General features: G+C 40.6%; 110 protein-coding genes and 3 pseudogenes (1 of these 113 running past the window's edge). 82 read left to right on the top strand and 31 right to left on the bottom strand.

The genetic code is table 11. The features are described from left to right. From KQI58_RS08425 to KQI58_RS08400, 6 genes are all read left to right on the top strand, one after another. Positions 1–1,044, top strand: the 3' portion of a protein-coding gene (locus KQI58_RS08425; protein ID WP_216408189.1) for an acyl CoA:acetate/3-ketoacid CoA transferase. It extends 531 nt beyond the left edge of the window; 1,044 of the gene's 1,575 nt are visible here — the last part of the coding sequence; its start codon lies beyond the left edge, outside the window; the stop codon is at positions 1,042–1,044. Continuing rightward, entirely contained in the window at positions 1,031–2,287 is a 1,257-nt protein-coding gene (locus KQI58_RS08420; RefSeq protein ID WP_216408187.1) for an L-lactate MFS transporter, read from the top strand. The genes KQI58_RS08425 and KQI58_RS08420 overlap by 14 nt, the downstream gene beginning before the upstream one ends. Before the next feature lie 106 nt (positions 2,288–2,393). Further along, the gene (locus KQI58_RS08415; protein ID WP_216408185.1) at positions 2,394–3,983 is read left to right on the top strand and encodes an HAL/PAL/TAL family ammonia-lyase; all 1,590 of its coding nucleotides are present in this window, start codon (positions 2,394–2,396) and stop codon (positions 3,981–3,983) included. A 36-nt stretch (positions 3,984–4,019) separates the two neighbouring features. Then, positions 4,020–4,949: a nitronate monooxygenase gene (locus KQI58_RS08410; RefSeq protein WP_216408183.1), complete on the top strand. Its 930-nt coding sequence runs from the start codon at positions 4,020–4,022 to the stop codon at positions 4,947–4,949. A 239-nt stretch (positions 4,950–5,188) separates the two neighbouring features. Next, positions 5,189–6,301, top strand: a complete 1,113-nt coding sequence (locus KQI58_RS08405) for a hypothetical protein (RefSeq protein WP_216408181.1) — start codon at positions 5,189–5,191, stop codon at positions 6,299–6,301. 267 nt (positions 6,302–6,568) lie between these two features. Continuing rightward, positions 6,569–7,393, top strand: a complete 825-nt coding sequence (locus tag KQI58_RS08400) for a class I SAM-dependent methyltransferase (protein WP_216408179.1) — start codon at positions 6,569–6,571, stop codon at positions 7,391–7,393. 45 nt (positions 7,394–7,438) lie between these two features. Here the strand turns inward: KQI58_RS08400 and KQI58_RS08395 are convergent, their stop codons facing one another. The 4 genes from KQI58_RS08395 to KQI58_RS08385 all read right to left on the bottom strand — a co-directional run bounded on the left by KQI58_RS08395 (position 7,439) and on the right by KQI58_RS08385 (position 9,796). Beyond that, entirely contained in the window at positions 7,439–8,077 is a 639-nt protein-coding gene (locus KQI58_RS08395; protein ID WP_216408177.1) for a CPBP family intramembrane glutamic endopeptidase, read from the bottom strand. Continuing rightward, entirely contained in the window at positions 8,074–8,208 is a 135-nt protein-coding gene (locus tag KQI58_RS22650; protein WP_367397926.1) for an LPXTG cell wall anchor domain-containing protein, read from the bottom strand. The genes KQI58_RS08395 and KQI58_RS22650 overlap by 4 nt, the downstream gene beginning before the upstream one ends. Before the next feature lie 89 nt (positions 8,209–8,297). After that, on the bottom strand, positions 8,298–8,855 hold the full coding sequence (locus tag KQI58_RS08390) for a hypothetical protein (protein WP_253295847.1): 558 nt from the start codon (positions 8,853–8,855) through the stop codon (positions 8,298–8,300). Positions 8,856–8,947: 92 nt separating this feature from the next. Further along, positions 8,948–9,796, bottom strand: coding sequence for a helix-turn-helix domain-containing protein (locus tag KQI58_RS08385; protein WP_216408175.1), 849 nt, complete (start codon positions 9,794–9,796; stop codon positions 8,948–8,950). 130 nt (positions 9,797–9,926) lie between these two features. On the opposite strand from KQI58_RS08385, the gene KQI58_RS08380 reads away from it, so the two are divergent. Continuing rightward, on the top strand, positions 9,927–10,619 hold the full coding sequence (locus KQI58_RS08380; protein WP_216408173.1) for an aspartate/glutamate racemase family protein: 693 nt from the start codon (positions 9,927–9,929) through the stop codon (positions 10,617–10,619). A gap of 12 nt (positions 10,620–10,631) precedes the next feature. Next, on the top strand, positions 10,632–11,864 hold the full coding sequence (locus KQI58_RS08375) for a glycosyltransferase (RefSeq protein ID WP_216408170.1): 1,233 nt from the start codon (positions 10,632–10,634) through the stop codon (positions 11,862–11,864). A gap of 47 nt (positions 11,865–11,911) precedes the next feature. Here KQI58_RS08375 and KQI58_RS08370 read toward each other — a convergent pair whose 3' ends face one another. After that, positions 11,912–12,478 carry a hypothetical protein gene (locus KQI58_RS08370; RefSeq protein WP_216408168.1) on the bottom strand — a complete coding sequence of 189 codons (567 nt, stop codon included), beginning with the start codon at positions 12,476–12,478 and terminating at the stop codon, positions 11,912–11,914. Between the two features lie 161 nt (positions 12,479–12,639). Next, a complete protein-coding gene (locus tag KQI58_RS08365; RefSeq protein WP_216408167.1) occupies positions 12,640–13,530 on the bottom strand; it encodes a helix-turn-helix domain-containing protein in 891 nt (296 codons plus the stop codon). A 292-nt stretch (positions 13,531–13,822) separates the two neighbouring features. Between KQI58_RS08365 and kduI the strand changes: the two genes are divergently transcribed. Further along, entirely contained in the window at positions 13,823–14,680 is an 858-nt protein-coding gene (gene kduI / locus KQI58_RS08360; RefSeq protein ID WP_216408165.1) for a 5-dehydro-4-deoxy-D-glucuronate isomerase, read from the top strand. 138 nt (positions 14,681–14,818) lie between these two features. Here the strand turns inward: kduI and tnpB are convergent, their stop codons facing one another. Continuing rightward, positions 14,819–15,961 (bottom strand): IS200/IS605 family element RNA-guided endonuclease TnpB, encoded by a 1,143-nt coding sequence (gene tnpB, locus KQI58_RS08355; RefSeq protein WP_216408162.1) that lies wholly within the window; start codon positions 15,959–15,961, stop codon positions 14,819–14,821. 194 nt (positions 15,962–16,155) lie between these two features. On the opposite strand from tnpB, the gene KQI58_RS08350 reads away from it, so the two are divergent. From KQI58_RS08350 to rhaM, 7 genes are all read left to right on the top strand, one after another. Beyond that, a complete protein-coding gene (locus KQI58_RS08350) occupies positions 16,156–16,959 on the top strand; it encodes a gluconate 5-dehydrogenase (protein WP_216408161.1) in 804 nt (267 codons plus the stop codon). Between the two features lie 171 nt (positions 16,960–17,130). Beyond that, positions 17,131–18,240 (top strand): beta-galactosidase BglB, encoded by a 1,110-nt coding sequence (locus KQI58_RS08345; RefSeq protein ID WP_216408159.1) that lies wholly within the window; start codon positions 17,131–17,133, stop codon positions 18,238–18,240. Positions 18,241–18,258: 18 nt separating this feature from the next. Beyond that, complete coding sequence (locus KQI58_RS08340; protein ID WP_216408157.1) at positions 18,259–19,290, top strand: TRAP transporter substrate-binding protein; 1,032 nt, start codon at positions 18,259–18,261, stop codon at positions 19,288–19,290. After that, complete coding sequence (locus tag KQI58_RS08335; RefSeq protein WP_216408155.1) at positions 19,287–19,772, top strand: TRAP transporter small permease; 486 nt, start codon at positions 19,287–19,289, stop codon at positions 19,770–19,772. The genes KQI58_RS08340 and KQI58_RS08335 overlap by 4 nt, the downstream gene beginning before the upstream one ends. Positions 19,773–19,774: 2 nt before the next feature. Next, the gene (locus KQI58_RS08330) at positions 19,775–21,070 is read left to right on the top strand and encodes a TRAP transporter large permease (RefSeq protein ID WP_216408152.1); all 1,296 of its coding nucleotides are present in this window, start codon (positions 19,775–19,777) and stop codon (positions 21,068–21,070) included. 4 nt (positions 21,071–21,074) lie between these two features. Further along, positions 21,075–21,908, top strand: coding sequence for a sugar phosphate isomerase/epimerase family protein (locus tag KQI58_RS08325; protein ID WP_216408150.1), 834 nt, complete (start codon positions 21,075–21,077; stop codon positions 21,906–21,908). Positions 21,909–21,920: 12 nt separating this feature from the next. Then, positions 21,921–22,232, top strand: coding sequence for an L-rhamnose mutarotase (rhaM, locus tag KQI58_RS08320; RefSeq protein ID WP_216408148.1), 312 nt, complete (start codon positions 21,921–21,923; stop codon positions 22,230–22,232). A 59-nt stretch (positions 22,233–22,291) separates the two neighbouring features. Here the strand turns inward: rhaM and KQI58_RS08315 are convergent, their stop codons facing one another. Continuing rightward, positions 22,292–22,987, bottom strand: a complete 696-nt coding sequence (locus tag KQI58_RS08315; RefSeq protein WP_216408146.1) for an SDR family NAD(P)-dependent oxidoreductase — start codon at positions 22,985–22,987, stop codon at positions 22,292–22,294. Positions 22,988–23,094: 107 nt separating this feature from the next. Here KQI58_RS08315 and KQI58_RS08310 point away from each other — a divergent pair, with 107 nt between their 5' ends. Continuing rightward, on the top strand, positions 23,095–23,538 hold the full coding sequence (locus tag KQI58_RS08310) for a MerR family transcriptional regulator (RefSeq protein ID WP_216408144.1): 444 nt from the start codon (positions 23,095–23,097) through the stop codon (positions 23,536–23,538). 220 nt (positions 23,539–23,758) lie between these two features. On the opposite strand, the gene KQI58_RS08305 is transcribed toward KQI58_RS08310, so the two are convergent. Both KQI58_RS08305 and KQI58_RS08300 read right to left on the bottom strand, forming a co-directional pair. Then, the gene (locus KQI58_RS08305; protein ID WP_216408142.1) at positions 23,759–25,108 is read right to left on the bottom strand and encodes a PTS sugar transporter subunit IIC; all 1,350 of its coding nucleotides are present in this window, start codon (positions 25,106–25,108) and stop codon (positions 23,759–23,761) included. A gap of 211 nt (positions 25,109–25,319) precedes the next feature. Beyond that, positions 25,320–26,033, bottom strand: a complete 714-nt coding sequence (locus tag KQI58_RS08300; RefSeq protein WP_216408140.1) for a GntR family transcriptional regulator — start codon at positions 26,031–26,033, stop codon at positions 25,320–25,322. A 265-nt stretch (positions 26,034–26,298) separates the two neighbouring features. On the opposite strand from KQI58_RS08300, the gene KQI58_RS08295 reads away from it, so the two are divergent. Both KQI58_RS08295 and KQI58_RS08290 read left to right on the top strand, forming a co-directional pair. Continuing rightward, positions 26,299–27,717: a glycoside hydrolase family 1 protein gene (locus tag KQI58_RS08295; RefSeq protein ID WP_216408138.1), complete on the top strand. Its 1,419-nt coding sequence runs from the start codon at positions 26,299–26,301 to the stop codon at positions 27,715–27,717. 132 nt (positions 27,718–27,849) lie between these two features. Continuing rightward, positions 27,850–28,725 (top strand): ROK family protein, encoded by an 876-nt coding sequence (locus KQI58_RS08290; RefSeq protein ID WP_216408137.1) that lies wholly within the window; start codon positions 27,850–27,852, stop codon positions 28,723–28,725. 96 nt (positions 28,726–28,821) lie between these two features. Here KQI58_RS08290 and KQI58_RS08285 read toward each other — a convergent pair whose 3' ends face one another. Beyond that, positions 28,822–29,085 (bottom strand): hypothetical protein, encoded by a 264-nt coding sequence (locus KQI58_RS08285; protein ID WP_253295846.1) that lies wholly within the window; start codon positions 29,083–29,085, stop codon positions 28,822–28,824. A gap of 202 nt (positions 29,086–29,287) precedes the next feature. On the opposite strand from KQI58_RS08285, the gene KQI58_RS08280 reads away from it, so the two are divergent. From KQI58_RS08280 to KQI58_RS08270, 3 genes are all read left to right on the top strand, one after another. Continuing rightward, entirely contained in the window at positions 29,288–29,854 is a 567-nt protein-coding gene (locus KQI58_RS08280) for a cysteine hydrolase family protein (protein ID WP_367397925.1), read from the top strand. 107 nt (positions 29,855–29,961) lie between these two features. Beyond that, positions 29,962–30,909, top strand: a complete 948-nt coding sequence (locus tag KQI58_RS08275; protein WP_216408133.1) for a class I mannose-6-phosphate isomerase — start codon at positions 29,962–29,964, stop codon at positions 30,907–30,909. A gap of 1 nt (position 30,910) precedes the next feature. Then, a complete protein-coding gene (locus tag KQI58_RS08270) occupies positions 30,911–31,180 on the top strand; it encodes a hypothetical protein (protein WP_253295844.1) in 270 nt (89 codons plus the stop codon). Here the strand turns inward: KQI58_RS08270 and KQI58_RS08265 are convergent. Continuing rightward, positions 31,147–33,081, bottom strand: a complete 1,935-nt coding sequence (locus tag KQI58_RS08265; protein WP_216408132.1) for a BglG family transcription antiterminator — start codon at positions 33,079–33,081, stop codon at positions 31,147–31,149. The genes KQI58_RS08270 and KQI58_RS08265 overlap by 34 nt on opposite strands. Positions 33,082–33,323: 242 nt before the next feature. Between KQI58_RS08265 and KQI58_RS08260 the strand changes: the two genes are divergently transcribed. The 6 genes from KQI58_RS08260 (at position 33,324) to KQI58_RS08235 (ending at position 39,429) form a co-directional block, all read left to right on the top strand. Continuing rightward, on the top strand, positions 33,324–33,785 hold the full coding sequence (locus tag KQI58_RS08260) for a PTS sugar transporter subunit IIA (protein WP_216408131.1): 462 nt from the start codon (positions 33,324–33,326) through the stop codon (positions 33,783–33,785). After that, complete coding sequence (locus KQI58_RS08255) at positions 33,782–34,105, top strand: PTS fructose transporter subunit IIB (RefSeq protein ID WP_216408130.1); 324 nt, start codon at positions 33,782–33,784, stop codon at positions 34,103–34,105. Before KQI58_RS08260 ends, KQI58_RS08255 begins: the two co-directional genes overlap by 4 nt. An 18-nt stretch (positions 34,106–34,123) precedes the next feature. Further along, positions 34,124–35,224, top strand: a complete 1,101-nt coding sequence (locus tag KQI58_RS08250) for a PTS fructose transporter subunit IIC (protein WP_216408129.1) — start codon at positions 34,124–34,126, stop codon at positions 35,222–35,224. Positions 35,225–35,296: 72 nt separating this feature from the next. Further along, the gene (gene mngB / locus KQI58_RS08245) at positions 35,297–37,972 is read left to right on the top strand and encodes a mannosylglycerate hydrolase (protein ID WP_216408128.1); all 2,676 of its coding nucleotides are present in this window, start codon (positions 35,297–35,299) and stop codon (positions 37,970–37,972) included. A gap of 26 nt (positions 37,973–37,998) precedes the next feature. Beyond that, positions 37,999–38,877: a fructokinase ScrK gene (gene scrK, locus KQI58_RS08240; protein ID WP_216408127.1), complete on the top strand. Its 879-nt coding sequence runs from the start codon at positions 37,999–38,001 to the stop codon at positions 38,875–38,877. 126 nt (positions 38,878–39,003) lie between these two features. After that, entirely contained in the window at positions 39,004–39,429 is a 426-nt protein-coding gene (locus KQI58_RS08235; protein ID WP_216408125.1) for a phosphate-starvation-inducible PsiE family protein, read from the top strand. A gap of 54 nt (positions 39,430–39,483) precedes the next feature. On the opposite strand, the gene KQI58_RS08230 is transcribed toward KQI58_RS08235, so the two are convergent. Continuing rightward, entirely contained in the window at positions 39,484–40,359 is an 876-nt protein-coding gene (locus KQI58_RS08230) for a sulfite exporter TauE/SafE family protein (protein WP_216408124.1), read from the bottom strand. Positions 40,360–40,479: 120 nt separating this feature from the next. Then, entirely contained in the window at positions 40,480–41,346 is an 867-nt protein-coding gene (locus tag KQI58_RS08225) for a LysR family transcriptional regulator (protein ID WP_216408122.1), read from the bottom strand. 206 nt (positions 41,347–41,552) lie between these two features. Between KQI58_RS08225 and KQI58_RS08220 the strand changes: the two genes are divergently transcribed. Together KQI58_RS08220 and KQI58_RS08215 are read left to right on the top strand one after the other, a co-directional pair. Then, positions 41,553–42,092 (top strand): prolyl-tRNA synthetase associated domain-containing protein, encoded by a 540-nt coding sequence (locus tag KQI58_RS08220; protein ID WP_216408120.1) that lies wholly within the window; start codon positions 41,553–41,555, stop codon positions 42,090–42,092. Between the two features lie 168 nt (positions 42,093–42,260). Beyond that, positions 42,261–43,658, top strand: coding sequence for a DUF1958 domain-containing protein (locus KQI58_RS08215; protein WP_216408118.1), 1,398 nt, complete (start codon positions 42,261–42,263; stop codon positions 43,656–43,658). Between the two features lie 61 nt (positions 43,659–43,719). On the opposite strand, the gene KQI58_RS08210 is transcribed toward KQI58_RS08215, so the two are convergent. From KQI58_RS08210 to KQI58_RS08200, 3 genes are all read right to left on the bottom strand, one after another. After that, positions 43,720–45,288 (bottom strand): L-serine ammonia-lyase, iron-sulfur-dependent, subunit alpha, encoded by a 1,569-nt coding sequence (locus tag KQI58_RS08210; RefSeq protein WP_216408115.1) that lies wholly within the window; start codon positions 45,286–45,288, stop codon positions 43,720–43,722. An 11-nt stretch (positions 45,289–45,299) separates the two neighbouring features. Beyond that, the gene (locus KQI58_RS08205) at positions 45,300–45,512 is read right to left on the bottom strand and encodes a tautomerase family protein (RefSeq protein WP_216408113.1); all 213 of its coding nucleotides are present in this window, start codon (positions 45,510–45,512) and stop codon (positions 45,300–45,302) included. Between the two features lie 168 nt (positions 45,513–45,680). Next, positions 45,681–46,667: an ornithine cyclodeaminase family protein gene (locus KQI58_RS08200; RefSeq protein WP_216408112.1), complete on the bottom strand. Its 987-nt coding sequence runs from the start codon at positions 46,665–46,667 to the stop codon at positions 45,681–45,683. Positions 46,668–46,820: 153 nt separating this feature from the next. Between KQI58_RS08200 and KQI58_RS08195 the strand changes: the two genes are divergently transcribed. From KQI58_RS08195 to KQI58_RS08185, 3 genes are all read left to right on the top strand, one after another. Next, complete coding sequence (locus tag KQI58_RS08195) at positions 46,821–47,747, top strand: FAD:protein FMN transferase (RefSeq protein WP_216408110.1); 927 nt, start codon at positions 46,821–46,823, stop codon at positions 47,745–47,747. A 403-nt stretch (positions 47,748–48,150) separates the two neighbouring features. Further along, positions 48,151–48,642, top strand: coding sequence for a rhodanese-like domain-containing protein (locus KQI58_RS08190; RefSeq protein ID WP_216408108.1), 492 nt, complete (start codon positions 48,151–48,153; stop codon positions 48,640–48,642). A gap of 257 nt (positions 48,643–48,899) precedes the next feature. Next, positions 48,900–49,166 carry a hypothetical protein gene (locus tag KQI58_RS08185; RefSeq protein WP_216408106.1) on the top strand — a complete coding sequence of 89 codons (267 nt, stop codon included), beginning with the start codon at positions 48,900–48,902 and terminating at the stop codon, positions 49,164–49,166. Positions 49,167–49,242: 76 nt separating this feature from the next. Here the strand turns inward: KQI58_RS08185 and KQI58_RS08180 are convergent, their stop codons facing one another. From KQI58_RS08180 to KQI58_RS22635, 4 genes and pseudogenes are all read right to left on the bottom strand, one after another. Then, complete coding sequence (locus KQI58_RS08180) at positions 49,243–49,659, bottom strand: VOC family protein (RefSeq protein ID WP_216408104.1); 417 nt, start codon at positions 49,657–49,659, stop codon at positions 49,243–49,245. Positions 49,660–49,709: 50 nt separating this feature from the next. Next, positions 49,710–50,171 (bottom strand): hypothetical protein, encoded by a 462-nt coding sequence (locus KQI58_RS22645; protein ID WP_253295843.1) that lies wholly within the window; start codon positions 50,169–50,171, stop codon positions 49,710–49,712. 15 nt (positions 50,172–50,186) lie between these two features. Then, positions 50,187–50,327, bottom strand: a pseudogene (locus tag KQI58_RS22980) (helix-turn-helix domain-containing protein); the annotation flags it as partial. 3 nt (positions 50,328–50,330) lie between these two features. Then, the gene (locus KQI58_RS22635) at positions 50,331–50,483 is read right to left on the bottom strand and encodes a helix-turn-helix transcriptional regulator (RefSeq protein ID WP_253295842.1); all 153 of its coding nucleotides are present in this window, start codon (positions 50,481–50,483) and stop codon (positions 50,331–50,333) included. Between the two features lie 350 nt (positions 50,484–50,833). Here KQI58_RS22635 and KQI58_RS08170 point away from each other — a divergent pair, with 350 nt between their 5' ends. The 15 genes from KQI58_RS08170 to KQI58_RS08100 all read left to right on the top strand — a co-directional run bounded on the left by KQI58_RS08170 (position 50,834) and on the right by KQI58_RS08100 (position 68,417). Continuing rightward, the gene (locus tag KQI58_RS08170; RefSeq protein ID WP_216408102.1) at positions 50,834–52,663 is read left to right on the top strand and encodes a DUF4365 domain-containing protein; all 1,830 of its coding nucleotides are present in this window, start codon (positions 50,834–50,836) and stop codon (positions 52,661–52,663) included. Positions 52,664–52,686: 23 nt separating this feature from the next. Beyond that, positions 52,687–53,802: a DUF4352 domain-containing protein gene (locus tag KQI58_RS08165; RefSeq protein WP_216408100.1), complete on the top strand. Its 1,116-nt coding sequence runs from the start codon at positions 52,687–52,689 to the stop codon at positions 53,800–53,802. A gap of 779 nt (positions 53,803–54,581) precedes the next feature. Continuing rightward, positions 54,582–55,451, top strand: coding sequence for an Rpn family recombination-promoting nuclease/putative transposase (locus KQI58_RS08160; RefSeq protein WP_216408098.1), 870 nt, complete (start codon positions 54,582–54,584; stop codon positions 55,449–55,451). Positions 55,452–55,484: 33 nt separating this feature from the next. After that, positions 55,485–55,709 (top strand): hypothetical protein, encoded by a 225-nt coding sequence (locus tag KQI58_RS08155; protein WP_216408096.1) that lies wholly within the window; start codon positions 55,485–55,487, stop codon positions 55,707–55,709. Between the two features lie 111 nt (positions 55,710–55,820). Further along, positions 55,821–56,030, top strand: a complete 210-nt coding sequence (locus KQI58_RS22975) for a winged helix-turn-helix domain-containing protein (RefSeq protein WP_367397924.1) — start codon at positions 55,821–55,823, stop codon at positions 56,028–56,030. Positions 56,031–56,458: 428 nt separating this feature from the next. Then, positions 56,459–57,661 (top strand): helix-hairpin-helix domain-containing protein, encoded by a 1,203-nt coding sequence (locus KQI58_RS08145; RefSeq protein ID WP_216408094.1) that lies wholly within the window; start codon positions 56,459–56,461, stop codon positions 57,659–57,661. Then, positions 57,645–60,119, top strand: coding sequence for a 5'-nucleotidase C-terminal domain-containing protein (locus KQI58_RS08140; protein ID WP_253295841.1), 2,475 nt, complete (start codon positions 57,645–57,647; stop codon positions 60,117–60,119). Before KQI58_RS08145 ends, KQI58_RS08140 begins: the two co-directional genes overlap by 17 nt. Before the next feature lie 343 nt (positions 60,120–60,462). Further along, positions 60,463–61,275 carry a MetQ/NlpA family ABC transporter substrate-binding protein gene (locus KQI58_RS08135; protein ID WP_216408092.1) on the top strand — a complete coding sequence of 271 codons (813 nt, stop codon included), beginning with the start codon at positions 60,463–60,465 and terminating at the stop codon, positions 61,273–61,275. After that, positions 61,268–62,068, top strand: a complete 801-nt coding sequence (locus KQI58_RS08130) for a DUF169 domain-containing protein (protein WP_216408090.1) — start codon at positions 61,268–61,270, stop codon at positions 62,066–62,068. Before KQI58_RS08135 ends, KQI58_RS08130 begins: the two co-directional genes overlap by 8 nt. A gap of 11 nt (positions 62,069–62,079) precedes the next feature. Further along, positions 62,080–63,054, top strand: a complete 975-nt coding sequence (locus KQI58_RS08125; RefSeq protein WP_216408089.1) for a methionine ABC transporter ATP-binding protein — start codon at positions 62,080–62,082, stop codon at positions 63,052–63,054. Beyond that, a complete protein-coding gene (locus KQI58_RS08120) occupies positions 63,047–63,703 on the top strand; it encodes a methionine ABC transporter permease (RefSeq protein ID WP_216408087.1) in 657 nt (218 codons plus the stop codon). The genes KQI58_RS08125 and KQI58_RS08120 overlap by 8 nt, the downstream gene beginning before the upstream one ends. Positions 63,704–63,838: 135 nt before the next feature. Next, on the top strand, positions 63,839–65,068 hold the full coding sequence (locus KQI58_RS08115; RefSeq protein ID WP_216408085.1) for an MFS transporter: 1,230 nt from the start codon (positions 63,839–63,841) through the stop codon (positions 65,066–65,068). A gap of 281 nt (positions 65,069–65,349) precedes the next feature. After that, positions 65,350–66,999: a hypothetical protein gene (locus KQI58_RS08110; protein ID WP_216408083.1), complete on the top strand. Its 1,650-nt coding sequence runs from the start codon at positions 65,350–65,352 to the stop codon at positions 66,997–66,999. Positions 67,000–67,059: 60 nt separating this feature from the next. After that, on the top strand, positions 67,060–67,326 hold the full coding sequence (locus KQI58_RS08105) for an rRNA processing protein (RefSeq protein ID WP_216408081.1): 267 nt from the start codon (positions 67,060–67,062) through the stop codon (positions 67,324–67,326). 14 nt (positions 67,327–67,340) lie between these two features. Further along, positions 67,341–68,417, top strand: coding sequence for a hypothetical protein (locus KQI58_RS08100; protein WP_216408079.1), 1,077 nt, complete (start codon positions 67,341–67,343; stop codon positions 68,415–68,417). Between the two features lie 63 nt (positions 68,418–68,480). On the opposite strand, the gene KQI58_RS08095 is transcribed toward KQI58_RS08100, so the two are convergent. Beyond that, positions 68,481–69,281, bottom strand: a complete 801-nt coding sequence (locus KQI58_RS08095) for a Cof-type HAD-IIB family hydrolase (RefSeq protein WP_216408077.1) — start codon at positions 69,279–69,281, stop codon at positions 68,481–68,483. A 192-nt stretch (positions 69,282–69,473) separates the two neighbouring features. Between KQI58_RS08095 and KQI58_RS08090 the strand changes: the two genes are divergently transcribed. The 5 genes from KQI58_RS08090 to KQI58_RS08070 all read left to right on the top strand — a co-directional run bounded on the left by KQI58_RS08090 (position 69,474) and on the right by KQI58_RS08070 (position 74,195). Then, positions 69,474–70,232, top strand: a complete 759-nt coding sequence (locus tag KQI58_RS08090; RefSeq protein ID WP_216408075.1) for a MurR/RpiR family transcriptional regulator — start codon at positions 69,474–69,476, stop codon at positions 70,230–70,232. Positions 70,233–70,714: 482 nt separating this feature from the next. Further along, positions 70,715–72,070 carry a PTS sugar transporter subunit IIC gene (locus tag KQI58_RS08085; protein ID WP_216408073.1) on the top strand — a complete coding sequence of 452 codons (1,356 nt, stop codon included), beginning with the start codon at positions 70,715–70,717 and terminating at the stop codon, positions 72,068–72,070. A 16-nt stretch (positions 72,071–72,086) separates the two neighbouring features. Continuing rightward, positions 72,087–73,517 (top strand): 6-phospho-beta-glucosidase, encoded by a 1,431-nt coding sequence (locus tag KQI58_RS08080; protein WP_216408071.1) that lies wholly within the window; start codon positions 72,087–72,089, stop codon positions 73,515–73,517. A gap of 13 nt (positions 73,518–73,530) precedes the next feature. Then, positions 73,531–73,851, top strand: a complete 321-nt coding sequence (locus tag KQI58_RS08075) for a PTS sugar transporter subunit IIB (protein WP_216408069.1) — start codon at positions 73,531–73,533, stop codon at positions 73,849–73,851. 29 nt (positions 73,852–73,880) lie between these two features. Continuing rightward, entirely contained in the window at positions 73,881–74,195 is a 315-nt protein-coding gene (locus tag KQI58_RS08070; RefSeq protein WP_216408067.1) for a PTS lactose/cellobiose transporter subunit IIA, read from the top strand. A gap of 123 nt (positions 74,196–74,318) precedes the next feature. Here the strand turns inward: KQI58_RS08070 and KQI58_RS08065 are convergent, their stop codons facing one another. From KQI58_RS08065 to KQI58_RS08055, 3 genes are read right to left on the bottom strand one after another with little or no spacing between them, the layout of a single operon-like run. Next, the gene (locus KQI58_RS08065; RefSeq protein ID WP_253295840.1) at positions 74,319–74,525 is read right to left on the bottom strand and encodes a hypothetical protein; all 207 of its coding nucleotides are present in this window, start codon (positions 74,523–74,525) and stop codon (positions 74,319–74,321) included. Positions 74,526–74,569: 44 nt separating this feature from the next. Continuing rightward, the gene (locus tag KQI58_RS08060; protein ID WP_216408065.1) at positions 74,570–74,884 is read right to left on the bottom strand and encodes a DsrE family protein; all 315 of its coding nucleotides are present in this window, start codon (positions 74,882–74,884) and stop codon (positions 74,570–74,572) included. A gap of 9 nt (positions 74,885–74,893) precedes the next feature. Further along, positions 74,894–75,154, bottom strand: coding sequence for a metal-sensitive transcriptional regulator (locus KQI58_RS08055; protein ID WP_216408063.1), 261 nt, complete (start codon positions 75,152–75,154; stop codon positions 74,894–74,896). 177 nt (positions 75,155–75,331) lie between these two features. On the opposite strand from KQI58_RS08055, the gene KQI58_RS08050 reads away from it, so the two are divergent. The 9 genes from KQI58_RS08050 (at position 75,332) to KQI58_RS08010 (ending at position 83,196) form a co-directional block, all read left to right on the top strand. Beyond that, the gene (locus KQI58_RS08050; protein ID WP_216408061.1) at positions 75,332–75,643 is read left to right on the top strand and encodes a rhodanese-like domain-containing protein; all 312 of its coding nucleotides are present in this window, start codon (positions 75,332–75,334) and stop codon (positions 75,641–75,643) included. A 1-nt stretch (position 75,644) separates the two neighbouring features. After that, positions 75,645–77,294, top strand: coding sequence for an FAD-dependent oxidoreductase (locus KQI58_RS08045; RefSeq protein ID WP_216408060.1), 1,650 nt, complete (start codon positions 75,645–75,647; stop codon positions 77,292–77,294). Next, positions 77,287–77,586: a rhodanese-like domain-containing protein gene (locus tag KQI58_RS08040; protein ID WP_216408059.1), complete on the top strand. Its 300-nt coding sequence runs from the start codon at positions 77,287–77,289 to the stop codon at positions 77,584–77,586. Before KQI58_RS08045 ends, KQI58_RS08040 begins: the two co-directional genes overlap by 8 nt. 160 nt (positions 77,587–77,746) lie before the next feature. Next, positions 77,747–78,430 carry a deoxyribose-phosphate aldolase gene (deoC, locus tag KQI58_RS08035; protein ID WP_216408058.1) on the top strand — a complete coding sequence of 228 codons (684 nt, stop codon included), beginning with the start codon at positions 77,747–77,749 and terminating at the stop codon, positions 78,428–78,430. A 4-nt stretch (positions 78,431–78,434) separates the two neighbouring features. Beyond that, positions 78,435–78,881, top strand: a complete 447-nt coding sequence (locus KQI58_RS08030; RefSeq protein WP_216408057.1) for a PTS sugar transporter subunit IIA — start codon at positions 78,435–78,437, stop codon at positions 78,879–78,881. 15 nt (positions 78,882–78,896) lie between these two features. After that, positions 78,897–80,273, top strand: a complete 1,377-nt coding sequence (locus tag KQI58_RS08025) for a PTS fructose transporter subunit IIC (RefSeq protein ID WP_216408056.1) — start codon at positions 78,897–78,899, stop codon at positions 80,271–80,273. Positions 80,274–80,281: 8 nt separating this feature from the next. Next, positions 80,282–81,304 carry a Gfo/Idh/MocA family oxidoreductase gene (locus KQI58_RS08020; protein WP_216408054.1) on the top strand — a complete coding sequence of 341 codons (1,023 nt, stop codon included), beginning with the start codon at positions 80,282–80,284 and terminating at the stop codon, positions 81,302–81,304. Further along, the gene (locus tag KQI58_RS08015; RefSeq protein WP_216408052.1) at positions 81,305–82,348 is read left to right on the top strand and encodes an alcohol dehydrogenase catalytic domain-containing protein; all 1,044 of its coding nucleotides are present in this window, start codon (positions 81,305–81,307) and stop codon (positions 82,346–82,348) included. Between the two features lie 71 nt (positions 82,349–82,419). Next, on the top strand, positions 82,420–83,196 hold the full coding sequence (locus KQI58_RS08010; protein WP_216408050.1) for a DeoR/GlpR family DNA-binding transcription regulator: 777 nt from the start codon (positions 82,420–82,422) through the stop codon (positions 83,194–83,196). Between the two features lie 48 nt (positions 83,197–83,244). Here the strand turns inward: KQI58_RS08010 and KQI58_RS08005 are convergent, their stop codons facing one another. After that, positions 83,245–84,156, bottom strand: coding sequence for a UbiA family prenyltransferase (locus tag KQI58_RS08005; protein ID WP_216408048.1), 912 nt, complete (start codon positions 84,154–84,156; stop codon positions 83,245–83,247). Positions 84,157–84,424: 268 nt separating this feature from the next. Here KQI58_RS08005 and KQI58_RS08000 point away from each other — a divergent pair, with 268 nt between their 5' ends. The 6 genes from KQI58_RS08000 to KQI58_RS07975 all read left to right on the top strand — a co-directional run bounded on the left by KQI58_RS08000 (position 84,425) and on the right by KQI58_RS07975 (position 92,818). Beyond that, positions 84,425–85,738, top strand: a complete 1,314-nt coding sequence (locus KQI58_RS08000; RefSeq protein WP_216408046.1) for an NCS2 family permease — start codon at positions 84,425–84,427, stop codon at positions 85,736–85,738. A 408-nt stretch (positions 85,739–86,146) separates the two neighbouring features. Then, positions 86,147–86,851 (top strand): helix-turn-helix domain-containing protein, encoded by a 705-nt coding sequence (locus KQI58_RS07995; RefSeq protein ID WP_216408044.1) that lies wholly within the window; start codon positions 86,147–86,149, stop codon positions 86,849–86,851. Between the two features lie 1,356 nt (positions 86,852–88,207). Beyond that, positions 88,208–88,852 carry a hypothetical protein gene (locus KQI58_RS07990; RefSeq protein ID WP_216408042.1) on the top strand — a complete coding sequence of 215 codons (645 nt, stop codon included), beginning with the start codon at positions 88,208–88,210 and terminating at the stop codon, positions 88,850–88,852. Positions 88,853–88,919: 67 nt separating this feature from the next. Beyond that, entirely contained in the window at positions 88,920–89,618 is a 699-nt protein-coding gene (locus tag KQI58_RS07985) for a helix-turn-helix domain-containing protein (protein WP_216408039.1), read from the top strand. Positions 89,619–89,877: 259 nt separating this feature from the next. Next, positions 89,878–91,389, top strand: a complete 1,512-nt coding sequence (gadC, locus tag KQI58_RS07980; RefSeq protein ID WP_216408036.1) for a glutamate:gamma-aminobutyrate antiporter — start codon at positions 89,878–89,880, stop codon at positions 91,387–91,389. Between the two features lie 28 nt (positions 91,390–91,417). After that, complete coding sequence (locus KQI58_RS07975; protein WP_216408034.1) at positions 91,418–92,818, top strand: glutamate decarboxylase; 1,401 nt, start codon at positions 91,418–91,420, stop codon at positions 92,816–92,818. 353 nt (positions 92,819–93,171) lie between these two features. On the opposite strand, the gene KQI58_RS07970 is transcribed toward KQI58_RS07975, so the two are convergent. After that, a complete protein-coding gene (locus KQI58_RS07970; protein ID WP_216408032.1) occupies positions 93,172–94,647 on the bottom strand; it encodes a helix-turn-helix domain-containing protein in 1,476 nt (491 codons plus the stop codon). A 647-nt stretch (positions 94,648–95,294) separates the two neighbouring features. On the opposite strand from KQI58_RS07970, the gene pflB reads away from it, so the two are divergent. Further along, complete coding sequence (pflB, locus tag KQI58_RS07965) at positions 95,295–97,592, top strand: formate C-acetyltransferase (RefSeq protein WP_253295839.1); 2,298 nt, start codon at positions 95,295–95,297, stop codon at positions 97,590–97,592. Between the two features lie 177 nt (positions 97,593–97,769). Continuing rightward, entirely contained in the window at positions 97,770–99,179 is a 1,410-nt protein-coding gene (locus KQI58_RS07960; RefSeq protein ID WP_253295838.1) for a L,D-transpeptidase family protein, read from the top strand. A gap of 135 nt (positions 99,180–99,314) precedes the next feature. On the opposite strand, the gene KQI58_RS07955 is transcribed toward KQI58_RS07960, so the two are convergent. Then, entirely contained in the window at positions 99,315–99,971 is a 657-nt protein-coding gene (locus tag KQI58_RS07955) for a Crp/Fnr family transcriptional regulator (RefSeq protein WP_216408030.1), read from the bottom strand. Positions 99,972–100,225: 254 nt separating this feature from the next. Here KQI58_RS07955 and KQI58_RS07950 point away from each other — a divergent pair, with 254 nt between their 5' ends. Both KQI58_RS07950 and KQI58_RS07945 read left to right on the top strand, forming a co-directional pair. Continuing rightward, positions 100,226–100,513 carry a hypothetical protein gene (locus KQI58_RS07950; RefSeq protein WP_216408028.1) on the top strand — a complete coding sequence of 96 codons (288 nt, stop codon included), beginning with the start codon at positions 100,226–100,228 and terminating at the stop codon, positions 100,511–100,513. A 15-nt stretch (positions 100,514–100,528) separates the two neighbouring features. Continuing rightward, the gene (locus KQI58_RS07945; RefSeq protein ID WP_216408026.1) at positions 100,529–101,716 is read left to right on the top strand and encodes an MFS transporter; all 1,188 of its coding nucleotides are present in this window, start codon (positions 100,529–100,531) and stop codon (positions 101,714–101,716) included. A gap of 62 nt (positions 101,717–101,778) precedes the next feature. On the opposite strand, the gene KQI58_RS07940 is transcribed toward KQI58_RS07945, so the two are convergent. Beyond that, positions 101,779–102,597, bottom strand: coding sequence for a hypothetical protein (locus KQI58_RS07940; RefSeq protein ID WP_216408024.1), 819 nt, complete (start codon positions 102,595–102,597; stop codon positions 101,779–101,781). Between the two features lie 296 nt (positions 102,598–102,893). Between KQI58_RS07940 and KQI58_RS07935 the strand changes: the two genes are divergently transcribed. Both KQI58_RS07935 and KQI58_RS22970 read left to right on the top strand, forming a co-directional pair. Then, the gene (locus KQI58_RS07935) at positions 102,894–103,940 is read left to right on the top strand and encodes an aspartate-semialdehyde dehydrogenase (protein ID WP_216408023.1); all 1,047 of its coding nucleotides are present in this window, start codon (positions 102,894–102,896) and stop codon (positions 103,938–103,940) included. A gap of 78 nt (positions 103,941–104,018) precedes the next feature. Beyond that, positions 104,019–104,150 carry a hypothetical protein gene (locus tag KQI58_RS22970; RefSeq protein ID WP_301282191.1) on the top strand — a complete coding sequence of 44 codons (132 nt, stop codon included), beginning with the start codon at positions 104,019–104,021 and terminating at the stop codon, positions 104,148–104,150. Between the two features lie 69 nt (positions 104,151–104,219). Here the strand turns inward: KQI58_RS22970 and sstT are convergent, their stop codons facing one another. Beyond that, positions 104,220–105,455 carry a serine/threonine transporter SstT gene (gene sstT, locus KQI58_RS07930; protein ID WP_216408021.1) on the bottom strand — a complete coding sequence of 412 codons (1,236 nt, stop codon included), beginning with the start codon at positions 105,453–105,455 and terminating at the stop codon, positions 104,220–104,222. A 49-nt stretch (positions 105,456–105,504) separates the two neighbouring features. Continuing rightward, the gene (locus KQI58_RS07925) at positions 105,505–105,675 is read right to left on the bottom strand and encodes a hypothetical protein (RefSeq protein ID WP_216408019.1); all 171 of its coding nucleotides are present in this window, start codon (positions 105,673–105,675) and stop codon (positions 105,505–105,507) included. Between the two features lie 133 nt (positions 105,676–105,808). Between KQI58_RS07925 and KQI58_RS07920 the strand changes: the two genes are divergently transcribed. From KQI58_RS07920 to KQI58_RS07885, 8 genes and pseudogenes are all read left to right on the top strand, one after another. Continuing rightward, on the top strand, positions 105,809–107,488 hold the full coding sequence (locus KQI58_RS07920; RefSeq protein WP_216408017.1) for a ribonuclease J: 1,680 nt from the start codon (positions 105,809–105,811) through the stop codon (positions 107,486–107,488). Positions 107,489–107,571: 83 nt separating this feature from the next. Beyond that, a complete protein-coding gene (locus KQI58_RS07915; RefSeq protein WP_253295837.1) occupies positions 107,572–107,814 on the top strand; it encodes a hypothetical protein in 243 nt (80 codons plus the stop codon). Between the two features lie 158 nt (positions 107,815–107,972). Beyond that, positions 107,973–109,399, top strand: a pseudogene (locus KQI58_RS07910) (MFS transporter). A 135-nt stretch (positions 109,400–109,534) separates the two neighbouring features. After that, complete coding sequence (locus KQI58_RS07905; RefSeq protein ID WP_216408015.1) at positions 109,535–110,866, top strand: DRTGG domain-containing protein; 1,332 nt, start codon at positions 109,535–109,537, stop codon at positions 110,864–110,866. Positions 110,867–110,879: 13 nt separating this feature from the next. After that, the gene (locus KQI58_RS07900) at positions 110,880–111,836 is read left to right on the top strand and encodes a DHH family phosphoesterase (protein ID WP_216408013.1); all 957 of its coding nucleotides are present in this window, start codon (positions 110,880–110,882) and stop codon (positions 111,834–111,836) included. A 202-nt stretch (positions 111,837–112,038) separates the two neighbouring features. After that, a complete protein-coding gene (locus tag KQI58_RS07895) occupies positions 112,039–112,890 on the top strand; it encodes a PRD domain-containing protein (RefSeq protein ID WP_216408011.1) in 852 nt (283 codons plus the stop codon). A gap of 3 nt (positions 112,891–112,893) precedes the next feature. After that, entirely contained in the window at positions 112,894–114,870 is a 1,977-nt protein-coding gene (nagE, locus tag KQI58_RS07890) for an N-acetylglucosamine-specific PTS transporter subunit IIBC (protein ID WP_216407998.1), read from the top strand. A gap of 225 nt (positions 114,871–115,095) precedes the next feature. Then, positions 115,096–115,343 (top strand): annotated as a pseudogene (locus KQI58_RS07885) (hypothetical protein); the annotation flags it as partial.

Raw genomic sequence — 115,343 nt, 5'->3', positions numbered from 1 at the left:
CTAGCCGATGAAAATGGAAATGTGACCTTGGAGAAGGAAGGTCTTCACATGGAGGTTTTACCGATTGCCCAAGCGGTTCACAATAGCGGCGGAAAAGTGATTGTTCAAGTCGAACGTGTAGTAAAAAACGGTACCTTGCATCCTAAAGATGTAAAGATACCAGGAATTCTAGTTGACTATGTGGTTGTGTCAGAGCCGGAAAATCACTTTCAAACTGGAACGACAATGTTTGAACCAGCGTTTAGCGGTGATGTGAAGTTACCGATCGAAAGTGTACCGAAATTAACATTGGATAATCGCAAAGTGATTGCTCGTCGTGCGGCGATGGAACTAAAAAAAGGAACTGTTTTGAATCTGGGTGTCGGTATTCCTGTAAATGTTTCAACGATTGCAGCTGAAGAAAAGATTGATGATCAAATCATTTTGACGACTGAAGCAGGGACGATTGGTGGAATCCCAGCCGGATTAAAGGATTTTGGACACGCATATAATAGCGAAATGATTATTGATCACCATGAGCAGTTTGATTTTTATGATGGCGGCGGATTGGATCTATCTGTTTTAGGTTTAGCTGAGGTTGACCAGTTTGGAAATGTAAATGTCAGTAAATTAGGTAATCAAGTAATCGGCTGTGGTGGGTTCATCAATATTTCTCAAACTGCTAAGAAATTAGTCTTTGCTGGAACTTTTACCGCAGGAGGGCTAAAAACTGAGGTGGCCGAGGGTCGTTTAACGATCATACAAGAAGGAAAACACAAGAAATTTGTTAAAGCGGTCAATCAAATCACCTTTAACGGAAGCTATTCAGCGAAAACAGGCCAGGAAGTTCTATTTGTTACAGAGCGAGCGGTCTTTTCTTTAGAAAATGGAAAGCTGGTGTTAATTGAAATCGCACCGGGCATAGAGTTAGAAGAACAAATCTTGAATCAAATGGATTTTGAGGTTGTTGTATCAGCGGATTTAAAGGAAATGCCAGAAGAGTTATTTATGGATAATTGGGGTAAGTTAGCGGAAATTATGGAGGAAGATCATGGAAAGAACTAAGGGTATTGAACAGGTTGCTACAAAAGTTAATCGTTGGGTAGTTCTATTTGCATCAGTGGGAATAATCATTTGTCAAGGCGGAATCTATGCTTTTAGTGTATTCTCATCCCCGTTAGCCGCTGCAAATGGTTGGTCTGTTCCAGATGTAGCTTTAGCCTTCACGATAGCAGTAGTAATTTCACCATTGCCGATCATTATTGGTGGTCGAATCTCAGATAAAGGAAAATCACGAGAGTTAATTTTGTTTAGTTCATTATTGCTGGCAGCATCGTTTGCATTGGCAGGGTTATCTACTCAGTTATGGCAATTATACTTAACCTATGGGTTATTAGGCGGGTTTGGTTTGAATTTGGGCTATATTGCGTGTGTTAATAATTCCCAACGGCTCTTCCCAGATAAACGTGGTTTGTGTTCGGGAATTGTTATTACAGGTATTGGAGCTGGAACAATGATTTTTGCACCGCTAGGCAGTTGGCTAATTGAACAATTCGGTGTTCGAACAACGTTCATTCAACTAGGAGCAATCTTCTTAGTCATTTCTTTAATCTGTTCAGCATTAATCAGAAATGCTCCCATTGAAACTACTGAAGTAGCAGACAAAACTACGAATGAAGCACCAGGAGCAACGATTGAGGCAGAAGATTTTGATTGGAAAGGCATGATCAAAACCATTCGATTTTATCTAGTGGCGATGCTCTATGCGACTGGTTGCTTTTCTGGATTAGTCATTTCATCTAATGCTGCCGATATTGGCCAAAATATGTTTGGTCTAACACCAATGGTTGCGGCGACTTTTGTCAGTGTATATGCAATGAGCAACTGTTTAGGTCGAGTTCTATGGGGAGCACTTTCTGACAAGTTAACGCGCATCAACACCTTTATGCTGTTATTCTTATTTATTGCCTTGTCGCTATTCAGCATGATTTTTATCAAAGCAACTGTTGGTTTTGGAATAGGGTTGATCGGGCTTGGTCTTTGTGAAGGCGGTGTGGCTGCAATGATGTCGCCACTAACGATTGAAAATTTTGGTTCCAAAAATCAAGGAGTAAACTATGGTTTTGTTTTCTTAGGATTCTCAGTTGCCGCGTTTATCGCTCCTCGCTTAACTGCTTTTGCTGGGGAAAAAAATAGCGGTGATTTCACTTCTGCATTTGTTATAGGTGTAGTAGTCGCAGTGATTGGGTTTGCCTTAGCATTCTCATTGAAACAAATTAATGCAAATTTGGCGAAAAAGAGAAGTTGAAATGATTGAACGTTGTTGTTCTGCTAAGAAAATAATTGATAAAATTCTATCAATAGCAAAGTATGGCCGTCAGTTTTAATCAAGCTACTAAAAGTGGAGGGTAAAAATGAAAACAATTGTTTTAGATGGTTCAAGTCTAACATTAGAAGACGCTTGGCTAATCGCAGAAGAAGAAGTTAAGGTGACTATTTCTGAAGGAGCGCTGAAACGTGTAGAGCAATCTTATGATTTATTGATGGCTGGAGCCGTTTCTGGAACTCCTGTTTATGGGTTGACAGTGGGTGTAGGTCTGAATAAAGATCAGAAAATATTTGATGCTTCAGGAGAATTATCACCAGCAGTTATGGAAGCTTCAAAAAACTTTAATCGATCCATGCTTCGATCCCATTCAGCAGGGATTGGAGCAATGATGCCAAATCATTTGAGCCGATTATCGATGGCTATTCGCTTGAATACGTTGCTTCAAGGCCAAGCGGCGGTTCAACCAGCGGTAGTTGAATTGTATAAAGAGTTTTTAAATCAAGGCATTTCGCCACTAATCCCAAGTCGCGGTAGTATGGGAGAAGCAGATATCATGCTGGCTAGTCATGTCGGTCTCGTAATGATGGGAGAATGGCAAGCTAATTATCAAGGTGAAACGATCAGCGGAGATCAAGCTTTAGAAAAGACGGGTTTAAAAAAATTAACCCCAATTGGTAAAGATGGGTTAGCTATTTTATCGACCAATAGTATTTCAACGGCATACGCGCTGGCTGGAGTTCGAAAAGTTCAGCAAACACTTACGGTTAGCCCATTAGTTTTTGGGTTAAGCCTCGAAGGTTTGAATGGAAATATTGCACCGATCTTGCCTCAACCAATCGGTGTTCGTCCGTTTCCTTTATTGCAGGAAACAGCAGAAACGATGCGGGAAGTATTAGTGGGTTCCTATTTATGGGAATCGAATAAGAATAGACCGCTGCAAGACCCATTGTCATATCGCACAACAGTTTATACATTATCAGAAGCAAAACGAGCACTAATTGACTTAGAAGAAATGATCACCATTCAAATCAATAGTTCTGATGATAATCCTAGTGTGATTGAAGGTGCAGGGATAGAATATAGAGAATTTGATCAAGTTTCTCAATATTTTGTTGAGACGGAGGAATTTTCTGGTGGAATTTTCCCGTCAGCTAATTTTGAATCCCTACCAGTGGCATTGGCTGTCCAACGACTTAGCTTAGCTTTGGGGCATATTTCCCATAACGTCATTCAAAGATGTTTACGTTTGGAAGAAACAGAATTTACCGGGTTACCACGCTTTCTGACAGTACTTGAGAATAAAGGTCATGGCTTTGGGTCCATCCATGTTCCCATCGTTGCTTTGCATGGTGAGATCATGACATTAGCTAATCCAATCTCATTGAATGTTCAGCCGGTTGCTGGCGGTGTGGAAGATACTGGGACGAATGCGCTACAAGCAGCCCAACGCTTATTGGAAATCAATGAAAGTCTCAATTATCTGTACGGTGTTGAATTGATGCATGCCAGTCAGGCAATTGATATGAGGATGGCAGAGTCTGTTCTGTCATTAGGAAAAGCGACAAAGCCTTTTTATGAAGCTTATCGGAAAATCGTAAGCTTTGTTAAAGAAGATCGTATTTTTACGATCGATATGGAAGCATCAAAAGGCTTCTTAGAATGCTATCAGTATTAGTACAAAGAATTTTTTTACAAAGAAGGGAAAATATCAATGAAGAAAATTACTGAGATCTTAGGCATTAAATACCCGATTTTTCAAGGAGCAATGGCTCAAGTTTCTAAACACCAATTAGCCGCAGCAGTATCAAACGCTGGCGGATTAGGAATCATTGCGGCAGGTGGAATGAGTGAAGAGCAGTTGCGAGAAGAAATTATTAAGTGTAAAGAATTAACAGAGAATCCCTTTGCAGTAAACATCATGCTGATGGCACCGAATGTTCCCGATATGGTGAAGGTGGTCATCGAAGAAGGTGTGAAAATCGTTACGACCGGGGCAGGAACACCCAAAAAATATATGGAAGCTTTTAAAGCGGCGGGAGTAAAAGTCATCCCAGTGATCTCAAGTGCGAAGCTTGCAAAGAAAATGGAAGACTTAGGAGTTGATGCGGTAGTCGCCGAAGGTTCGGAAGCTGGCGGGCATATCGGCGAGCTTTCAACTATGGTCTTATTACCGCAAGTAGTCGAGACGGTAGATATACCAGTTATTGCTGCTGGAGGAATTGCGAACGGTAAAGGAATGGCGGCAGCTTATGCTTTAGGTGCTCAAGGCATTCAAATGGGAACGGCCTTCATGCTAGCAGAAGAATGTCCGATACCTCAAAATGTCAAAGAATTTGTTGCCAATGCTGAAGAAATGGACACAGCCGTAACGGGCAGAAGCGGCGGCGCACCAGTTAGAAGCTTGAAGAACAAAATGATCAATCAATATGTTCAATGGGAAAAAGAAAATATGCCAAGAGAGCAACTAGAAGAATTGACGATGGGCTCTGCTCGAAAAGCAGCAGCCGGCGATATTGAAAATGGGTCAGTGATGGCAGGCCAAGTATCTGGTTTGATCAACCAAATCAAACCAGCTAAACAAATAATTTCCGGCATTATAGCTGATACAGAGCAAACAATCAGAAATTTGAGTTTAGGATAAAACCACTTTGAAGGCGAAACGCTGAATCCAATAACCGTTAAAAAGAAGACCAGAAAACGTGATTTTTTTCTGGCTTCTTTTTACTGTTTCTACATTGGTCCGTTAATAGTAAAGATCGGACTATTTTTAAAAACATTTCCGAATTTTGCGCATTAATAATTGTATTAACATTTTCATACCTATATGATGGAGAAAGGAACAGTTAAAAAAACTATTAATAGCATAGTGAGGGAGTCAAAATGAAAAAGGTAAAATTGGTTATGGTAACAGCATTAGCATTAGTGCTTTTTGCTGGATGTAAACAGAAGCCGCAAGAGGAGTTTACAGCGGAATTGGCGAAGCAAAGTGAAATGAATGCCGGCAATTATTTGCTCGTGATTGATAAGCTGACGATTACAGGTAATGATAATGATGATGACCGAACTCGTGCTGCGAAGGATTTGGGAGCAAAGGTGATCAGTGGAACTAAAATTTCAGGCGATTATCTTAAAGATAGCGAAAAAAAACTGTTAGCTATGAATATGACTGTTGATGTATTAGGGCAAAAGCTACCAATTGATTCCTTTATGGATCAAAAGAAAAAATCATTATATATAAGTTCTGATTCTTTAAAAGAAACAATGAGTATCATTAAGCAATTCAATACTAATGCTTCATTTGAACTGAAAGATTTTGATGAAATTAAAGGAAAGTATCTTCATATCACTAACGATGAACTGAAAAGGATAATTCCTAGTATGGCAAATTCCGATTTGCTCAGTGGAACGCCTAATTCAAAACTGTTTAGTGAATATCTCGATACTTTGAATTCTGATTCTTTTGAGAAAAAGGATGATACAATCAAACGGAAATTTACTAAGAAAGATATCAAAGGCTATATTGACTACGCCAAAGAAAATGGTAGTAAAGAAGAGAAGAAGGCAATGAAGGATCTGGAAAAAAAGCTTGACGATCTGACTAAATACGAACAAACAACAACTTTGAACACGAAAAAGCACACACAAAAGACCATAATGAAAATTGCTGCGAAAAACGATGATAGTACAGTTTCTATGGACTTGACTATGAATACTCAAGCCAAAGAATCTAAGAAAAAAATCTCATTGCCAAAATCAGCGGATACAATCTCAATGGAGGAATTCCAAACAATCTTGGATGACGCAAAAAAGAATGAATCATTGATTTCAGATGAAGAGTTAAATGAATTGTTGGATGACATTAAGCAAGGTCGTGGTCAATTTACGCAAGCACAAATTGATCAAATCAAGAATACCTACAAGCCTTACTTAACGGAAGAACAATTTAAGCAACTTGAGGAAGCCCTGAATCAATCAATCGAAACAGCAGCGTAAATTAACCTATGGAGCCATTTGTAATAAAGCAACAAATTATGCTAAACTTATCGTGACGACAATCACAAAAAATAGATAAGAGGCGATTTCGGTCCGGCGCACTATCCATTCCGCAATTAAAGGATTTTAGTGAAACGTGGAAAAGTATTCTGACAGTGAATAAACTGAAAATTTTCGAAAGGAAAGACAGTTTATTTGTTGTGCAGAAATTTTTCACGTTTTTTTGTTGTCTGTTGGATTGTCGTCAGTGAGAAAGAGGAATAGAAAATGATGGAATATATTAAACAGGATGTCCCGATTTTTAGTCACAGCAAGGATTCAATTTGGTTAGATGCCCATTTAGCGCCTCAAATGTTAGCGGCCCACCTGGATACCGAATTTGATGGAGCCACGAGAAATGCGGAATATATAAATCAATCTATGGCGTGGTTGTCACAAAAATGTCCGGCACAGGCGTTTCCAAAGCTGCTGGATATAGGTTGCGGACCTGGGATTTATGCTGAAAAATTTTATGGGGCTGGTTATCAAGTTAAAGGGATCGATTTTTCTAAGTTGAGTATTGCTCATGCTGCGAAGTCAGCTGAAGAAAAGCAATACGTTATTGATTATCAATGTGGGGACTACTTGAAAGAGGAATTAGGGAGTGAGACCTACGATCTTATCGTCTTGATTTATTGTGATTTGGGTGTTTTTTCTCCAGAGGATCGAAAACACGTATTTCAAAAGGTCTACGCGGCGTTAAAAAAAGGTGGAAGATTTATTTTTGATGTCTTCACTCCGAAGAAATATGCGAACTTCGAAGCAGCGAGAACTTGGCAGCTGGAGGAAAATAATTTTTGGACACAGGAGACGTGTGTACATTTAACAGCACAAAAAAATTACTCGGGCACCAATACCTATTTGGATCAGCATTATTTGCTTTATCCAGATAAGATCAAAGAATTTTTCATTTGGGAAACGGTCTTTGAGCAGGAACAACTGCTTATGGAATTAAGCACCGTAGGTTTTGGAAACAGTGAAGTCTTTGGAGATATTCGCGGAAAGAAAACTACAGAGGATTCAGAAACGATTTGTTTCGTCGTTGAAAAATAAAAAAGGGGCAGTTTCTGAATCATTGGAAACTGCCTCTTTTAGGTATTAATGAAGGAGAAAAGTTAGCATGAAACCGGCAAGATCAAACAGGTAATGAACGGCAAAGCTGGTCAAAATAGAGTTTGACTGTTCATAGCTGCGGTTAAACCAAAATCTGGCAGAACCTTGAAGCGCAATCACTTGAATGATCGTCAACAGCACAGAACCATTGAAATAGGTCCAGTAATGAATTAGACCGAAGATGATACTAACAAGAATATTTGCTACTAAAGGTGAAACTTTCAATTTGAATAGATCATAGAAATAGATACTGAAGAGTTCTTCGCCGAGCAAGGCAAAAGGCATAATCAAAAAGAAAAACCAAATTGGATTATCCGCCGCCGGATTTCCTTTGTGCATATGAGTAATCCCGACAACCAGTATCCCTAAAACAAAAGAGAAGAGCTGGGCGATGAGGAAATACTTGATAAAATTCTTCCAGAATTGACCTGGTTTTTGATAAAGCTTTTCGTATGCTTTAAAGCCAAAAACAAGGCTATAGGCGATCGTACCAAAAATCAAAAGAGAAAAATAGCCGATATAGGGAATAGAGATAAAGTGATTTACATTGCTAACGAGATAGAAACCAAGTCCAACGAGCAGTGTTGCGACGATAATCTTAGAATAATTCAATGGCTTAGTCATTTTTTTCCTCCTAAGGTAGTTCCGTTACGGTTCGTTTTTTTGAATAAAATTAACGTCAATAATAAAAGGACAATACCTGAAATTGTAAAAAATAAGTTTTGCTGATTTGATGATCCCGTTTTAGGAAGCACCTTTTTATCGGAAAATACCAGTGTTTCTGATTGAATTGTCTGGCTCTCTTTTGTCTTTTCAGTGGAAGCAATTTGCGATTTTTCCGTTGTTACGGTCGTACTAGTTTGTTCAGAGACAGCGGCTGATTTTTTTTTGGTTCAGTCGCCTTTTTTCCATTATTTATCACTTGCTTAGCGGGTGATTCGTTGCTGCTTAGTGGTTTCTTTTCGGGCGCAAGTGTCTCTGACTTGTGCTGTTTATCAGTAAGCTCATCCTTGATTGGTTCAGGCGTATTTGTTTTCTGATCAATTATTTGTACGCTTGATGAGGTAGTAGTTGTCGGTACCTCCGTAGAACTGTCAGAAACCGACGTGCTTTCAGGGACTGTCGTTGATTCGGTATAGGGCTCCGGAATTACTTCGCCGTCATTACTATACCAATGGTTGCCGTCACGATAAAGTTTTAAGCTCCCGTTATCATTATGTAGAAATAAGCGATTCTCATCATTTGTGTTTTCTCTTTCGTAGAGTGTCCCGTTGATTACATATTTTTGCGTAGCGGAATTCGTCGCTTCACTTGTATTCCCGAATGCGTGAAGCGGAAAGACGACGATTGTCGAGAGTGTAAGTCCGAATCCAATAGCGATTTTTTGTTTAATAGTTTTCATTTCAAAATCCTTTCCTGCTGTTTTGATACTTGTTAGTTGTATCACAGAAAAATGGATTTTTTTAAATAGGTCTTATATACTGGACCAGATTTTTATAAAAGTGATTCCAGTTCTTTTGCAAGGGGTGCATAATCGAGCTCATAAAGAATCTTTAACACCAGCTCACTTTCTTTTTGCCCATTGGCTTCGCCGCGTTTTGTCAATAAAACGCCTTTAAAAAATTTGGCACACAGTCGATGGAAGCATTCTTTGTACTCAGTACTTAAAAGCAGGAGCTGTTCGATCAATACTTCTGCGTAATCTAATTGATTTTCATCAAGCGTTTCCCGAATTAAGTTGACTAAAAGACTGCAGAAAATTTCTCTGCCGCGATCATAATTTTTATACAGCTCCAAAGATTTTGAGAGCTGCTTGAAGAAGAGTAGCTGCTTTTCCCCATCAATGAATTCCAAGGTATTGGCAAATAATTGGATTTCCTGCAGTGTCCACGTTTGCAGATTTGTCAGGTACTGAATGATCGTCGCCTTATCTTCTGGCAAGACGACATCAGGCGTATAGCTACCTGTTTTGTTGGTTGCTTCAATAATTCGAATTCGAGAACGAACCTCCGCAACATGGACATTCGCGATCGGTCCTTGCTGTTCTTTTAACTCATGCAAGAGCTGATAAAGGGCCGGAAGATCATAGTTGTTACTGTAATTGGAGTAACGAAAAATGTAGTCAGCTTGTTCATTTAAGCGATAATCCTGGCTAATATAAATAAACTCGTCCATATCTAAGGAAAGTCGCTCTAAAATATCTAGCAGCAAAGTCGCCGAAATACTATGATTGCCTTTTTCAAATTCAATCGCGTAGGATTTCGAGACAATGCCGAGATAAACCTCTTTTTGGGTCAGACCTTTACTTCGCCGAATTTTCCGAACCACTTCACCATGATACATCGTTTCACCAACTCTCTATTTATTGCCGTTAGCATAGCATATTTCAGTTAAAAACTGTTTTTAAATGTTTGCGAGGAATGTCGTGTTCCTTTTCGTTTCTTGCTATAATAATTGGAAAACGAGGTGGCGCATGAAAACGATTGGATTATTAGGCGGGATGAGTTGGGAAAGCACGGTAACGTATTACACACGAATCAACGAATTAATGAATCAGCAATTAGGTGGGCTGCATTCGGCTAAAATTAAACTAGCCAGTGTGGATTTTGAAGAAATCGAAAATTATCAGGCAGCAAATGAATGGGAAAAAAGTGGAGCGGTTCTCGGAAAAGAGGCGCAGCAATTAGAGCAAGCAGGGGCTGATTTTCTACTGATCTGCACCAACACGATGCACAAGGTCGCACCCCAAATTGCTGAATATTTAACGATTCCGATCCTGCATATTGCAGATGCTACGATTGCCGAACTACAAGTGAAGCAAATCAAAAAGGTCGCCTTATTAGGGACGAAATATACGATGACTCAAGCTTTTTACAAACAGAAAATTATCGACAGTGGGATCGATGTATGGATTCCCAACGAAGCCACAATCGAAACGATCAATCAAATCATTTTTAATGAATTGTGTCACGGCAAGATTTTGGCTGAATCAAAAGAGAAGTTTATCGAGGTGATCGAGGAAGCAACCAAAGCCGGAGCGGAAGGCGTCATCTTAGGCTGTACGGAAATCGGTTTGCTAATCCAACAGGCTGATGTTGCGCTTCCAGTTTTTGATACGACCGAAATTCATTCCCAAAAAGCCGTCGAACAAGCCTTGGAAGAATAGAAGAGGACTGTGATGAAGACGATTCTTTTTGTCCCAGCGACTTTTAATTTAGCGGAGACCACTCGGATGATCGAGATTGCCAAGCAAATGCGTAAGAAGTATCACTGCGTTTTTTGCGGGTTTTCAAAAACGTATCTCAACTTGATCAAAGAGGCAGAGTTTGAAGTTTCTTTGTTGAGCCCCACACTGACACCGCAACAAGAAGCGGCAATTATAAAATTCGATCAAGGAAAAAGTGTGAAGAATCCCTTTACGTCAGAAATTGTAGCTGAGCGTGTCGCTAGCGAGTTAGCTTTGATCAACGAACTGGCTCCATCCGTGATCGTGACAGGCAGCAACGTGACGATTTTCCTATCCGCCCGTATCGAAAAAGTTCCCTTGGTGTATGTCAAACCAGTGGCAATGTCCCGACCGTATTTTGACCATGAAGCGGGCTGTACTATTCCTAGTCAACTGGATAAAGCCTACCTGCCGAAGTCGATTCTTTGGAAGCTCTTTCTTAAAGTCTCCAAACGTCTGACATGGAAGCCCAGCGGATTCAAAAAAGTCGCGCAGCACTATCAACTAGCATTGCCTAAGTATACGTTGGAACTGCTGGATGGTGATTTGAATTTAATTACAACACTTCCAGCCTTCACAAAAGAGTTGGTTTTTCCCGATAATTATCAATCCGTCGGCCCAATATTTGCGCGGTTGCCTTATGAGCTGCCAGCTGAAGTGGAACGAATTGTTAAAAAAGCTCGCCAACAGAGAAAATCCGTCGTCTATTTTGCAATGGGCAGTTCAGGAAATCGTTCATTGATTGAAAAGCTGTTGGCCTATTTTGTGACCACCGACTATGAGGTGATCGCACCAATTAAAAGCTATTTGCCAGAGGATTTCGTTGCTGGAAATATCCATGTCTTTGATTGGCTGCCAGCATTGGAGGTTTCTGAACTTGTTGATTTCTCGGTGATCCATGGCGGCGAAGGAACCGTGCAAACTGCCTGCTCTTCGGGCAAACCATTTATTGGCATTGGCCTGCAATACGAACAGGAAGTCAATGTCGCTTATTGCGAAAACTTTGGCAATGCGCTTGCTTTGCCGCCCAATAAATTAACAACCGAGTCCTTGTCGCGTAGTATCAAAAAGCTGCAATCACCCGATTATCGAAAAAAAGCGGAAGAAATGCAGCGTTTGATGAAGCGAGTCGATGGTGCGAAGGCTGCGGCTAAACAAATAGAAGAGCGGTATCTTCATTTATAAGCGAAAAAAAAGGCATCCAGATTAATTAAAAAATCTGGATGTCTTTCTTAATGCTTGTGTTTACGCATAAACAGACCAGCAATCAGCCCGAGTCCGCCGCAGGATAACAATGTAAGAATAGTGATAAAGCTCATCTCGATCACATTGTAGACAGTTGTTTGATTAGCAATTGTATTGGTTATAAGGACCGCCGGAATCGCCAGCAGTGATGCCATCCCTAAACAAGAACCCATATTCCAGTGTAAGACTTTTCGAGTGCCGATCGAAGCCCAGAAATAAACAATCCAAGTCACTGCGATGGGAATTCCAATTGGCCAAAGCCAGTAAACGGGAGCATCTAAAAAGTAGTTATTCACCGTTCGCTCGACAACCATAAAGAATGGAATAATCAATACAGTGAAAACTGATACCGAGTGAATCACACGATAATTCTTGCTGAAAAGCAACGCATCCAATAAGGAACCTCCAAAAATCAATGCACTCCCGACAATTCGAAACCAAGTAAATTGCTGATCAATCGCAAAGTTCGTTACGCCCGTTATTGCGAATGCTAAAATAAATAAAATCCAGAAAAGCTTTCTACCAACACTTCCCTTTTTTTCTGAATCCTTCATTTGTTTCCCTCCTTATTCCCGTTAAAGTATTTTTTGCCAGTTAGCCACTGTAAAAAGTGGAACTGACATCCTTATTCCCTGTAATCTTTCCTAAAGTATAACAGTCTTTATTTTTTCTTAATATCAGACCTGCGACGCATTTTACCTACGACCCATAAAAATCAATGGGGTTCTATAAATTTGATCGGCGGATTCTCGTTCGCATGCTTCAGAAATTCTTTTGGTGTAATTCCAAATTCCTTTTTAAACGCTTTCAAAAAATGTGCATAGGAGTTGAAGCCGCACTTGCTGTAAACATCAGAGGAGCTTTTGTATTGCTTCAATAGCTGCTTGGCATAGAGTAGCTTCTTTTTCAGGACAAATTGATGGAAGGTGAAGCCTGTATGCTTTTTAAATTCCCGCGTGATATAGTACTTGCTCACATAAAAATTTTGCTCCATTTCCTCTAAGGTTAAAGGATGTGAAAGATTTTCTGTAATAAAATGAATCATTTCTACGATTCGTTCATTTTGGATGATCGGCAGACCATGATTTTCTTGAGTGTCTTCTTCGATCAATTGGTTCAGCTGCATCATATAGTGAACCAGATGCTGTTCGTAAAGAATATCTGAGCCGTAAACCTCAGGGGAAGGCTTTTCATCTACAAAACGCAATAGTTTGTGTAGTTTTTCCGGTTTTACTTGCAATACCTTGCTGCGCTGTTCGCCAACTGGATGGAAGCAAGCTTCCAAATTTGTCCATTCGGTTGAGCGATCCTGTAAAAATTTTTCCGTAAAAAAAATATACACCCGTTCAAAATAATCGGTACTTTGCTTCATGATGCGGTGAAGATCATTGTAATGAATCAGCAGGACGGTTCCAGGAACGATGTCAAACTGCCGATTGTCTAAATAAAAAGTCGCCACGCCTTCCAAGGTCGCATGCACTTCGTAGAAATCATGGTAATGGTACACAGTCTTTTCGTTATTTACATTGTCTTTTACATGATAAATCTCATATTGATCAGAAAGCATTGTATTCACATAATATTTTTTCTTATTGTGATGGGTCATGTAATCACTCCTAGTGAATATTTGAACAATCGTTGCTTATTATACTGTAATTTTGTGAGGGCAGGTAGAGAAATAAATAAAATTTCTTTCGTTATCTTTTATTATTCTATTAAACAACAGGAGAGCGCGGAGTGGTTCAAATTTTCAAAATTCTGCAATTTTTGACAGTTTTAAATCAAAAATTGCCATATTTAAAAAAGAGTTTCCCTGCTAAACTAACCCTTGTAAGCAGTTACAATAAATTTTTATAGGCAATTAATCAATCTTTTTAAGGAAAAAGGAGTGTTTTAACATGCAGCAGATGGAAACTCGGTATACGCATAGTCCTTTGGATATTCGTCATTACTCTACGGAAGAATTGCGAAAAGAATTCTTGGTAGAAAAGATTTTCACACCTGGCAAAATGAGCTTGACCTATACTCACAATGACCGAATGATTTTTGGCGGTGTCACACCAACAGATGAAGCATTGGAAATCAAACTGGATCAAGAATTAGGGGTGGACTATTTTCTTGAGCGTCGGGAGTTAGGGGTTATTAATATTGGCGGACCAGGATTTATTGAAATTGATGGGCAAAGGGATACGATGAAAAAGCAAGATGGGTATTATATTGGCAAGGAAACAAAGCATGTGGTCTTCACCTCTGAAGATCCAACAAATCCGGCGAAATTTTATATCAGCTGTGTACCAGCACATAAAAAATATCCAAATGTCAAAATTAGTATTGATCAAATCAAGCCAATGGAGACTGGGGATGGCAAGACGTTAAATGAACGGAAAATTTATCAATACATCCATCCGAATGTTTGCGAAAGCTGTCAGCTACAAATGGGTTATACCATTTTAGAGCCTGGCAGTGCTTGGAATACCATGCCATGTCATACCCACGAACGGCGCATGGAAGCGTATGTCTATTTTGATTATGCAACGGAAGATACAAGGGTCTTTCATATGATGGGCAAACCCGATGAAACCAAACATTTAGTTGTAGACAATGAGCAAGCGGTGATCTCGCCAAGCTGGTCAATTCATTCTGGTGTCGGCACAAGTAATTATTCTTTTATCTGGGCAATGTGTGGTGAAAATATTACCTACACTGATATGGATATGGTAGAAATGGATCAAGTGAACTACTCACCACTTAGCTAAACTTATCGGCTCTTAACGCTTGAAGTGGGAGCTTCTTGGGAAGAGAGCATACTTGATAGCTTATTTCTTTACTAAACTAACAGCGGTTTCTCTTATTTACCAAGCTATCCCCGTAGTTCCTACGGTTTTGGGGTTTATCTAAGCCAATGTTTGGAGTCGTAATCCTTCGTTCAGAATATTGATACTCGCATTGATGTCTCGATCATGATGCGCATGACAAACAGGACATGTCCATTCTCGAATGTTGAGCGCCTTCTTGCCCTCCTTGTGTCCGCAGTCTGAACAGATCTGACTAGACGGAAACCATTTATCTAATTTGATAATTTCTCGTCCATACCAGTCCGCCTTGTATTGTAATTTAGTGACAAAGCTAGACCATGATACATCTGAAATGCTTTTGGCTAGCTTATGATTTCGCAACATGCCTTTCGTGTTTAAGTCTTCGATACAGATCAAATCGTGATTTTTGATTATTTCTGTACTCAACTTATTCAGAAAGTCCGTGCGTTGATTCATTACTTTTTCATGTAGCCGAGCGACTTTTTTCTTTTGTTTTTGATAGTTTCTCGCTTCAAAAAGTTCTTTCCCTGCTTTTTTAGTGAGTAATGCACGGCGAGATAGTTTTCGTTGTTCACGTTTCAATTTCTTTTCCATGTTGGACGTGAATTTATTATTGTCAATTTTTTGACCGTCAGAAAGAATAGCAAAGTCAGCAATACCCAAGTCGATACCGATCACAGAGTCTGTTTTAGGGAACTCGCTAATTTCTTCTTTACACAACAAAGAAATATAATATTTACCGCTAGAATGTCGGGAGATTGTAGCCGATTTGATCATTCCTTTTGGTTGTCTGTGGAGTTTAATTCTAATAAATGATTTCAGCTTAGGAACTTTGATAAATTTATTATCAATCAGAGTGACTGTTCCTTTTTGATTATTAGTTGTGTAACTTTGAACAGGATTTTTCTTGCTTTTGAAACGAGGAAAGCCGACCGAATTATCACGAAAGAAATTCTTATAGGCCTTATCTAAATTGAGTTGGGCATTGGATAAAGCAAGACTATCGACTTCTTTCAAGAACGGAAAATCGTTTTTGTATTTTGCAGGTGTTGAGAAACGCCTTTTCTTCGAGGGATCATTCTTGGTTTCTTCATACGCTTTCATACGGTCGTCAAGCATTAGATTGTAGACCTTACGGACGCAGCCAAAAGTCTTAGCAAAAAAATCTTCTTGATCTTCTGTTGGATAGATTCTGAATTTGTAGGCTTTTAGTCGTTCCATCACGTTTGCTCGCTTTCCACTGATAGTCATGAAGCCAAGAGAAAAACCCTTTATTCTCTCCGATTATTCATTAATTTATTATACCAAAAGGGGAACAAGAAGGGAACGGCATCGAAACAAAAAGGCATTCATCACCCACTTCAGAGGATGGGCGACTTCTGCCTAAATTAAAATAAAGAGTAGCAGACTAAAAAATGGAATTTAAGATGGACATGTTTCGTTTAGATGGAAAAATCGCCTTGATTACAGGTGCGGTCTATGGGATCGGCTTTGAAATTGCCAAGTCATTAGCAGCGGCGGGAGCGACGATTGTTTTTAATAATTTGGATCAGGCTTCGGTCGATCAAGGGTTAGCAAATTATACAAAAGAAGGTATCCAGGCTCATGGTTATGTTTGTGACGTTACTGATGAAGCAGCGGTTCAGGCCATGGTTAAGCAAATCGAGGATGAAGTCGGCGTGATTGATATCTTAGTCAACAATGCTGGGATTATTAAACGTATTCCGATGCTAGAAATGTCTGCGGAGGATTTCCGCCAAGTAGTCGACGTCGATTTGAACGCACCTTTTATCGTGTCTAAAGCAGTCCTACCATCAATGATCAAAAAAGGTCATGGGAAGATCATCAACATTTGTTCCATGATGAGTGAACTGGGTCGGGAAACTGTTGCGGGTTATGAGGCTGCTAAAGGTGGTCTAAAAATGCTGACGAAAAATATTTGTTCAGAATTCGGAGAAGCGAATATCCAGTGTAACGGGATCGGACCTGGCTACATTGCTACGCCGCAAACAGCCCCTTTAAGGGAAAAGCAAGCGGACGGCTCTCGTCATCCCTTTGATCAATTTATCGTATCAAAAACACCAGCAGCGCGTTGGGGTGAACCAAGTGATTTAGCAGGACCGACTGTTTTCTTGGCATCAGATGCTTCTGATTTTGTGAATGGGCATATTTTATATGTTGATGGCGGCATTCTCGCGTATATCGGAAAACAGCCATAAGCCTATTTTTCATGAGGATAGGAATTATTACAATACACATTCTTATCCTCTGGTTTTTACGAATAGCAATTTTTGCAAGTTTTTGATCAATTTAAGACATTTATTGTGGTCTTTTTATTTGTTACTCTATTCACGTGATAGAAATGAAAGCGATTTATTAAGGAGAGAGCAATGGCAATTATTTTAGAAGAACTATTCATACCAAAAGAAACAGTCAAAGAAAAAATCGATTTATTAATCGAGAACCTAACGACGATCAAAGATAGCAGCGGAGAATTTATTCTGGACTTTGATGGCTTGAAGGTTGATGATAAAAGCTGGACAATCTGGAACTGGCCGCAGGGAGTTGGACTATACGGTATCTATAAAAATTATCGAATAACCAAAAATCCAGCTGCTTTGAAGGTCGTCACTGATTGGTTTGAGGCTCGCATGGAAGAAGGAGCGCCACCAAAAAATGTCAATACGATGGCCCCTTTATTGACGATGGCTTACTTGTATGAAGATACACAAGATACACGCTATATCCCTTATTTAGAGCAATGGGCTGAATGGGTGATGCACGACATGCCACGAACAAAAGAGAATGGTCTGCAGCATGCGACTTATGGGCCTGAAAACAAGAATCAGCTGTGGGATGACACGTTGATGATGACGGTCTTACCCTTAGCGAAAATCGGAAAATTATTCAATCGTCCAGAATATTTGGAAGAGGCACGGTATCAATTTTTGATTCATATCAAATACTTGATGGATAAAAAAACCGGATTATGGTACCACGGCTGGACCTTTGAAGGAAATCATAATTACGCAGAAGCATTTTGGGCACGAGGGAATTGCTGGTTGACCATTGCGATCCCAGAGATCATCGAAATTTTAGAATTATCGAAAGAAGATGCCCTAAGTAAATTCTTACTTGAAACATTAGAAGCCCAAGTTAAAGCCTTAGCAGAATATCAAGCGGACAGCGGCTTATGGCATACATTGATCGATGATCCGACTTCATACGAGGAATCTTCTGCAGCGGCTGGGTTTGCTTATGGCATATTGAAAGCGGTGCATAAGAATTATTTACCGAAAAAATATGAGAAAGTTGCGTATCAGGCGATCGAAGGATTATTAGCACAAATTGATGAAAATGGCACGGTGCAAAATGTATCAGTCGGGACAGGAATGGGAGACAGCTTGGATTTCTATAAAAATATTGGGATCACTGCGATGCCATACGGACAATCCTTAACCGTCTTATGTCTGACTGAGTTGTTAGTTTCTTACTGCTAAAGAAAAAGGAGCAAAACGATGAAAATTAAATCATTGATTTTAACAGCAGCAGCACTAGTTACAACGACCTTCTTATTAAGCGGCTGCAGCAATACCAAAGTTGCGGCTGCTGATGAACAAGCGATAACACTCCGTTATGCCTATGCATCCAACAGTCAGCCCGTCGTTGATTCAATGAAGGAGTTCGGTCGACTGGTAAAGGAAAAGACAAATGGAGAAGTCGAAATCGAATATTATCCAGATGCACAATTAGGTGGAGAAACCGAATTGATCGAATTGACCCAAACCGGCGCGATCGATTTTACCAAGGTAAGTGGTTCGGCGTTAGAAAGCTTTTCGAAGGATTACTCGATCTTTGGTATCCCTTACCTGTTTGACGATGAAGAGCACTTTTTCCGAGTGATGGAAGATGAAAAAATCATGGATGAAATCTATCAGTCCACAGAAGAGCTGGGCTTTGTTGGCTTAACCTATTATGATTCTGGTCAACGCAGTTTTTATATGACGGAAGGCCCAATCAAAACGCCCGAAGATTTAAAAGGGAAAAAGATCCGTGTGATGCAAAGTGAGACGGCGATCAAAATGGTCGAGCTGCTTGGTGGATCAGCGGTTCCGATGGGAAGCAACGAAGTATATACCTCGCTGCAATCAAACCTGATCAATGGTGCTGAAAACAATGAGTTCGTGCTATTTACAGCTGGACATGGCGGAGTAGCGAAATATTACTCTTACGATGAGCATACTCGTGTGCCGGATGTAGTGATTATGAATGATTCAGTCAAGGAACGTCTAACCGCAGAACAATACAAAGCGGTAGAAGAAGCGGCAAAAGAATCGACAGACTATGAAAAGAAAGTCTTCAAAAAAGCAATCGAAGAAGAAAAGAAGATTGCGACTAAAGATTATGGTGTTCAATATAACGAAGTCGATAGTGAACCATTCCAAAAGCTGGTTCAACCATTACATGATGAGTTTAAGAACAATGAAGATTATCGTGAGCTGTATCAAGAAATTCGAGCATTAGCAGAAAAGGTAGGAGAAGACAAATGAAAGCGTTTAGAAATGGGCTAGATAAAGTCATGGAGATTTTATGCTCCACGATCTTAGCAGCGATGGTTTTGATTGTCCTGTATCAGGTGTTTGCTCGGAAGGTCTTGAACAATCCGAATACAGTTACGGAGGAATTGGTTCGTTTCGGTTTGGTTTGGGTCGCGATGTTGGCATCTGCTTATGTTGTTGGGAAGAAGGGACATTTGTGTGTCACGCTGTTAAGCGATAATTTGAATGAAAAGGGACGCCGTTTTTTAGAAATCGTTGTTCAAGTTCTCTTCTTATTATTTGCCGCAGTCATCATGATTTATGGCGGCTGGCAGGCATCGCTTGTGACGATGGGACAAATTTCACCTTCGTTATCGATTCCTATGGGCTATGTTTATTTAGCGGTTCCTGTATCCGGTGCGATCATGCTGCTGTATAGCTTGATGAATTTATTAGATGGAACACCTCGAACAGTTGAAAGTGAGGCGGAATAGTTATGGCTTTAGAAGCTGGCCTGATTCTCTTTGTAATTTTTGCAGTTCTTTTAATCGTTGGAATGCCGATCGCGATCAGTATCGCTGTTTCCTCGATATGTACGTTGTTGCTAGTGATTCCTTTTGAAAATGCGGTCTTTACCTCTGCTCAGAAAATGGTTTCCAGTTTAAATAGCTTTTCGTTGATCGCCATTCCTTTCTTTGTCCTCTCGGGGATCATCATGAATAATGGCGGGATCGCCGAGAAACTGGTGAATTTTGCGATGCTTTTTGTTGGACGAATTCCTGGTGGTTTAGCCCATACGAATGTTTTAGGGAATGCTCTTTTTGGTTCCATGTCTAGTTCAGCAATTGCGGCTTCTACGGCGATCGGCGGAGTGCTGGTACCTCAACAGGTAAAAGCTGGCTATGATCGAAAATTTGCCACAGCGGTAAATATTGCTTCGGCGCCTACTGGAATGGTAATCCCGCCTAGTACGGCTTTCATCATGTATTCATTAGTTGCTGGCGGCGCTTCGATTTCAGCGTTATTCATGGGCGGTTATCTCGTTGGAGCCTTGTGGTGTATCGGAATTATGGTGGTCGCCTTTGTGCATGCCAAGCGTAACAATTATCAAACGATCAAGGGCGCTGAAAAAGGGACTGTTGGAAAAGTTCTAAAAGAAGCGATCCCAAGTGTTATGTTGATCGTGATTATTATCGGTGGGATTCTCTTCGGTTTGTTTACGGCTGTTGAAGCTTCGGCGATTGCAGTAGCGTATTCTTTAGTGATCGCGATGTTCTATTACAAAACGATCACTGTTAAAGATATTCCTAAAATGTTAGCAGAAGCAGTTAAAACGACAGGGACGATTTCCTTCTTGTTGGCAACTTCTTCAATGATGTCCTTTGCGATGGCCTTTACAGGAATTCCTCAAGCCATTAGCGGAGCAATTTTAGGATTAACAACCAACAAGATCATCGTTTTGTTATTAGTCAATATTGTCTTATTGCTTGTGGGTATGTTTATGGATGTCGGCCCAGCGATATTAATCTTTACACCAATCTTTTTACCAGTAGTAACAAGTGTCGGGGTTGATCCTGTTCACTTTGGTTTATTCGCTATTATGAACTTGTGTGTCGGCTCTATCACACCACCAGTTGGAACGGGGTTATACGTAGGTGCCAGTGTCGGCGGCGTCAAGGCCGAGCAAATGCTGAAGCCGTTGATTCCCTTTTATGTCGCCATCTTAGTGATTTTATTATTGATCACTTATTTCCCAGCACTAGTCATGTGGCTGCCGAATATCGTGGGGTAGAAAAATGTTAAATTTAGCCATTCGCGGACATGATTTGTCCGATGCCACAACGCTAGAATCTCTAGCTGAAAAAACACGGGCACAAAATGTCCAAACGCTGCAATTAGCACTAGGTCTTTCTTTTCCAAATTGGCCTAGTGATGGCAAAAATCTGAATCCGGGCTTAGGACAAAGGGTTAAGGCTGTTTTGCAGAAAAATGAGATTCAAGTGGGGATTTTAAGCTGCTATATCAATATGATTCATCCTGACAACAGCCTGCGTGAAGCAGCATTAACCAAATTTGAAAGCTATGTCCGTCATGCTCGTTACTTTGGGGCGGCGATGGTAGCGACAGAAACGGGGAATGTGCTGCCGGAGATTCGTTATACGCCGAAGAATTTTACCGCCGAAGCGTTTAATGAAATGGTTCAAGTCATTCAGCGACTGGTAAAGGTTGGAGAAGAGCAGCAGACACTGATCGGGATTGAGCCGGGGCTGAATCATCCACTTTATTCGCTAGAGCGGGTAGAACAATTAATCCAACAGATCGATTCGGATTATTTAGGCATCATTTTAGATCCGACGAATTTGATTACCAGCGAGACTTATCAAAATCAAGTCGCTTTGGTTCAAGAAGCCTTTGAACGTTTTGGCGAAAAAATCGTTGCGGTTCATTTGAAGGACTATCAGGTTCAAAATGACCAGATCATCCCAGTGAATTTAGGGACAGGGGTGATTGATTATCCAGCAATTTGTCGTTTGATTGCTAAGGAAAAACCCGGATTGTTTGTTGTTTTGGAAGAGACTAAGGATCAAGCGATTCAAGAAGCCGTTCATTTGATTGAACAGGTAGTATAAAAGGAGAATATCATGATCAAAAAAGCGATCAGGATGAATCTAAATCCTGGAGCGAAAGCAGAATATCAGAAAAGGCATGACGAATTGTGGCCGGAGATGCGAGAAATGCTGAAGGAACATGGAGCGTTAAGCTATTCTATTTTCTTAGATCCAAAGAGTAATCAGCTTTTCGGCTATCTTGAAATCGAGGATGAAGAAAAGTGGAAGCAAGTTTCAACTACAGCCATCAATCAGAAATGGTGGACCTATATGAAAGAATTAATGGAAACAAATCCAGATGATTCACCTGTCAGTATTGATTTAGAGTCGGTTTTTGAGTTGTAAAATAAAAGTCGAATCCAGTTGAAAGAACTTCTTTCAGCCGGACTCGACTTTTTTTGAACCTATTTCAATTCTTCGTAGATTTCTAAAAATTCACCTTGGTGTGATTGACCGTCTAAAAGAATGGCGACAGTTTTTTCGGCGACATCATCTGGTGTATGAAAGCCCTCTGCAGTAATGTTGCCGTTCAAATCGGTGGTGGTTGGTCCTGGATGAATACTGAAAATCTCTAAGTTCTTCTTTTCCTTTTCGAAATCAATGGCGAATGCCTGCATCATCACGTTTTGAGCTGCTTTGGTAGATTTGTAGGCAAAAGGATTCCAGAAAGGATTTGGAGCAGTTGGTATTGTAATATTAACGATTCGGCCATTATTCTTTTCTAAAATCGGCAATAAGCCTTGAGTGAGCTGGAAGGTCCCGAAGAAGTTGACCTGCATCGTAGCTTGCAGATCATCAAGATCTTCCGTAAGACTAGAGCCGTGTCCGCCAGGAATTCCAGCATTGTTAACTAAAAGATCAATTTGAGAGAAATCAGACTCGACCGTTTTTATCGCTTGTTCGATCGTTCCAGGATGGCTAAGATCTATCAGTAAATAATCGACCTGTGTCACACCTGCTTCACGCAGCTTAGCAACTGCCACTTCGGCTCGTTCTTTGTTTCGTGCACCGATGACGACATGCCAGTCCTTTGTTCCTAGTGCTTTGGCAATCGCGAATCCGATGCCCTTATTTGCTCCAGTAATGAGTGCAGTTTTCATAATAAAATCCTCCATTTGACTATTTTTTCTTTTTGAATTAATGTAAGCATAAACCCTGAACCATGGTTTAGGGCAATCGTTTTGTTTGGAAAAAGGAGAGAAATCATTTGGCAAAAACATATACAATCAAAGAGGTAGCCGAAAAGTTTGATTTAACGATCTCAACAATTCGCTTTTATGACAAAAAAGGTCTGTTGCCGTTTGTTGCTAAAAATGATTCTGGTTATCGAGAGTTTACAGAATCAGATTTAAATATGATCCACACCGTTTGCTGCCTGAAAAATACGGGGATGCCAATCCATGATATCAAGCAATACATTGAATACTGCATGGATGGTTCTAAGACGATCCCTCAACGAAAAGCGCTATTGCAGGCACATAAAGAGGAAGTGTTACGTCAGCAGGCGCAATTGATGGAAAATTTGAAAGAAATTGACATCAAAATCGATCGTTACAATTCGCCGATAGCCAAAGAACTAATCGATGCTCAGGTGGCTTTCGTAAAAAAAGAAAAAGCCGAACTGCAATTAGCCAACGGTTTTAGAGTATAGAAAAGAGACGTTCAATGCTTGAACGTCTCTTTTGCTGCACTATAAGGAAAGCATGAAATTTTCACATGAATAAATTGCTTTACAACAGGGATATCCATGTCCGGCTTCACGAACTAGCTTTCTCGGCAATAAGCAAAAATATTTCGAAATTTAAGAGGCAATTTAGAAATATTTAGGTCTTATTGCTCAAAAGCTGAGCGAGTTCGTGAAGCCTTGCTTATTATTTGCTTGTTTCTGCTGCTTCTTCTGTTTGAGCCATCTTCGCTGTTACGTGTTCATCGATTCGCAAGAACGGCAAGTAGATAAAGACACTGACTGCAATAATGATGATTTGCAAAACAGCGGCGCGCCAATCACCACCCGTTGCCAGAAAGCCTGAAATCACTGGCGGTGTTGTCCAAGGGATTTGGACAACCACGTGATTGATCAATCCTGCAGCTGTCGCGAAATAGGCTGTTACTAGCGAGAAGATCGGAGCCAAAACGAATGGAATAATCAAGCTTAGATTAAATACGATCGGCAGACCGAAGATGATCGGTTCGCTGATATTGAATATGGCAGGTGTAACAGATAATTTCGCAAAATCTTTGTAATCTTTTCGACGACTAAAAACGAAAATCGCAATCAGTAAAGCGATGGTATTTCCAGAGCCACCCATTACAGCAAAGGTATCCTTGAAGGCCATATTGATAATATGTGGGATTTGCTCGTTATTCGCATAGGCAGCCATATTTTCCTGCATGTTTTGTAATAAGAATGGATCAAGTAATGAACCAGAGATCACGGCTTGGTGAATCCCGAAGCCGAAGAACAAGTTAGCAATTGATGTAATCAGCACAAAGCCAGGTAATCCGGTGGTGATATGACTCAAAGGACCTGTGATGGCTTTTGTAATCAAACCATTGACATCCATATTGAACAATTGATTAACACCAAAGGAAAGAATCGCAAATACTGTGACAGTAATCATGATCGGAATCAAGACGTTGAATGATTTCAAAACAGCTGGCGGAATATTTCCCGATAATTTGATTTGCAGCTTTTCATTTGTGGATAGTTTGATGAAGAGTTCTGTTGCTAATAAACCAACAAAGATACCAACGAACATCCCAGAAGCGCCCGTATGTGAACCGGGAATAACGCCAGTCACCTCAATCGCTTTTTTGGCATTTTCCGGTGTGAACATGGTTTTCATCGGTGTCAAAACGATGAAAGTCGAGATCGATACTAAGACAGCTGCAATATGATTGGTATAATTTCTGCTGACACACATATGATAAGAAACTGCAGCGACAACTAATAGTGTTGTGATACTTAGGGTACCATTGGCGATTGACATGCCGATCTCTTGAATCTTCATCAGGGTGGCTGGGTTGATGATTTTCCCCATGAAGCCGGTGGGTTCTAAGATAACGTAGTTGATCAAGGTTACGAAACCAGCTAGCATCATGAAGGGCATGAATGTAGCAAAAGCGTCACGCAACGTTCGCATGTGGATCTGATTTCCTAGCTTGGTCGCGATAATCCCGAAGCGTTCAAAGAGCTGTTCCTTTTTATTTGTTTTCTCCACGATAGATTCTCCTTTTTTGTAGAATGCTAGTTTGATCTTTCTCTCAGTATCCTGCGAAAAAAGGAACCGCATCCTTATGTTTTTAGTTGTAAGCACTTACCTTGATTACATAATAAAACGGATTTGCGATAAAGTAAATACCTTTTTACAAAAATATATATCTTTGTTTCGTAAAGTGACAAAAAAAGAGCTGACCACTCAGCTCAAGGAATCAATTCTCTACAAAAACAGCTTCAAAAATAAAGTCCTGGTACAAATGTCTTGTAATTGAGTATTCAAAAGGTGTGCCATTTGCTAAAGAAACACTCTTTTCAATCTCAATCATGAAGTCGCCAACGTCGATCCCTAAGATTTTAGCATCGAATTCTGTCGCAAGGACACCCTTCATCCAAACGTGAGAGGCGTTGATCTCTAAATGCAGCTCCTCACGAATGTAGGAATAAACGGATTTTTTTAGATGCTTTGGTACCAACCCAGGGATAATGGAAAGGGGCATAAAGGTTTGTTCCAATGAATAGGGCTGCTGATCTACAAAGCGGCTGCGAACAATATTATAAATATAGTCCTTTTCGTCTATTTGCAGCATTTCAGCAACCTTTTTAGAAGGCAACTCAATGGAAAAGGTATGAATCTCTGAATCCACATGCTCTTCGCCTACGACGCTCATGAGTCCTTCACTAGGTCCGAAAATCTTTGAATTATCGATCGGCTTCCGTAATACTTCGGTACCAAATCCGCTTCGACTATGTAGAACGCCTTCTGAAACAAGCATATCCAACCCTTTTTTGACGGTTAACTTACTCGTATTGTACAGCTTCGCTAACTCAGTACCTGCTGGCAGCTTCTCCCCAATCGCGTAGGTACCATCCTCAACCTTTCGTTTTACATCTAGATAGACCTCCATATATTTTGCCTTTTTCTTCATAATTACCTCCTTTAACAAACGATTAAAGATATAAATAATTATATACTTTTACGAGGTTTTAGCAATGCTTTCGTTGTTAAAAGAATCATTTAATTTTAAAAGTATATTCTTTTAATTAAAAAACTATTTTATTTTTTAGTAAGCGATGTTATGATGAATGAGCAAACAAGAAAACCTGCCTTTAACCGCCAATTCTACTTCGTATATTTAGAAAGAGATGGCGTGAAAATGGGCTTCACTTTTAATCGGAACGAGGAGGACTACAATGAATAAACAGCAATTAACTTTTCCAACGGACTTTTGGTGGGGATCAGCCTGGTCAGCCGAGCAAGCAGAAGGTCGCGGGGAAACAGGAAAAGCAGAAACCGTTTGGGAACGCTGGTATAAGGAGCAACCCTATCGCTTCTACCAAGGAATCAGTTCAGAAACGACTACCGATCATATCCATCGCTACAAAGAAGACGTCCAGCTGATGAAGCAAACAGGACACAATTCTTTCCGTGTGTCGATCTCTTGGGCACGAATGTTTCCAGCGGATGGTATCGGTGAAGTCAATCCTAAAGCGATTGAATTCTATCGCGATCTATTTACCGAGATGAACAATAATGGCATCAAAGTGTTTGCGAATTTGTATCATTTTGATATGCCGGCAGCGCTTCAGGATAAAGGCGGCTGGGAATCGCGTGAAGTGGTAGAGGCATATGTGCATTTTGCTGACACTTGTTTTCAAGAATTTGGCGATCTGGTTTATCATTGGTTCACTTTTAATGAGCCGTTGGGTCCGATCTTAGGTTCCTATTTAGAAGATTTCCATTATCCAAATATGATTGACTTTAAACGCGGCGCACAGGCGACCCATTTTACGATCTTAGCTCATGCGAAGGCGATCGCGGCGCATAAAAAACTTAAACTAAATAGTAAAATCGGTGTCATCTTAAACTTAAGTCCGACCTTCCCGCGTAGTCAAAACCCAGCGGATGTGAAGGCGGCAGAAATTGCGGATCTATTTTATGTCCGCAGCTTTCTAGACCCAATGGTTAAAGGCGTGTACCCTGAAAAATTAGTCGAGTTGCTACGGGAATATGATCAGCTGCCTGTTGATTATACTGAAGAGGATATGATGTGCATCAAAGAAAATACGGCTCAGATTTTAGGCTTGAATTATTATGAGCCAAAGCGGGTGAAGGCTCGTCTAACTGCTATTAATCCAGAAGGGCCATTTTTACCAGATTGGTTCTTTGAGAATCATGTAATGCCAGGCCGCCGGATGAACGAATACCGCGGCTGGGAAATTTATGAAAAAGGCATTCACGATCTATGTATGGATATCAAGGAAAACTACGGCAACATTGAAGCCTTTATCTCGGAAAATGGCATGGGTGTCGCCAATGAAGAACGCTTTATGGATGAAACAGGACAGGTGATCGATGATTATCGCATTGAATACATTCAAGATCATTTGGCTTATCTATGGAAGGCGATCAATGACGGCTGCAATATCAAGGGTTATCATTTATGGACCTTTATTGATTGCTGGTCATGGATTAATGCCTACAAAAATCGTTATGGTTTAGTTTCCTTAGATTTAGCGACGCAAAAGCGGACAATCAAGAAAAGCGGAGAATTTTATAAACAATTAAGCGATCAAAACGGCTTTGAGTACGATGTGGATCGTTTAGTTTAATAAACGGGAAAACCAATCTGAAAGGGTTGGTTTTTTTGTTGGAATTTGTTTTTTTCGTGCGTAGGATGTTGTATCGTTGTTTCTTCTTCTTTAAAATCTGAATTAACACGTGATAACGAGGAGGAGCAAGGAATGAGTCAAAAAATATTAGCCATTGATATTGGCGGAACAGCAATAAAAAGTGGATTATGGCAATCCAATGGACTAGTCGAACTACCTAGTGTTGAGACCCCAAAAACTTGGGAAGAAATGAAAGCGTATTTAAAAATGTTGGTAGACGAGCATCAGGTTACCGATGGTGTGGCGATCAGTGCACCAGGTGCGGTGGATGCTGAAGCAGGGGTAATTTACGGGGTAAGTGCGGTTCCTTATTTGCATCGATTTCCGATTAAACAAGAATTGGCTGACTTTCTAGGGATTCCTGTGTCGTTTCAAAATGACGCAAACTGTGCCGCGTTAGCAGAGGTCTGGCATGGAAATGCGCAAGGGCTGAGCTCAGTTGCGCTAATGATCATCGGGACAGGGATCGGCGGCGGTGTCATCATTGACGAAAAATTACGGACGGGAGCGAATCTATTTGGCGGCGAGTCTGGTTATCAGATCATGAACCATGATACGCTGGAAACATTGAGCGATCTAGGCAGCCCGGTGGCGATGGCGAAACGCTATTCCAAGCTCAAAGCAGACGACCGTGAGTATACCAGCAAAGAAGTTTTTGATTTGGCTGAGGCAGGGGATGAATTGGCGAAAGAACAAATTGAGCAATTTTATAACGCTCTCAGTATTGGCATCTATAATGTATTGGTCTCATTAGATCCCGATCGGGTACTGATCGGCGGCGGAATCTCGACACGAGCAGATCTATTGGTAAATCTGGAGGAACGTGTGCAGGAGCTGTTGTTGGAAAAAGGCGCGAAGGAATTGAAGTTGTCTATCATGCCCTGCAAATTCTTGAGTCAGGCGAATTTGATCGGTGCCGTTTATCAATTTATCACCGAACAGGAGTAATAATAAAAACCACTTTCCAATGGGAAGGTGGTTTTTATTAGTCTGTTCGCATAAAAGGAAACGGCGCTTTGCTGATTTTGCCATACTCATCAGCTTTCAGATAATCAACTTCAACATGGGGATACGCATCCAATTGGCTAGATGATCCTTTAGTACCGGAACTAACAGCAGCAGATCAATTTCAACCTCTCGCAAAAGCTGTCTGGTTTGGGCCAAGGTTGCTGGACGCCACTCATAATCGGGATAAAGAGTTGAAATGTTCTTGATCATATCCGACGTAGCATAGTCTTTTGCAACAAAGCCCCATTCTTTATCTTGTGCAAATTGATAGCGATGGACAACAAGCAGTGCTTTCTTCATAAGATTTTCCTCAGATCAATTATTTTCTTTTATTGTACCTAGTAAATGAGGGAATCTCAATTATTAAATGAAACGCTTTACTTCTTAAATCGTGCCTTTTGACTGGATTTACAGTGAAAGTTGGCGTAAATTACGAAAGGGAATTTTCTAAACCTGTTTGAAACCTAGAAAGTGAGTGGTTTATTTGAGGAAATTAGATTTAGTGAAAACAGCATTGGTCGTTATTGATTTGCAAAAAGGCATCGTGGGTACTGGCGCACTGAAGCCCTATTCAGCAAACGAGATCATCGAAAAAAATAATCAATTAGCCGAAAGTATAAAAAATACAGCAGGCTTAATTACGTTAGTTAATGTTGATCCAACAACGATGCGATTTTTGAATAGAGAAGGCAGCGGCAAAGCGTATGGGAATGTTCCAGCTGATTTTACAGAATTTGTCATGCCTATTGCTGGAGATGAGACGACTAAGAATGTTCTTAAAGTAAAAAAACACAATCCAGGTGCTTTTTTCGGCACGGATTTGGATTTGCAATTGCGCCGACGAGGAATTGATACGATCATTTTAACCGGAGTAGCCACTGCTAATGGTGTGTACGCGACTGCTTTAGATGCTTATCAATACGGTTATGATGTGATCGTAGTCGAGGATGCCTGCGGAGATCGTGATGAAGAGCTGCATCACATTTTCTTTGACAAGCTGTTTCCGAAAATAGGGCAAATAATCCAGACGGCGGAAATGTTGAAAGAAATCGAATCGACGAAAAAATAAAACTAGAAGACAGCTCCCTAAAAATCAGACTTTTTAGGGGGCTGTTGCTAAAGAATGTCAAGTCTGTATAATTTTAATTGTAAGCGGAAACATTAGGAGGGCTTGTGATGGAAAAACAACTAGTCAAAATAGTGCCATTCTTCGAAGCACGCATTTGGGGCGGCAAGCGGATGCTGGAAACCTTCAATTATCAGACCGATATTTATCCAATTGGTGAAGTCTACAATGTGGTTGCCTTGCCGGGAGCAGCGGACTGTCCAGTTGTTGGTACTGACCTGACACTTTCTCAGCTGTACACGCACTATCCAGATTGGTTTGAGTGCGAGACAGAAGAGCTGCCGATTCGCGTGAATTTGTTAGACCCTTTAGCCGATTTATCCGTCCAGCTGCATCCAGATGATGCTTATGCCTTGAAGCACGACAATTCACGAGGAAAACCAGAGGCTTGGGTAATCCTAGATACACCCGCGGATGGAAAAATCGAATTTGGACACCATGCGAAAACCAAAGAAGAATTTGCGGAATGGGCACATGCCGGCGATTGGGGCAAGCTGTTGAAATACTTGCCTGCTAAGAAGGATCATTTTATTGATATTCCTGCGGGCACATTGCACGCCATCAATCGCGATGTCTTGACCTACAACATTTCTCGTAATGCGGATTTGACCTATCGCTTGTATGATTACGGGCGAGTGGACCCGAATACCGGAGAAGAAAGAGAATTACACATCGATAAAGTATGGGAGAATGTTTTAGTTCCTGATACTTCAGAAGGATTTGTTTGGATCGAGCCCTATCAACAGAACGGCTGTGAAATCACTGATTATTGGGATGAACCGGGTTTATATAGCTTGAGTCGGATTAAAACAAAAGAACAAGGAACCTATCAGCTCAAGCGTTTTGCCTTTATCACCGTAGTAGCTGGTAACGGTACGGTCAATGAGCACCCGATTTCGAAGGGGGAAACAGTCTTGATACCAGCGGGGATTGAGCACTTGGAATTTACCGGAGCATTGGATATGTTCGTTGCCAGCTATAGAAATAAGGAGGCATAAGATGGAAACCAAAGAAGTTGCCTACAGGGCGGCAATGGAGCTGGCGGAGACGTTGAAAAAAATCGATCAAGGCCAAATCGATCAATTAATCGCGAGTATCAAACAAGCCAACCGAATTTTTGTATCGGGTGCCGGGCGTTCGTTGTTGATGCTGAAGGGTCTGGCGATGCGCTTGATGCACCTGTTTTACATGGATGAATCATTCGAAAAAGGAGTTGGGAAAGTTCCCAACTCCTTTTACAATTGCTTGATCTGCTTTAAGAAATTTTGAAAGTCGCTTTGCTGCAGAATCGCTTGCTGGATATCCTCGCGTTCCATTAATTCCAGCAGCAGACTGTAGATTTCCTCTGTATCTTCGTAGTCTTCTTTACTAATGGCAAACAGGAAAACAAATTTAACTAGATCGCCCTCGCCCCAATCCACACCTTTAGGCAGTACTGCGACGGCTACTGCTGAGCGCTTGGCCAACAGGGACATTGGATGGGGAATTGCCAACCATTCATTGATATTGGTTTGATTGATGGCTTCCCGTTTCATGATACTATCGTGAAATTCTTCGGGAACAAAATCCAGATGGAATAATTGCTGCGTCATTTTTTTGAGTAGCTGCTCTTTGTTCTCTACGTCAACGTAAAAATAAAACTCTTCTCGAAACAACGAATAGATTTCACCGTTTGCTTCATTAAAATTCGCTATGAAGTTCTCGATTTTAACGATTTCTTTATCTAATTTTGCCATATTGATATAGATATGAGGCACACTTAATTGCTCTAGCGGTACGGTCGTGATGACGAAATCAATCGTGGATAGATTGCATTGCTGCAGCTCTACATAGGAAAGCCGATCCGCTACCTCAAGGGTATCCTGATAATTTTTATTGATCTTGGCTTCGATGATCCGACTCATAGCGCGCCCTGTTCCGCAGACAAGAATCACCCGATATTTTCGATTATTGCTGACAGAGTTTCGTTCCATCGCGCCTGCGATATGCAAGGCGATGTAGCCCACCTCGTCTTGCGAAAAATACAATCCATGCTTTTCCCCTAATATTTCTAAGTGGGTCAGGCACAAATCATAAGCCTGAGGAAAGGACTTTTTAATCGTCGCCAACAGAGGATTGCTGCGGCGGGCCTCCATCAGGTTCATATTAATAAAGCCTTCAATATGTGAGGTTAGATCCTCCACCAGTGTTGCGTCCTGAACCCAATCGAAGTTTGACGTACGCTTAATCGCCTGCAATAACTCTTCAACAAGGGTTTTCGCGGTTTCTGTCGAAGAGATGCTTGTCAGTTCGGTTTCAACCAGACGTGGTGCATTTAATGCCAAATAGTACGTGAAATATTCCTTTTCATCAGCGGTCAATTGAATGTCGAAGGCACGATCAATTTCGGCTAAAAAATGACCGAGAGCAGCTTTCGCTTCCTGCTTCAAGATAGGAACGCGTACAGGAAAATCAGTGATGACATGCCCATCAAGAAAACGACTTAACGCTAAGGCAAAATGAGAAAGAATATTCTTATGATAATAATCCGAATCCAATAATCCCAAAGGCGCGAGGGATTCAAGCTCCAGCTGTTGTAAGAGGTCAAGATCGATATTGTCAAATAGAGCCAACTCCATCTCCGTAAAGCCCACTAGATATTCCTGTAAATCTTTTTCGATCAATAAATCGCTGATTGCCTGCCGCTTTGCAAACTCGTTCCCTAGAAGCTCAAACCCAATGTTGGGACGATTGATGATCTTCAATTGATAGGTCAACAAATTGTCGCGAGCTGTTTTTAAATAAGAATAAAAAGTATTTTTGCTAATGAACAGCCGATCCAAAAAATCATCCAACGATAAAGGGGTTTCATTCTTAAATAGAAGGAACAGTAAATAAGCTTGGCGTTCTTCACTGGTCGTTAAAAAAGATTCCGCAGAGGTCATACTTTCTGTCCACCAGTCGTTGAACTGTTCTTTAGAATGAATCGTCAGTAAATAGCCCTGTCCACGAAGGAGAGTGATCGTGGCACCGACATTGCTTAATAGATCATTTAGATTGGCAATGTCCGTTCGCACGGTTCGCTCAGAAATCGAGAAGCTTTTGGCTAATTCCTTCATCGGCAGCGGAGTGGTTTGTTTGGCTAATAATTCTAGTAGGTCATCTAAACGCTGATAAGCAAGCTTTGACACGTATTTCACCTCCGGTTCTTAACCCAATCATACAATATAGAAGAAAAGATTGAAATCGTTCCGCCGTACTGGATTTTTCCAAAAGAGTTGGCAATCTCTTTGGAAAACGCTTTACTAATGATTGCCAAATTAGTTGGAAATTGGAAGTGTTTACACCGAGGCCCAGAACTCGTAAATTAAACGTGTAAAGCGAAACGTTACATGAATCAAAAAACTAAACAATTAAGAAAGGGGCTTCCGATATGGACTTTAACGAATCAACAATCCTTTTGGATGTAGCGGTCGCTTCGAAGGAAGAACTATTTGAAGTCATTGCGAATTATGCCTATGAATTGGGATTTGTCGCAAATGCGGCTGAGACCTGCGAAGCTTTTATCGAACGTGAAGCAGAATATTCGACTGGCTTGCAGGATGGCTTTGCGATCCCGCATGCGAAAGCGAAAACCGTTTTGAAGCCGACTGTTTTATTCATTCGTTTGAAACAGGAGATCGAATGGGAGACTTTTGATGATTCCGCGGTAAAAAATGTTTTTGCCCTAATGGTTCCCAAAGAAGACGGAGGAACGGTTCATCTGGAAATGCTGAGTCGGTTGGCGACGGCGTTATTGGAAGAGACGTTTATCCAGCAGGTTCAACAATCAGAAGATAAAACACAATTAGTTGAATTGATCAAAAAAGAAATGATTGGAGAGAGGATTAAATGAAAATAGTAGGAATTTCCGCGTGTCCAGCAGGCTTGGCACACACACCGATGGCCGCCAAAGCCTTAGAAAAGGCTGGTGCGAAGATGGGCTATGATGTCAAAATCGAACAACAGGGCTCACTAGGACAAGTCAATAAGATCAGTGCAGCAGAAGCAAGAGAGGCCGATTTTTTATTATTAGCAACGGATCAAAAGGTGGAGGGACTGGAACGATTTGAAGGAAAACCGCAGCTTCGCGTGAATATCAATACGTGTATCAAGGCCCCAGAAGCTGTTTTGAAGAAATGTATCGCTGCTGTTCAGCAAAGACAAGCAAATTAAAGAAAAGGAGCAAGAATGATGAAGAAAGTTCTAGCAGATTTAAAGGGCCACTTAATGAGTGGGATCAGTTTTGTACTGCCGTTGATTATTGGTGCTTCCCTAGTCGTTGCGATCCCGAAAATGATCGCCCTTGGCATGGGAATAACGAGCTTAGATCCATACGCAGAGGCAGAAGGCTTCAAGCATGCACTGTATATGATCGAACAGGTTGGTTGGACAGGAATTGGCTTAATTAATACGGTATTAGCCGGATTTATCGCCTATTCCATCGGTGACAAAGCTGCATTAGGTGCAGGGTTTATCGGCGGTGCCGTTGCTTCAAGTACGAATGCCGGGTTCCTTGGTGCGGTAATCGCTGGTTTCTTAGCCGGTTACTTAGTGAAATGGTCGAAGGAAAAAATCAAATTACCAGAATCATTCTCAGGTGTGATGCCGTTAGTCATCTTACCGTTGATCGCGACTATGTCTGTGGCGATCGTTATGGGGGCACTCTTATCGGAGCCGTTAGCCTGGATTAATACCAGTCTCGTTGATTGGATTCGTACTATGATCGAAAACGATGTGAACAAGATCTTGCTGGCTATGATCATGGGCGCAATGATCGGGTCTGACTTAGGTGGACCAGTGAACAAAGCTGCCTGGATGGCTGGAAATGTGTTATTAGCAGAAGGTGTTTATTTACCAGCAATTATTGTGAATGTAGCGATTTGTGCGGTACCGTTTGGTTACGCATTGGCAACATTGTTCCATAAGAAACGGTTCAACAAAGAATTATTAGATGCCGGACGCAACAACTTTGTGATGGGCTTCATTGGGATCACAGAAGGCGCCATTCCATTTACACTGGTCAATCCGCTGCGACTAGTGCCGATCAACATGCTCGGCGGCGCGATCGCATCAGGTTTGGGTATCGCGCTTGGCATGTACGCAAAAATGCCGCCAGTGGGAGGGATCTACGGCTTCTTCACAGTCGGGAACGGCTGGGCGTATCTGATTGGTCTATTCGTCGGAGCAGCCTTCATCGGCTTCGTCGCGCCATTATTCGTCAACTTCAATAAACAGGAAGAACAAACAGAAGAAGTTGAATTGGAAGATATCGATATCAGCTTTGAAAATTAATTCAAAAATTAATAGGCACTGGCGATGCAAGTCGTTGAGTGCCTATTTTAATCAAACGAGAGGAACTTTTGCATGAAAAAAACAGTACACGTGGTGCCACATAGTCATTGGGATCGTGAATGGTATTTTACTACCAGTCGATCAAAAATTTACTTGATGCATGATTTAAAAAAAGTTTTAGAGCAGCTAGAGAAGGACAATCCCTACGATAGTTTTATTTTAGATGGACAGGCTTCCTTATTGGATGATTATTTGAAATGGCGTCCGCAGGATCAAGCGCGAATCAAAACGCTGGTTCAGCAGGGCAAGCTGATCATTGGTCCTTGGTATACGCAAACTGACCAGCTAGTAATTTCAGGCGAAAGCATTGTTCGCAATATGCTGTACGGTATGAAGATTTGTGAAGAATTCGGTGATTACATGAATGTTGGTTATGTACCGGATTCCTTCGGGCAAGCAGCCAGCATGCCGCAGATTTATCGTGAGTTCGGGATCAGTGATACGATGTTTTGGCGCGGGGTAAGTGATGATGATGTGGCTCATACCGAATACACTTGGCGCGGGGAAGACGGCTCCGTTGTGAACGTGTATCAGATCCCCAGCGGCTATTACATTGGCGGGGCGATTCCTGAGCGGGAAGCAGATTTAGCCGAGTTTCTGCATCAAGAGCCTTTTAAAACGACATGGGGCCGCAGCGCGACGGATGAGGTTTATTTCCCGAATGGCTTTGACCAAGCACCGGTGAGAGAAAACCTGCCGGAGTTAGTCGATCAAATGAATGAGCTTTACCAAGGGGAATATGAGCTGCAATTCTCTACGATTGAAAACTATATTGTCGCAGTTAAAGAACGCCATCCGGAATTAGAAGAAGTTGCCGGGGAGCTGATTAACGGAAAATTGATGCGTATCCACAAGACGATTTTCTCTTCACGGCCGGACTTGAAGGCACTGAATACGCAAATTCAGCATTATTTAGTAAACGTGATGGAACCTGTATTAACAATGGCGCTGCAATTAGGTTTTGAATACCCAGTAGAAACAGTCAAGGAAATCTGGAAGCTGATGTTCGAGAATGCGGCACACGATTCGATCGGCTCGTGTGTATCGGATACTACTAATGAGGATGTCTATATGCGCTACAAACAAGCGCGAGATATTTCCATGAACCTAGTAGAATTGACATTACGCCAAATCTCGACCGCCATCAATAATCCGCAGGCACAAGAAATCACGTTTACGCTGTTTAATACCTACGACACTGCGCGTGAAGGCGTGATCGAAGCCGAGGTTTATCTGCCACAAAAGACGTTTGCGATCCTCGATCAAGCGGGGAATTCCTTGCCTTATACGATCTTAGAAATGATCGATCAGACGGAATATGTCCTGAACCAAGGGAATGTCTTGAATTCGGTCAAAGAAATCTATTTACCGGAAAAAGTCTATAAAGCCAAAGTTGCGATCGAAACAACCACGGTGCCAAGCATTGGCTATACCCAGTTGACGATCGATCTAAAAGGCGATAGCAGTGCACTATTACAAGCCGCTTCGAATACGATGATCGAAAATGAATATTATCAAATCACCGTCAATCAAAATGGCTCGCTAGATGTTTTAGACAAAGCCAATGACGTTCTCTACAAAAATCAAGGGATCATTGAAGAAAACGGCGATGATGGCGACTCTTTCAATTATTCACCGCCAGTCAAGGATTGGACGATTTCATCGACTGATGTTGACCCTAAAATCACGATTCAGCAATCCGATATTTATCAATCGGTACATTTAGAATTCTTGTTGAAGGTTCCTCAAAACTTGAGTGAACGGGCTGAGAAACAGGTGACAGCGGAATTACCGATCGTCCTTGAATTAGTCTTGAAGAAACACACACCGATCATTGATTTCAATTTGACGGTGGACAATCAAGCGGTGGATAGCCATCGGGTCTGTGTTTTGTTTGATACTGGGATCGCCTCGAAATTCTCGATCGCCGATCAGCAATTTGGCACCCTGCAGCGCCCAGTCGTCTTTGAAAAAGAAATGGCTCTATGGGAGGCCAACAAAGAGCAATGGAATGAACAGCCGATCGCCATCGAAACCTGCCAGTCTTTTGTCGGCTTATTCGATGAGATGCATGGCGTTGCAGTGATGCCAAAGGGAGTACGGGAATATGAAATCGTTGGTGAGGACTATGACACGATTCGCTTAACGATTTTCCGTACCTATGGATTTATGGGGAAAGAAGATCTGATGTATCGTCCTGGACGGGCATCCGGTGAAACGGTGATCGCTACGCCTGATGCGCAGTGCCATAAGACGATGAGCTTTGAATTCTCGATTGCTTACTTTGCGCAAGCCTTTGATCAAGCCAACGTAGCTCAGCTAGCCAAACAAGCAGTGACTCCGATAGAACTGTATCAATACGCGGAATTTTTAAACTCGCGTCTGATCTTTACGCTAGGTGATGTCGAACCTACGCTGCCCGCTGAATTCAGCCTTTTTGAAATTACAGGAAATCTGACGCTGAGTGTTTTGAAAAAAGCCGAAGATCGTCCGGGCTATATTATTCGGTTGTATAATGGCTTGCTCGTTGAAGAGGGACGCGCAACGATCGCCTTCAAGTATGAAATAAAAATTGCGGAAAAAGTTGACTTGAAAGAAAAAACAAAGGAACCGCTGCCAATAATTAATGATACAATAGAACTCGAGAACATCGGGCACGCGAAATTCGTGACCTTGTATGTTGAATAAATCTAAATGATTGTGAGTGAAGCTTAGTGGAAAAATTATTTGGCGGGATCGAGGCCGGCGGAACAAAATTTGTTTGTGCAGTGGGAAATAATGATCTGGAAATCGTTGAGCGGGTCAGTTATCCAACGACGACCCCTGAAGAGACGATGGCATTAGTGATCAGCTTCTTCAAGCAGTATGAAGAGCAATTAGTCAGTATCGGTGTGGGTTCATTTGGACCGATCGATATTCATCGCGATTCAAAAACCTATGGTTATATTACTTCAACACCGAAACTAGCTTGGCAGAATTTTGATTTTGTCGGCACTATGAAAAAAGAGTTTGACTTACCGATTGCTTGGACGACCGATGTGAATGCGGCTTGCTACGGCGAATACGTGAAGGGTCGCGGCGATGGTGTCAACAGTGTCGTGTATTATACGATCGGTACTGGAATCGGCGGCGGTGCGTTGCAAAAAGGCAACTTCATCGAAGGCTTCAGTCATCCGGAAATGGGGCATGTATTAGTCAGTCGTAACCCGGAAGATGATTTTGAAGGCAGCTGTCCTTTCCACGGACATTGTTTAGAAGGAATGGCGGCAGGTCCAGCGATCGAAAAACGCTTAGGTCGCAAAGGTCAGGACTTAAGTGAAGACGATCCTTATTGGGACATCGAAGCCGATTACATCGCGCAGTGCGCCTACAATACGACCTTGATGTTTTCACCAGATGTGATCATCTTCGGCGGCGGCGTGATGCAGCAGGAGCATTTAGTCAAAAAAGTTCGTGCGCGTTTCAGAGAGTTAGTTAATGGCTATGTCAAAACGCCAGAACTAGAAGACTATATCGTGACACCAAAGCTTGGTAATAACGCTGGGACAATCGGCTGTCTAGCCTTAGCCAAAGAAGCAAAACTACATTCATAATAAAAAAGGCCCCATCAATTCGCTTTCAGCTACTGAGCGAGTTGGTGGCGTTTTTTAGTGCGTATTTCTTCTGATTCGATTTGAGAATTGTTATAATTTAGTTAGAAATCGAACGGAGGACACCCGATGAAGGAGAATTACTTTTTAAAATTCGAAAAAGCGATCAGTACGGTCGTGGATATCTTACTGGCTGTATTGATAATCGTCGTTGTTATTGTTATGGGAGAAGGCATCTTCAATATGATCATGCATGTGATTCCATTAAATAATGTGTCTGAATTGCCCCTCTTGATTGATGAAATCGCGACGCTGTTCATTTTATTGGAAGTTATCTTGATGCTGATGCGTTACATTAAGGAAGGCCATCATATTCCTGTTCGTTACTTGATTCTAATCAGTATCACCGCCATCCTGCGGGAGCTATTGCTGGCCCACGGAAATGGCACCAATTCTTTATTATTATCCATCTCGATTTTAGTTCTTGTGGGTGTCCTATTCATTTTGGAAAAGGTCAAGGCCTTTCATAAGGGTGAAAGTCGTATAGAAAGATAAAATGGCTTCGTACCAAATGCTGGTACAAAGCCATTTTTTGATAAAACCCGCGATTTAAGCCGCTGCGGTTTTACGTGATTTTAGAATGTATTGAATCCCTGTATAGAAAATAATAACAATAACTAAGTAAGTGACCATTGAAATGTCTAAGTTCATCAAGAATTGCGAGGCAATGATAACGCCGGGAATCCCGCCGATCGTGATCGCCAAGGCAATTTTTCTAGAGTAGGCTTTTTCACGAATGAAGTTGATACTAGCAACTGGTTGAAGCCCTGCACATGAACACATCATGATCGGGAAAGCAGCTAACGGTGTCATGCCTAGCATGTAGACCATTGCCATACAAGGAGCATACAGCCCAACACCAACCGTCATCAAGGCGCCGAATAAGAAGTTGCCGATGATACCGATGACTAATTTCACCCCGGTTAATCCCATTGCGGTATTTCCTTTACCTAATAAAGCAATGACTTCCGTTTGACGAAGCAACATCAAAATCGCTGTAATTAATAATGCCCAACCAATCCATTTCTGAACGGCTGTTTCGGATAGCTTAGTAACATATCTTGATCCGAACCAAGAGCCGACGATCGCCGCTAAGATTAAAGCGACTAAAGTCAACGCATCTACTTTGATAACTGTGACGAAAATCACAGCTTCAGTCAAGACAGGGATCGCGTGCCCAACATTTAAGATCCCCGGTAATTTTCGATCATCAGTATTTTGTTTCGTAACATTTAACATCATGGTAGTGAGTGCAAAACTCCCAATTCCAATCGTATCTGCAAAATCTGCAATGAAGCCAATAATTCCACTAATCAACCAATTTCCTGGTCCTAAATCATCACGATGGGTCACAACATCGCGCACAAGCATGATTGCTTGAAAGATCATCAGACCAATTAAAATGTAAAAAATAATCTGTGCCATAAATCCTCCCGTAGGTCTTTTTCTTATAATTATAACAATAAACGAAAACGAAAAACCATAAAATTTGAAAAAATTGTGATTTGATGAACGATCATAGGAGAAAAGTAAGTCCTATTTTGTCTAAAAATCCACGTATAGCTTCAAAAATTCTCGACTAGCTAAAGAGAGCAAGGACTTGTTACGATAAAGAATTCCAACCTTACGAAAGACCGGCTGTGCTAACGGACTAGTCTCAACTTGATAAGCAATTCGTTGCAGAATCAGCTTGGGTAAAATACTAATTCCTAAATTTTTCTCTACCATTGCCAAGATCGAATAATCGTCCCAGGTGCGAAATTTTACTCGCGGGGCAACCTGAGCTTCTGCCAATAATTCAGTGATGTCAGAGGTTCCTTCACGTTCTAACAGGATAAAGGGCTGCGCCTCTAAATCAGTCACATGAATTCTTTCTCTGGCTAAAAAAGGATGTCCTTTCGGCAAAACGACTAGCAGCTCATCATCATGGAGAAAGCTTTGCTCCAAATTTTCGGCGGCAGGCAAGCGTGAAAAGCCAAAATCAACACGCCCCTCTAAGATCCACTGTTCGATTTCCTCGTAATCCCCCAATAATAATTCAAAATCAATCTTAGGATAATCGGCTTGAAACGTTTCGATCGCTTCCGGCAGCCAATGAGTAGCGATACTCGAAAATGTTCCAATACGGATCAAGCCAGTGTCTAAATGTCCTAATTCCGCCAATTGATTTTGCAAGGTTTGATATTTTTCCGCCAGTTCTTTCGCGTAAGGCAAGACATTCATCCCATCAGACGTTAGCCGAAGCCCCGCGCGATTGCGTTCGAGCAAGGTGATGCCCCACTCCTGCTCAAGATCATGAATCATTCGACTAATACCTGATTGAGAGTAGTTTAAAATTTTAGCTGCTTTAGTGAAGCTGCCTAGTTCAACGGTTTTAACAAAAGCGATGTATTTCTGAATGTTCATATCCATGATTGAGCTCTCCTGTTCCTTTGGATTGAGATGGGAAAAAGTTTTTTGTATCTGATTTTGTCATGCTAAGAATGATAAAAATTCGTTTTTGTAATCCTTATTTCTATGATAAATTACTGCTATTAACTATTCAATAGAAAGCGGAACTCGTATACGAAATGATGAGCCGCGAAATTTTTACGTTAGAAAAAATAGGAGTGATTAAAATGGTCTTAGTGAGTGAAGCCTATACGGCGGTGCCAAAAACATGTAGCACGCCATTACAAGAAAAAGTTTATCAAGTCCTGCAAGAATTAGACATGGCGTTTCAACGAGTGGAGACAGAGGAAGTCATCACGATGGAGGATTGCCAGCAAATCAATGAGCGTTTAGAGATGGATATGGTGAAAACCTTGTTCTTATGTAATCGCCAAAAAACCAATTTTTATCTCTTCGTCACCTGTGGCGACAAGCCCTTCAAATCGAAGGAGTTCAGCCAAGCTTTGGACATCGCTCGGGTCTCATTTGCCTCAGCAGAGCAGATGGATGCGATGTTAGGAACAAAAATTGGCGCGGCAACAATCTTTAGTACATTGCTGGAAGAGGCAAAGCAGGTCCAGCTAGTTCTGGATAAGGACGTCTGTGATCAAGAATATTATGGTTGCAGCGATGGCACGACGACTGGTTATTTGAAATTGAAGACCAGTGATATATTAGAGAAATTCTTGCCTTATGTAAAGCGCCAACCGAAAATCACTGAAGTCTAAAAAGAGTACTTTATAGCAGGTCCCCAAAAAAAGTTGGGTTCTGCTTTTTTATTTGACCAAGAGAACCAATGGAAATAAGAAATAGTTTGTATTATGTGAAAAAAGTTCTAATAATTCATTTCCATCTATGCTAAAATTTTGTGTATTACGTGTTAATTAGGAGGCCTTGTGGGTAAAAAAATCATATTTCTAATAGTTGTTTTATTTTTGTTCCTTTTCGAAACACCTGCTCATGCTGCTGAGGATATTATGGAAATCACTAGATCAGCAGGCTATACCGATGTTTTAGAGGAAAATAAGCCAAAAGCTTCGATTGTGGTTGATGGAGTGAATGGTCAAATCTTGTGGGAAGACAATGCTGAAGTCGTGAGAGAACCGGCGAGTATCTCAAAAATGATGACGGTCTTTTTAGTATTTGATGCCATAAAAGATGGAAAATTGTCTTTAGAAACAACAATCGCAGCAACGGAAAAGGATCAGGCGATCAGCCAGCTGTACGCGATCAGTAATAATAAGATTATGGCGGGTGTCGAGTATCCAGTCAAAGAGCTGCTGAAAATGGTGGTAGTCCCTTCATCAAATGTTGCGACCGTCATGCTAGCGAATGCCGTCTCGAATAATGACGCGGGCGATTTCATCAAAAAAATGAACGAGAAGGCTCAACAACTTGGCATGAAGAATACCGCCTTTTACAATTGCAGCGGTGCCTCTGCGGTAAGCTTTGAAGGATTATATACGCCAGAAGGCTTTGATCCCAATGGCAGTAATACCTCAACAGCCCGTGATTTGGCGACCATGGTTTTTCATTTGATTAACGATCATCCAGAGGTATTGGAATTTACGAATCAGCCAAAGGTTACTGCCATGGAGGGAACACCTTATGAGGAAACCTTTGAGACCTACAACTACTCATTGCCTGGGGCGAAATATGGTTTTGAGGGAGTCGATGGTATGAAGACGGGCTCTGGTCCTAGCAGTGCCTTCAACTATATTGCCACAGCCAAGCGGGGAGAGACGCGCTTGATTGAAGTCATTTTGGGTGTCGGAGATTGGTCAGATCAGGACGGCGAGTACTATCGCCATCCCTTTGGCAATGCGCTGCTTAAAAAGGTCTTTGATGAGTATGAGCATCGCTTGCTCCTATCAAAAGGAACCCACGAGATTGAAGGGAAATCGATACAGCTGGCGAATGATTTTTATGGTGTAGTGAAAAAAGATGAAGAACCAAAAATCACGCTCCAAGAAGATCAGGTATCGTTAGCCAGTCAGAAGGAACAGCTAACAGATGCCATGCCGAAATTATCGCTGAACTATAAAAAAGTAGAAACCGAAGAAAAGCGTCTTCCCGCAACGAGAAAAGTCTCAATAGTTGAGCAGGCAAAGGCGTATATCTTACCATCCCTGCTGCTTATTCTAGGACTGGCGCTGTTACTTTTTCCAATGAAGAAAAAAACATTAGGACGGACAAGAAACAGCTCTCGCCGTAAAGGTGTGGGGGTATTCAGAATTGCTGGAATTGTATGTGTTCTTGCTTCACTATTTCTGTTGATCATGGAAATACTTTAAAGTATGAAGTAAAACAGAGTGAACCGCCAAAATAGGCGAGTCACTCTGTTTTTGATTTCTATCAGCAGCAATCCAATGGACAGCCTAAGTATTCGGCAATGGCTAGTCCTGATGGTGTTTGCGCTAAGCCAGCATGACCTGTACAGCGCAGTGATGCTGGAATCATTCGACCAACTTTATTGAAGCTTTCGATGGTTTCATCTAACGGAATAACGACATCATATCCAGCCAACGCCATATTAGCAGCCCCTAATGCGTTCATTCCGCACATCATATTTTTCCCTAGACAAGGAACTTCTACTCGGACACCGATTGGGTCACAGGTCATTCCGAAGACATTTTGCAAGCCCATAGATGCGGCATTAACAGCTTCTTCGATGGTTCCGCCCATTAATTGCACAAGTGCTCCCGCAGTCATCCCAGAACCCGAACCGCATTCCGCCTGACAACCTGCCACTTCTGCGGCAAATGTAGCATATTCTGCAATGAATACACCAATCATCCCTGCAGCTAAGAGCGCGCGAACCAATTCATCGTGGGACTTTTTCTGATAATCACTAACAGCGATCAGGGTTCCCGGTAATGCGCCGCAGGAACCTGCCGTTGGCGCTGCAACGAATACATTCATCGAGCTTTTTACCTCCATCAAAGCGGAGATATTTTCGATGATCTTAGCTGGCAGGTCATCACCGATTAACTTCTCACGATTGGCACGGATTTTCGGAGCCTGAGAACCCAGCATTCGATCTTCATAGGAAGTACCGGCCAAGCCGATTTGAATACCGTTTTCCATAATCTCAAGAATTGCTTCGGCTTTTATATAGACTTCCTCTTCAGAAATACTGCCGCGATGACTTTCGTAGCGCAACGCCATATCAGCCAGATCCAAATTTTCCTCTTTTGCCAGCGCGATCATCTCTTCGGCTGTTGAAAAGAGCATCTTTGGTTCCTTTTGTGACATGATAGGCAGGACAGGATCGAAAGCGATGAAACGCTCGACCGTCATCTGCTTATTCAACCAGGCAATTTCTTTTCCGGGAATTTCCTGCTGAGTCTTGATTTGCAGCATCGTTTTTCCAGCTTGTTGTTTGATGGCCACTGAGCAGAATTTGCTGATTTTGTCTGCTAAATCAGCTTCAGTTAACGCCAAGCTCTCACCGAAAAGGAAGGTTTCATAAAAGCCTCCCGTAACCTCGACAGCAAAATGATTGATCTCGGTGATCTCGATCATCCCGCCGCCAACAGAAAGAGCAGTAACCTCCAGCTCTTCGCCAAAATCCGTTTTGATCGTCATTTTATAGGTGTTAGGATGGTTATTTTCGTAAGGAATCACTCGGAAAACAATTTCCATCCCGTCCGCTTCTGCAATTTGCAGCGCGCTGGTTAAGCGGCTATCAGTTGGGTCCATCCCCAGAATTCCACCGATTAGACCGATATCGGAGCACTGCGTGATATAGCTTGCGGCTAAAGAACCCTCTGGATCAAAATCCGCTTGAAAATAGATGATTTTCCCAGCAACCATTTGTCGCAGCGCACGACCGATCCGTACCGAAGCCGCTGTATGGGAACTGGAAGGACCGATCATCACCGGTCCTAACACATCATTAAAAATACTGGCATGTTCTTTCATTCGCGTCCTCCTTAGAAATCCGCTTCGATATAAACATCCTCACCTGCGATTTCATCACCGATGACGTCTTTCCACTTGTCTGCTTCGATCTCTTTGAATGAGACTGAGACAACATTCGGGGTACAACCAAGCTCCGTCACTACGAAATCCTGCAATTTTTTAGCAAAGTCCTGTTTGAGCTCTTCTGTACGACCAGGGTACATTTTAACTGATAAATGTGGCATTTTTATTCCTCCTATTCGTTTTAATGGATCAATTTTTCTTGGAAAAATTAGTCCGATCCGAATGCCGTATACCATCCAACGAAGTAATTTCGGCTTTCAATTGATGCGGGCATCGTTTCGGTCTCGCTGGCTAAGCGGGCTGTGAGAAGTTAGACTGGCATCCTTGTATTAAGACCATTCTGTTCCAATTTTTTCTTCCAATGCCCGTTCATAGATTTTTTGTGCAGTGACTAGGTCCTGAGCACCAATACCAACGGTTTTGAAGACGATGATTTCTTCGTCATTTTCGCGACCACCAATTTTTCCCATCAGCACTTCTCCGATGTCTCCGGTAAAATCGTCCTTCGTAATTGTGCCGTCTTCTAGTGGTATCAAAATATCACCGGCTTCGGATAGCACCGCCTCTTCTGAGTCAAAATAGAGCTTGCCGGCGCGTTCTAAAATTACCGGGTCCATTTCCTGCATATGCGGCTGATAAGATCCTACGCAACTGACCGTAGCACCCGCCTTGACTTTACTGCCATCAAAAACTGGCGAAGTGGCTGGGGTAACAGTGATGATCAAATCTGCATCGCTGATCGCTTCATCCGAAGTTTTCGCTGGCAAAATTTGAGTCCCATAGTCTTTCAGCTCTTCGTTCATTTGCTTAACAAACGCCTCTGTACGCTCAGAATTTTGGTCAAAAACGTGGACCGTCTCTAAATCACGCGCACAAATTATCGCCTCTAATTGCGTCGCAGCTTGTCCACCGGTTCCGATCAGTGCGCCTTTTTTAGCATCTTTTCGACCCAAGACATCAAAGGCAACCCCTGAAGCCGCTCCAGTCCGCAGCTGAGTGACCGTCACACCATCCAGTAAGGCATTAACATACCCTGTCTTGCCATCCACTAAGAGTACTTGAGCTGGGGCAGAGGCTAAACCTTTATCAATATTGTCAGGAAAAATATTGATGATCTTCAGCGCCGCGGCATCCAAATCAGGTGCATAAGACGGCATGAATAGGAACGTCCCGTTTTGTTTTTCCGAGACGATTTGAGTCCGCAAAGGCACATCCGTTTTGCCTTCGCTAAATAATCGAAAGGCCACCTTGTCTGCTTCGATGGCATCCTTCATGGTAAAGACTTGTTTGATATTCTCACGAGATAAAAGTAACATAAAACCCTCCTTAACGAATTTTCTTTCACACCTAGAAGTATAAGCGATTACAATAACGGTTTCAAAGGAAATCCGAGAATTCTCTTTTGTTCTTGTGACTATTCTATTATGCTGAATGATAATAAATGATAACGCCAGAAGGGAACGCTAACTATGAATGAACGAACACTACATTTAATGGGGACAGTTATCCGACTTTGGGTCCAACATCCAAGTGGAGAAGACTTGCTGGATCAAGCAGAAGAACGACTGCGAACCTTCGAGCAGCGCTTCAGTGCGAATTCGGAAACCTCTGAATTAATGAAAATCAATCAGCAGGCAGGTCTTGCTTCGGTCAAGGTAGATGAAGAATTATTTGAACTGATCAAAATTGGCAAGGAGCAGAGTCTGATTTCAGACATCGCCTTGAACATCGCTATTGGTCCATTGGTTCAAGCTTGGCGGATCGGCTTTGCAGACGCAAGACAGCCATCGCCAAAGGAAATTCAAGCATTACTTCCTTTGATTGATCCCGCGAAAATTCAATTAGATGAAAAGAAGCGGAGTGTCTACTTAAATCATAAAGGGATGGCTTTGGATTTAGGCGCATTGGCGAAAGGCTATTTTGCAGATAAAATTATGGCTGAGTTCAAAAAAGCTGGAGCAGAGGCGGCCTTTATTGATCTCGGCGGGAACGTACTGACTCATGGAGCGCCGCCCCAACGAGCAGATGGCTGTTGGCGTATTGGGATTCAAAATCCTTTCTTGCCGCGAGGGAATTACGTTGCAGTCGTGAAAGCACAAAATAAGTCCGTTGTGACCTCCGGCATTTATGAGCGAAAATTTGATTGGCAGGGACAAAGTTACCACCATATCTTTGACAGTCAGACGGGATATCCGATCCAAACTGATTTAGCTAGTCTAACGATCGTGACAAAAGAATCTTTGGATGGTGAGCTTTGGACGACGCGTTTATTTGGAAAAGATGCTCAGGACGTTTTGACAGAGTTGAACCAAATGGAGGAGATTGACGGACTCGTAATCACCACCGATCAGCGAATGGCCTACAGTGAAGGGCTAAGCGACAGGGTGGAACTCTAGGGGATGTCTTTAAATAGATTGATAGAACACCTGTAATTTTATTCAAATTTTTTAGCCATTTTAAAACATTTTGCAACGAAAAATATTATTCAAATTGTTATTGAAAAAGCGCTTTCCTTTCTATATACTTTGATTGAAGAAAGATTCACAAAGGGTGCAGGAGGTGAAAGAAATGTCAAAACGACTATGACTATGAGGTGAAAACCTACTTAGAGTCTCTAAGCGAGTTCGTGTAGCATTCTTTCCCTCAAAGTATTCCTGTGATTAAAAAATCTAATCCAATACTTTCGAAGGGCGCATACCAAACAGTATGCTTTTTTGTGCGGAAAAAATGGGGTGAAAGCAAAGCTAGAACTCACCATTCCAATGAATCAGACAAAAAACGAAAGAAGGATTTTGAAAAATGAAAAAAAGAATTAGCGGATTATTACTCATTGCTTTAGCCATATTTGCCATCGTGTTAACGGGTTGTTCCAGCAACGATGCAAAAGAAGATGGAAAGAAAGACCGTGCCGAAGCAGATATCGATTGGCAAATGATCGCACCAGAAAAGATGAAGGATGTTCTTGAAACAGACGATGCCACCGATTATCAAATCATCGACATTCAACCAGAAGCAGACTATAAAAAAGGACATCTGCCAAACTCAATCAGCGTACCAGCTTATCCAGTAGATACGAAAGAACTAGAAAAATTAGTCGTGGACAATGCCGACCAGTTTAAAGATGGCGATAACCCAATCTACGTTGTTTGCCCAGGCGGCGGAGGCGGTGCGAAACGTACCATCTCATTATTGATCGATGAAGGTGTCGATGAATCTCGGTTATATATCGTTGAGAATGGTGCGAAGAAATGGCCTTATAAAGACGATAATAAATTATGGGTGACAGACTAAAAAAGTTCCCATTTAATTAGTGGATACAAGAAACAGGCTCCTTACTCATTCGTTGAGTTTGGGGCCTGTTTTACTTTAACAAAAAATAAAATTATACTGAATTTAACGTAAAAAGAAGCTGTTAACATGGAGACGGTAGCAAGAAAGATCGGACTATTCTGGCTGAGTTAGAGAAGAATTTAGGGATTGATACGAGAGTCATAGATCCCAATGAGAAGCTGTTTGTCCTGTTAGACGAAACAGATGATGGATTCTCGGTGACTAGAGATCGAGAGAATGGAACGATTACCAGCTATACCGACAAGCCGTTTATTTATTATGTGGATGTTTACGATTGGAAAAAGTTTTATCAGCCATTTTCTCAGTATCTTCAATCCTTGGAAGCGCCCTTTGAGCTGTGGAAAATCTGGGAAGGAAGGCTCGAGGTACATGAGCTGAAGAGGGTACAGATCAAAGAAATATCGGCTCATCAATTGGAAAAATTAATTGATTATTACCAGCCAGTTGTCGGGAGCTATGAGTAGCACTAAACTAATCAATTACGTGATAAGCTAAGAAGGTTCTCTGCGAAGATCAATTCTCGTCGCAAAGAGCCTTCTTTTATTGTGCATTCAATTCCCATATAACGCCGAATTTGTCTTGTAGCTTCGCATAATGAGATTCCCAGAAAGTCTTGTGCAGACTAACAAGACTCGTGGAGCCGGTTTTGATCAATTGATTTTCTAAAGTGGTGATCTCTTCATAAGACTCTAACTCCAGCCAAAAAGAGATACGACCATTAGATGTGATAGGCTGCAAATCGTTCTTTTCGACTACATCTCCCGCATAAAAGAACTGATTTCCCAGTTTAAAAGTCGCATTAGCAATACATCGGTTTCGCTGATCATCCTCTGTGTAGCCCACGTCTTCAAAGGTCATTTTTTCAACGATTTCTGCATCAAAAACATCAGCATAATAAGCTAAAGCCTGCTCACATGTATCATCAAATAAGATAAAAGGAACATTTGCTTGGATCATCTGATCACCTCCACATTCATTCTAGCATAGCCATTTTAGGAAAAATTATTCTAGATTGTGTTCTTTTTGAAGACAGAGGAAAGAAGCTTAACCAAATTGATCAGAATAGGCGGGTCTTCCTTGATTGGTGGGCGTAAAGTAATCGTGAAGTGTTGACCGCTGGATTCTGGAAAGGAAATTTTCTCATTCACTTTACCGCGTAAAGCCTTATTCAAATGAAAGTAAGAGAAAATCGTATTCGTAGAGTCGATGGCACAGGCCAGAAGGTAATACTCACCAGTCGGGATATTCTTTAACAGATTTACGTTACGATTTTTCGTTGCGATACCTGAGACGGGCTTATGGTTGGGTATAGTAGTGTGAAAGAGCCCGATAAAAAGAATTCCTTTCTTTAATTCTGAAGGCAGCTCGAGCGTCACCTGACAGAAGGAATCCCCAGCTTCTTTGAAATAGTCGACCGCTTCTTCCTCACTTGCTTCAAACAGTTTGGCAGCAGAATAGAGGTCCGTCATTTCCTGTTTATACTGTTTAGGTGAGCTGCCTGTATACTTTTTGAAGGTGTTTGAGAAGCTTCCGGAGCTAGAGTAACCGACCGAAGATTGAATGGACGTAATCCGATCCTCTTGTTCCAGTAGTTCAATTGTTTTCTCCGCTTTTAAACTTGAAATATATTATCGCAACGAGTATCCGGTAAGACGCTTGAATTCTCTACTAAAGTGATGCTTATCGTAACCGAAATGTGCAGAAATATCCTCAATTTTCAACTCATCTAGAAAAATATTTTCCTCAATGTAAATGAGGATATCTTCAATAATGTCTTTCATTTATCTCAGGCCTTTTCCAAAAAGTATAACGTCTTATACGAAATAATGCCATTTTATAATGTACAACATTAATTACTTTTTATTATTTTATTAATTACATATTAGTTTTTTTAAACGAGTTTCACTGTTAAATGTAACTGATAATAGTTGATTTCCATTTACTTAGGTGACAAAAGATGTTATTTTGTTTATAGGAATATTAAATAAAAAAGAACTTTATCTCATTAGAGCCGAAAGTGAATAAGGAGCTGGGGTTCTCCAATGATCTGGGTTACGAGGTTTCTTACTAAACAGTCCTAACATACATGAATGTTTGATAGATGATGATTTTAAGATGGGGTGGAAAATCAATGCTAATAAAAATGGAGGCTTTGCCAAAAATTGAAGAGAAGGTCGAAACATTACTAGGCACTCGCTTGTCAGAGTATTGCACGGTAAATATCATGCATACAGACTTTGGCAGCGACTTTTACTGTGTGCTTCCGCCAGATGAAGCAAACGACCGAAAGGAGTTTTATGTTCAATATCGAGAACTGGAGAGAGTCGCGGATAAGGATGACTGTTTGTCCCTGCGATTAAAAACGTCAACCGTTCGCAGATGGTTTAAGAAGAGGTGCTTAACCTTTCTTTTTTATGTTGACCTTGCTCGAGATGATATCTACTGGATCGATCCATTTGAACAACTTTTTGAAAGACTAGAGCAGCTCGCACCTAACCAGGAGGCGATTGTTTTTGACATTCCTAAGAAAAATCTGCTTTCAAAGGATGCCAGAGAATTTCCAAATTATTTCTTTGAGCGCATGGAGAAGTTCGATAATTATCTATTCAACGGCACCTTGGATCGGGTCAGTCGCGATATTGAGACCTTTACAGACAACTCTTCATTTTCTGAGGAGCTGCTTGTTGATGAGAAGGAGAGTTCCATAACGATTAAGTACAAAAGTGTTTCGTTAGATGCTGAATTTCCTGAAAAGGATCAGGATGGCAGCTGCTCGATCACCTTTGCACGGCTGATGAAGACGTCAGATCCGGGGATTCATTTGACTCACAAGGAAATATTAAGCTTGTTCTATTTCGGTAAAGAGACCGATGCACGCTTAGGCATGCGAAAATACATTGGGCTATATCTGGAGGATTTGGGTCAATATTTCGTTGAATTTGGAAGCAGTGTCGCCTATTTATACCAACATGAAGTAGACGAGTTGGGCGTAGTAGTCGATACATTTATAAAAAAATACGTTGCAAAGATTACGGATTTTCTAAAAGACCTGCAATCCTTTGCTTTTGAGCCTTATTATGGCGATCATCGAAGGTTTAAGCTAATGCAGCTGGACGTAGAAACATGGGAAAAGGTTCGAGAGCATGTTCAGAAATACCAAACAAATAATGGGGCGTATGAAAAAGGCTATATCTTCTCACCTTATGCAGATCCGAACCAAATCGGCGTCGATGACGATCAAGGCAGAGAGCTATTCAGTGTGTACGGGTATTATAAACAATCCGATGTCGACGTAGAGAAGCTTGTCGTTGATGTAGTCTGGGAGTACGTTGATTACTCCGAAGCTGGAGCAAAGGCTGGACAGACCTACAATGTTGCGGATACGTATGCCTTTTTTATCAATGAGCTGCTGCCTAATTTCTTTACCAGTGAGCAGACGGTCAAGAAAAGAAGGCTCTTTCGAACGAAGCTGGTGAAGGTCTATAAAACCCAAACCAAAGAAGAAATCGAGAAAAAAATCTTTATCCCAAAATATAAGCTGACACAATATCCGAATGGAAACGCGGAATTAGCCGAGACCTTCCGCTACTTATCAGACTATTTGAAGGCACAGGAATTTTATGCCTTTGACCCTAAGGCGTTTGAGAATTTGCTAGAAGGCTTTGACAATTTATTAAGAGCTGAATTAGCGATCGGCGGGGAATCTTCAAAGGACTGGTATCAAGAGAAAAAAGAGGATCTGCTAAAAGATGTCAAGCAGCTGAAGCTGGATCAGGAAAATGATTTTCCTAGCGATGGGTATTTTCTTGCGAATACCTTCAGTAAGCTTGAAGCGATCGTCAGCCATTATAAAGGGTCCTTTGATGGAAAAAGAATTCAGGAAAGCGAACTGCTCCGTGAGTTTGCTGATTTAATCGCAGAATACAATGAAGATCGCTTGATCCGGCTGTTGTTGAGTTAGAAGAAGTTAAAGGGGATGTTGAAATGAAAAAGAATAGGGTATTTAGTAGGTTGATCTTGCTGAGCAGTTTGTTCATTCTGCTAACGGCATGCGCCAGCGGAGAATCAAATAAGGCGGAAAACACAACAGAAACAGAACCGAAGACAGAACAAAATTCAAAGGTGGCCGTCAGCATCGAAGGCGGCAGCTACCTCATTCCAGATGGGGAATCGGTCGAAGGGGACACAGGTTTTCTGGCATTGAATATAAAAGTAAAAAATAAGACAGACAAGAAGCTAGATGTCACCTCAAGTGATTTTTCACTGTACGATGAAGATGGTGAAATGGTCGCTTCGGAGCACGTGTATGATTCGCCTGGGAAATTCAAGCTATTAAGTAGTGAAAGCTTATCTGAAGATAAAAGCTTCACGAAGCCATTAGTTTTTAAAGTAGACAAAAAGGCGGACTATGAATTGCATTACGAACCCGTCTATTCTTCTGATGAGGAAGAAAAAGGAATCAAAATAAACGTAAATACCAAGAATTATCCTGATGATGCGAAGGTAATCGAAGAATTAATGGATCAATACATTGCGACGGTATTTTATGCTAGTGATGTTAAGGACTCGAAAGAAGATTCGAAGTTAAAATTAAGCAATGATCTAGAAGAAGAACAAAAAGCCTTCAAGGAAGAGAGCATCAATCTTTTCAAAAAGGGCTTTACGAAGCACAACGTTTCAACCGAAGAAGCTGAAACATTTATCGCGCAGGTTCAAGCATCCAATCGTGAAAAAGCAAAGGTAAGTTATCGTTTTAAGGAATTCTTTCCAGAAACGGCAACCATTTATGTACGTCCAGAAACAGTGCTGCTGAAAAAAGAAGACAAGGATGCGATCGTGAAGCAATTCGTAGATGAGAATAAGGGAAAATATTCCGACTATACGACTGCTCAACGTGAAGCAGAAAAATATCTAGTACAAGAATTACCAATAAAAATCAAAGATATTTCAATCAGCACAGATGAAGACATGGAAGGTGATGGCTACCGCGTAAACCTAGAGAAGAAAGACGGGACATGGGCAATCAATTCAGCGAATGACAGTCAGAACTATACCTTCAAATCACTGAAAAATACCTTTAGATGCGGATTGCATGAATAATCAAAAAAATACACTTGCGAGAACTTTCGCAGGTGTATTTTTTTCGTTTTACTTTAAATGTAAACAAGGATAGCTTCAATGATAACTCTTATTCACCTCAAACATTCCCTGAAAATATCAAGCAGTTGAAAAATCTGTCTATTTCTTTCGCATAGATTTTGAAAAAGAAAAAATAAGCAAGACAAGACCTATAGTTATTAATAGACTAAATAATATGAACAAAATAATACCTGTTCGTGACAGCGAATCAAATAAAGTCAATAGTTGTTGCATGTGTGTTCCTCCTAGGTTCTATTTTACTATAGATCGTACACAAAAATACATAGCGGTCAAACCACAAGAGTTAATGTCCAAGTAATATACGCCAAAGTCATCCATTGGATATGAGGATGAAACGATTAAAGCATTCTCTCTATTATATAAAATTTTATCACAACATAATAATTAATTAAATCAAACACGGGATTTTTATGTTTTTTGTTATTAGAATTATTTTTTTTGATCTCAAAAGAACAATAAAAACTTAAAAATAGAGTTTTATGAAGGAGTGGGGAAGTTTTATGCAAAAAAATCATTTTAATTAATAATATACTGATTTGATCGTTCTCGTGAATCCTGATGCAAGTATCTTTGAAATAATAAAAGTTGGTCTTTTCAACTTGAAAGGATAACCTATCGAGTTTCCTGCGTATTTTAGAGTAAAAGAACTTTGATAGCGGTTGTTTTGCCATGCTATAATGTAGGCGAGAAAACCTGCTGTCTGGAAGGCAGGAAAAACCATGCAAAAGTATTTACCAACGAACGATCTATTATTTAAGAAGCTCTTCAGCTCAGAAGATTCCCAACACATTCTCAGAGCCTTTATCAAAGACTTGATCGGAATTGAATTCAAGACACTGACCCCCACAGTCACTTACCATATCGACAGTTACATAAAATCCTATGAAGAAAACGTGCAATCCGAACTAAAGCGAACCGAAGTCGATGTTTTGGCCGTTGATGAGAATGGGGCCCATACCACGATCGAATGCCAGATACAGTCTCATGATTACTTTCATGAACGGGTGATTTTCTATTTAACCGAAGCCTATCGTTCACCATTTTGGGCGATCGAGACAAAAGAAGTGGAAAAGAAGAACAACTTTTCAAGTCTGCGGCCAGCCTATGGAATCAATATTTTGGATTTTGATCTTTTTGATGAGAATGGAGAAGCTCTACAGCTGTTTCGTTTACTAAATGAAGATACCTTTCGTCCATTTCACAACCAAAAATCACAAGAACTGCTGCTTTTATGCTTTCTCAGCTTGAAAAACAAGAATATCGACAAGCAGCACCCCGCTTGGCACTGGTATTACTTTCTAAAAACAGGAGAAGCCGCAGAGCAGGCACCAGATTATATCAAGGAAGCCAAGGCCAGAACCGATTTTTTAAATCTAGAAAGTGAGGAACAAAAAATGATTATGCGAATTGATAAAGACAAAGCCGTTAGCGATGCGATTCTGTCCACGAGATTTCGAGAAGGACGCGAAGAAGAAAGACGCAGACTAGCGATTGAATTTCTAAAGATTGGGATTTCATTTGAACAAGTATCAAAAGCAACGGGTTTAGATATTGAAACACTTAAAAAGTTGAAAAATGAAGAAGAGTAACGTTCTGAATTATGATAAACAGAAAGGGCAAAAATGGTCATGGATGACGAATACAGAATCAGGCAAATGAATAAGGATAAAGCCGTTAGCGATGCGATCCTGTCTACGAGGTTTCGTGAAGAACGTGAAAAGGGAATTGAGCAAGGAAAATGTATAGTAGCACTTGAATTACTAAAAACCGGGAAAACGATTGACTATGTATCGAAGGTAACAGGATTGGATATAGAAACACTTAAAAGATTGAGAAGTGAGCAATAATAGTACTGCGAACAAGATGTGTAGAAATGTCTAGAAAAGCGAAGTGTGTCTACATTTAAAGAGTTTTTACTAATAGTACCTGTGATTCTAGAATAAATCATAGGTACTATTGTGTCATATCTAAAATCAAGAAAGAAATCGCAAGTTTCCGTCCTTGTGAGATACTTGCGAAACAAACTTGCCGCTCAAAAAATCGATGGCCTCATCATTGAAACCTGTTGGGGTAAGGGATATAGAATGCATGAGATGGTGTACGATCATATTTATTTAGATGGTAGTGAAAATTTAATAATGAAGCAGCAAAAGAGAGAATTCGAATAGAGTTCTCTCTTTTGTTGCATTATGGGAAAGGTTTGATCGCTTTTCGTTTATGTAGGAATAGGAGTGAGAAGATGATTGTATTATATAAACGGAGATACAACTAATAACTCTACAAAAAAGAATAATATATATAAGTTTTCAGGCGGTTTAATCACCTTGTTTTAGTTATATATAATAAAATATATTATATAATTCGTTGATAAATAGTTATATCAGTTATATGTTTGTGGTGATGTAGGAGGCGAGATGTGAAAAAAGTCTTTATAAAATACTGGAACAGGAAAAATAAAAAAAGAGTGTTTGTACATTTTGAAAGGAGTTAAAACTATCTGGATCGGTTGAAAGCTTTGGTTCGTAAATATCTCATTTAGTTGATTTTGCCTACTACAGAAACTGGACAATAGTCCAAAAAAGAAAAGGAGAAAATGATGAAAACAAAAGTGAAAAAGTGTTTATTAGTTGTTGTGATGGTCTTTGGAATGGCTATTTCCTTTGGCGGGAATAGAGTAGAGGCCAGTGAGAAAGTCGATATCAATTCCGCAAGCGTCGAAGAGCTGCAGAGGTTGAATGGCATTGGTACGACATTAGCACAAAGGATCGTTGAGGCTCGTCCATACAAAACTCTGGATGAACTAAAAAGTAAAGTTACAGGAATTGGTGTTGCAAAATTACAGGCGATTAAAGACCAAGGACTAGCAGTAGCAGAGAGTTTCCCAGAAAAAGTTGATCTCAATAAAGCCTCACTGTATGATTTGCAGTTTCTTGTAGGAGTGGGCGCGCCATTAGCTCAGAAAATTATCGATGCTCGACCATATCAAAGTGTGGATGAGTTGAAAGATAAAGTAGTCGGTATTGGGGAAGTTAAATTGCAAGATATAAAGAACCAAGGATTGGCGATGGTTACTGAAGAGAAGATGATTAAGGAGTGGTTTCTTGATGAAAATGTAGCAAATATGGTTGCCAGAAATTTAAGAAAAAGAATTGAGGATATTGTTATATTAGAAGATTTAGCTGAAGTAACTAAATTAGAATATGATATTGGCGATGCTTTTATTACTAATTTCGAAGGTATTGAAAATTTAGTGAACTTGACTAAGATGGATTTTAATTTGGAAAGTAATATTTCAGGACTAAGCTCATTGAAAAGTCTTACTAATTTATCAGAGTTGAAGCTAGGTGGGTGGAAGATTGATCAAACCACAGTTGATGCATTTCAAAATTTGGTGAACTTGACAAAGATAGATTTGGCCTTGGATAGTAAAGTATATAATATTAATAGTTTGAGTAAACTTACTAATTTAGAAGATGTTAAAATAATGGGGGGAGAAATTGATCAAGCTTCAGTTGATTCTCTTCAAAGTTTAATAAAATTAAAAAAATTGAGTATAAAAGTCAGCGATGAAGTTTCTGATTTAAGTAGTTTAGGAAATTGCATAAATTTATCAGAATTATCTATAGCGGGGAGAAATATCAAACCAGCATCAAGTCTCAGTAAACTAGAAAAATTGATTAAGTTAGATATTAGTGGCGGTGAAATGAATGATGTTTCAAACTTAGTAAAACTTAAAAATTTGAATACTTTGTCTCTGTACAATTGCGGGCTTGAAAATATTGATGATCGTAACTACTGAAATACCGAATCTTGTACTAGCAGAACATCATAAGGATTATACATTTACTGATCCAGCTGAAGAAATCGTCAAATATTCTAAGAAACTTGTTGAAGACGATGTAAACGCGATCGTCGTTCTTGGGCATACCCCATCTGTGCAAGGAGCAGGTGAAACGGTGGGTGGAGAAGCTGCTGAGATCATGGACAAAGTCAATCGGGCTGATTCAAACAACAGTGTGGATGCGTTCTTTGCGGGACACAATCATGTTTATACAAATGGCGTAGTAGGAAGTACACGGATCGTTCAGTCGACTTCTCAAGGTAAAGGCTATATTGACTTGCGGGGAGAATACAACCCAGCTACTAAAGATTTTGCTTCGACACCAACGGCAACGGTCAGCGCTGTTGATCCGACTAAAGGAGTGGCGAAGGATACTGTCGTAGAAGAAATCGTAGCAGATGCGGACACGCGTGTTGCTCAAGTAACGGAGCAAAAAATCGGGACGGCTGACAAAGCAGAAGATATTTCTCGCACAGTGAATGAGATGGGTGAATCACCAGTCGGTAACCTTGTGACTGATGCACAAGTCTATATGGCGAATAAAAATGGTGTACCAGTTGATTTCGCTATGACGAATAATGGTGGTATTCGTGATGACCTGAAGGTGAAGTCGGACGCTTCGATCACTTGGGGAGCCGCACAGGCAGTACAGCCTTTCGGAAATATCATGCAGATCGTGGAGATGACCGGGGAGCAAATCAAGAATGTGTTGAACCAGCAAACCTTTAAGTTTGATCCTAATGATGCTAGAGGGAGCGGCTACTTCCTTCAAGTTTCAGGGTTAAAATATACGGTTATCGAAAATCCGGATGAAACAGACACGGATCATCAATATATCGTCAAAGAAATGAAAAAAGCAGATGGGATACCAATTGAAGCTGGTAAGACCTATAAGCTGATCATCAATGATTTCTTATACGGCGGCGGGGATGGTTTCACTGAATTCACGAATGCTAAATTAACAGGGGCTTTAGATCCTGATACAGAAACCTTTATTGGTTACATCGAGGACTTAGAGGCAAAAGGTCAAAAAGTTTCGGCAGCGATCGAAGGACGCAAAACGATAGCGGCTGTTGATCCCGCAAAAGAAGAAACGGAAAAAATCAAAGCTGAAACAACATTCAACGACTACCGTGAGGGAGACAAAGCTTTAACTGGTCAAACGATTCCAAACGGGAAAGTAACAATCACACCAGTTAAAGCACGTGCACTAGCGCAAGGAACTGCGGATAAAGACGGAAAAATCAATGTTGCTGTTGATCAGCTAGGTTTGAAGAAAGATCAAGAGGTAACGGTAACGATTGCTGGAGACAATGGAGGAGAAGCCAGCTTTACAGTAAAAGTGTTACCAAAAGCAACTGAACCAACTGATCCTGCTAAGGAAGAAACAGAAAAAATCAAAGCTGAAACAACATTTAACGACTACCGTGAGGGAGACAAGGCTTTAACTGGTCAAACGATTCCAAACGGGAAAGTAACAATCACACCAGTTAAAGCACGTGCACTGGCACAAGGCACTGCGGATAAAGACGGAAAAATTAACATTGCTGTTGATCAGCTAGGTTTGAAGAAAGATCAAGAGGTAACGGTAACGATTGCTGGAGACAATGGAGGAGAAGCCAGCTTTACAGTAAAAGTCTTACCAAAAGCAACTGATCCTGTAGCTGAAGAAACAGAACGAATCAAAAATGAAACGGAAGTAGATGACCTTTATGAAGGGGATCAATACCTGACAGGGAAGACGATTCCAAATGCGACAGTCGAAGTTGCTGTTGAGGAAACGGCTGCGGCTAACATCGTTCAACCAGTGGCAGTCCAAGCGGCGACGGCAGCTCCTCAAAAATCGGGTGCTGATGGTGAATTTAAACTTGATGTACAAGCATTAGGATTACTTGAAGGCGATCAGGTTCACTTAATTATTACCGGCGAAAAAGGTGGTAGTGGCGAATTCTTAGTCGATGTTTTAGGCGATGCAGCAGCAAAAGAAACGGAGCAAATCAAAAAAGTTACGAAATTTGCGAATATTTACGAAGGCGACACAGAGTTGACTGGGAAAACGATCGCAGATGCAACGATTGATGTTTCTGTTGAGAAGAGTGGAAAATTTGCATTAGGTAAATCGAATGAAAAAGGAAATGTCATCCTTGATATCAAAGACTTGGATTTGAAGAAAGATCAAAAGGTGACGATTACGGTCACTGGTCCAAGTGGTGGGAAAGTCGTCTTTGAGAAAACTGTTCTAGGAAAAATTGTGGCTTCTAATGTCAGCACGAAAACACCGAGCAGTACGACCTGGATCGACGGCACGCTACGGAAAGTTTATCCAAAGACGAATGATGAAAAACAACCAATTTTTATCGTATTGGGAATGGTAGTTCTTGGTACAAGTGGTCTGATTTATTTTAAACGAAGATAATTGAATACTAGCCGAGTCCAGTTTTGGATTCGGTTTTTTTAGTGTTTGTTCTTTTTTTGGAAGAGTTATTGTGAAGTGTTTCTCTTTCGGATATACTCTTTATGATAACGCTTATAATTTTTGGGAGGTGGAAATTTTGTTTATTTATCGACTATGAGTTTGAGCAAGAAATGAACTTAGAGTCTCTAAGTTAGTGAGTAAACAAGATTTCCCTCCTTTCTTTGCGGCGTGATTTTCACGTTTATTTCTGCTGATCGGAGGAGCATACAATTGAGTATGTTTCTTTTTTGTGCGCTCACACACATGTGATGATTTTAATAAAAAAACGATAAGGGGAATGACGATGAAAAAGTTTAAGATTGGTTTAGCGATGTTAGCAGCAGTTTTGGTATTAGGAGCGTGCGGATCGAAGAAGGAAGCGGCAACGGAAAAAGAAGAGAAAAAAGATATTAAAATTGCCTGTAACCAAGTATCTGAGAACTCGTTGAAGGCGGCGAAAAAATCAATGGAAGCAGAAGGCTACAAGCCTGAATTTGTAGTATTTTCAAATAATATTGAAGCACTGCAGGCGGTTCAAGATGGCAATGTAGACGCGTCGTTTGCGCAGCATGAGCCTTTCATGAAGTCCTTTAATGATCAGAAGGGCGGCGATCTGGCAATGATGAAGCCGCATGTTTATTATACAGGGATCGGCTTGTATTCAAGTAAATATGACAAGATTGAGGACTTACCTGAGGGGGCTCAGATTGCCATTATGAATGACGCGATGAATCGTGATAACTCGTTGTTGATGATGCAGGCCGCAGGTTTGATCAAATTGAGTGACGAGAAGAAATCAGGCTATACGGCGTTGGATATCGTTGATAATCCGAAAAATTTTAAATTTGTAGAAATAGAACAGGCGCAAACGGTTCGCAGCTTAGAGGATTTAGTTGCAGCGACCTGCTTCTTTACCTTTATGTTTAACTCAGGTGAGGATTACAAGGATTACTTGATTCGTGATCAGCATGCGAAGGATTTCCCGATCAGCTTGATTGTTAAGAAGGAAAATAAAGACACTGATTGGGCGAAGGCGATTAATGATTCCTTTACAACAGAAGAAAGCAAAAAAGGGATCAATGATCATTTCAAGGGAGTGTTTACTTTCTATGAGTAAATTCCAAGAGCTGGAGCAGCGATTGAATTATTTATTGGATCTGGAGCGCAAGGTTGTGGGGGTCAGTTTTCTCCGAACGCAAGCGGACTTTGAAGCCTATGATGCGCCTTCAACCAATAAATTGATTCCTTATTGCCGTTCGATTCAGCAAGCGACTGAGGGTGTCAGTGTAAAGCTGACCATCGATAATTTTGGCTGCCCGGCCTCCGCGGTGGCGTTAGGACTGATCGAAAATGATGACTACAGTGCCAGTGGTCAAAAGCATGCCAACATGGGTGTTTATAAGGACATTGAGACTAGCAAAGAAATCGCGGATGATATGGTTTATTGTCGAGAGCCTTCTTTTGGTATCGCGATCGAACCTATTGAAGCATGGCAAAGTGCACCAGATGTTATTTTGATGATTACTACGCCATTTAATGCAATGCGAATCTTGCAGGGCAACGCCTATTTTAATGGACAGGCGAAGAACATCAAGATGACCGGGATGCAGGCGATTTGTCAGGAAGGGACTTCGTATCCTTACGAAACAGGGCTGATCAATATTTCGATGATGTGCTCGGGGACGCGTTATGTCGCGCGTTGGAAAGACGAAGAATTGTGCGTCGGGATTCCTTATGAGAAATTCGAAAGCATGATCGAAGGACTTGAAAAAACACTGAATCCAATGGAGCTGTTAGAAAAGAAACGCAAAATTATTAAAAAACTTGCGGCGGATGAGGTCCCGGATTTCTATGATGTTCGCAAGCGAGACAATTATTTTAGAGGCGCTTACCAGGGCGTGAAACGTTAGGTGTTGAGTAGATGGAGATAGTCATCGATCAGGTTAATAAAAGTTATGGCAAGCAGGCTATTCTAAAGGATATTTCGCTAACGATTCCCGCGGGTTCCATCATGGGAATTTTAGGAATCAGTGGAGCGGGGAAATCAACTCTGCTGCGTTGTATCAATGGTTTGGAGCAAAGTCAATCCGGCAGTATCCGCATTGGAACACAGACATTGGAACATTTATCAGAAAAACAACTGCGAGAAATGAAGAAAAAGATCGGGATGATCTTTCAGGGGAATTCCTTGATCGAACAAAAAACGATTTATAAGAACGTCGCGTTGCCATTGGAATGCAGCGGCTACTCTAAGGAAGCGATCAAAGCGCGAGTAGAAGAGTTGCTGGCAGAAGTGGGGATTGCGGATAAGGCACAGATGAAGCCGCTGCAATTATCTGGCGGGCAGAAGCAGCGTGCGGCGATTGCCCGTGCCTTGACCATGAATCCTGAGATTCTGCTTTGTGATGAGGCAACTTCTGCTCTTGATCCGAATATCACCAATGGCATTTTGGATCTGCTGCTGAAATTGAATCAGAAAATGGGACTAACCGTCGTCGTTGTGACGCATCAAATGGAGGTCGTGAAAAAGATTTGTGATCGGGTCGCCATTTTACAGCAGGGAAAGATTGTAGAAGAAGACACGGTTCAGCAAGTCTTTCTGAATAATTCTGAGGTGCTGCAAACAATCACGGGAGAGCAGCAGACGAATTTTGAAAAATTGAAGTCGAACCATCGTTTAGTAAATCTTGTAACGCCTTTGGAGGAGGATCTTTTTGCCTTGCTGCGACAAGCAGAGATAGAGACTCCGCATTTATTAAAGGCCACGACAGAACAATTTAAAGCAGAGACCTTGACGACACTGTTGTTATCAGTCCCTGATAAAGATGTAGAGAAGCTATTGAGGCTTGCGGCTCAAGGGCATTTCAGCTGTCAGGAGGTGAGGAGCGGTGAGTAATTCGGTCTTGATCACGCAGGTGTTGTTGCCTAATTTAATCAGTACACTCATCATGGTACTGGTCTCTTCATTGATTGCGACGATTATCGGCTTCGCTTTGGCGGTTGTTCTAGTGATCACCAATAAAAAGGGCTTAGCGCCTAACGCGAAAGCTTATCGCCTGCTGGATTTTATCGTGAACATTATTCGTTCGTTTCCATTTATTATTTTGATGGTCGCGCTTATGCCGTTCACTCGAGCAATCGTAGGGACAACCATCGGGACCTCAGCGGCGATCGTGCCTTTGACGTTTGCGATGACGCCTTATGTGGCACGGCTGTTTGAAAATAATCTATTGGAGATTAATCCGTATACGTTAGATGCGGCAAAATCGATTGGCGCGACCCATATGCAGATTATTTTCAAGGTGATGCTGGTAGAGGCATTTCCTAGCATGATCTCAAGCTTGACCTTGGCGATTATCTCCGTTTTAGGCTATACCGCGATGGCTGGCACGGTTGGCGCAGGTGGTCTGGGCGCTGTAGCAATCACCTACGGCTATCAAAATTTCGATAATACGATTATGTATAGTACGGTGGTTCTGCTAATTGTTTTTGTCCAGCTTGTTCAATGGATCGGCAGTCTGTGCTACAAAAAAGCGAAAAATTAGTATTGGTCAGGGGATAAGGAAACTTGTGCCCTGATTTTTATTTTCCCGTTTTTAGGCGAAAAACTGCTATGGGTGAGATAGCTGTCAGTATTAATATCAGGTATAATGAGTGAACGATATTTTTTAGGAGGAGTTATGGAAAAGTCGAATCAGCTCAAATTGAATCTACAATATGTCAGTATGCAGGTTCCTTATTGGATGGGGTATTCAGTGCTGGGAACCTTTACTTCGGTGTTCTTGCTGTCCCGTGATTTCACGAATGGTCAGATTGGGACGGTTTTGTCGCTAGCGAATCTAGTTGCCACCGTTCTTCAACCATTCTTGGCATCCTTTGCTGATCGAATGACTCGGATTCGTTTGTCGCAATTGGCGGCGGGGATGGCACTGCTGCTGGTCCTGTTTTCGGGCATATTACTGGTGTTACCAAAAGCCTTTTTGATTGTCGCCTTTGTTTACATCTTGCTTTATACCTGCTTGGTGCTTTTGCAACCATTGACGATTGCTATCGGCACCTTCTTTATCAGCCGCGGTTATGCCTTGAATTTTGGTGTGGCGCGGGGAATGGGCTCCTTGGCCTTTGCGGTTGCGGCAGCAATTACTGGAGTTTTGATTGAGTGGTTTTCTGCGACGATTATTCTATTTCTTTTAATCGGGATTTTTCTTTTCTTTGCGCTGGTAACATTATCGATTGATACGCGCAAGGATGGCGGGAAATATTCAGAGTCGATTATGCCAGAGCATCTTCAGGAGACGCACGCGGGGGAACCCATCGGCTTACTGGAATTTGCGAAAAAGTATAAGCGCTTTATGGTGTTACTCGTCGGGGTATCCTTGCTGTTTGTTTTCCATACGATTACCAACAGCTATATGTATCAAATCGTTCAGCCCTTAGGTGGAACGGAATCCAATGTCGGATCGTCCCTATCGATTGCAGCGTTGAGTGAGCTGCCCACCATGTTTTTCTTTTCATGGCTATTGCGACGTTTCAAGGTTCATTCTCTGATGCGCTTTGCCGCCTTCTTCTTTTCTGTTAAAGCGCTGCTGGTCTTGTTTGCAGGAAATATTTTTCTGATTAATGTGGGGCAAAGTCTTCAGATGCTTGGCTTTGCGATGCATACGATGGCTTCAGTTTATTACACGAATCAGATCATTCCGCAAAAGGATTTAGTCAAAGGACAAACGCTGATGGCGACTGCCAATTCGATTGGCGGAATCATTGGAGCTTTTGTCGGCGGGCAAATCCTAAGCTTCCTATCGGTATCAGCGATGCTGTTGATCGGCGCGTTGATTTCACTAGCCGGCACATTAATTGTTTGGTCATCAGTACAGAAAACTGGAAAAATAGAAACGTCTATTTCCGAATAGGGAATAGGCTTTTTTTCTATTTTAATTATTAAGAGAGGCTTCCATTAACGAATAGTTTCGATCTTGTTTAATAACTGTTTAACAATTTGTAGCTGTCTATTGCTTTTTGATGCCTAAACTGTCATCAAGAAGTAAAGAATGAGAACTCGTATTAAACATTCTTTCTCGGAGATATTTTACACTCTATTTTCAAATGAGAAATAGGCGTTTTATTTCTTTTTCTTTTTCAAATGGGATAGAGTGGAGTTTGTAATGATCGAGAGTATAATCGGAGGCAGTTTATGAAACGTTATCGTTATTATTTGTTTATTCTTTTAATTGCTGGACTTTTTGTCGTTCCGCAGCTCTGGACCCAGAAAATGATTTTGGGAGCGGACGCATTGTTTCATTACAATCGTTTTTATGAGACCGCGGAACAACTTAAAACCGGAAATTTCAGTTATTTCATTTCTATTTTTGGGTTTCAGCAATCTGGTCGTGTCGTCAATGCGGTGTATGGACCGCTGTTTTCTTATTTGCAAGGCGGACTTGTCTTACTCGCTGGCAGCTGGTTTCGTTATCAGGTGTTATCGAATTTTCTTGTCTATTTGTTGGCAGGCTGTTCGCTGTTCAAATTATTGACCTATGGCAAAATCAAAGAAAATACTGCATTTTTAACAGCAGTTATTTTTATGACTACCTACAGTATCAATTACTGGGTCATGAATCAAGGATTTACGAGCTGGGGAACGAGTCTTTTACCCCTATGTCTGATCCCGCTGGTGGATCTGAAAAATGACCATTTTCCAGTGGTCAAAATGGCTTTAAGCATGGCACTGATGACCCAGATTCATATCCTAACAGCAATGATGCTGGGACTGATCTATGCGCCGTTTTTTATTGCTTATGCACGAAAACGTTGGGGCAACGCATTAGTTGATCTTGCCAAAACGATCGGCTTATATGTCTGTTTATCCATCAATGTTTGGATCAGCTTATTTTTGATCAACACAGGCGATCAATTGAAAATGCCCTTTATTAATCCGGAGATGAGTGAAAAGGCCATTGATTTAGGCGGCTCCTATTGGCTGCATTTCCCTAGAATTTTATGCCTGCTGCTAATTGTGTTCTTTCTTTTGGGATTGGTCTATTGGCGTAGTATCCAGCGCTTTACAAAGCAGCTATTGGTTTTCAGTGGGATATTCTTTTTCCTTTCCACGAGCCTTATTCCGTGGGATTGGTTGGTTGCGCACCGAGTACCGTTGATCACGTTGATCCAATTCCCTTTTCGTTTTTTTGCACCATTTACGGTTTTGTTTTTATTCTTTATCGCGTCCTTAATTCACGATTTAGCTGGGAAGAAATTCCTTTTTTGGGGATTGCTTTTTCTAAGTGTGTTCAGCATCGGACAAAATCTGCAGCTGCTCACCCATGAGTTGAATCAATGGAACAGTCACTCTTTAGAGAGTAAGCATACGTTTGTCCGTGTTTCTGAAGCTGCGGCGCGAAAAAGCTTTTATTCAACGGATTTAGCGAAAGCATTGAAGGCGGTAGAAAAATCTAGTCCAGATTATTTACCGATTTATCATAATGATACGAAAAATAAATACGTCAGCTATGAAAAACAGATTCTCAATAATCAAACAACCTTTTCTAAGGTAGTTAAAAACAACCAGTTGGAGCTCTCCTGGCAAGCCAAGCAAGCTGGGACAGTTCAATTGCCGATCGTCGTTTATCAAAATACAAAAATAGTTGAAAATGGTCGAGAGATTACCCCGACTGCTTTAACGAATATTGGCGTACCAACCATCAAGCAAAAAAGCGGAAAAAATACGGTTCGTATTCACTATGATCCGCCGAACTACAGCTATGTATTTTTTGCTGCTTGCGGCTTCAGCTGGTTTGCAACACTCTTAGGATGTCTTCATCATTTTTTCAAAAAAACAGGTTAACTTTGGCTTTCTGATCCGCTATCGGGTAAAATACAATTTACAATATAAGAGGTGAAGAAAATGACAAATTACAACAATGAAAAAGATCGCCGCTTACGTGGATCGATGGCACCAAAAACCGAGGATGATGTTGCGTTAGCTGGAACAAATTCTAGCGAGACAGAAAATAAACCGGAAGCGTTGGCCGGCAGTAACTCGGGTGAGGAAAAAGAAATCGCCCGCTCTGGCTCAAATGCGGTAGAGGAAGAAGAGCCCCACACTTCATTAAAGGATGAAGCGAAAAAAATCATGAAAGAAATCGAAGACAAGCTTGATCCGAAGAAGTAACGAGTAAAAAGCAAATGGACAATTATTTAGAAATTTATGAGCATTGGTACCCGCGAAGCTATGGGTTGACTGATTATCCGACGGAATGTCATGTGACCTATTCAGGAGCAGAACGGAAAGCACTTTTCGAACAATTGACTGAGTCACAACAGGCACTGGTTAACCAACAGAGAAAATATGAGGTTCGCTCATTGTTTTTGCAAAAGCAATATTTACAGACTTCTGATTGGGAATTTGTTGCGTTGAATATAGACGATGAGTACGAGCGTGGCGTTCACAGCCAATTAAAATGTGCCTGTGGTCGCCCGTTAAAATATCAATTTGTGATCGAATCAAAAAGCAAGCAGCAGGAAATTCGTTTAGGAATTCAGCATTTTAAGGATCATTTAGGGATTTCGCAGCAGGTAGCGGAGGAAATCAAAAAAGGCGTGGCTCATGTAGATTTGGCTTTGGATGAATTGCTTTGGTTGACGGAGAAGAAAATTTCTTTTCCGGAGGATTTGTGGCATCGTTATGTTTTTGCTTATTACCGCAATAACACGTTGCGTCGTCCGCTTTCTTTGAATCAAAAGCTGGCAGAACGAGTGGTACGGTTTCGTGAGGCGGAGATGCCGCTGTTCATCGGTGATTATCTAAGTGTCGTTACGGAGATCAACCAAGTAGATCACGCTGTTTTTGATCGTCAGGAAAAGAATTTCTTGGCGGATAAAACCGTCTTTGAAGCATATTTGGCTGATTTTCAGCAGGATATTCAAGCACCGATCTATTTGGAACGAACCTTTTGGGGACGAAAGCTGACGGATTTTATTCACCTGGAACGCTATGGTGCTGAAACCTACGAAGAAGCAAAGGCGCGCTATTTTGATGATTTGCTGTCTTTTTTACTGGCATTGAAGGATAAAAATAAAGCAGAACGGAAAATCCGCAGCTTTGAACATTTTCATCAAAGAAAATATGGCGACGCAGAATTGATTGGGTTCATTATCACAAAGTATCAGCAATACCAGTTTACACAAAATTTTTTCTTAGCGATTCCGAAGGTTTATCGGGTTGGTATAAGGAAAGCAATCAAACGAAAACAGAAAAAATAGGGAGTTGGTTCGAGAAAGAATCAACTCCCTAAAATTGTTTTAAGCCCCAGGTGAGTAGAATTGTTATTCTTCTAGTAATTTTTCTAGAACTTCCAATACACCTGAGTCGTTATTTGAAGGGGCGCGATGCTGGGCTGTCTCAATTAATGCTGGACTGCTTTTTTCCATCGCATAGCTGTTTTTGGTTAATGCCAGCATTTCCAAGTCGTTATTGGCATCGCCGAACGCGACAAGTTTATCAGGTACCAACTCCCAACGCTTCAATAACCAGTCAATCGCAGAGCCCTTATTTATCCCAGGAATGATTAGATCGACACTGCCATGACCGCTGGCGACTGCTTTGACCTCGCCCTCAAAAGCCTCATTCATTTCCGTCACAAAATCTGCCACGCGGTCCACCGGCAGATCCAAGCCGAACTTAACAAAGCTGTCTGGCGGCAGCTGATCAAACGAATCTAATTCCATTAGTCGATGATAATACAGGCGAGAGAACTCACGAATTTCTTGTGGAACCTTCTTCAAAATATACGCCGAATCAATACCGCAGAGGATCACATCAGGTTCTAGCTCGTGATCTGCTAAAAATTTCAGCATTCTTTCGACAAGGGCCATTGAAAAACTGTTACTCCGCAGCAACTGTCCTTGTTGGAAAATCAACGCACCATTTTCTGAGACAAAGGTGATCTGGTCCTCCAGTTCAGGAAAAAAGGATTTCAATTGATAATATTGATTGCCACTAGCAACAATAAAATGGATATCCTGCTCTTGAAACCGCTTAAATATTTTTGTAAAACGTTTTTTGTCATAGGTATTATCAGACTTTAGAAAAGTCCCGTCCATGTCAACGGCTACTGCTCGAATCATGTTTGTTCCTCCTTGATAAATAGTAATAGATTTCTTTTAGCTTTGTTGCAAAAAGATCGACAACTCTCTTTCATTGATAAAACTAGTTTACGGGATTAATTTAAATAACGCAAAAAGAGTTTAATAGACTGTGTGATTTTTAGTTTTTATGGGATAATGGAAATGTAAGAAACAATAAGGAGCTGAAAATCGATGTTCGATTCGCAAAAGGTAAAGGATTTGAATGAATTGGAGTTGATCGTCTATACCTTTATTGTCGAGAATATGGAACAGGTAGGCAGGATGACGATTCGTGATCTTTCTGAAAGCTGCCACGTTTCTACATCGACGATTTTACGCTGTTTAAATAAGCTTGGCTTTTCTGGCTATACAGAATTCAAATATGCCTTGAAGGAAAATATTTCGCGACAGGGACAATCCTTTGAAGCCTTTTACGATGCGAATGTTCATGTGGATGCTTTTTTAAAAAAGGTAAACAATGAAAGCTATCATACGGTATTAGATCCCGCGATCGATCTGATTCTTGGGAGTAAGCATCTGGTTTTTTCAGGAATCGGGACAAGCGGTACTTTAGGAACCTATGGGGCTCGCTATTTTTCCAATTTATTGTTCAATGCATACGCGATTACTGATCCCTTCATACCAGTTCCGACAAAGGGGCTAGACACGACCTTAGTCATTGCTTTATCCGTCTCCGGCGAAACGACCGAGATTATTAAGCAAATAGAAAGCTTTAAACGTTATGGCGCAAAGATTTTAAGTATCACGAATGATCAGCATTCGACTATCGCACAAATGGCAGATTTCAATATTTCTTATTATATGCCGGAAGTAACTGGCCCAGATCCAACGGAAGAATTTATTAATCTAACCACACAAGTGCCAGTCATCGCACTTTTGGAAATTTTAGCACATCAAGCATATCAACGAGAAAACAATGCTAAAGACTGAGTAAAACAGCCTTTAGCATTATTATTTTGCCAGTTTTTCTTCATGCTTTAGCATGATTAGAAAAATGGTATGCGTACGAAAATCATTTCACCAAGAATGAGCTAGCTGCCAGTTTTTCTTCATGCTTCAGCATGATTATGCTAGTTTCACTTGAGATTCTTGCTTAGTGAAACTGTAGGCGTAATGTAGTGGAGACGTAAAATAGTATTCGTACGAAAGTCATTTCACTAAGAATGAGCTAGCTGCCAGTGTTGTGTGACAGCTGTTTTTTTGCCCCTCAAAAGCATATTGAGAAAAATAATAGCTCGTAAAGCGAATAAAACGTCAAAAAAGAAATAATTTGTTTTTTTCTTTGGAACATGTTTCTGCCTGTTCCAGAAGTATTCCATTCAATGAGGTCATCACTTATGATAAAACTGTAAACGGATACAACAAGCGAATGGCCATCGCACCATCAAAATTTTTTTTAAGGAGAATCATTTATGAATAATTTTATCAACGAGAAATTATTGCCCCCTATTTTAAAATTTGTAAATACAAAAGCTATCACTGCTCTGCGTAATGGGATGCTGTACACCATGCCATTTACGATCATTGGTTCGATTTTCTTACTTTTAGCAAACTTCCCAATTCCAGCAGTTGCTGATTGGGTTGCTAGCAGCGGATTAGATGTTTACTTCAACGAAGCTTTCGGTGCATCATTTGGTATTATGTCAATTTTTGCCGTAATGGGTATGGCAAACTCTTATGTAAAAGAAGAAGGCTTCGAAGGATTGCCAGCAGGAATGATCGCGTTAGTAATCTTCCTACTTACACAACATTCAAGTGCAACGAATGCAGACACAAATGCAGTCGTAACAAACGTCATCGACAAGACTTGGACAGGTGGTCAAGGAATGATCAGTGCCATCCTCGTTGGGTTGTTCGTCGGTTGGTCCTACTCTTGGTTCTTGAAACGCGACATCCGCATCAAATTGCCAGAACAAGTACCAGCAAACGTAGCGAACTCATTTACTGCATTGATTCCAGCAGCGGTCATCACGACAGTCGCGTTAGTGGTCTATGTAATCTTTGATAAGGTGTTCAATACAACTGTTGTAGAAGCTATTTATAAATTAATTCAAACACCAATGCAAGGGGTTACAGATACCTTCGGCGGTGCCATGATGTTAGGTTTCTTGGTTCCATTCTTATGGTTCTTCGGAGTTCACGGTTCGACATTGGTCGGCGGAATCATGGGTCCAATTTTGACAGCAAATTCATTAGAAAATACAGCTATCTTGAACTCAGGTAAAGAATTGACCATTGCGAATGGCGGTCACATCGTAACACAACAGTTCTTAGATCAATTCATGACAGTAACTGGTGCAGGGATGACGATCGGGATCGTAATGTTCATGGTGATGTTCGCTCGTTCGGCGCAGTTTAAACAATTAGGACGTTTGGCTTTGTTACCAGCGGTGTTCAATATCAATGAACCGATCCTATTCGCTACACCAATCGTTATGAACCCAATCATGGCGTTGCCATTTATCTTAACACCGATGGTTTCAGGTGTGATCACGTACTTTGCATTGTATACCGGACTTGTTCCATTGTTTACAGCAGTTGTAGTACCTTGGACGACACCGCCAATCATTTCAGGTTTCTTAATCGGCGGCGTGAGAACAGCAATCTTACAAGCAGTTGTATTAGTAGTTGGTTTCTTCATCTATCTGCCATTTGTTCGTAAAGTGGATTCATTGAACTACTTGCAAGAACAAGGAGAAAGCATGGAGCAAATCGAAAAGGATTTAGCAAATGAAAATAAAAAAGCCGAAGGAAGCGCAACGGTTTAATTGAAGAGGGAAAGCAATGAGTATTTTTAAAGAAAACTTTTTATGGGGCGGCGCAGTTGCCGCCCATCAGTTAGAAGGCGGCTGGCAATCTGGCGGTAAAGGCGTCAGCGTTGCCGATGTGATGACTGTGGGCGCCCATGGTGTACCACGTCGGATCACCGACGGCGTGTTAGTCGGAGAAAATTATCCGAACCACGAAGCCATTGATTTTTATGGACGTTATAAAGAAGATGTGAAATTATTTGCGGAGCTTGGATTGAAATGCTTCCGTACATCGATCGCCTGGACACGTATCTTTCCAAATGGGGATGAGCTGGAACCTAATGAAGCGGGCCTGCAATTTTATGATGACTTGTTTGATGAATGCTTGAAATATAATATCGAACCTGTGATTACACTATCGCATTTTGAAATGCCGTATCATCTGGTCACCGAATATGGCGGCTGGAAGAATCGTAAAATGATTGATTTCTTCGCTCGCTTTGCCGAAGTATGTTTTGAACGTTACAAAGACAAAGTGAAATACTGGATGACCTTTAATGAGATCAACAACCAAACGAACTATCAAGAAGACTTTGCTCCATTCACCAACTCTGGTCTGAAATTTGAAGCGGGTGAAGATCGTGAAAAAATTATGTATCAAGCGGCTCATTATGAGTTGGTCGCTAGTGCCAAAGCGATTGAAATTGGTCATAAAATCAATCCTGATTTTGAGATTGGCTGTATGATCGCGATGGTTCCGATCTATCCTTATTCCTGCAGTCCTTCTGATATGATGGCAGCTACCGTGGCGATGCAGCGTCGTTACTGGTTCACGGATGTCCATTGTAAAGGACGTTACCCAAGCTATATGAAGGCGTATTTTGATCGTAAGCAGTTCGATTTGGATATGACACCTGAAGACGAAGTGCAATTAACGAAGGGGACAGTTGACTACATTGGTTTCAGCTATTACATGTCCTTTGCGGTTAAGGATCATGATAAGGGACCCGCATTTGATTATGATGAAGCAAACGATTTAGTGGAAAACCCCTATGTGAAGGCCTCTGATTGGGGCTGGCAGATCGATCCGACTGGTTTGCGCTATGCCATGAACTGGTTCAATGATCGCTATGAGCTGCCATTGTTTATCGTAGAAAATGGCTTCGGTGCCATTGATGAAATTGCCGACGACGGCGGGATTCATGATGAGTATCGCATTGATTATTTACGTGAACACATTGAAGCGATGCAAGAAGCAGTCATTTATGACGGTATTGATTTGATGGGCTACACACCTTGGGGCTTCATCGATCTCGTTTCAGCCGGAACAGGCGAAATGAAAAAACGCTACGGCTTCATTTATGTTGATAAAGATAATGACGGTGCAGGCACATTGAATCGCAGCAAGAAGGATTCCTTCTACTGGTTCCAAAAAGTGATCGCAAGTAATGGAGATAAGCTATAGGGGGCTAAACAAAATGAGTGAAAAAACAATTATGTTAGTTTGTAACGCTGGGATGAGTACCAGCATGTTGGTGACAAAAATGCAAAAGGCCGCGGAAACGCAAGGTCTTGATGTGGATATTTTTGCAATCGCAGCGGCGGATGCTACGAATAAATTAGAGCAACGAAAGATCGATACCGTTCTATTAGGACCACAAGTTCGTTTTATGCAAAAACAATTCGAAGAAAAATTAGCGCCATTAGGTATCCCAGTAGATGTCATCAATATGACAGATTATGGCATGATGAATGGTGAAAAAGTGCTAGGTCAAGCCGTTTCAATGATCAATAGCTAAGTTATAGGAAAAAATGGAGGATGGGTTACATGCAGGAAGAAAATTTAGAAGCAGTAATGGGCTTGATCATCCATGGCGGAAATGCCAAAAGCAATGCCATGGAAGCTATTCAAGAAGCAAAAGGCGGCGACTTTCAGTTGGCCGATGAAAAAATCAAACAGGCCGAAGAGTCTTTGGTCGAAGCACACCATTCGCAAACAGGACTTCTAACTAAAGAAGCGCAAGGTGAGCAGCTTAGCTTAAATCTACTGACTGTTCACAGTCAAGATCACTTAATGACTTCCATCGCTTTTACCGATTTGGCGAAAGAGATCATTGATGTTTATCGTAAAATGAGTGCATAAGAAATCCCCGTCCATGATTCTCCTTAAATCGTGGATGGGGATTTTTTTGTTCTTTTTGCGTGTCACTTATGTGAGGAAGAACAAAAATAAGCTGTCGGTTTTTCTATCCTATATACTTAATACTTACATCTGCCGAATAAAGCCAATCTTCTCCTGAATGGAAGAAATTTCCTCTTCGATTACATCAAGATACGCAGCAATCTCTTGCTTTTCCTCTTCTGAGCAAATGTCCTTCGTATTGATTTTTTCAAAGTGTTCTTGCATTGTTTTTAAATTAATCAGACTGCCTGTAACATGCATTTTTTTGTTGATATTTTCAATAGTGTTCAAAATCCTACGCCCTTCCCTGAGTAGCATCCTGCGTGAATCGTGATTTATGGTTTGATATAAGCATAGCCCTTTGCTTGTAATTCAATCAAATCTAAAACGCCAGCAGGAACAACAACGACATTTTCCGGTAATTGTTCTTTCTCGATCTTGTTTGCGCGCATGGCATTATTGCAGGCGTGAAAAGTTACACCCTTTGTGGCAATAAACGCTTGATTTTCAGAAGCCAGATACCCGTTAATCGCATTACCGTTAATTAAAACAATAATAGCTATTTTTTTAGGTTCTTTCAACAAGTTTTTAACATTATTAGCAGTTTCAGTCCATTTTTCTAGTTCATCTATATGGAAAACAACCTTCATTATTACACCTTATTTCTTAATGATCATATTTATTGCTTGTTCTAGCTTTTGTGCCTGATCTTCTGGATTTTTATCAGGATGTTCAAAACAATTTTTCAGATTTTCGGCCACAATCATGCCCATCACACGATCAATACTAGAACGTACGGCGCTTAACTGAGTGATAATGTCGATACATTCTTTTTCCTCATCAATCATTTTTTGTACACCGCGAATTTGTCCTTCAGTCCGTTTTAAACGATTGAGAATCTTTTTTTCTTCCAATTCCATTTATTTACACTTCCTTCTATAAATCTGCTTGTCAATAATATACCTAGCTAGGGTATAATTCGTCAAGCGGATTGTATTTTAAAGTATTTTCAGATAAACAGAATGGTTGACAGAATTCATTTTTCTATGGTAAAAATACCCTATGAGGTATATTTAGAAGATGAAGGAGAAGGATAAATGTTTAGTCTATTTCAAAGAAATCCAGCTATTTCAACAAGTGAATTGGCGGAAAAATTAAAGGATTCAATCACTTTGCTAGATGTTCGAACACCAGAGGAATACCGTGGTGGGCATATTGCTAAAGCAGTGAATGTTCCATTGAATACGGTCAATCGCTACCAAGGAAAAGAAAAGGAAGTCTATGTGATCTGTCAATCAGGGATGCGGAGTAAGCAAGCTGCGAAGCTATTAAAACAAAAGGGCTATGAAGCGATAAATGTTCAAGGCGGGATGAATCGCTGGCAAGGTCCAACTAGAGGGGGAAAATAAGATGAAAATTATTATTGTCGGTGGGGTCGCAGGTGGGATGTCCGCGGCTACACGATTGCGTCGTTTGATGGAAGACGCAGAGATCATTGTTTTAGAAAAGGGACCGTTTGTTTCTTTTGCCAACTGCGGATTGCCTTATTATGTTTCAGGCGAGATTGCCGAGCGGGATGCGCTGCTGGTCCAAACGCCGGAATCGTTAAACGCGCGTTTTAATTTGGATGTGCGCCCTTTTCATGAAGTGACTGCTATCTCTTCCGAAAACAAAACTGTGACCATCAAAAATGAAGAAGGAAGCTTTGAAGAAAGCTATGACAAATTAATTTTATCGCCAGGGGCAAAGCCATTGATTCCCGAAATGTCTGGATTAGCTGAGGCGACCAATGTTTACAGCTTACGCAATGTGCCTGATTTGGATCAGATTATGGCAGCTTTAGAACACAAGCCGGTAAAAGCTACAGTGATCGGTGCCGGATTTATTGGTTTAGAAATGGCCGAGAACTTAAAATCCCGCGGGTTAGAGGTCACTGTAATCGAAAAAGCCCCTCATGTCCTGCCGCCGTTAGACGAGGAAATGGCCGCTTTTGTTCAAAATGAATTGGTGCGAAACGATATCCGAGTGATAACAGGTGAATCTGCACAAAGCTTCAGTGAGCAGGGTAAGAAAATCACCTTGACCAATGGTGAGGAAATCGCTTCTGATCTAACGATTCTTTCTGTGGGAGTTCGACCAGAAAATACCCTAGCCCAGCAAGCTGGATTAGCGACCGGCTTAGGCGGCGGAATCGTAGTAGATGATACTTATCAAACTAGCACTCCTGATATCTATGCTGTTGGTGATGCAATCGTCGTGAAGCAGCAGGTCAGCGGTAAAGATGCTTTGATCTCATTAGCCTCTCCAGCAAATCGTCAAGGTCGACAGGTAGCCGATGTCATTGCCGGATTGAAGCGTACAAATCGTGGAAGCATTGGTACTGCGATCGTTCGCGTATTTGAACTTGCAGCCGCATCGACTGGTCTGAGTGAACGTGTGGTTAAACAATTAAGTCTGGATTATCAGGTTGTCCACGTTTCTGGCAAGGACCATGCGGGGTATTATCCTGGAGCAAGTGATATCACCTTGAAATTAGTTTTTGAACCTAAAACGGGAAAAATCTATGGTGCTCAAGGTGTTGGTGAAAAAGGTGTTGATAAACGCATAGATATCTTAGCAACAGCCATCAAAGGTGGACTGACGATTTTTGATTTGCCTGAATTGGAATTTACCTACGCACCGCCATTTGGTTCGGCAAAGGATCCGGTTAATATGCTAGGCTATGCGGCGATCAATTTGGCAGAAGGAATCAGTGATTCGATTCAATGGTATCAATTGAAGGAAGAACAGAAAAACGGCAGTCAATTATTAGATGTTCGTAATCCCGGTGAATTAGCAAACGGTCGTTTCCCAGAAGCAATCAATCTTCCGTTGAATCAATTACGAGAAAGAATCTCGGGTCTTGATCCAACGAAAAACTATATCGTCAGCTGCCATAGCGGATTAAGAAGCTACGTGGCGGAACGGCTTTTGAAACAAAAAGGATTTAAAGTAAAGAATTTAGATGGTGCGTTTGCGCTGTATAAAACAGTCAGACCGGAGGAATTAATTTATGAGTAGTTCGATTGGAATGGCGGATTTTTACCGTTTGTCAGAGGAAAAGAATTTGCCGATCATTGATGTTCGCGAAGCCTATGAATATCAAACCGGCCATGTGCCTCATGCAAAAAATCTTCCATTAAGCAGCTTAGGTGCTAGCACAAGTGAACTTGATAAGGAAACCGAGTACTATTTGATTTGCCAATCAGGGGCACGATCAGATAATGCCTGTGGCTTTTTAAGTAATCAAGGGTATAAGGTTATTAATGTTTTAGGCGGGACAGCTGCTTGGCCTGGAGAATTGCAACGGTAATTTTCATTTGGTTTTAAAATGATAATGAAGAGAAACACCAGTTTAACTGATAAACTGGTGTTTTTTTGTTGAAATCTAAATTTATTTATTTTTATATATTGACAAAGTGAAAACAAATGATAATATAAAGGTGTAAATAAAAACAAAAAGGAGCAAACAGATGATCAAGTTAGAGAAGTTAGCGAATATGGTGGATCACACATTGTTAAAGGCCGATGCAACCAAGGAGGGGTTCCAACAACTTTGTAAAGAAGCAGATGAATACGGATTCAAGATGGTAGCAATTAACTCTTACCCAGTAGCGATGTGTCGGGAATTCTTGAAGGATAGCAAGGTTCATGTAGGAGCGGCGATTGGCTTTCCATTAGGGCAAACGACGATTGAAACAAAGGTTTTTGAGGTTCAGGACGCAATTAAAAATGGGGCGGATGAGATCGATTATGTGATCAATATCGGCAAACTTAAGGATGGCGACAACGAGTACATTCGTGAAGAAATGAAAGCAATTGTGAACGCCTCTCGCGAAGGTGGCATTCTTAGTAAAGTTATTTTGGAAAATTGCTATTTAACCGATGCGGAAAAAGTAACAGTTTGTGAGATTGCTAAGGAAGTGAAACCGGATTTTGTTAAAACATCAACGGGTTTTGGTACAGGCGGTGCTACCGTAGAAGATGTCGCGTTAATGAAAAAAGTAGTTGGTGACGAGGTAAAAGTGAAAGCAGCTGGCGGCATTCGGGATTTGGAAACGGCTTTGAAGATGGTTGAAGCAGGTGCAGAACGTTTGGGAACAAGCTCAGGAATTAAGATTGTCGAAGAATACAAGAATCTAAAAACAGAGGAGTAGAGAAATGACAGAAATCCGCGATGTGTTGAAAACGGCCTTTATAAATTTTGATTTATCAGCGACGGAGAAAAAAGCAGCGATCAGTGAACTGGCGGGCACCTTTGTAGCAGAAGGTGTTGTTACAAATGAGAGCGTTTACCTAGAAGCTGTCATGAAACGCGAAGCAGAGAGTACAACTGGGATCGGTTTTGGTGTCGCTATCCCACACGGAAAGAGTTCAGCCGTTACTGAACCTTCATTGGCATTTGGCCGCAGTCAAGCTGGTATCCAATACGATTCAATGGATGGCAAACCGGTTCATTTGATGTTCTTGATCGCTGTACCAGAGACCTCGAATGATGAACACCTAAGAATTCTTAGTAAGCTTTCCCGAAAATTAATGCATGAGGATGTCCGTCAAAAATTAATGAGTGTTGATAACGTAGAAGAAATTTATCAGATTTTTGAATAGGAAAGGGTGGAAAAAATGAAAATTGTTGGTATCACATCGTGTTCGACCGGGATCGCACATACTTATATGGCGGCGGAAAGCCTAGAGATCGCAGCGAAGAAACGTAACATTGAAATCAAAGTAGAAACCCAAGGATCAATTGGCGCGGAGAATGTGTTGACTGAGCAAGAAATCGCTGACGCAGATGCGGTTATTATTGCTGCTAGTACCTCAGTGAATAAGGATCGGTTTAATGGTAAACGGTTGTTGGAAGTAGATGTGACAGAAGCGATCGATCATCCGGATGATTTATTCGATCGTGTTCCGAATGCTGCAATCTATACTACTTCTGGCGAGGTCAAAACGGAGGCAAAAGCAGAAAAAAGTGGGATCTATAGCCATTTGATGACTGGTGTGTCTTACATGATTCCATTTGTTGTAGCAGGCGGGATCTGTATCGCATTAGCCTTTGCCTTTGGCGGGATCAACGCAAAAGGGGATCTGGCTGCAGCGATCAACGAACTGGGCGGGATCGCTATGGGCTTAATGTGGCCGATCTTAGGTGGTTATGTAGCCTTTTCTATCGCTGATCGACCAGGATTGGTGCCCGGGATGGTTGCTGGGATGATCGCTTCGAACATGAATGCAGGATTTTTAGGGGCATTGTTAGGCGGCTTCTTGGCTGGATATACAGTACAAACATTGAAGAAAGTGTTGAAATTGCCACCAGCTTTTTCTGGACTATTACCGGTTCTGATTCTTCCCGTGATCTCCGTATTATTTGTTGGACTTATTATGAAATTTGTCGTAGGGATTCCAATTACTGCATTGAATGAAGGAATTACTAATTGGCTGAACAGCTTGTCAGGAATGAATTCGGTGTTATTGGGATTACTACTTGGCGGTATGATGGCGATCGATTTGGCCGGTCCAATCGGAAAAGCCGCCTATTTCTTCGGAGTAGCCTCATTAACCAACTTGGCTGTCGGAGAAACGAGTACAGTTATGGCCGCAGTCATGATTTCTGGAATGGTGCCACCGTTAGCGATGGCTCTTTCATCAACTATTTTAGGAAAAGGTTTATATAGTAAGGAAGAACGTGAAGCTGGGAAATCTGCTTGGGTCTTAGGTCTATCCTTTATCTCTGAGGGAGCAATTCCATTTGCGGCGGCTGATCCGATACGGGTATTAGTCTCAGTAACTGTCGGCTCAGCAATCACAGGGGCTTTATCGATGATCTTCAACTGCGGGATTGCGGTTCCTCATGGCGGCTTCTTCGTCTTCTTGATTCCAGGAGCAGTCGAGAATGTTTTGCTATACGTTTTAGCACTAGCGATCGGAACTGCGATCAGTGGATTTTTAGTTACAGCAGTAAAAGTAATGGCGCAGAAAAAACAAGCGGCTAAGGAGTAATGATTGGCATGTCAGAATTGATTAAGGTTTGTTTGATAGGAACAGGCAGAGCCGGAATGATCCATGGGAAAAATTTCGCTCGCAGAATCGAAAATGCAAAATTGGTTGCTTTATGTGATCCGTCAAAGGAAAGTCTAGCAGCGGCACAAAAGGAAGTAGATTGTCCCTATATTTATGAGGATTATCGTGAAGTAATGGCTAATCCTGAGATTGACGCCGTCGTGATCGTGACGCCAACGGTCTATCATAAGGAGATTGCGTTAGCAGCAGCAGCGGCAAGAAAACATATTTTTTGTGAGAAGCCGTTAGCAATGGATGAAGCAGAATGTCTGGAAATGATCCAGGCGGCAGCAGAAAATCAGGTGAAGCTGCAGGTTGGCTTCATGCGCCGCTTTGATGCGAGTTTTCAAGAAGCGAAAAAGGTCGTGGATTCTGGTGCGATCGGTGAGGTTGTCTTGGTAAAATCATTGACCCACGGTCCTAGTGAACCTAAACCTTGGATGTTTGATATTCATAAAAGCAATGGTCCAATCGGTGAGGTCAACAGCCATGATCTAGATACCCTGCGCTGGTTAACCGGCAGTGAAGTGAGCAGTATCTATGCTAATGGCGGGAATTATCGTTCACCGGAAGTACGTGCAGAGTATCCTGATTACTACGATACGGTTGCCATGAATTTAAAATTTGTGGATGGCAAGCTGGGACTGATCGATGGTGCGCAATATGTTCAATATGGCTATGACGCACGGACGGAAATTCTTGGCACTAAAGGCAGCATTTTAGTGGGTGATCAAGGAAAGCACAACATCGTGGTGGCAACGAATGATCACCAGTTGACCCGACCAACGATGCACAGCTGGATGTATTTATTTAGAGAAGCTTACGTAGCGGAGGATCAGGCGTTCATTGATTGTATTTTAAAGGATACGGAACCTCAGTGTACGGGAAAAGACGGTTTGATGGCGGTTCGCTTAGTCAATGCGGGCTTGACCTCACTGCTGGAAAATAGAATTGTTGAGGTGGAAGTATAAATGAAAGCAATCCAATTATTAGGAAAAGAACAGATTCAATTAAATGAGTTACCTAAACCTGAGATATCGGAAAAAGAAGTTTTGATAAAGGTCAAAGCCGCGTCTATCTGTGGGACGGACGTGCGAATGTATAAAAACGGCTACCCGACTGCAAGTGAAGAGACCCCATTAACACTGGGACATGAGATTTCAGGTGATATTGTCGAAGTAGGAGCGGCAGTTGATTTCTATCAAGTCGGTATGCGAGTAGCGATCGCACCAAATATGGGCTGCGGTATCTGTGACCAATGTGTCAGCGGCAATACGCATTTATGTGCGACCTATGAAGCGTTTGGCATTAATTTACCCGGCGGCTTTGCTGAATATCTGGTCATTCCGGAAAAAGCGGTACGCCAAGGAAATATCTCACTGATTCCAGATGAACTGTCTTATGAAGAAGCAGCTTTGATCGAGCCCTTCAGCTGTGTCTTCAATGGACAAGAAATTGCTGGAAACAAGCCAGGAGATAATGTCTTGATTATCGGATCAGGTCCGATCGGGATCATGCATGCGATGCTGGCACGAGCGCGTGGTGCCGGAAAGGTCATGATGAACGACTTGTCTGAGGCCCGACTAGCTGATGCGAAAAAGATGATTCCAGATCTAATTACATTGACATCTGATCAGTTACAGGACAAAATTTTTGCAGAAACAAACAACCAAGGTGTCGATCTTTGTATTATCGCGGCACCAGCTCCACAGGCGCAAGAAGCCAGCTTCAATTATATGGCGATAAACGGGCGTTGTCTTTTCTTCGGCGGGTTGCCGAAGGAAAAAGAAGAGGTGCGTTTAAATACCAACATCCTTCATTATAAACAATTACGTGTATTCGGTTGTACGCGAGCGAGTTTAATGGGGTATCGAACATCGGCACAATTGGTTGCTAGCGGTAGGATTCCATTGCAGGACTTGATCACGAAGCGCTATTCGATCGATCAATTTGATGAAGCGTTAGAGAATGCCAAGAATGCAATTGGCTTGAAAAATGTGATTGTCTTCAACTAATCATTTTAGTTTGATTGCTTACATTTTCAGTTTCTTTTATAATGAAACAAAACACAAAAAGGTGATAAAAAATGGACGATCAATTGTATGCAGAAGAAAGAAAACAATCAATCGTAAATATCGTGAATGAGAAAAATCGGATGCAGGTGGCTGAATTAGCCGATTTATTCAAGGTAACGGGTTCAACGATCCGCAACGATTTGCGAGAGCTGGAGAATGAAGGCTTAGTGACGCGAACACATGGCGGGGTAATCAAGCGTGATTTTCAACGCAGTGTTGAAATTATTCCCAAAAGCCGCGAATTCACCAATGAAAAATACCGAATCGCCGAACGAGCGGTGCGACTGATTGAAGAAAATGATATTTTAGCGATTGATACAGGGACTTCTTGCAGGGCTTTTGCTGAAAAATTGATCAACAGTCCCTTGAAGCGTTTGACGATCTTGACCTATGATTTGGAGATTGGCTTGCTGCTAAGCGAAAAAACCAATTACCAAGTGCAGGTCATTGGCGGCGCGATCCGAAATGGCTATCCATACGTATCAGGAAGCTCCGTGGCACTTGGTTTGGCTGGCTTTTCAGTCGATAAGGTCATCTTAGGAACGACCTCCTTTGATAAAAGCTATGGGTATTCGACACCAAATTACGAAACAGCAGAGATGAAAAAAAGCTTGATGAATATTGGACGGATTAAGCTTGTTCTTTGTGAATCTAGTAAAATTAATCAACGCAGCTTTAAGCAGTTTGCTAAGCCTGATGAATGTGACTATTTGATAACAGACTCGCAGATTACCAGTGACCAGCAAACCGATATCAATACGCTAAATATCAATTTATTGATGGTATAGAAGAAAGCCTGTTTAATTTCCAACTAAGGAAGTTAAACAGGCTTTTCATTACGCAAATAACGAACCGATAAAATAAAGAACGGGATAGAGTACCATAATCGCCGACATTGCTTTTAAGACGATTGGAAAAGTTGTCTTTTTGTCTTGCAGTGCGCGGTATTTTTTTAAGCTCTGCCAATTCTTAGGAAAAAGGAAGAGAAGAAATAGAACGGTCCAAGGCGCTAAACCAGCAACGACTAAAACCAATAGCCAGATGAAGCTAAAGGCATAGACATTCAATAGGAGCTTCACGGCGACTGGCTTGCCTAAATAATAAACTAGCGTTTTCCGGTGATTTTCAATGTCTTCTTCTAAATCACACGTGTTGTTGGCCAATAAATTATTGAACATCATCAATACCAGCGGCAGACTGATCAAGAAAACTTTGCCAATCATCGCAAGCGTAATGACCTGCGTTTGATAAACCGCTAAATAATAGCTCACGACAGTAATAAAGAAGCCGCTTGCCGTACCAGTTAATGCCTCAGCGATTGGCAGGCTGTTTAAAGGCCGTCGACCATAGGAATAAAACAACCCAATATAGAAACCAATCACCCCTAAAATTCCGATCACCCAGTTCGTTCGCCAAACCAATACTAATCCTAATAAGAAGGAAATAATCAGATTAAATAGATAAAAATTTCGCACAAAACGCAGATCCAAATGATCGCGTCCAATAATATTGGTGTGCTGCTTGTAGTTTTCATCAGAAGCATTTCGATAATCCATGTAGTGATTAAAAACATTGACGGTAATGTGGAACATCACGATGATCAAAACGAATAGAAAAAATTCTGGATTGAGTGAGCTGTTAAGCTGAAATTTCGCAATCGCATATCCCAGTAAGATAATAAAAAGATTTAATGGAGCAGTGTAAATTTCCGACAGCTCCCAAAATTGCTTAAAGGTTAGTTGTTTCAAGATGATTCTCCTTTTTTCGTAGTTAGACAGTTAGTAAAATCAGTACATTCTCAAAAATAGCGAGGTTTGAGAATTTTGTCCAATAGTTTGTTTAAGCCAAGGGAAAGGTTTTCAATAAAAGTCGTTGTTTTTTTTCATTAATGTTCGTGTTTTAATCTATTTATATATTATTGTTTACTTATTATCTGCTTTATTATATGATTATCCTCGTTGTTTGGAAAAACAAGCTATTATTTTACGAACATTTTTAGAATATAGGAGGAGTATCATGAAAGGAAAAATAAATGCCTATTTTGAACTTGAAAAATTGAATACTACAGTCAAAAGAGAAATTTTGGCGGGCTTTACCACCTTTATTTCGATGGCATATATTCTCTTTGTTAACCCAAGCGTATTGGGTGCATCAGGGATGGACGAGGGCGCAGTCTTTACCGCCACAGCCTTAGCTAGTGCATTAGGGTGTATCTTGATGGGGGTTCTAGCTCGCTATCCGATTGCAACGGCTCCGGCGTTAGGGATCAACGCTTTTTTCGCTTATTCTGTCTGCATTGGAATGGGGATTCGTTGGGAAACAGCGTTAGCTGGCGTTTTCGTGGCGTCATTGATTTTTATTTTGGTCACGATTTTTAAATTACGGGAAATGATCATTGATGCGATTCCAGCTGATTTGAAATATGCGATTTCTGGCGGAATTGGTTTATTCATCGCCTTTTTAGGGTTGAGCGAAGGCGGCATCATCGTGGCGAACAAGTCCACCTTGGTTGGACTAGGCTCAATGAGTGTTGGCACCACTTGGTTAACGGTCTTTGGTTTAATCGTGACTGCAATTCTAATGGTACGCCGAGTACCTGGAGGAATCTTTATCGGGATGATGGCAACAACATTATTAGGTTTAGTCACAGGCTTGATTCAAGCACCAACACAGATTATTTCGGCAGCACCTAGTTTGAAGCCGACCTTCCTAGTTGCTTTAAAGCATGTAAAAGATATCAACACGCTTCAGCTTTGGGTGGTCGTATTGACCTTCTTATTAGTAACCTTCTTTGATACAGCCGGCACCTTAGTTGGATTAGCCAATCAGGCGGGCTTTATGAAAGACAATAAAATGCCGCGCGTCGGAAAGGCTCTGGCATCAGATTCTACAGCAATGCTAGCTGGATCACTGCTAGGAACCTCACCAGTAGGGGCTTATGTCGAGTCCTCAGCCGGGATTGCGGTTGGTGGACGTTCTGGATTAACCGCGATTACGACAGGTGCTTTCTTTATCTTTGGTTTATTTTTCTCACCATTGTTGTCAGTTGTGACCTCACAAGTTACCGCACCGGCATTAATCGTTGTGGGTGTTTTAATGGCTCAATCATTACGTGAAATTAAATGGGATCAATTAGAGATCGCGATTCCTTCATTTTTGATTCTGATTGGGATGCCGTTAACCTATAGTATTTCTGATGGCATTGCCTTAGGCTTCATTTTCTATCCAATCACCATGATTGCTGCTAAACGTGGAAAAGAAGTTTCTCCGATCATGTATGGACTGTTTTTTGTCTTCATCGGCTTTATGTGGATTCTAAATGTAAAATAAAATTTAGCTAAATCGTCAATTTTATTTACATTTTTTGATGAACTGAAAATTCCGTTTTTAATCACTTTATTTTGATATTGGACTTAAATGGTATTTATTTTTAAGGTATTAGTCTCTAATTGAGTCATATTGGATATTGAATAGGTAGTAATAGTGTTTTTTTAGTTATGACTTTCATCATTAAAACTGCCAACATATGTTTTTGTTATTTACAAATTAAAAATTGACCTAAAATTAACAGTATAATATAATCTATCTATATAAATGTTTTTCTATTTTAAGGCATTAAATGATATTTCGGGTTAATTTTCGAATTTTATTAATGTATGCCTTCAGCGATGCTGGATAGGGCTGTTAATTTAGAAAAGGTGTTCGCTGGGAAAGAGCAATTTTAAAGGAGATGAAGGTATGCAATTATTACTTTTAACAAAGGTTCCGCTATATGAGGAAAACTTTGAGCGACAATTGAAACAGTTAGGGAACGAAGTCTATTGTTCCAGCAATATGTTAGCAATGCTAAAAAGAAACTCGTTTGATAAAGCTTTTCTTACTCAATTCGAAGGAATCATTTTTAGTGAGACCTTATATGATATAGAGGCTTATGAGATAATCAAACAGTTGCCGCAAGGAAATACTAAACTTTTCCGTCGAGCAACAGAAAGTAATTACGAAACAGAAAGTTCTTCTCCTTTTGATGCGTGGATTCCATTGAACTCGGATTTGGATCGCTTGAGAGAGATTTTATTGCTGGCGGAACTATCAAGCTTAGCAAGTAAAGATGCTGCACATGTCCAACAGGTCACAGTCAAACAAAAACTGTCCGATTTGAATTTGAAGTTGAAACAAAAAGAAATTGTCTACTATTTAATTCAGGCGGGAGAACGTACCGTTCCTCGTGAAGAAATCAGTCGACAAATTTGGGAGAAAGACCCAACGAAATCTGTTTTAGCGAGTCTTTCGAAGGTCGTTTCAAAGGTCAATGAGAAATTAGGAAATGAGTTTGGCGAAGAAGCAATTCAGACTGTTTGGGGTCAGGGCTATCGTCTGAACAAAAAATTCTTCGACTATTTGGAGAATGATTTTGTACAAGAGTCAAGAACATTGGTCCGCTAAATCGGTCTATGTAAATAAATACTGGCTGTAAAAAATAGGTTTCATTCTAACAGTCAAAGAAAATTTTTGTATCTGTTTATCAAATAAGAATTAGAGTATAAGAAGAAAGTGCTTTTCGTTTCGAGTGGTTGAAACGGAAAGCACTTTTTTATTTACGTGGTCTAGTCGGTCGAAATAAAGAATAGCGAAAGTAATGCTTTATATTAATACATTGAAAAATTGTCAAAATATTACAAAAAAATCAGCCAGAATAAAGTGAAATGACTTTTTTAGAATTTACTTATAATGGAAAGGAAGAGGAATACTAACGGATGTAACAACTAAAGAATCATTACTATAAAGGAATTGGAGAATTGTAGATCATACAAAGACGATGATTCAAGGCTTTTTTTCTTAAATATGGTTGATTATTTGTTTCTTATATTAGAATGCATTTTCTAGTTTAGAATGACTGTTAAAAAAGCCAGAAGGGATTTATTGGGTAAAATAACTAAAAATGAAAGGGGCTTCATAGGTCGCATATTGATAAATATTTACATTTTATGAATAAAAATTTGTTTATGTTATATTTTTTAGGTGGGAGAGGATATTATTTTCTTTCCAAAAATATACTGAAAATTAGTATACTAAATTTTTACTTTTAGATGAAAAATTTAGTTTTTGGTTCGGCATAAATACGAATGTAGTTCGAACATTAGAGGAATTAACTACGTCATTATTTTAAAGTAATGATTATTATGTAGCTATTTCTATTGGGTTTTCAGAAATTATCGTGAAGAATTTGAAACATTTTTGCTAAATGTGTAATTGGTTAAAAATTTCGATGAGCAAAAATGATTTTAAAAAAAAGGTTTCTCAAAAAGTTAATATACTGTTGATTTATTATAAAAAATATTTTATAATTTTTTAAAAATAGATGTATAATAAAACATAAAAATTATTTATTTAAAATAAAAATAATTTTTATTCTTTTTGAATTAGAATACACTTGATAGCTTTCGCGAATTATATAACTAAGGTTGTTGCAGATGGTCTTTTGCCGGATTGTTTAAGCCTCCAAAAGGTTAGTAAATTCAAAATGATAACAATTAAGCGACCAAACTAAATTCTAGAGAAAATATAGGATACATCTGTTTATTTCCATAAGAACATATCATAGTGGCAATAAGGAGGAGATTTTGGAGAAATAGCGCGAAAATCAATAGATAGTAAATAGAAGATAAGCTTCTGGTGGTTTTGTTACTGGGTAATGGTTATTCGGATAGACAAGACGGTTTTACATAATAAGTCAAAAAGCATACATATGGAAGCAGAAATCTTTTTATCTTAATCACAAAGAAGAGAGATGAGACCAGCATGGAAAATTTTGATGTTTTTAATGTAACTGATAATAGCAAAGAACAATTGTTGGAAAAGATTGAAGACTTGGAGATACAAAGCGAGGAGCTCTTGGATCAAATCGAGAAGCTGGAAGGAATACGCGGTGCACTGGAGGAAAAGGTTTCAGCTTACCGCTATCGTCTGAAAGAAGTAACGAAGAAGCTGGAAGATAACCATATCCTTTTATCTAGAGATATCGTTGTTTATCATAATAAGGACAATTTGGAAAGGCGTCGCTTTGTCCTGCAAAGAAGAACCGAGGGAAAGCAGTGTTTGGGTTCTTCTAAAAAAACTGAGGAGATCAATGATTTACAGAATAAATACGAACGGCTTTTAGAACAATATATGTATGAGCGTGATCGGAATGAAAAATTATTTGAGTATCTCTTTCAAAAGGAAAACGATGCTGCTCTAGAATTATTTGTCGAAACGGATGCTGCAGACACATTGTTAGATGCTGCGAAAACAAGTCGTAAAATTATTCAACAGGCAGAGGAGCAGGCAAGATATATTGAATCGAATCTAAAGGAACGTTTGAACAGTGTACTAAAGCATAAGCGTAATATGCCGCAAGAGGTTATTAATCAAGTAAAAGAGGGTATTCGTTGTTTAGAAAATTAAATGAAGTTTCAATAATGGAGTTAATGGGTGTAAAAGTGGAAATGAGTAAAGACGGGAGTGTAGTACGATGAAAAAAGTGATTATTCTTACTAGAAATATTATCATCGAACAAGAGTTTCAAAATGAATTACAACGATTAGACTATGAAGTTTTTGTCTTAAAAGAATTTTTTGATGTGGATAAACCAAATTATTTTGAAGATATTTTATCGCTATTTGATATTGTCATTTTTAGTGAAACGTTAACGAATCAGGAATTTAATGAAATATTGCCAATTGTTGTAGAGAAAGACCTGCATTATTTGCGGCGTACGGATGAACCAGTACCAAACATTGATGAAAGCCATTGTCTATCAATTGATTGTACGCTAACAGAACTAAGAGAGTTCTTGCTATTAAGCGATAAGCGTGAAGGGCATCAAGAATCCATTTCTAAAGGGTTAGTCAGACAATCTGAAATGAAGAAACAAGACTTAGTTCTTTTCTATAGTTCATTGAATAATATTGAAAAGAAAATTATCAGTGCATTGGCAGAGGGCAGCGGCAAGATTATTTCCAGAGACGAATTGTGTAATAAGGTTTGGAACAATGAAGTCAGCAAGTCGCGTCTAGTCCAAATGTCTACAGCGGTAGGAAACATTCGTAAGAAGATCGCTCACGCACACATCGATAATGTTCGGATCATTACGTATTGGGGAAATGGTTATCGTCTCCATGATGTTCCGAATGGCTTGATGAATGAGCATATTAAGGAATACAGTATGTAGTTAAAAGTTTTAAAAGCCTTAGCTTTCTCCTAGAACAGGGAGAAAGCTAGGGCTTTTTTTGTTGGAAAAAAATTCCATATTTTTTTAGGTTGCTCATGATTGATTGAAAAAAATCTAGAAAAAAGTCCCTCAAATCCTATATATACTTCTCCTTGTAAGAAAAGAGGTGCCTAAAAATGATTTATCAATATTCTTTGAAATATTTTTCCTGAATCATTCATTTGCTAATTAATTAATGAAAAGAGAAAGAAGCGTTTCTATGAATCAGAAAAAATTATCTTTATTTGGCTTTTTTGCATTGACGGCTTCGATGGTCTTAACGGTGTACGAATATCCGACCTTTGCTACTTCGAAGCTGCACCTGGTCTTCTTTTTACTGCTAGGTGGAATTTTATGGTTTTTGCCTGTGGCACTATGTGCAGCAGAGATGTCTACTGTAGAAGGTTGGCAAAACGGAGGGATCTTTAGTTGGGTCAGCCAAACGTTAGGTGAACGATTTGGCTTTGCTGCGATCTTCTTTCAGTGGTTCCAAATTACTGTTGGCTTCGTGACCATGATTTATTTCATTTTAGGTGCGTTGTCCTATGTGTTGAATTTCCAAGCACTGAATACAGACCCTTTATTGAAATATATCGGTTTACTAGTCATTTTCTGGGGGCTGACCTTCTCGCAATTAGGCGGAACACAACGAACGGCGAAAATTGCGAAGGCAGGATTTGTGGTTGGTATCCTTATTCCGTCCGTCATTTTATTTGGGTTGGCAGCGGCTTATTTCATTGGAGGAAATCCTATCGAGATTGCTATTAGTAAAAAAGCATTCATCCCAGATTTTTCACAGTTATCGACTTTAGTCGTTTTTGTCTCCTTTATTTTGGCTTATATGGGTGTTGAGGCATCAGCTTCTCATATCAATGAATTGGAAAATCCGAAGAGAAATTATCCTTTAGCGATGATTCTATTGGTTATCTTAGCCATTGCTTTAGACGCAATCGGTGGTTTTTCCGTAGCTGCAGTGATTCCCCAAAATCAATTATCTTTAAGCGCTGGAGTGATCCAAACATTTCAATCATTGATTTTGCATTTTAACAGTCATTTAGGTTGGCTGGTCAAAGTCATTGCCCTGATGATCGCTTTTGGTGTGATGGGTGAAGTAAGTTCATGGGTAGTTGGTCCTTCTCGCGGGATGTTTGCGGCTGCACAGCGTGGGCTATTGCCTAACTTTTTACGTAAGACCAACACGCATGGGGTTCCCGTACCATTAATTATGATCCAAGGCGTGATCGTCACGATCTGGGGTGCAGTATTGACCTTTGGCGGCGGCGGAAATAATCTATCCTTCCTCGTTGCTATTTCGTTAACGGTAGTTATTTACTTGGTTGGCTATCTTTTATTCTTTATCGGTTATTTCGTTTTGGTCTATAAAAAGAAAGAGTTGAAACGGACTTACAACGTCCCTGGAAAAACAATTGGAAAAACAATCATTGCCGGTGTCGGACTACTATTATCGGTATTGGCTTTGTTGATTTCTTTTGTTCCGCCAGCTTCTATTGCTAAGAACGAAGATCGAACGTATCAAGTGATTTTATTGATTAGCTTTGTGATCACGGTAGTTTTACCGTTTATTATTTATGAATTACACGACAAGCACGGGCACACAACGATCGAGGAGCCTGTTCACATGAAAGCAGGAGATGTGAATGGGGCGATCTATCCAGCAGCTCGTGGAGAACATCAAATTGTTCAAAAAGAAGAACACACATTGAAACATTAAATAAAGACATTTTTAGGAGGATTTACTCATGTTATATGGAAAAGAAAATCGTGATGAAGCAGAATATTTAGAACCAATTTTTGGTTCAGAAAGCGAACAAGTCGATCTGCCAAAATATAAATTGAATCAAGAATCAATCGAACCACGGATCGCTTATCAATTAGTTCAGGATGAAATGCTGGATGAAGGAAATGCTCGTTTAAATTTAGCGACATTTTGTCAAACCTATATGGAACCAGAGGCAGTCAAATTGATGAGTCAAACGCTAGAAAAAAATGCGATTGATAAATCAGAATATCCTCGCACAACAGAAATCGAAAATCGCTGCGTGAATATGATCGCTGATCTTTGGAATGCCAGTGAGAACGAAAAATTTATGGGAACGTCAACCATTGGTTCTTCGGAAGCGTGTATGCTAGGCGGCATGGCAATGAAATTTGCTTGGCGTAAACGTGCTGAAAAACTAGGATTGGATCTCAATGCGAAAAAACCGAATTTAGTTATTTCATCTGGCTACCAAGTTTGCTGGGAAAAATTCTGTGTGTATTGGGATATTGAAATGCGGGAAGTGCCATTAGATCAAGAACATATGTCAATAAATTTAGATAAAGTCATGGACTATGTTGATGAATACACCATTGGAATCGTGGGGATCATGGGGATTACCTATACTGGACGCTATGATGATATTAAAGGTCTAAATGATTTAGTCGAAGAATACAATAAACAAACAGACTATAAGGTTTATATTCATGTGGATGCTGCTTCAGGTGGTTTCTACGCACCCTTCACTGAACCTGATTTGGTTTGGGATTTCCGATTGAAGAATGTTATCTCAATCAATTCATCGGGTCATAAATATGGATTGGTATATCCTGGTGTTGGTTGGGTTCTATGGCGTGATCAACAATATCTGCCAAAAGAATTAATCTTCAAAGTCAGCTATTTAGGCGGAGAGCTGCCAACGATGGCGATTAATTTTTCTCATAGTGCCGCACAATTAATTGGTCAGTACTATAACTTTGTCCGTTATGGGTTTGACGGATACAAAGCCATCCATGAACGTACTCATAAAGTAGCACTGTATTTAGCCAAAGCTATTGAAGAAACCGGATTGTTTGAAATCGTCAACGATGGTTCACAATTACCAATTGTTTGCTATAAATTAAAAGAAGATCCAACACGTGAATGGACCTTGTATGATTTGGCGGATCGTCTTTTGATGAAGGGCTGGCAAGTACCGGCATATCCACTACCTCAAAATCTGGAACAAGAAATCATTCAACGCCTCGTCATTCGAGCAGATTTTGGCATGAACATGGCGTGTGATTACGTTCAAGACATGCAAGAAGCCATCGATGCTTTGAATCAAGCACATGTGGTCTATCATAAAAAAGCAGAAATTAAAACATACGGATTTACTCATTAAAAAAAGAGGCCTGGAAGAAAATTATTCTTTCAGGCTTCTTTCGATTATAAGGAAAGTAAAAAAATTAACATGAATAAATCGCTTTACGGAAAGTATATCCATGTCCAGCTTCACGAACGAGCTTTTCTACGCAAGCTACGCATACAGTTACTGCTAAACTCCGTTAAGCAGAACTAGCATTTCGGCAATAAGCAAAAATAGATCGAAATTTGAGAAGCACTGAGGAGGTACCAATCAACATCAGTTCTCTTCGATCACTGTGTTTCTTGGCAATTTAGAAATATTTTGGTCTTATTGCTGAGACACACAGTGATTGCTTGCAGAGCTGATGTGGAACAGTACCTAATCGGTGCTCAAAAGCTGAGCGAGTTCGTGAAGCCTTTCTTGTATGGACGAGCGAGTTGATTGATTTCAATACAGGTTTGATCGATTGTCTTAGGTGAAACTGGGAAAATCACTGTGTTTTCACTACCTAAATCTGCTTGGTAAAGTGCGGTGTCGCAAATGATGACTCGTTTCGAACAGAAGAAGGTGTCATCAACTACTTCGTTCAAGGTATTATAGATCATCGTGCTAATAAGAAAATGATCATCCAGCAAGGCTTCAAGCTGCTTACGATAATATAAAAAGTTGAAATCAGAAGAAGCGACGATATACAATTCGATTTTTTCGTCAAAGGTATTTCTACGCAGCAGATCCAGCGTTAACGTCATTTTGCGAATGAGATTATCGTTCCAATGAATGGTCGTTTGCCAAGCGGCAGACCACGTTTCCAAGATCATTCGCACCTTTTGGTAAATAGCTAGCTGGTCTTTATCTAATAGATAAATCAAATCTGGTTGGAAAAGCTGCATGTCTCCCCATGTAGAACGGATAAAAGGTAGAAAGGCTTTCTTTAGAAGAAGTTCATTTTCTACGGAGATATTCAATGAAGAGCGCAATTCTTGCAGCAGATTTTCAATTTCGGGATAGCGTTGGATATGATTTTGATAAACAACCTCGAAATCCTTTTGCAGTAATTCCAAATTATTGCAAAGATAATTTCTTGCATTGAAAAGGGAATAAATAAAAAATAGTTCCTCTTCATTGGCGCAAATCGTGGCCTTCAAGGTTTTCAGTCCTTCGCGCAATAATCTAAATAAGGGGGTTTGCTGGGCGCAGATTTTGTCTTCCTCAGAAAAAGTAATGGTCGCTTGCCGAGCGCGATGACTGCTTAGTTGACTCCCTAAAATGATGATTTCTCGCTCGCTTTCCGGATAATCACGGGCAAAAAAGTGTTCTTCGACATAATCGATCAATTCTTCAGCAGACGAGGCAATTGTTTTATTGAATGGGATGGCGGATCGTTCACCAGTATATCTGGCGATAGCTAAAAGTAAATAGCGCAGGTCCTTTTCAGGCAGCTTAAGCTGCTGTTTTGAACACGAGTAGCCCAGCTCCTCAGCGAAATCAAAAATGTCTGCTCGTATCTGATAAATCTTACTAGTCGAAAGAAATTCTTTTTCCGCGATCTCAGACCAATGAGTATTTCCAATCAAGAAGTCGTTTAGGACACGCAAAAAATCGGAGCGTCGATAAATCCGTTGCGTTAATTCTAATAATGAATAAGCTGGATCAAAAAACAGTTTACAGGTACATCTAGTCCGCTCAAATGAAAGAATTTCCTGTATAAAAGATTCTTTCAGAACATCGAGATCATTAGTAATTGTAGGTGTACAAACGTTTAGACGCTCGGCCATTACTTGTAAATTGATTTCTTTCTTTTGGTACAGCTGTTGACAAAGATAAACCTGACGAAAAATATTCTTTTCAATATACCTTTCTAGCATAAAGTACCTCCCTAATAACGACACACATATGATTGATATTGTATACCAATTTCATCGCTTTGAATATTTTTAACCTAGAGAACTCGTCATTTTTTTAGACTGAAAAATAAAATAATGAAGATTGGTGCTTAACGAGGATCGTAGCGTGGGTATTAAAATAAATTTAAGTATTTTTTAGTTAAGAATTATTTTAGCTAATAAAAAACTATAGAGTAGAGCTAAACTTAGTAACCAACAGATCAATTGAAGGATTTGATAACAGAAAAAGTAGTTTCTCGGTAAATTAGAATGAACTGCTAGAATAATGAGATAAATTTTTTTAAAATAAATTTTTGTCAATTATGAGAGTTTGAAGGGAGAATTATTTCACAAGCCTGTCTGTATCAGTTCTCTGTTTTTCAGTTTATCGGTGGCCGCAAATAGTATATTACTGAGCAAATATTGATATCAAGTAGAAACTGTCATTATCAATTACATAATCTGTTATAGTGAAAAGTGTAACAGGTGGGGGCTTAAGATAAGATAATTATCATTATTTTAAAAGGATTTACTGTGATAAGAAGTCAAAAAAGCCCTTTCTTAAAACTGATTCCTTTGTTATAATCATTTTAAATTAATTTGAAACTATTTAACAAGGGAGTGCAATTATGGAAACTACAACAATCGAAAAAACTGTAGAACAAACAAAAAATCCTTGGGAAGGTTTTAACGAGGGTCGCTGGCAACACGAGGTCAATACGTTAGACTTTATCAAACGTAACTATACAGAATATAAAGGAGACGACAGCTTTTTAGAAGGTGCAGCTCCGAGTACTGAAAAGTTATGGGAAAAATTACAAGAACTCTTTGAAGTTCAGCACAAACAAAACGGCGTTTATGATATGGACAATGATGTTCCCGCTACGATCACATCTCATGAGCCTGGCTATTTGATTAAAGAAGAAGAAAAAATCGTTGGTTTGCAAACAGATGTACCGTTGAAGCAAGCATTTATGCCATTTGGCGGAATCAACATGGCAAACAAAGCCTTAGAATCAAACGGCTATGAAGTAGACGATGAAATGTCTTTCATCTTTAATAAATGGCGTAAGACACATAATCAAGGTGTTTTTGATGCTTATACAGATGAAATGCGTTTAGCCCGCAAAAACAAAATCATTACTGGTCTACCTGATGCTTATGGTCGTGGACGTATTATCGGTGACTACCGTCGTGTCGCATTATATGGTATTGATTTCTTGATGAAAGAAAAGAAAAAAGATTGGAAAAACGTCGGCAGTAAAGTAATGACAAATGACGTGATCCAATTACGTGAAGAAGTTTCTGAACAATTCCGCGCATTAGCTGATATGAAGGAAATGGCCGCAAGCTATGGCTATGATATTTCAAAACCTGCTAGCAACGCTCAAGAAGCAATCCAATGGTTATACTTCGGCTACCTTGCAGCAATCAAATCACAAAATGGTGCGGCAATGTCAATCGGTCGTATCTCAGCATTCTTAGATATCTACATCCAACGTGATTTGGATCGCGGCTTGATTACTGAGTTTGAAGCACAAGAAATGATTGATCACTTGATCATGAAACTACGTATGGTGAAATTCGCTCGTACACCAGAATACAATCAATTATTCTCTGGTTACCCAATCTGGGCGACATTGTCATTGGCTGGTATGAATATGGATGGTTCTTCATTAGTAACGAAAAATGATTTCCGTATTCTGCATACATTGACAAATATGGGACCTTCACCAGAACCAAACTTGACTGTTTTGTACTCATCTCATTTACCAGAAGGCTTCCGGACATATGCCGCGAAGGTCGCGAAAGAAAGCTCTTCGATCCAATTGGAAAATGATGATTTATTACGTCAATACTGGGGATCTGACGATGCAGCAATCGCTTGCTGTGTATCAGCAACAGTAATCGGAAAAGACATGCAATTCTTTGGTGCACGCGCCAATTTAGCAAAAGCGGTACTTTACGCGATCAACGGTGGCGTGGATGAAATGACGAAGATGCAGGTTGGTCCGCGCTTCCGTCCACTAGAAGGCGATAGTATTGATTTCGATCAATTCATGGAAAGCTACAAAGATGTCCTAGACTGGTTAGCTGAGTTATATGTAAATACCTTAAACGTGATTCATTATATGCATGATAAATATGCCTATGAAGCACCGCAATTAGCATTGATGGATACTGATTTGAAACGGACCTTTGCGACTGGGATTGCAGGAATTTCTCACGCGACGGATTCATTGATGGCGATCAAACATGGAAACGTAAAAGTGATCCGTGATGAAGATGGCTTGGCAATTGACTATGTTCCGCAAAATGAATTCCCAACATACGGAAACGACAATGATGAAGCAGATGAAATGGCGAACTGGATTCTTGAGTACTTTATGACTCAAATCAAACGTCAACACACATACCGTGATTCAACACCAACGTTGTCACTATTGACGATCACCTCAAATGTCGTTTACGGTAAGAATACTGGGAATACACCAGACGGACGTCGTGCGGGTAAACCATTGGCACCAGGCGCAAACCCAAGCTATCAAGATGGTAAATTCTTAGGCGAGAAAAATGGCTTGTTGGCTTCATTGAACTCAACAGCGAAATTGAACTACTCTTGTGCGCAAGATGGAATCTCAGATACCCAAACAATCAATCCTGGAGCTTTAGGCCGAACGGATGATGAAGCGATGCAAGTGGATAACCTAAGACAAGTCTTAGATGGCTACTTTGACAAGGGTGGTTACCACTTGAACGTCAATGTCTTTGGTCGTGAATTACTAGAAGAAATGGATAAAGATATCGATAATCCAAAATATGCGAACTTTACGATTCGTGTATCTGGTTATGCGGTGAAATTCCGTGATCTGACTCCAGAGCAACGTCGTGACGTAATCTCACGTACAGACCATACAAAAATGTAAAAATAAAATATTTTTTAGTGAAATAGAATTTTTGAAAGGTTCTGAGGCTCATTATGCAGCCTCAGAACCTTTTTTTACCAAAAATGTTAAAAAATATTAATAAATATGATTTTAGAATAAAATATTAGCTATTTGTTTTATAATATTGATAATTATTAGGCAAGTGGGTGATAGCGATTGAAGGAGTATGAAAGTCAATGGGTGGTGCGAATTGTTGGTATCGTTGCGGGGGCAATGGTCTTTTTCATGCTTATTTATGCTTACTTTGGGTCACATTTTTATTTCGGGTCGGTCGTGGCGAATGTGGCAGTGGGCGGGTTGTCCGTTCAAGCGGCTGAAGAAAAAATTCAACAAGAAACAAAGCAGGTTGAAATTAAGCTGAAGGGGGAGCATCAAACAATCAAACTTCAAGTCGCTTCGCCGTATAAGATTCAAAAGGATTATTTGAAGAAGAATATTCGCCGAGGAGAATTCAGTCTGCCCATCAAAAAAGGTGCAAAAGATCGATTAGCTGAGGCAATTAACCGCGCCTCCTTTTTGGGAGGAAAAGAAGCCCAAAATGCTAAAATCATTTATACCGATCAAAAATTTGAGATTCAGTCAGAAAAAAGCGGAACGGTAGTAGATTCTACGCGGTTGCGTAAGGAACTCTGCGACGCCTTTGAAGAAGGGAATCTGCAAACGGAGTATGAGTTAGCCAATTATTATCGAGAACCGGAGATTACAACGAGGGATTTGAATAGTCAAAAAATATCGCAAAATTTGGAGGCTGTTAGAAAACGTAAGATAAAGTTAAAGCTGAACAAACAAACGATTCCGCTTACAGAACAGATGTTGGCCGCTTCAGTTGATGATCAGGGAAATTTTGACCAAGAGCTGATAACAGCATGGGTAGCAGATTTAGAACGGGAATATTCAACGATATACAAATCAGTGGATTTTACAAATGTCCACGGGCAGCATCTGCGTTTTAAAAACGTAGGAAATTACGGCTGGTTTATTGATATCAAGCAATCAGCGAAGAAAATTACTGAAAAGTTAAAGGAACCAAATACAAAAGTCATTCAGCTGGTTCTCAAAGGTGACACTAAAAAACAACCGCTGCATGTCACAAAAAACTACATAGAAGTCGATTTAGACAACCAAAAAATGTACTGCTTCGACAAAGGCGAGCTGGTAGTCGAGACCGACGTGATCACAGGGCGATATAATAAAGGAACAGCCACCGTTCCTGGTTTTCATACAGTGATGGACAAACGACGAAATGTTGATTTGAGCGGTGTCTTAACAAATGGGGATGGCACCTATAATGTCCCCGTCGACTATTGGATGCCGTTATTAAGCTATGGTCAGACGATTACTGAAATAGGTCTGCATGATACTGATCATAAGCTTCAATATTTTGGTCAGCCCGGCGCCTTTAAAACGGATTTGGGAAGCTATGGGTGCGTCAATACACCGAAATCTGAAGTGGCGAAAATTTATGAGTATAGTTACATCGGAATGCCCGTTTTTATTTATGGGCATGCTTATGATGACGCGCCAGGTGAATGGGATAAACCAGTAGAATATGGAACAGAGATTTAAAACAAAGGTTGTGACAGAAGCTATTTCTGGAACACCGTTTATTCAGAAACAGGAGCTATGACAAGTCTTATGTCACGGCTCCTGTTTTTTTTGCAGGTTGAAAAATGATTTCCTACAAATAAAGCAGTTCAAGCTTTAAAAAATAATGTTGTCTTTGATCAGCTCGATATTTTTGATAAATATTTTATGGTCATGCATTTTGATCGCACCGCAGGTTTTTAATTGATGCATGATCCGGCTGACGCTGCTGGCAGCATTGATGCCGCAAAAATGAGCAATTTCTTCGTTGGTCACTACGAAGTCGATCAAGACTCCGTCCTGATATTCTATGCCAAATTTGTCATAAAGATCATAGATTTGGCTGCAGACAGCCCCAAACTTGCCATTCATTAACATTTGCTGGGTTCTCTTCATGGATTTCATCAGGCGTTCTCGGTAATAGTTTTTGACATAGATTTGGAGTTCGCGATTTTGATTGATGTCTTTCCAAAACTCAACGCGGTCGATCTGGTAGAGTTCGGCCTTTTCGGATTCTATTCGGATGTTGAAGGGAGCATCGATGAATTGAGAGTATTCGTCCTTTAACAATGACACTACTTCGAGATCATTGATGTATTCCAAATTGAATTCGCGGCCATCTCTGGAAACGACACTCGTCTTGATGACGCCACTTTTCAAAACGTACACATGATGGTCCTGAATTCCTTCGTAGAGCAGATACTTCTTGTACTCTTTACTAACGATCGGGAATTTTTTTTGTTCTAAGTAGTTTGTTAAAGCTGTATTATCCAATTTTCTTTGTTCCTTCCATGAATTGTTGAAATTTTCATTGCCATTTTATCACAAGTAGAGGTTTTGTTTGATTAAAAGGCTAGTAAAAAAAGATAATAACAAATGTTAATGTCCTTTTTTGCTAAAAAAAAATTACGTCTTTTTTTATTATGAAAGCTGATTTCCCGCTGTTTTTTCTATCCGTATAATCAATCAAGTAAGTCGAACAACCCAAAGCGTGATCAGAAAATTTGAAAGAAAGAGAAGTGTTTACTATGAAAAAATGGACAAGCGCAATGATCGAACGATTGGAATCAGCCTATAAGGTACGATTTGAAAAAGAGGCGGTATTGGTTTTCTTAAATGATGCGTACCAAAATGCGTTGATGTTAAGGAGAGATTATTCGTTTGAAAATGATGAAAGTCTGGATGCCTTTTTATCAGCTTTTGATTATACACGGGATTTATTTATCAGCCAGGCAGTGGATCGTTATCCATCAAACTATAATAAGGTCGCAGAAAAAATCTCAACCTTAAAGAAATTAAATGAGCGCATCGCATAATAATGAGAGTAGGTAATGAAAATTAAGGAAGAAAAGTTATTCAATAAAGGGTTTATCACCATCACGATTATCAATTTTGTGGTCTTTTTAGTCTATTACTGTTTTGTTGTGATCACGGCAAAATATGCAACACAAAGCTTAGGGTCAACCACCGCTCAAGCGGGTTTCGCTGTCGGTATTTATATTATCGGTACACTACTTGCACGACTGTATATCGGGAAGAAATTGGAATTATTCGGCCGACGAGCGGTTTTACGCTATGGGGCATTGTTTTACTTAATCACGACTGCTGCGTATTTGGTCAGCAGTAATATCTTTATTTTAGACGGCGTACGTTTTCTAAATGGGTTTGGGTACGGCACGGTTTCTACTGCGGCGAACGCGATCGTTACCGCGTATATTCCAGAGGCAAAATACGGGGAAGGGATCAACTATTATGGATTGAGTACCAGCTTAGCAGCAGCAATCGGTCCATTTATCGGGTTGCTGTTATTACCGATGGTTGGGTTTAAAGCGATCATCCTTCTTGCAGTGGTTCTCGCCTTTGTTACGATGCTGGCCTGCTTCAAATTCGAAGTAAGTAACATCGAATTAACAGATGAACATCGTGCGAAAATCAACACCTTTAGCTTAGAAAGCTTTATTGAATTGAAGGTTTTATTCATTGCAGGAATCGCCTTTTTGATCGGGATCGCCTATTCCAGTGTGCTAGGCTTTCTTTCCATTTATGCGGATCAGTTACATCTAGTTACGGCGGGGGCCTTCTTCTTTGTGGTTTACGCTTTAGTGGTTACTCTCACAAGACCGATGTCTGGAAAGATTTTTGATAAGCATGGAGAAAATTCTGTGATGTATCCAAGCTTTATTTGTTTGACGATCGGGTTGATTCTCTTAGCCTTCACTGGCAATGCTGTTGTCTTGTTAATTGCAGGAGCTTTTGTAGGTTTAGGCTACGGTACTTTTATGGCCAATGGTCAGGCCGTGACCTTGAAGTTGGTTGAAAAGGCTCGAATCGGTGTCGCATTATCGACGTATTTCATTGGTCTTGACTTAGGCTTAGGAGTAGGACCTTATTTATTAGGAGCCATTAAAGGAATTCTAGGATCTTATCAGCATATCTACATCTTCTGTGCGATCATTCCGTTGGTTGTAGCAGTTTTATACATGATCTTTTATCATCCGAATAAATCTGTGGATGCGTAAGCAATAGGATCAAGAAAAGGCTGTGCCAGTTTATATTGGCGCAGCCTTTTCTATCGGTTTGGTTAAACTCTATTCAGTTTTTCATGGATTGCTTCGGTTAAATCATAATTTTCGTTTAGCTTGGCGTAATAATCGGCTTGCTTTAACAGTTCGATTTTGTCGTTGATGTTTTCTTGGATAATTGCTTTTTCGAAAAACAGCTCTTCTAAGCCAGTAGTAACATTTACCTCTAATAGCGTTTGGATTCCCTCATCGCAAAGAGCATTGGCCTTTTTTTGGTTGCCGCGTTCGGCGTAGAAGCAAGCTGCCTGATAATATGATGGACCTAATTTTAATTGTGTATTCATTTTTTCCTCCAATTGTTCAGCGCGTTCAAAAAAGATACGTGCGCGCTTTTTTTCTTCGTTTACTTGATAACAGGTGGCTAATCCTTTAAGTACTAGCAGCTCATACCTTTTCTCATCGCGAAAAAAGGTATAGGCTCGTTGAAAGTAATGGACAGCTTTTTTTGTGTCACGCTTACCGAATAGATTTGCGTAAGCGCGAAAATACAATAGATGACCAACGATTCGTGCATTTTGATAAGAAATTTTCTTTCCATAGGTATTCAACAAAAACAAAACACTAGAGAATTCTTGACGTAGATGCAGACAACGAACAATATCCAACAAAGAGGTTTCCATTAAAAGAACTGTGTCAGGGAAAACTTGGTGGTACGGAATGTCCAGTTTCATACAGAGATCGAGAATGACTTCTAAAATGCCTGTGTTCTTGACTTCAATCAACTCTAAGTCAGCCGGAGAACAGATCGTACTGAAGGCTTCTCGCGCTATACCAGCCTTCTCGCGCTTTTGTCTGATGATATCTCCATTCACGTTCATGATTGACCTCCTACGAATAACGCTTTCATATTAATTCTAAAGCCTTTATTAGAAAACTGCAATAATAATATTCAAAAAAACCCTTTTTTTTAATTTATTTTACTATAAATTGAATTGAATGTTTATTTTATCTTTGTTATATCAGTTATTTAGATCGAGAAATCACTTTCTCAAATAATTGAATAATTGTAATAAAGAGAGCTGGAATTAAGAGTAGTTGAAACCAAAAGAGCTCTTGCGTTTCAAAGCAAATGTGATAAACTGTTAAAATACTATGAAAAGGAAGAGTGATTGTGATGAGAAAAATGAATGTTGCAATTGTCGGCGCTACTGGCGCAGTAGGAACACAAATGATTAAACTATTAGAAAATAGCACCTTGTCAATTGGCACTGTGAAATTTTTGGCTTCGAAGCGCTCCGCTGGGAAGCAACTTTCATTTAAAGGCGAAACTCAAACAATCGAGGAGCTGGTTCCTGATTCATTTGAAGGGATCGATTTGGCTTTATTTTCAGCAGGTGGAGGAATATCCGCTAAATTTGCCCCAGAGGCGGTCAAACGTGGAGCGGTTGTAGTAGATAATACGAGCCATTACCGAATGGACCCCGAAGTACCGTTAGTCGTACCTGAAGTTAATCCTGAGGCTCTACGGACGCATAAGGGGATCATTGCTAATCCTAACTGTTCAACGATTCAAATGATGGTGGCTTTAGAGCCGATCCGTCAGACTTATGGGTTAAAACGGGTGCTAGTTTCAACCTATCAGGCGGTATCCGGCGCTGGGAATCAGGCAATGGAAGAGTTGAGACAGCAAACGCAGGACTTTTTAGCTGAAAAGCCCGTAGATGAGTGGAAGGCAGATATTTTACCTTGCGGAGGAGATAAAAAGCATTATCCGTTGGCGTTTAATGCATTGCCGCAAATCGATGTGTTTACCGATGCTGGTTACACCAATGAAGAGTGGAAAATGATCAACGAAACGAAAAAGATCATGGAGGACGATTCGATTAAGGTCTCAGCAACCTGTGTACGTATTCCTGTTATGAGCGGACACTCGGAATCTGTTTATATTGAAACGGAGAAAACAGCGACAGTTGCTGAAATCCAAGAAGTTATTGCTAAAGCACCTGGTGCCGTATTAGAGGATGACCCAAGTCAGCAGATCTATCCGCAGGCCTTGAATTGTGTTGGCAAAAAAGAAACATTTGTCGGACGGATTCGCAAAGATCCGGATGAGGAAAAGGGTGTTCATCTGTGGGTTGTGTCAGATAATCTATTAAAGGGTGCAGCCTGGAATTCCTTGCAAATTGCGGAAACAATGTACGAAATGGGACTTTTAAAGTAAGTGAATAGTCAAATTTTCAGACCTGTGCCGTTTGGTGTCGCAGGTCTTTTTTTGACGTCAAAAGAAGGAATAAATTTTATGAGTCGATTTGAAGACAGATCAGCGACAATGGCAGAAATCAGGAGGAAGAACAGCTTAGCATGCCGTACGATGAATATCCTCACTTGCGATACGTGGAGCAGTATCACAAGTGAGGATATGTTTGGTTGAAAGTTTGTTTTTAGGTGAAGTTAACACAATCAGCGTGTTGGTAGATTTATTTAGAAAACGAAACGGCTTTTATTTATTTGCCAAACGTTCTTTCAAATTTATTTTTTCTCCATGCTTTCGAAGATCATAAAACTCACCAATAGCAGTGAAAAATAAATCGTTCGATGAGTTAACTGCCGTCTCAACAGAATCCTGAACGACACCAATAATGAAACCAACACCAACGACTTGCATCGCAATGTCATTAGAAATTCCAAAAAGGCTGCAGGCTAATGGAATTAATAATAATGATCCACCAGCAATTCCTGAAGCGCCACAAGCAGACAACGCAGATAATACACATAAAATTAACGTTAAGCTAAAAGGCACATCGATTCCTAAAGTATGGACAGCAGTTAGAGTCATGATAGAGATAGTAATTGCTGCTCCACCCATGTTGATGGTTGCACCTAATGGTAAAGAAATAGAATATGATTCCTTTGTTAACCCTATGCGTTTTGCCAGCATCATATTGATTGGAATATTTGCTGCAGAACTTCGAGTGAAAAAGGCTGGAATCGCACTTTCTTTTAAACAGAACCAAACGAGGGGATAGGGATTTTGTCGAATTAGTACAAAGGCTACTAAAGGGTAGACAATTAAATCGACGATCAGCATCGTTCCTACCAGCAGGAGCAGAAGACGCCCATATTGCATTAATCCAGCAAGGCCAGTTGAAGAAACTGAATCAAAGACCAAACCAGCAATACCCAGTGGTGCCATAGCAATAATTAACTGAACGACGCCTGTAATTGCTAGAGAAAACTCATCAATAACTTCCTTAACAGAATTTTTTCGTGTACGTAAGGCAAAACCAATTAGAGCAGACCAAAACAGGACGCCTAAATAATTTCCCTCAATCATTGCCTGCAATGGATTTTGAACAATATTATTCAAGATAGTGGTCAATACATCGATTAGCGCTTTTGGTGCTTCTTGAGAACCTGAAACCTCCTGCAACGAAATAGTTAGCGGAAAGATATAGCTGGCTAATACGGCAATTGTTGCGGCTAACAAGGTAGTAAATAGATACAAAGAAATAATTGGCTTAATATAGGTTTGTGTTGTTGATTGATGCTTTGATACAGAAGCCATGATTAATACAAATACTAATAGTGGTGCTATCGCTTTTAAGGCCCCAACAAATAGACTTCCTAAAATTGCGATGAAACTCCATTGAGGAAGAAATATTCCTAACAAGCCACCCAGAATAATACCTATAACAATTCGTTTGATTAACGAAAGCCGCTTAAAAAAATCTAACAAAACAAGAATCTCCTTTTCCTTTTTTAATTATTTTGGCATTATATAACAATTAAAGTTTAATAGAAATGTAGGGAGCCTGCAACCGTTTCTTTTGGTCTATTTCACGGAGGGCGTGATTGATAATTCCGAGAATGGCTTGAATGATTGAACATTTCAAGCCATTGCTTTTCAATTGTTGTTCAATGGATTGGGCAACCTTTTCATCTAATTCGTCTCTCATTGATTCAGCTTAACTCTCCCTATTTTAGGAAAAACATGTATAATAGCTAATGAGTATAGGCACAGACCGTACTGATTACGGGGTCTGAGTAAGCTGATATAATATAGATAAAGAAACTAGAGAGGTGGATATTTTGAGTACAATCAAAATAATTCCCTTCAGCGGAGTACGTGAAAATGGTAAAAACATGTATGCAGTTGAAGTGGATAATGATATTTTTGTCCTCGATTGCGGACTAAAGTATCCAGAAAATGAACTATTAGGAATTGATGTTGTGATTCCTGATTTTACCTATTTAATTGAAAATGCAGATCGCGTGGCAGGGGTCTTCTTGACCCATGGTCATGCAGATGCGATTGGGGCATTGCCTTATTTTGTATCTGAAGTGGCGGTGCCGGTCTTCGGAACTGAATTGACGATTGAATTAGCCAAATTGAATGTGAATCAAAATGAAGAAAGTAAAGGCTTCAAGGATTTCCATGTGATCGATGAGCATACCGAGATCGATTTTGGGACTGCGGTTATCAGTTTCTTCAGAACGACTCACACAATTCCAGATTCTGTCGGGATTAGTTTGAAAACAGACGAAGGCAGTATCGTTTATACTGGTGATTTTAAATTTGATCCAACGTCGATTCCGATGTATGCGACAGATTATCGTCGTTTAGCTGAAATTGGTTCGGAGGGTGTTTTAGCATTGATGAGTTCGTCATCGAATGCAGAAAATCCAATCCAAGTGGCTTCTGAACGGGAAATTGCCAGTGAAGTCTATGACACCATCAATGAATGGAACGGACGGATCATTGTGGCTTGTGTTGCCAGCAACCTGCAGCGGGTTCAACAAATTTTGAACGCGGCAGAAAAGGCCGGACGCAAAGTAGTGTTGACCGGACAAGATTTGGATCGCATCATTAAAACAGCGATGCGTTTGAATAAATTAGAAGTACCAGAAGATATTTTAGTCACAATCAAAGAAATGAAGAAGTATCAGCCAGAAGAGCTGATCATCTTAGAAACAGGCCGTATGGGAGAACCGATTAAGTCATTGCAAAAAATGGCGAATCGCTCACACCGCAACTTGAAAATTGAAGATGGCGATTTAGTCTATATCACGACGACGCCGACGATCGCGATGGAAACCACGGTTGCGAAGACAGAGGACATGATTTATCGTGCTGGCGGAATCGTAAAAAGCATCTCTGAAAACTTACGTGTTTCTGGTCATGCCAATCCTCGTGATTTGCAAATGATGATGAATTTCATGTCACCAAAATATTTTATTCCGGTTCAAGGGGAGTATCGTCAATTAGCTGCTCATGCGAGTTTGGCAAATGAAATGGGCATTCCCTTCAAGGATATTTTCATTACTGGTCGCGGCGATGTCTTAGAGTATAAGAATAAGCATATGAGCGCTGCTGGCAGCGTTCCAGCGGACAATATTATGATCGATGGAATCGGCGTTGGAGATATTGGCAATATCGTCTTACGCGATCGCAAAGTTTTATCTGATGATGGGATTTTTGTAGTTGTGGTAACGATTGATCGTAAACTGAAAAAAATCGTCTCTGCCCCACAGATTACGTCACGTGGCTTTGTCTATATCAAAGCAAGCCGTGATTTAATCAAGGAAAGTGCCGAAATCACCAGCGAGATCGTCGAAAAGCATTTGCATTCTGATGATTTTGAATGGAGTAAGTTAAAACAAGATATTCGCGATCATTTGAGCCGTCATTTGTTTGAACAAACAAAACGCCGTCCTGTGATCTTGCCGGTCATTATGGAAGCCAATCAACGTCGCGGACGCCGCAAATAGTCAAATTCGTAAATTCTCCAATCAATGAACGATTGGAGAATTTTTTTGATACTTACTACTCTGTTTTTTTGCCAAAAAGGAGTATGATTAAGGTAGCAGTAAATGTAGAGAGGGTTGGTCAGATGTTAGAAAAACCATTAAAGTGTCCAAATTGCGGCACACATTTCTTTGTTGATGAAGTATTGAATGTTCAGGAGCATCCGAAAGAAGCGATGCCGGTAGAGTGTCCTAATTGTCATCATATCTATGAAAAAAGGATCACTAACGGTTATTTCATGACTTTTGAAGATCGGGAACATGGAAAATATGAGGAAGCGGGAGAGTAATCTCTCGTTTTTATTTTGGGTTGATTTATTTTAAGTTAATCTATTAAAATAGCTATGGTTTCAGTCAATTCGTTCATAATTTTAGAGCTTTGGCTGATGTACGTAAAAGTTCATTTTATTCAGAAAAATGAATCGTAAGAGTGAAAGGAAGTCTTTTGATGAAAACGTATCAAGATGATCCAGTAGTTCAAAGGAATCGCTGGTGGATTTTAGTATCAGTGGCGATGTTTACCTTTATGTCCACATTGGATTCGAGCATTGTGAATATTGCATTGCCGACAATTTCAAAGGATCTGGTGGTTCCAATGAACAAAGCAGAATGGGTCGTATCAATCTATTTGATGGTTGTCTGTGCTTGTTTGCTGTTGTTCGGAAAAGTAGGAGACAGCTATGACAAGATCAAAGTGTATCGGATCGGTACGGTCATCTTCACATTAGGGTCCTTGCTATGCGGATTTAACCATTCGTTAGCGATGCTGCTGTTTGGTCGAGTGATTCAGGGGATTGGCGCCAGCATGACGATGGCCACCAACACGGGGATTACGACCGAAGTTTTTCCAATGAATGAACGGGGGAGAGCGTTAGGAGCAATCGGTGCGTTTGTTTCGTTAGGGTCTATTGCCGGTCCTGGGATCGGCGGGTTAATTTTAGCGCATTTTTCTTGGTCTTACATTTTCTGGATCAATGTGCCAGTTGGGATCTTGACGATCTTGATTGGAGAAAAATTTCTACCAAAAGATATCACAATGTCCAAAAAGAAAATCGACTGGCTGGGCTTTGTGACCTTTGCGGTGACTATAATGAGCTTTTTGGCGCGGTTTTCATCGGCCAAGAGGTTGGTTACATTCATTTACTACCGTTGATTTTATTGATCGTGGCGATTATTTTCTTCTTACTCTTTATCCAAGTAGAAAAACACAAGGAAAATCCTCTGCTTGTTTTTAACATCTTAAAAAATAAATTATTCACGATGAGTTTGATCACAGCATTGTTGATATTCTCAGCTAATTTTTTCGTAAACGTAGTCATGCCTTTTTATTTACAAAATGCGCGCGGTTTATCGGCCAGCTATGCCGGTTTATTAATGATGGTCTTTCCAATATTGATGGTCATCGGGTCTCCGCTTAGCGGCTATCTGACCGATCAAGTGGGTCCGCAAAAGTTGGTGTTGCTTGGTTTGACACTATTGTCTATCACTCAATTGATGTATGTCTTTATGAACCAGACGAGTCCAATTTGGTATTATATTTTAGCAACAGCAATTATGGGAATGGGAAATGCATTGTTCCAGTCACCGAACAATACGATCGTCATGAGCAGTGTTGCAAAGGAAAATCTTGGTGTGGCCGGCAGTATGAATTCCTTTGCTCGGAATTTGGGCATGGTTATCGGGATTGCGCTATCTACGACGATTCTTTACAGTGGCATGAGTGCCTCCTACGGTCAACGGGTAACGACTTATATCGATGATCGCCCTGATATTTTTATTTTCGGGATGAGTGTCACTTTCATGGCAGCGTTAGTGATCTGTGTCATTGCACTAGCAATCTCTCTTGGACGATTTAGAAAAAAGGCGGAAAATTAAACAGTTCATTCTATAAAGGAAGTCGATTGTTACTTTGATGGTAACGGTTGACTTCTTTTTTTTAGAGCACTCTGTTATACTGGTTTTGCTAAGCTGTACTAATATAATAGATAAATGTTATAGCAGGAGGAAATTATGGCGACAAAACACGATCTGATTTTAGAACATATTGAGAGTCTGCCGGTGGGAGAACGAATCTCTGTCCGCAGCATTGCTAAAAATTTGCGTGTCAGCGAAGGAACCGCCTATCGCGCTATCAAAGATGCTGAAAATATCGGTTTGGTTTCGACGATCCAACGTGTTGGGACGATCCGTATTGAACGAAAATTGAAAAAAAATATTGAACGCCTAACCTTTGGCGAAGTCGTTCGAATCATTGAAGGCGAAGTCTTAGGCGGTTCTAATGGTTTGGACAAGGATTTGAATAAGTTTGTTATTGGCGCAATGACAGAAGAGGCAATGCGTCGTTACATCACCCCAGGTTCATTGTTGATCATCGGAAATCGTGAGGGTGCTCAAAAGTTGGCGTTGCAGGATGGTGCCGCAGTCTTGATCACCGGCGGATTTGATACGACACCTGAGATCGCCAAACTTGCGGATGAGTTAGCCCTGCCAGTTTTAAGCACCACCTATGATTCTTTTACTGTCGCAACGATGATCAATCGGGCGCTGAGTGATCAACTGATCAAAAAGGATATCATGCAAGTTAGCGATATTTACATGCCACTTGAAAAGACGGTCTATTTACAAGCAGGAGATACGATCGCCAGCTATCATCGGTTGTCTGATAAAACCGGGCATTCGCGTTTTCCAGTAGTCAATAAAAGCATGCGGGTTTTAGGTGTTGTAACAGCCAAGGATGTTTTAGGAAAGGCTGAAAACCAAATGATTGATCGGATCATGACACGCGATCCGAATGTGGTGAAGCAAAGTATGAGTGTGGCTTCTGTCAGCCATCAAATGATTTGGGATGGACTTGAAATGATGCCGGTGGTGAAGGACGATCTTTCTTTAGTAGGGATGGTCAGCCGTCAGGATGTTATGAAGGCGATGCAGCTGGTTCAGCGCCAGCCGCAAATGTCAAACACGATTTCTGATCAAATCGTTGGGGATATCATTACAGTGGATACGGATCGAGAAGAGAATCAGTTAGAAAATCCCTATTTCAAATTTGAGGTTACACCTCAAATGGTGAACAGTGTGGGGACGATTTCTTTTGGCGTATTGAGTGAGATCGTAGCAAATGTCGCCCAACGAAGTATTTTGCTGGATCAGCGGCGCAACACCTTAATCGAGCAGATGAATCTGCACTATTTACGGCTGATTCAATTAGAAAGCGAAATTGAGATTCATTCAAAAACATTAGAACTAGGTCGACGTTCTGCGAAGGTCGATTTGGAGGTTTACATTGACAATGTGATTGTGGCTAAAGCAATCGTAGTCTGTCAAGTGATGGAACGTTCTTAGAAAGAGGAAATACATGACAATTACAGAAGAAATTTTACACATGATTAAACAATACGATCGGATTATCATCCATCGTCATATGCGACCTGATCCAGACGCCCTTGGTTCACAATGTGGTCTTGCAGAAATTTTACGAGCATCTTTTCCAGAGAAGGAGATCTATCAGGTGGGAGGACCAGTTGAAGGTTTGGCCTTTCTAGCTGAGATGGATGAGATTGCTGATGATTTATATAATGGCGCTTTGGTGATTGTAACAGACACGGCCAATGCTCCGCGGATCAGTGATGACCGATATAAGCTTGGTGATAAGCTAATCAAAATCGACCATCATCCAAATGATGATCCATATGGAGACCTGCTGTGGGTTAATACAAAAGCCAGCAGCTGTAGTGAGATTATTGCTGACCTGGCTTTTGCTGAAGATTTAGTAGTGACCGAGAATGCGGCGCGTTTGTTATATGGCGGAATCGTTGGAGATACGGGACGCTTTTTGTATCCGGCAACGACCTCTCATACGTTGCAGGTCGCGGCAAAATTATTGGATTACGGCTTTGATGCAACGAAATTGAATCGTGAAATTGATCAAATCTCATTAGATGTGGCAAAGCTGTCAGGCTATCTTTATCAAAATCTGCAAATCGATGAAAATGGTGCTGGTTATGTCTTTTTGGATCAAGCGATCCTAAATAAATATGGTATTAAGGATTCTGACACGGCGGCGCTTGTGCCGCTGCCAGGGACAATTGATGTTGTGTTGGCATGGGCAATCTTTGTGGAACAGCCAGAAGGCTATTATCGTGTTCGTCTTCGTTCGAAAGGCCCGGTCATTAACGAATTAGCTAAACGTTATCATGGCGGAGGCCATCCCTTAGCCAGCGGGGCAAACGCGAAGGATCAGGCGATGTGCCAAGACATCTATCGTGAGATCCAAATATTATGCAAAAATTACAATAAAGATCAATTTATTTGAAAAAAGTTTAGAAATAGGTGTTGACAAAATACACAATGGTCTATACAATTCATAGTGTTAACAAATACTGTTTCATGTGACTAGATCATACTAGGCATGGAAAGAAACGCAAGGAGCTTCCTTGTGCTTCTTTCCATGCCTTTTTATTTGGCCGATAAACTAGTCGAAACAAAAAAACTATTCTGCAGAATGAGGACGAGCAATGAAAATCAAAAAGATATTGAATCAAAATGCAGTGTTGGTAGATGATCATGGAGAAGAAAAAATTGCTATCGGTAAAGGACTGGGCTTTAACAAGCAACGAAATGATCTGCTATTTTCTCGGGACATTGAGCGATTATTCATTATGGAGCCCGAAGGTCAGCAGAAGCTGCAGACCTTATTAAATCAAATCGATGAAGCCTATTTCTTTGCGGCAGAAGCAATCATTGATCATGCTGAAACGGTTTTGATGGAAAAGCTAAATGAGCATATTTTTATCTCATTGACGGATCATATTGCCTTTGCGGCTCAAAATATCGCTAATGGTATCGTGGTTCGCAACAAATTATTGAGTGAAATTGAGATTCTTTACAGTGAGGAATTTGCGATTGCTCAATGGGCGGTGGATTACCTGAATCGCACACTGGAGATACCTTACGGCTATGATGAAGCCGGTTATATTGCCATTCATATCCATAGTGCGCGAACAGGAAAAAATAATAATCACGACAGCATTAGAGAAGTCACGATTATTTCCGATGTGATTCATTTGATCGAGGAAGAGCTGGAGATCAATATTCATTCTCGCGAAATGGCGTTGGATTACTCCCGTCTAGCGAATCATTTACGTTTGTTGCTGCAGCGTTATCAGAATCAGCGTTATGCCGTATTGGATCAGGATATTATTGAAATGGTCAGAAATAAGTATCCAGAGAGCTATCAGGTTGCAAAGAAGATTCGAGTCTTTTTGATGAAGGGGTATCAGTTAGCAATCACTACAGAAGAATTAGGTTACGTGGCTATTCATGTGGAACGATTGCGCAAATTAAAGGAACAAAAAGGAGAAGAATAATTTATGAAAGCATATATGCAGCGAATGGGTCGCTCATTGATGTTGCCAGTAGCGGTTTTACCAGCAGCGTCGATTTTAGTCGGAGTTGCCAATTGGATGATCGGAATGGGTGTCGACAACATCGCAACAACCTTTTTAATCAAGGGTGGTTTAGCAATTTTAGATAATTTAGCATTATTATTTTCAGTTGGTTTAGCGTTGGGGATGTCAAAAGACAAGGATGGTGCGGCAGCTTTAGCAGGTCTAGTGGCTTATCTTGTTCCTAAAACGGTTTTGAATCCAGAGTCTGTCCAAGCGCTATTAGGGATTAACAAGCTTGCAGATGTGAATCCAGCCTTTAACAGCATGGGGAACAACGTTTTTGTTGGGATTATTGCCGGGTTGGTGGCGGCTGAAATGTATAATCGCTTTAGCGGTGTAAAGCTTCCCATGGCCTTATCCTTCTTTAGCGGAAAACGTCTAGTACCAATCATGTCGGCGGTCGGCATGCTGGCCATCTCAGTGCTCTTATTATTTATCTGGCCGGTAGTCTACAACGTCTTAGTTAGTCTAGGTGAGGGGATTTCTGGCCTAGGATTTATCGGGGCAGGACTCTATGGACTGTTCAATCGATTGCTGATTCCGACGGGACTGCACCATGCATTAAACTCAGTATTCTGGTTTGATGTAGCAGGAATCAATGATATTGGGAACTTTTTAGCAGGTCAGCAAGCGATTAATGATGGTCTGGCTATTGTCGGTAAAACAGGGATGTACCAAGCGGGCTTCTTCCCAGTTATGATGTTTGGATTGCCAGCTGGTGCACTAGCGATTTATCAATGCGCGCGTCCTGAAAAGAAAAAGGTTACGGCTTCATTAATGATCGCGGCAGCATTCGCTTCTTTCTTTACAGGGGTTACTGAACCGCTTGAATTCTCATTTATGTTTGTGGCTTGGCCAGTGTATGTGTTACATGCTATTTTCACTGGTCTGTCTTTAGCGGTAAGTGCGTTCTTCCATTGGACGGCTGGATTTGCATTTAGTGCGGGCTTTGTGGATTATTTCTTATCCTTGAAAAACCCAGTAGCGAATCAACCGCTGATGTTAGTCTTGCAAGGCTTAGTTTTTGCGGCAATTTACTATTTTGGCTTTCGTTTTGCGATCACGAAATTCAATCTGATGACTCCAGGACGTGAAGAAGGTGACGGAGAAGAAACGCCAGATATCGATAGGATTGGCGATAACAAGCACGCAGTGATGGCACAAAAAATTTATGATGCATTAGGCGGTAACGCGAATGTACAAGCCATTGATAACTGTACGACGCGTTTGCGTTTGCAGCTTAAGGACACCGGTGCTGTCAATGAAAGTCAGATCAAAGCTACAGGCGTCCCTGGCGTGAAGGTAATTGATGGAAAAAATATTCAGGTCATTGTCGGAACCGAGGTTCAATTCGTAGCGGATGAGATGAATCGACTGCATGGCGGTGGCGGAGCTGCTCACACGGCGCCTGAACAAGCAATCGTGGAAGAAGAGGCTCCGAAAGCCCAAGCTATGTTTGCAGTAGCAACCGGTCAATTAGTACCAATTACTGAAGTTTCAGACGATGTTTTTTCTGAAAAAATGATGGGTGATGGTTACGCGGTACTTCCTACTTCTGGTGAGGTTTTCTCTCCTGTTGCAGGTACAGTTTCCAATGTTTTCCCTACCAAACATGCAGTAGGTATTACCACTGCTTCAGGAATTGAAGTACTCTTGCACATGGGGTTAGACACAGTGGATCTTGGCGGAAAACCATTTGAGCTATACATTCAAGCTGGCCAGCAGGTTGGTCGGGGTCAAATGATCGCTAAGATGAATTTAGATGCAGTTCGTAAAGCAGGTAAGAAAACAGATATCATTGTTGCATTTACGAATATGGATAAAGTGAAGAGTGTTGATCTATCAGAGGTGAAAGAAGTTCAAGCAAATGAGATTATTGGCGAATTAACAAGTATATAAAAAAGCGACCGTGTCGGATTCGACACGGTCTTTTTATCGTTATTTAAAAATAATAAAAAAGAAAATTTCTTAAGAAAGAAGTGATAAATAGATACTAAATACTCAATTGTTTTAGCCAAAATTAAAATTAAAGGTATTTCATTTTTCTATTTACAATTCTCTTTTCGTTGTTATATTATATGGTTGTTAAATGATGAAAGCGCTATAAGGGTGGAGGAATAGACAATGAATGTGGCAAAATTAGCAGAGAGACAGTTATTTCTAATGAAAGCTGAGAATTTGGAGAAACGAGTACGCGCGTATTATGCTCAAACGCAGGATGTGGATTCTTTGATTGAGTACGGCGTCGCGATCCTTGTGCGGAGCTTTTTCTGCATGGGTGTATTTGCGGAGTTGATCCAGGATTTGATTCAAGAAGTGTATTTATCAGCCGAACCAACCGCTGTCATGCGGCGATATTTGCCATATTTTGA

The sequence above is a fragment of the Enterococcus raffinosus genome (assembly GCF_018917525.1).
Lineage (GTDB): Bacteria > Bacillota > Bacilli > Lactobacillales > Enterococcaceae > Enterococcus_A > Enterococcus_A raffinosus_A.
Note: the sequence above shows the minus strand (reverse complement) of the source record. Positions and strands in the feature narration are given on the sequence as shown.

Bases quoted from the DNA above. Each gene is read 5' to 3' on its own strand.
- KQI58_RS08090 (WP_216408075.1), top strand. From the start codon at position 69,474: ATGTTCGATTCGCAAAAGGTAAAGGATTTGAATGAATTGGAGTTGATC.
- KQI58_RS08270 (WP_253295844.1), top strand. From the start codon at position 30,911: ATGGAAACCAAAGAAGTTGCCTACAGGGCGGCAATGGAGCTGGCGGAG.
- KQI58_RS08060 (WP_216408065.1), bottom strand. From the start codon at position 74,884: ATGAAGGTTGTTTTCCATATAGATGAACTAGAAAAATGGACTGAAACT.
- KQI58_RS22635 (WP_253295842.1), bottom strand. From the start codon at position 50,483: ATGAAAGACATTATTGAAGATATCCTCATTTACATTGAGGAAAATATT.
- KQI58_RS08000 (WP_216408046.1), top strand. From the start codon at position 84,425: ATGAAAGGAAAAATAAATGCCTATTTTGAACTTGAAAAATTGAATACT.
- KQI58_RS08420 (WP_216408187.1), top strand. From the start codon at position 1,031: ATGGAAAGAACTAAGGGTATTGAACAGGTTGCTACAAAAGTTAATCGT.
- KQI58_RS08135 (WP_216408092.1), top strand. From the start codon at position 60,463: ATGAAAAAGTTTAAGATTGGTTTAGCGATGTTAGCAGCAGTTTTGGTA.
- KQI58_RS08230 (WP_216408124.1), bottom strand. From the start codon at position 40,359: ATGGCACAGATTATTTTTTACATTTTAATTGGTCTGATGATCTTTCAA.
- KQI58_RS08235 (WP_216408125.1), top strand. From the start codon at position 39,004: ATGAAGGAGAATTACTTTTTAAAATTCGAAAAAGCGATCAGTACGGTC.
- KQI58_RS08080 (WP_216408071.1), top strand. From the start codon at position 72,087: ATGAGTATTTTTAAAGAAAACTTTTTATGGGGCGGCGCAGTTGCCGCC.
- pflB (WP_253295839.1), top strand. From the start codon at position 95,295: ATGGAAACTACAACAATCGAAAAAACTGTAGAACAAACAAAAAATCCT.
- KQI58_RS07970 (WP_216408032.1), bottom strand. From the start codon at position 94,647: ATGCTAGAAAGGTATATTGAAAAGAATATTTTTCGTCAGGTTTATCTT.
- KQI58_RS08055 (WP_216408063.1), bottom strand. From the start codon at position 75,154: ATGGAATTGGAAGAAAAAAAGATTCTCAATCGTTTAAAACGGACTGAA.
- KQI58_RS08325 (WP_216408150.1), top strand. From the start codon at position 21,075: ATGTTAAATTTAGCCATTCGCGGACATGATTTGTCCGATGCCACAACG.
- KQI58_RS08415 (WP_216408185.1), top strand. From the start codon at position 2,394: ATGAAAACAATTGTTTTAGATGGTTCAAGTCTAACATTAGAAGACGCT.
- KQI58_RS08105 (WP_216408081.1), top strand. From the start codon at position 67,060: ATGACAAATTACAACAATGAAAAAGATCGCCGCTTACGTGGATCGATG.
- KQI58_RS08075 (WP_216408069.1), top strand. From the start codon at position 73,531: ATGAGTGAAAAAACAATTATGTTAGTTTGTAACGCTGGGATGAGTACC.
- KQI58_RS08020 (WP_216408054.1), top strand. From the start codon at position 80,282: ATGTCAGAATTGATTAAGGTTTGTTTGATAGGAACAGGCAGAGCCGGA.
- KQI58_RS08095 (WP_216408077.1), bottom strand. From the start codon at position 69,281: ATGATTCGAGCAGTAGCCGTTGACATGGACGGGACTTTTCTAAAGTCT.
- KQI58_RS08180 (WP_216408104.1), bottom strand. From the start codon at position 49,659: ATGATCCAAGCAAATGTTCCTTTTATCTTATTTGATGATACATGTGAG.
- KQI58_RS08340 (WP_216408157.1), top strand. From the start codon at position 18,259: ATGAAAATTAAATCATTGATTTTAACAGCAGCAGCACTAGTTACAACG.
- KQI58_RS08335 (WP_216408155.1), top strand. From the start codon at position 19,287: ATGAAAGCGTTTAGAAATGGGCTAGATAAAGTCATGGAGATTTTATGC.
- gadC (WP_216408036.1), top strand. From the start codon at position 89,878: ATGAATCAGAAAAAATTATCTTTATTTGGCTTTTTTGCATTGACGGCT.
- kduI (WP_216408165.1), top strand. From the start codon at position 13,823: ATGCAGCAGATGGAAACTCGGTATACGCATAGTCCTTTGGATATTCGT.
- KQI58_RS07995 (WP_216408044.1), top strand. From the start codon at position 86,147: ATGCAATTATTACTTTTAACAAAGGTTCCGCTATATGAGGAAAACTTT.
- KQI58_RS07985 (WP_216408039.1), top strand. From the start codon at position 88,920: ATGAAAAAAGTGATTATTCTTACTAGAAATATTATCATCGAACAAGAG.
- KQI58_RS22970 (WP_301282191.1), top strand. From the start codon at position 104,019: ATGAGTCGATTTGAAGACAGATCAGCGACAATGGCAGAAATCAGGAGG.
- KQI58_RS08275 (WP_216408133.1), top strand. From the start codon at position 29,962: ATGGAAAAACAACTAGTCAAAATAGTGCCATTCTTCGAAGCACGCATT.
- KQI58_RS08155 (WP_216408096.1), top strand. From the start codon at position 55,485: ATGGTCATGGATGACGAATACAGAATCAGGCAAATGAATAAGGATAAA.
- KQI58_RS08210 (WP_216408115.1), bottom strand. From the start codon at position 45,288: ATGAAAGAACATGCCAGTATTTTTAATGATGTGTTAGGACCGGTGATG.
- mngB (WP_216408128.1), top strand. From the start codon at position 35,297: ATGAAAAAAACAGTACACGTGGTGCCACATAGTCATTGGGATCGTGAA.
- KQI58_RS08165 (WP_216408100.1), top strand. From the start codon at position 52,687: ATGAAAAAGAATAGGGTATTTAGTAGGTTGATCTTGCTGAGCAGTTTG.
- KQI58_RS08345 (WP_216408159.1), top strand. From the start codon at position 17,131: ATGGCAATTATTTTAGAAGAACTATTCATACCAAAAGAAACAGTCAAA.
- KQI58_RS08295 (WP_216408138.1), top strand. From the start codon at position 26,299: ATGAATAAACAGCAATTAACTTTTCCAACGGACTTTTGGTGGGGATCA.
- KQI58_RS08115 (WP_216408085.1), top strand. From the start codon at position 63,839: ATGGAAAAGTCGAATCAGCTCAAATTGAATCTACAATATGTCAGTATG.
- KQI58_RS08330 (WP_216408152.1), top strand. From the start codon at position 19,775: ATGGCTTTAGAAGCTGGCCTGATTCTCTTTGTAATTTTTGCAGTTCTT.
- KQI58_RS08365 (WP_216408167.1), bottom strand. From the start codon at position 13,530: ATGACCCATCACAATAAGAAAAAATATTATGTGAATACAATGCTTTCT.
- KQI58_RS08220 (WP_216408120.1), top strand. From the start codon at position 41,553: ATGGTCTTAGTGAGTGAAGCCTATACGGCGGTGCCAAAAACATGTAGC.
- KQI58_RS08315 (WP_216408146.1), bottom strand. From the start codon at position 22,987: ATGAAAACTGCACTCATTACTGGAGCAAATAAGGGCATCGGATTCGCG.
- KQI58_RS07895 (WP_216408011.1), top strand. From the start codon at position 112,039: ATGAAAATCAAAAAGATATTGAATCAAAATGCAGTGTTGGTAGATGAT.
- KQI58_RS08040 (WP_216408059.1), top strand. From the start codon at position 77,287: ATGAGTAGTTCGATTGGAATGGCGGATTTTTACCGTTTGTCAGAGGAA.
- KQI58_RS08405 (WP_216408181.1), top strand. From the start codon at position 5,189: ATGAAAAAGGTAAAATTGGTTATGGTAACAGCATTAGCATTAGTGCTT.
- KQI58_RS08300 (WP_216408140.1), bottom strand. From the start codon at position 26,033: ATGAAGAAAAAGGCAAAATATATGGAGGTCTATCTAGATGTAAAACGA.
- KQI58_RS08380 (WP_216408173.1), top strand. From the start codon at position 9,927: ATGAAAACGATTGGATTATTAGGCGGGATGAGTTGGGAAAGCACGGTA.
- KQI58_RS22645 (WP_253295843.1), bottom strand. From the start codon at position 50,171: ATGACGGACCTCTATTCTGCTGCCAAACTGTTTGAAGCAAGTGAGGAA.
- KQI58_RS08250 (WP_216408129.1), top strand. From the start codon at position 34,124: ATGAAGAAAGTTCTAGCAGATTTAAAGGGCCACTTAATGAGTGGGATC.
- nagE (WP_216407998.1), top strand. From the start codon at position 112,894: ATGAAAGCATATATGCAGCGAATGGGTCGCTCATTGATGTTGCCAGTA.
- KQI58_RS07905 (WP_216408015.1), top strand. From the start codon at position 109,535: ATGGCGACAAAACACGATCTGATTTTAGAACATATTGAGAGTCTGCCG.
- KQI58_RS07990 (WP_216408042.1), top strand. From the start codon at position 88,208: ATGGAAAATTTTGATGTTTTTAATGTAACTGATAATAGCAAAGAACAA.
- KQI58_RS08015 (WP_216408052.1), top strand. From the start codon at position 81,305: ATGAAAGCAATCCAATTATTAGGAAAAGAACAGATTCAATTAAATGAG.
- KQI58_RS08070 (WP_216408067.1), top strand. From the start codon at position 73,881: ATGCAGGAAGAAAATTTAGAAGCAGTAATGGGCTTGATCATCCATGGC.
- KQI58_RS08205 (WP_216408113.1), bottom strand. From the start codon at position 45,512: ATGCCACATTTATCAGTTAAAATGTACCCTGGTCGTACAGAAGAGCTC.
- KQI58_RS08255 (WP_216408130.1), top strand. From the start codon at position 33,782: ATGAAAATAGTAGGAATTTCCGCGTGTCCAGCAGGCTTGGCACACACA.
- KQI58_RS08145 (WP_216408094.1), top strand. From the start codon at position 56,459: ATGAAAACAAAAGTGAAAAAGTGTTTATTAGTTGTTGTGATGGTCTTT.
- KQI58_RS08290 (WP_216408137.1), top strand. From the start codon at position 27,850: ATGAGTCAAAAAATATTAGCCATTGATATTGGCGGAACAGCAATAAAA.
- KQI58_RS07925 (WP_216408019.1), bottom strand. From the start codon at position 105,675: ATGAGAGACGAATTAGATGAAAAGGTTGCCCAATCCATTGAACAACAA.
- KQI58_RS08045 (WP_216408060.1), top strand. From the start codon at position 75,645: ATGAAAATTATTATTGTCGGTGGGGTCGCAGGTGGGATGTCCGCGGCT.
- KQI58_RS08200 (WP_216408112.1), bottom strand. From the start codon at position 46,667: ATGTTACTTTTATCTCGTGAGAATATCAAACAAGTCTTTACCATGAAG.
- KQI58_RS08225 (WP_216408122.1), bottom strand. From the start codon at position 41,346: ATGGATATGAACATTCAGAAATACATCGCTTTTGTTAAAACCGTTGAA.
- KQI58_RS08130 (WP_216408090.1), top strand. From the start codon at position 61,268: ATGAGTAAATTCCAAGAGCTGGAGCAGCGATTGAATTATTTATTGGAT.
- KQI58_RS07945 (WP_216408026.1), top strand. From the start codon at position 100,529: ATGAAAATTAAGGAAGAAAAGTTATTCAATAAAGGGTTTATCACCATC.
- KQI58_RS07900 (WP_216408013.1), top strand. From the start codon at position 110,880: ATGACAATTACAGAAGAAATTTTACACATGATTAAACAATACGATCGG.
- KQI58_RS08260 (WP_216408131.1), top strand. From the start codon at position 33,324: ATGGACTTTAACGAATCAACAATCCTTTTGGATGTAGCGGTCGCTTCG.
- KQI58_RS07935 (WP_216408023.1), top strand. From the start codon at position 102,894: ATGAGAAAAATGAATGTTGCAATTGTCGGCGCTACTGGCGCAGTAGGA.
- KQI58_RS07940 (WP_216408024.1), bottom strand. From the start codon at position 102,597: ATGAACGTGAATGGAGATATCATCAGACAAAAGCGCGAGAAGGCTGGT.
- KQI58_RS08375 (WP_216408170.1), top strand. From the start codon at position 10,632: ATGAAGACGATTCTTTTTGTCCCAGCGACTTTTAATTTAGCGGAGACC.
- KQI58_RS08010 (WP_216408050.1), top strand. From the start codon at position 82,420: ATGGACGATCAATTGTATGCAGAAGAAAGAAAACAATCAATCGTAAAT.
- KQI58_RS08400 (WP_216408179.1), top strand. From the start codon at position 6,569: ATGATGGAATATATTAAACAGGATGTCCCGATTTTTAGTCACAGCAAG.
- KQI58_RS08395 (WP_216408177.1), bottom strand. From the start codon at position 8,077: ATGACTAAGCCATTGAATTATTCTAAGATTATCGTCGCAACACTGCTC.
- KQI58_RS07950 (WP_216408028.1), top strand. From the start codon at position 100,226: ATGAAAAAATGGACAAGCGCAATGATCGAACGATTGGAATCAGCCTAT.
- KQI58_RS08160 (WP_216408098.1), top strand. From the start codon at position 54,582: ATGCAAAAGTATTTACCAACGAACGATCTATTATTTAAGAAGCTCTTC.
- KQI58_RS08350 (WP_216408161.1), top strand. From the start codon at position 16,156: ATGGAATTTAAGATGGACATGTTTCGTTTAGATGGAAAAATCGCCTTG.
- KQI58_RS08370 (WP_216408168.1), bottom strand. From the start codon at position 12,478: ATGAAGGATTCAGAAAAAAAGGGAAGTGTTGGTAGAAAGCTTTTCTGG.
- KQI58_RS08170 (WP_216408102.1), top strand. From the start codon at position 50,834: ATGCTAATAAAAATGGAGGCTTTGCCAAAAATTGAAGAGAAGGTCGAA.
- KQI58_RS08085 (WP_216408073.1), top strand. From the start codon at position 70,715: ATGAATAATTTTATCAACGAGAAATTATTGCCCCCTATTTTAAAATTT.
- KQI58_RS08410 (WP_216408183.1), top strand. From the start codon at position 4,020: ATGAAGAAAATTACTGAGATCTTAGGCATTAAATACCCGATTTTTCAA.
- KQI58_RS08385 (WP_216408175.1), bottom strand. From the start codon at position 9,796: ATGTATCATGGTGAAGTGGTTCGGAAAATTCGGCGAAGTAAAGGTCTG.
- KQI58_RS08140 (WP_253295841.1), top strand. From the start codon at position 57,645: ATGATCGTAACTACTGAAATACCGAATCTTGTACTAGCAGAACATCAT.
- rhaM (WP_216408148.1), top strand. From the start codon at position 21,921: ATGATCAAAAAAGCGATCAGGATGAATCTAAATCCTGGAGCGAAAGCA.
- KQI58_RS08390 (WP_253295847.1), bottom strand. From the start codon at position 8,855: ATGAAAACTATTAAACAAAAAATCGCTATTGGATTCGGACTTACACTC.
- KQI58_RS07915 (WP_253295837.1), top strand. From the start codon at position 107,572: ATGATTAAGGTAGCAGTAAATGTAGAGAGGGTTGGTCAGATGTTAGAA.
- KQI58_RS08125 (WP_216408089.1), top strand. From the start codon at position 62,080: ATGGAGATAGTCATCGATCAGGTTAATAAAAGTTATGGCAAGCAGGCT.
- KQI58_RS08030 (WP_216408057.1), top strand. From the start codon at position 78,435: ATGACAGAAATCCGCGATGTGTTGAAAACGGCCTTTATAAATTTTGAT.
- KQI58_RS08195 (WP_216408110.1), top strand. From the start codon at position 46,821: ATGAATGAACGAACACTACATTTAATGGGGACAGTTATCCGACTTTGG.
- deoC (WP_216408058.1), top strand. From the start codon at position 77,747: ATGATCAAGTTAGAGAAGTTAGCGAATATGGTGGATCACACATTGTTA.
- KQI58_RS08025 (WP_216408056.1), top strand. From the start codon at position 78,897: ATGAAAATTGTTGGTATCACATCGTGTTCGACCGGGATCGCACATACT.
- KQI58_RS08110 (WP_216408083.1), top strand. From the start codon at position 65,350: ATGAAACGTTATCGTTATTATTTGTTTATTCTTTTAATTGCTGGACTT.
- KQI58_RS08285 (WP_253295846.1), bottom strand. From the start codon at position 29,085: ATGAAGAAAGCACTGCTTGTTGTCCATCGCTATCAATTTGCACAAGAT.
- KQI58_RS08190 (WP_216408108.1), top strand. From the start codon at position 48,151: ATGAAAAAAAGAATTAGCGGATTATTACTCATTGCTTTAGCCATATTT.
- KQI58_RS08100 (WP_216408079.1), top strand. From the start codon at position 67,341: ATGGACAATTATTTAGAAATTTATGAGCATTGGTACCCGCGAAGCTAT.
- KQI58_RS08050 (WP_216408061.1), top strand. From the start codon at position 75,332: ATGTTTAGTCTATTTCAAAGAAATCCAGCTATTTCAACAAGTGAATTG.
- KQI58_RS07975 (WP_216408034.1), top strand. From the start codon at position 91,418: ATGTTATATGGAAAAGAAAATCGTGATGAAGCAGAATATTTAGAACCA.
- tnpB (WP_216408162.1), bottom strand. From the start codon at position 15,961: ATGGAACGACTAAAAGCCTACAAATTCAGAATCTATCCAACAGAAGAT.